This window comes from Sulfurivermis sp., assembly GCF_059410345.1.
This window is the reverse complement of sequence record NZ_JBLJDO010000002.1, coordinates 1-115,343: the sequence shown is the minus strand read 5'-3', so window position 1 is coordinate 115,343 and position 115,343 is coordinate 1. Positions and strand designations below refer to the sequence as shown.

General features: G+C 64.5%; 101 protein-coding genes (1 of these 101 running past the window's edge). 58 read left to right on the top strand and 43 right to left on the bottom strand.

All coding sequences use genetic code 11. From position 1 onward, the window contains the following. From ACMV8A_RS02235 to ACMV8A_RS02225, 3 genes are all read left to right on the top strand, one after another. On the top strand, positions 1-460 hold the 3' portion of the coding sequence (locus ACMV8A_RS02235) for a HesA/MoeB/ThiF family protein (protein WP_495324103.1). It extends 293 nt beyond the left edge of the window; 460 of the gene's 753 nt are visible here — the last part of the coding sequence; the start codon falls outside the window, past its left edge; it ends in the stop codon at positions 458-460. A gap of 69 nt (positions 461-529) precedes the next feature. Continuing rightward, entirely contained in the window at positions 530-940 is a 411-nt protein-coding gene (locus tag ACMV8A_RS02230; protein WP_495324102.1) for a M67 family metallopeptidase, read from the top strand. Then, the gene (locus tag ACMV8A_RS02225) at positions 937-1,170 is read left to right on the top strand and encodes a hypothetical protein (protein ID WP_495324101.1); all 234 of its coding nucleotides are present in this window, start codon (positions 937-939) and stop codon (positions 1,168-1,170) included. The genes ACMV8A_RS02230 and ACMV8A_RS02225 overlap by 4 nt, the downstream gene beginning before the upstream one ends. A gap of 58 nt (positions 1,171-1,228) precedes the next feature. Here the strand turns inward: ACMV8A_RS02225 and mgtE are convergent, their stop codons facing one another. Further along, positions 1,229-2,602 (bottom strand): magnesium transporter, encoded by a 1,374-nt coding sequence (mgtE, locus tag ACMV8A_RS02220; RefSeq protein WP_495324100.1) that lies wholly within the window; start codon positions 2,600-2,602, stop codon positions 1,229-1,231. A 33-nt stretch (positions 2,603-2,635) separates the two neighbouring features. Continuing rightward, positions 2,636-3,394, bottom strand: coding sequence for a PA4824 family protein (locus tag ACMV8A_RS02215; protein WP_495324099.1), 759 nt, complete (start codon positions 3,392-3,394; stop codon positions 2,636-2,638). Between the two features lie 843 nt (positions 3,395-4,237). Here ACMV8A_RS02215 and ACMV8A_RS02210 point away from each other — a divergent pair. Next, entirely contained in the window at positions 4,238-4,468 is a 231-nt protein-coding gene (locus ACMV8A_RS02210; RefSeq protein WP_495324098.1) for a hypothetical protein, read from the top strand. A gap of 67 nt (positions 4,469-4,535) precedes the next feature. Here ACMV8A_RS02210 and hslO read toward each other — a convergent pair whose 3' ends face one another. The 5 genes from hslO to gatC form a co-directional block, all read right to left on the bottom strand. Further along, entirely contained in the window at positions 4,536-5,399 is an 864-nt protein-coding gene (gene hslO, locus ACMV8A_RS02205; protein ID WP_495324097.1) for an Hsp33 family molecular chaperone HslO, read from the bottom strand. Between the two features lie 107 nt (positions 5,400-5,506). Next, a complete protein-coding gene (locus ACMV8A_RS02200) occupies positions 5,507-7,165 on the bottom strand; it encodes an ATP-binding protein (protein ID WP_495324096.1) in 1,659 nt (552 codons plus the stop codon). A gap of 157 nt (positions 7,166-7,322) precedes the next feature. Beyond that, positions 7,323-8,759, bottom strand: coding sequence for an Asp-tRNA(Asn)/Glu-tRNA(Gln) amidotransferase subunit GatB (gene gatB / locus ACMV8A_RS02195; protein WP_495324095.1), 1,437 nt, complete (start codon positions 8,757-8,759; stop codon positions 7,323-7,325). Position 8,760: 1 nt separating this feature from the next. Next, complete coding sequence (gene gatA / locus ACMV8A_RS02190) at positions 8,761-10,212, bottom strand: Asp-tRNA(Asn)/Glu-tRNA(Gln) amidotransferase subunit GatA (RefSeq protein WP_495324094.1); 1,452 nt, start codon at positions 10,210-10,212, stop codon at positions 8,761-8,763. Between the two features lie 224 nt (positions 10,213-10,436). After that, positions 10,437-10,724, bottom strand: a complete 288-nt coding sequence (gene gatC / locus ACMV8A_RS02185) for an Asp-tRNA(Asn)/Glu-tRNA(Gln) amidotransferase subunit GatC (protein WP_495324093.1) — start codon at positions 10,722-10,724, stop codon at positions 10,437-10,439. Between the two features lie 176 nt (positions 10,725-10,900). Here gatC and ACMV8A_RS02180 point away from each other — a divergent pair, with 176 nt between their 5' ends. The 11 genes from ACMV8A_RS02180 to lipB all read left to right on the top strand — a co-directional run bounded on the left by ACMV8A_RS02180 (position 10,901) and on the right by lipB (position 21,255). Beyond that, a complete protein-coding gene (locus ACMV8A_RS02180) occupies positions 10,901-11,953 on the top strand; it encodes a rod shape-determining protein (RefSeq protein WP_495324092.1) in 1,053 nt (350 codons plus the stop codon). Between the two features lie 58 nt (positions 11,954-12,011). Beyond that, on the top strand, positions 12,012-12,851 hold the full coding sequence (gene mreC / locus ACMV8A_RS02175) for a rod shape-determining protein MreC (protein WP_495324308.1): 840 nt from the start codon (positions 12,012-12,014) through the stop codon (positions 12,849-12,851). Further along, positions 12,848-13,336 (top strand): rod shape-determining protein MreD, encoded by a 489-nt coding sequence (gene mreD / locus ACMV8A_RS02170; RefSeq protein ID WP_495324091.1) that lies wholly within the window; start codon positions 12,848-12,850, stop codon positions 13,334-13,336. The genes mreC and mreD overlap by 4 nt, the downstream gene beginning before the upstream one ends. Before the next feature lie 2 nt (positions 13,337-13,338). Continuing rightward, positions 13,339-15,210, top strand: a complete 1,872-nt coding sequence (gene mrdA, locus ACMV8A_RS02165; RefSeq protein WP_495324090.1) for a penicillin-binding protein 2 — start codon at positions 13,339-13,341, stop codon at positions 15,208-15,210. A gap of 2 nt (positions 15,211-15,212) precedes the next feature. Beyond that, positions 15,213-16,325 carry a rod shape-determining protein RodA gene (gene rodA, locus ACMV8A_RS02160; protein ID WP_495324307.1) on the top strand — a complete coding sequence of 371 codons (1,113 nt, stop codon included), beginning with the start codon at positions 15,213-15,215 and terminating at the stop codon, positions 16,323-16,325. Positions 16,326-16,329: 4 nt separating this feature from the next. Further along, a complete protein-coding gene (mltB, locus tag ACMV8A_RS02155; protein ID WP_495324089.1) occupies positions 16,330-17,349 on the top strand; it encodes a lytic murein transglycosylase B in 1,020 nt (339 codons plus the stop codon). After that, positions 17,333-18,172, top strand: a complete 840-nt coding sequence (locus ACMV8A_RS02150) for a septal ring lytic transglycosylase RlpA family protein (RefSeq protein ID WP_495324088.1) — start codon at positions 17,333-17,335, stop codon at positions 18,170-18,172. Before mltB ends, ACMV8A_RS02150 begins: the two co-directional genes overlap by 17 nt. Before the next feature lie 120 nt (positions 18,173-18,292). Beyond that, a complete protein-coding gene (locus ACMV8A_RS02145; RefSeq protein ID WP_495324087.1) occupies positions 18,293-19,432 on the top strand; it encodes a D-alanyl-D-alanine carboxypeptidase family protein in 1,140 nt (379 codons plus the stop codon). Further along, positions 19,432-20,298, top strand: a complete 867-nt coding sequence (locus ACMV8A_RS02140) for a D-amino acid aminotransferase (RefSeq protein ID WP_495324086.1) — start codon at positions 19,432-19,434, stop codon at positions 20,296-20,298. Before ACMV8A_RS02145 ends, ACMV8A_RS02140 begins: the two co-directional genes overlap by 1 nt. A 57-nt stretch (positions 20,299-20,355) precedes the next feature. Further along, a complete protein-coding gene (locus tag ACMV8A_RS02135; RefSeq protein ID WP_495324085.1) occupies positions 20,356-20,622 on the top strand; it encodes a YbeD family protein in 267 nt (88 codons plus the stop codon). Positions 20,623-20,640: 18 nt separating this feature from the next. After that, a complete protein-coding gene (lipB, locus tag ACMV8A_RS02130) occupies positions 20,641-21,255 on the top strand; it encodes a lipoyl(octanoyl) transferase LipB (protein ID WP_495324084.1) in 615 nt (204 codons plus the stop codon). Between the two features lie 75 nt (positions 21,256-21,330). Here the strand turns inward: lipB and ACMV8A_RS02125 are convergent, their stop codons facing one another. Beyond that, positions 21,331-21,717, bottom strand: coding sequence for an FHA domain-containing protein (locus ACMV8A_RS02125; RefSeq protein WP_495324083.1), 387 nt, complete (start codon positions 21,715-21,717; stop codon positions 21,331-21,333). Between the two features lie 91 nt (positions 21,718-21,808). On the opposite strand from ACMV8A_RS02125, the gene lipA reads away from it, so the two are divergent. Continuing rightward, complete coding sequence (lipA, locus tag ACMV8A_RS02120) at positions 21,809-22,768, top strand: lipoyl synthase (protein WP_495324082.1); 960 nt, start codon at positions 21,809-21,811, stop codon at positions 22,766-22,768. A gap of 143 nt (positions 22,769-22,911) precedes the next feature. Here the strand turns inward: lipA and ACMV8A_RS02115 are convergent, their stop codons facing one another. Together ACMV8A_RS02115 and ACMV8A_RS02110 are read right to left on the bottom strand one after the other, a co-directional pair. Next, positions 22,912-24,249 (bottom strand): L,D-transpeptidase Cds6 family protein, encoded by a 1,338-nt coding sequence (locus ACMV8A_RS02115; RefSeq protein ID WP_495324081.1) that lies wholly within the window; start codon positions 24,247-24,249, stop codon positions 22,912-22,914. A gap of 6 nt (positions 24,250-24,255) precedes the next feature. Next, complete coding sequence (locus tag ACMV8A_RS02110; protein ID WP_495324080.1) at positions 24,256-25,344, bottom strand: L,D-transpeptidase Cds6 family protein; 1,089 nt, start codon at positions 25,342-25,344, stop codon at positions 24,256-24,258. 121 nt (positions 25,345-25,465) lie between these two features. Between ACMV8A_RS02110 and ACMV8A_RS02105 the strand changes: the two genes are divergently transcribed. The 3 genes from ACMV8A_RS02105 to ACMV8A_RS02095 all read left to right on the top strand — a co-directional run bounded on the left by ACMV8A_RS02105 (position 25,466) and on the right by ACMV8A_RS02095 (position 29,974). Beyond that, entirely contained in the window at positions 25,466-27,064 is a 1,599-nt protein-coding gene (locus tag ACMV8A_RS02105) for an HD domain-containing phosphohydrolase (RefSeq protein WP_495324079.1), read from the top strand. 99 nt (positions 27,065-27,163) lie between these two features. Next, positions 27,164-29,512 carry a CBS domain-containing protein gene (locus tag ACMV8A_RS02100; protein WP_495324078.1) on the top strand — a complete coding sequence of 783 codons (2,349 nt, stop codon included), beginning with the start codon at positions 27,164-27,166 and terminating at the stop codon, positions 29,510-29,512. A 45-nt stretch (positions 29,513-29,557) separates the two neighbouring features. Beyond that, positions 29,558-29,974 carry a cupin domain-containing protein gene (locus tag ACMV8A_RS02095; protein WP_495324077.1) on the top strand — a complete coding sequence of 139 codons (417 nt, stop codon included), beginning with the start codon at positions 29,558-29,560 and terminating at the stop codon, positions 29,972-29,974. Positions 29,975-29,995: 21 nt separating this feature from the next. Here the strand turns inward: ACMV8A_RS02095 and ACMV8A_RS02090 are convergent, their stop codons facing one another. From ACMV8A_RS02090 to ACMV8A_RS02070, 5 genes are all read right to left on the bottom strand, one after another. Continuing rightward, positions 29,996-30,271: an Lrp/AsnC family transcriptional regulator gene (locus ACMV8A_RS02090; RefSeq protein WP_495324076.1), complete on the bottom strand. Its 276-nt coding sequence runs from the start codon at positions 30,269-30,271 to the stop codon at positions 29,996-29,998. Between the two features lie 176 nt (positions 30,272-30,447). Beyond that, a complete protein-coding gene (locus ACMV8A_RS02085; protein ID WP_495324075.1) occupies positions 30,448-31,215 on the bottom strand; it encodes a hypothetical protein in 768 nt (255 codons plus the stop codon). 317 nt (positions 31,216-31,532) lie between these two features. Then, positions 31,533-32,753, bottom strand: a complete 1,221-nt coding sequence (gene glgC / locus ACMV8A_RS02080; protein WP_495324074.1) for a glucose-1-phosphate adenylyltransferase — start codon at positions 32,751-32,753, stop codon at positions 31,533-31,535. A gap of 157 nt (positions 32,754-32,910) precedes the next feature. Further along, entirely contained in the window at positions 32,911-37,233 is a 4,323-nt protein-coding gene (locus ACMV8A_RS02075) for a PAS domain S-box protein (protein WP_495324073.1), read from the bottom strand. 74 nt (positions 37,234-37,307) lie between these two features. Next, positions 37,308-39,377, bottom strand: a complete 2,070-nt coding sequence (locus tag ACMV8A_RS02070; RefSeq protein WP_495324072.1) for a diguanylate cyclase domain-containing protein — start codon at positions 39,375-39,377, stop codon at positions 37,308-37,310. 188 nt (positions 39,378-39,565) lie between these two features. On the opposite strand from ACMV8A_RS02070, the gene ACMV8A_RS02065 reads away from it, so the two are divergent. From ACMV8A_RS02065 to ACMV8A_RS02025, 9 genes are all read left to right on the top strand, one after another. Beyond that, positions 39,566-40,165: an ANTAR domain-containing response regulator gene (locus tag ACMV8A_RS02065; RefSeq protein ID WP_495324071.1), complete on the top strand. Its 600-nt coding sequence runs from the start codon at positions 39,566-39,568 to the stop codon at positions 40,163-40,165. Between the two features lie 399 nt (positions 40,166-40,564). Further along, positions 40,565-41,953 carry a CmpA/NrtA family ABC transporter substrate-binding protein gene (locus ACMV8A_RS02060; RefSeq protein WP_495324070.1) on the top strand — a complete coding sequence of 463 codons (1,389 nt, stop codon included), beginning with the start codon at positions 40,565-40,567 and terminating at the stop codon, positions 41,951-41,953. A gap of 47 nt (positions 41,954-42,000) precedes the next feature. Further along, a complete protein-coding gene (locus ACMV8A_RS02055; RefSeq protein ID WP_495324069.1) occupies positions 42,001-43,023 on the top strand; it encodes an ABC transporter permease in 1,023 nt (340 codons plus the stop codon). Between the two features lie 160 nt (positions 43,024-43,183). Next, positions 43,184-44,017 (top strand): ABC transporter ATP-binding protein, encoded by an 834-nt coding sequence (locus ACMV8A_RS02050; RefSeq protein WP_495324068.1) that lies wholly within the window; start codon positions 43,184-43,186, stop codon positions 44,015-44,017. A gap of 10 nt (positions 44,018-44,027) precedes the next feature. After that, positions 44,028-45,341, top strand: a complete 1,314-nt coding sequence (locus ACMV8A_RS02045; protein ID WP_495324067.1) for a CmpA/NrtA family ABC transporter substrate-binding protein — start codon at positions 44,028-44,030, stop codon at positions 45,339-45,341. Between the two features lie 49 nt (positions 45,342-45,390). Beyond that, a complete protein-coding gene (gene nirB / locus ACMV8A_RS02040) occupies positions 45,391-47,856 on the top strand; it encodes a nitrite reductase large subunit NirB (RefSeq protein WP_495324066.1) in 2,466 nt (821 codons plus the stop codon). Between the two features lie 93 nt (positions 47,857-47,949). Continuing rightward, complete coding sequence (gene nirD, locus ACMV8A_RS02035) at positions 47,950-48,258, top strand: nitrite reductase small subunit NirD (RefSeq protein ID WP_495324065.1); 309 nt, start codon at positions 47,950-47,952, stop codon at positions 48,256-48,258. 152 nt (positions 48,259-48,410) lie between these two features. Continuing rightward, complete coding sequence (locus ACMV8A_RS02030) at positions 48,411-51,047, top strand: molybdopterin-dependent oxidoreductase (RefSeq protein WP_495324064.1); 2,637 nt, start codon at positions 48,411-48,413, stop codon at positions 51,045-51,047. A gap of 49 nt (positions 51,048-51,096) precedes the next feature. Continuing rightward, entirely contained in the window at positions 51,097-52,137 is a 1,041-nt protein-coding gene (locus ACMV8A_RS02025; protein ID WP_495324063.1) for a glycosyltransferase, read from the top strand. A 37-nt stretch (positions 52,138-52,174) separates the two neighbouring features. On the opposite strand, the gene ACMV8A_RS02020 is transcribed toward ACMV8A_RS02025, so the two are convergent. From ACMV8A_RS02020 to ACMV8A_RS02000, 5 genes are all read right to left on the bottom strand, one after another. After that, the gene (locus tag ACMV8A_RS02020; RefSeq protein WP_495324062.1) at positions 52,175-56,224 is read right to left on the bottom strand and encodes a PAS domain S-box protein; all 4,050 of its coding nucleotides are present in this window, start codon (positions 56,222-56,224) and stop codon (positions 52,175-52,177) included. A 234-nt stretch (positions 56,225-56,458) separates the two neighbouring features. After that, a complete protein-coding gene (locus ACMV8A_RS02015; protein WP_495324061.1) occupies positions 56,459-57,532 on the bottom strand; it encodes a glycosyltransferase family protein in 1,074 nt (357 codons plus the stop codon). A 23-nt stretch (positions 57,533-57,555) separates the two neighbouring features. Then, complete coding sequence (locus ACMV8A_RS02010) at positions 57,556-58,164, bottom strand: trimeric intracellular cation channel family protein (protein ID WP_495324060.1); 609 nt, start codon at positions 58,162-58,164, stop codon at positions 57,556-57,558. A gap of 256 nt (positions 58,165-58,420) precedes the next feature. Further along, positions 58,421-58,864, bottom strand: coding sequence for a hypothetical protein (locus tag ACMV8A_RS02005; RefSeq protein WP_495324059.1), 444 nt, complete (start codon positions 58,862-58,864; stop codon positions 58,421-58,423). 256 nt (positions 58,865-59,120) lie between these two features. Beyond that, positions 59,121-60,446 (bottom strand): sigma-54 interaction domain-containing protein, encoded by a 1,326-nt coding sequence (locus tag ACMV8A_RS02000; protein WP_495324058.1) that lies wholly within the window; start codon positions 60,444-60,446, stop codon positions 59,121-59,123. Between the two features lie 254 nt (positions 60,447-60,700). On the opposite strand from ACMV8A_RS02000, the gene ACMV8A_RS01995 reads away from it, so the two are divergent. Further along, entirely contained in the window at positions 60,701-62,998 is a 2,298-nt protein-coding gene (locus ACMV8A_RS01995) for a TonB-dependent receptor (protein WP_495324057.1), read from the top strand. Positions 62,999-63,066: 68 nt separating this feature from the next. On the opposite strand, the gene ACMV8A_RS01990 is transcribed toward ACMV8A_RS01995, so the two are convergent. The 5 genes from ACMV8A_RS01990 to murU all read right to left on the bottom strand — a co-directional run bounded on the left by ACMV8A_RS01990 (position 63,067) and on the right by murU (position 66,383). Next, positions 63,067-63,447, bottom strand: a complete 381-nt coding sequence (locus tag ACMV8A_RS01990; protein ID WP_495324056.1) for a NifB/NifX family molybdenum-iron cluster-binding protein — start codon at positions 63,445-63,447, stop codon at positions 63,067-63,069. 10 nt (positions 63,448-63,457) lie between these two features. Then, complete coding sequence (locus ACMV8A_RS01985) at positions 63,458-63,850, bottom strand: DUF6858 family protein (protein WP_495324055.1); 393 nt, start codon at positions 63,848-63,850, stop codon at positions 63,458-63,460. Positions 63,851-63,871: 21 nt separating this feature from the next. After that, positions 63,872-64,828 (bottom strand): SLAC1 anion channel family protein, encoded by a 957-nt coding sequence (locus tag ACMV8A_RS01980; protein ID WP_495324054.1) that lies wholly within the window; start codon positions 64,826-64,828, stop codon positions 63,872-63,874. 137 nt (positions 64,829-64,965) lie between these two features. Further along, positions 64,966-65,670, bottom strand: a complete 705-nt coding sequence (locus tag ACMV8A_RS01975; RefSeq protein ID WP_495324053.1) for a Crp/Fnr family transcriptional regulator — start codon at positions 65,668-65,670, stop codon at positions 64,966-64,968. After that, positions 65,667-66,383, bottom strand: coding sequence for an N-acetylmuramate alpha-1-phosphate uridylyltransferase MurU (gene murU / locus ACMV8A_RS01970; RefSeq protein ID WP_495324052.1), 717 nt, complete (start codon positions 66,381-66,383; stop codon positions 65,667-65,669). The genes ACMV8A_RS01975 and murU overlap by 4 nt, the downstream gene beginning before the upstream one ends. A 113-nt stretch (positions 66,384-66,496) precedes the next feature. Between murU and ACMV8A_RS01965 the strand changes: the two genes are divergently transcribed. From ACMV8A_RS01965 to ACMV8A_RS01955, 3 genes are all read left to right on the top strand, one after another. Continuing rightward, positions 66,497-67,906: an HDOD domain-containing protein gene (locus ACMV8A_RS01965; RefSeq protein ID WP_495324051.1), complete on the top strand. Its 1,410-nt coding sequence runs from the start codon at positions 66,497-66,499 to the stop codon at positions 67,904-67,906. Between the two features lie 226 nt (positions 67,907-68,132). Then, a complete protein-coding gene (locus ACMV8A_RS01960; protein ID WP_495324050.1) occupies positions 68,133-69,536 on the top strand; it encodes an HDOD domain-containing protein in 1,404 nt (467 codons plus the stop codon). A 108-nt stretch (positions 69,537-69,644) separates the two neighbouring features. After that, positions 69,645-70,082 carry a tetratricopeptide repeat protein gene (locus tag ACMV8A_RS01955; protein WP_495324049.1) on the top strand — a complete coding sequence of 146 codons (438 nt, stop codon included), beginning with the start codon at positions 69,645-69,647 and terminating at the stop codon, positions 70,080-70,082. Between the two features lie 59 nt (positions 70,083-70,141). Here ACMV8A_RS01955 and ACMV8A_RS01950 read toward each other — a convergent pair whose 3' ends face one another. Continuing rightward, on the bottom strand, positions 70,142-70,747 hold the full coding sequence (locus ACMV8A_RS01950; protein ID WP_495324048.1) for a hypothetical protein: 606 nt from the start codon (positions 70,745-70,747) through the stop codon (positions 70,142-70,144). A gap of 36 nt (positions 70,748-70,783) precedes the next feature. Continuing rightward, positions 70,784-71,791: an aminoglycoside phosphotransferase family protein gene (locus ACMV8A_RS01945; protein ID WP_495324047.1), complete on the bottom strand. Its 1,008-nt coding sequence runs from the start codon at positions 71,789-71,791 to the stop codon at positions 70,784-70,786. Between the two features lie 75 nt (positions 71,792-71,866). Here ACMV8A_RS01945 and ACMV8A_RS01940 point away from each other — a divergent pair, with 75 nt between their 5' ends. The 13 genes from ACMV8A_RS01940 (at position 71,867) to ACMV8A_RS01880 (ending at position 85,022) form a co-directional block, all read left to right on the top strand. Next, on the top strand, positions 71,867-74,047 hold the full coding sequence (locus ACMV8A_RS01940) for an LPS-assembly protein LptD (RefSeq protein WP_495324046.1): 2,181 nt from the start codon (positions 71,867-71,869) through the stop codon (positions 74,045-74,047). Between the two features lie 46 nt (positions 74,048-74,093). Then, positions 74,094-75,377, top strand: a complete 1,284-nt coding sequence (locus ACMV8A_RS01935) for a peptidylprolyl isomerase (protein WP_495324045.1) — start codon at positions 74,094-74,096, stop codon at positions 75,375-75,377. 117 nt (positions 75,378-75,494) lie between these two features. Further along, on the top strand, positions 75,495-76,475 hold the full coding sequence (gene pdxA / locus ACMV8A_RS01930) for a 4-hydroxythreonine-4-phosphate dehydrogenase PdxA (protein WP_495324044.1): 981 nt from the start codon (positions 75,495-75,497) through the stop codon (positions 76,473-76,475). A 114-nt stretch (positions 76,476-76,589) separates the two neighbouring features. Continuing rightward, on the top strand, positions 76,590-77,360 hold the full coding sequence (gene rsmA / locus ACMV8A_RS01925; protein WP_495324043.1) for a 16S rRNA (adenine(1518)-N(6)/adenine(1519)-N(6))-dimethyltransferase RsmA: 771 nt from the start codon (positions 76,590-76,592) through the stop codon (positions 77,358-77,360). Then, on the top strand, positions 77,361-77,762 hold the full coding sequence (locus ACMV8A_RS01920; protein ID WP_495324042.1) for a chromate transporter: 402 nt from the start codon (positions 77,361-77,363) through the stop codon (positions 77,760-77,762). Between the two features lie 70 nt (positions 77,763-77,832). Continuing rightward, a complete protein-coding gene (locus ACMV8A_RS01915) occupies positions 77,833-79,221 on the top strand; it encodes a chemotaxis protein CheW (RefSeq protein WP_495324041.1) in 1,389 nt (462 codons plus the stop codon). 80 nt (positions 79,222-79,301) lie between these two features. Beyond that, positions 79,302-79,577: a late competence development ComFB family protein gene (locus ACMV8A_RS01910; RefSeq protein ID WP_495324040.1), complete on the top strand. Its 276-nt coding sequence runs from the start codon at positions 79,302-79,304 to the stop codon at positions 79,575-79,577. A gap of 8 nt (positions 79,578-79,585) precedes the next feature. Beyond that, entirely contained in the window at positions 79,586-80,320 is a 735-nt protein-coding gene (pgl, locus tag ACMV8A_RS01905) for a 6-phosphogluconolactonase (RefSeq protein ID WP_495324039.1), read from the top strand. A 6-nt stretch (positions 80,321-80,326) separates the two neighbouring features. Then, complete coding sequence (locus ACMV8A_RS01900) at positions 80,327-81,319, top strand: glucokinase (protein ID WP_495324038.1); 993 nt, start codon at positions 80,327-80,329, stop codon at positions 81,317-81,319. 36 nt (positions 81,320-81,355) lie between these two features. Then, entirely contained in the window at positions 81,356-81,733 is a 378-nt protein-coding gene (gene apaG / locus ACMV8A_RS01895) for a Co2+/Mg2+ efflux facilitator ApaG/CorD (protein ID WP_495324037.1), read from the top strand. A gap of 95 nt (positions 81,734-81,828) precedes the next feature. After that, positions 81,829-82,440 (top strand): class I SAM-dependent methyltransferase, encoded by a 612-nt coding sequence (locus tag ACMV8A_RS01890; protein WP_495324036.1) that lies wholly within the window; start codon positions 81,829-81,831, stop codon positions 82,438-82,440. 86 nt (positions 82,441-82,526) lie between these two features. Next, entirely contained in the window at positions 82,527-83,360 is an 834-nt protein-coding gene (locus tag ACMV8A_RS01885) for a symmetrical bis(5'-nucleosyl)-tetraphosphatase (RefSeq protein ID WP_495324035.1), read from the top strand. Positions 83,361-83,504: 144 nt separating this feature from the next. Further along, positions 83,505-85,022, top strand: a complete 1,518-nt coding sequence (locus ACMV8A_RS01880) for a methyl-accepting chemotaxis protein (RefSeq protein WP_495324034.1) — start codon at positions 83,505-83,507, stop codon at positions 85,020-85,022. Positions 85,023-85,124: 102 nt separating this feature from the next. Here the strand turns inward: ACMV8A_RS01880 and ACMV8A_RS01875 are convergent, their stop codons facing one another. The 5 genes from ACMV8A_RS01875 to ACMV8A_RS01855 all read right to left on the bottom strand — a co-directional run bounded on the left by ACMV8A_RS01875 (position 85,125) and on the right by ACMV8A_RS01855 (position 91,989). Further along, positions 85,125-88,535: an EAL domain-containing protein gene (locus ACMV8A_RS01875; protein ID WP_495324033.1), complete on the bottom strand. Its 3,411-nt coding sequence runs from the start codon at positions 88,533-88,535 to the stop codon at positions 85,125-85,127. After that, positions 88,532-89,026 carry a type 3 dihydrofolate reductase gene (gene folA, locus ACMV8A_RS01870; RefSeq protein WP_495324032.1) on the bottom strand — a complete coding sequence of 165 codons (495 nt, stop codon included), beginning with the start codon at positions 89,024-89,026 and terminating at the stop codon, positions 88,532-88,534. Before folA ends, ACMV8A_RS01875 begins: the two co-directional genes overlap by 4 nt. A gap of 115 nt (positions 89,027-89,141) precedes the next feature. After that, the gene (locus ACMV8A_RS01865; protein WP_495324031.1) at positions 89,142-89,936 is read right to left on the bottom strand and encodes a thymidylate synthase; all 795 of its coding nucleotides are present in this window, start codon (positions 89,934-89,936) and stop codon (positions 89,142-89,144) included. Continuing rightward, positions 89,933-90,718: a prolipoprotein diacylglyceryl transferase gene (gene lgt, locus ACMV8A_RS01860; protein ID WP_495324030.1), complete on the bottom strand. Its 786-nt coding sequence runs from the start codon at positions 90,716-90,718 to the stop codon at positions 89,933-89,935. The genes ACMV8A_RS01865 and lgt overlap by 4 nt, the downstream gene beginning before the upstream one ends. Positions 90,719-90,795: 77 nt before the next feature. Then, positions 90,796-91,989, bottom strand: coding sequence for a class I SAM-dependent rRNA methyltransferase (locus ACMV8A_RS01855; RefSeq protein WP_495324029.1), 1,194 nt, complete (start codon positions 91,987-91,989; stop codon positions 90,796-90,798). Between the two features lie 103 nt (positions 91,990-92,092). Here ACMV8A_RS01855 and ACMV8A_RS01850 point away from each other — a divergent pair, with 103 nt between their 5' ends. From ACMV8A_RS01850 to ACMV8A_RS01840, 3 genes are all read left to right on the top strand, one after another. After that, on the top strand, positions 92,093-94,102 hold the full coding sequence (locus ACMV8A_RS01850) for a thioredoxin domain-containing protein (protein WP_495324028.1): 2,010 nt from the start codon (positions 92,093-92,095) through the stop codon (positions 94,100-94,102). A gap of 160 nt (positions 94,103-94,262) precedes the next feature. Next, on the top strand, positions 94,263-96,845 hold the full coding sequence (locus ACMV8A_RS01845; protein WP_495324027.1) for a putative bifunctional diguanylate cyclase/phosphodiesterase: 2,583 nt from the start codon (positions 94,263-94,265) through the stop codon (positions 96,843-96,845). 165 nt (positions 96,846-97,010) lie between these two features. Further along, the gene (locus ACMV8A_RS01840) at positions 97,011-97,664 is read left to right on the top strand and encodes a TIGR04211 family SH3 domain-containing protein (protein ID WP_495324026.1); all 654 of its coding nucleotides are present in this window, start codon (positions 97,011-97,013) and stop codon (positions 97,662-97,664) included. A 51-nt stretch (positions 97,665-97,715) separates the two neighbouring features. Here ACMV8A_RS01840 and rimO read toward each other — a convergent pair whose 3' ends face one another. Beyond that, positions 97,716-99,038 carry a 30S ribosomal protein S12 methylthiotransferase RimO gene (rimO, locus tag ACMV8A_RS01835; protein ID WP_495324025.1) on the bottom strand — a complete coding sequence of 441 codons (1,323 nt, stop codon included), beginning with the start codon at positions 99,036-99,038 and terminating at the stop codon, positions 97,716-97,718. A gap of 220 nt (positions 99,039-99,258) precedes the next feature. Here rimO and ACMV8A_RS01830 point away from each other — a divergent pair, with 220 nt between their 5' ends. Then, positions 99,259-99,600 (top strand): histidine triad nucleotide-binding protein, encoded by a 342-nt coding sequence (locus ACMV8A_RS01830; RefSeq protein WP_495324024.1) that lies wholly within the window; start codon positions 99,259-99,261, stop codon positions 99,598-99,600. 6 nt (positions 99,601-99,606) lie between these two features. Further along, positions 99,607-100,269, top strand: coding sequence for a glutathione S-transferase family protein (locus ACMV8A_RS01825; RefSeq protein ID WP_495324023.1), 663 nt, complete (start codon positions 99,607-99,609; stop codon positions 100,267-100,269). A 1-nt stretch (position 100,270) separates the two neighbouring features. Here ACMV8A_RS01825 and ACMV8A_RS01820 read toward each other — a convergent pair whose 3' ends face one another. From ACMV8A_RS01820 to ACMV8A_RS01810, 3 genes are all read right to left on the bottom strand, one after another. Further along, the gene (locus ACMV8A_RS01820; protein WP_495324022.1) at positions 100,271-100,837 is read right to left on the bottom strand and encodes a TIGR04211 family SH3 domain-containing protein; all 567 of its coding nucleotides are present in this window, start codon (positions 100,835-100,837) and stop codon (positions 100,271-100,273) included. Between the two features lie 76 nt (positions 100,838-100,913). Continuing rightward, positions 100,914-101,828, bottom strand: coding sequence for an AEC family transporter (locus ACMV8A_RS01815; RefSeq protein ID WP_495324021.1), 915 nt, complete (start codon positions 101,826-101,828; stop codon positions 100,914-100,916). A 13-nt stretch (positions 101,829-101,841) separates the two neighbouring features. Beyond that, the gene (locus tag ACMV8A_RS01810; protein ID WP_495324020.1) at positions 101,842-102,249 is read right to left on the bottom strand and encodes a secondary thiamine-phosphate synthase enzyme YjbQ; all 408 of its coding nucleotides are present in this window, start codon (positions 102,247-102,249) and stop codon (positions 101,842-101,844) included. 219 nt (positions 102,250-102,468) lie between these two features. Here ACMV8A_RS01810 and ACMV8A_RS01805 point away from each other — a divergent pair, with 219 nt between their 5' ends. Together ACMV8A_RS01805 and ACMV8A_RS01800 are read left to right on the top strand one after the other, a co-directional pair. Further along, positions 102,469-102,876 (top strand): HU family DNA-binding protein, encoded by a 408-nt coding sequence (locus ACMV8A_RS01805; RefSeq protein WP_495324019.1) that lies wholly within the window; start codon positions 102,469-102,471, stop codon positions 102,874-102,876. Positions 102,877-103,173: 297 nt separating this feature from the next. Continuing rightward, a complete protein-coding gene (locus ACMV8A_RS01800) occupies positions 103,174-103,770 on the top strand; it encodes a CBS domain-containing protein (protein ID WP_495324018.1) in 597 nt (198 codons plus the stop codon). 63 nt (positions 103,771-103,833) lie between these two features. On the opposite strand, the gene ACMV8A_RS01795 is transcribed toward ACMV8A_RS01800, so the two are convergent. Continuing rightward, positions 103,834-104,382 carry a porin family protein gene (locus ACMV8A_RS01795; RefSeq protein WP_495324017.1) on the bottom strand — a complete coding sequence of 183 codons (549 nt, stop codon included), beginning with the start codon at positions 104,380-104,382 and terminating at the stop codon, positions 103,834-103,836. A gap of 51 nt (positions 104,383-104,433) precedes the next feature. Next, on the bottom strand, positions 104,434-104,994 hold the full coding sequence (locus tag ACMV8A_RS01790; RefSeq protein ID WP_495324016.1) for a YfaZ family outer membrane protein: 561 nt from the start codon (positions 104,992-104,994) through the stop codon (positions 104,434-104,436). A gap of 197 nt (positions 104,995-105,191) precedes the next feature. Between ACMV8A_RS01790 and ACMV8A_RS01785 the strand changes: the two genes are divergently transcribed. From ACMV8A_RS01785 to ACMV8A_RS01765, 5 genes are all read left to right on the top strand, one after another. After that, entirely contained in the window at positions 105,192-106,352 is a 1,161-nt protein-coding gene (locus ACMV8A_RS01785) for an efflux RND transporter periplasmic adaptor subunit (RefSeq protein ID WP_495324015.1), read from the top strand. Further along, positions 106,349-107,026: an ABC transporter ATP-binding protein gene (locus ACMV8A_RS01780; RefSeq protein WP_495324014.1), complete on the top strand. Its 678-nt coding sequence runs from the start codon at positions 106,349-106,351 to the stop codon at positions 107,024-107,026. Before ACMV8A_RS01785 ends, ACMV8A_RS01780 begins: the two co-directional genes overlap by 4 nt. Continuing rightward, complete coding sequence (locus ACMV8A_RS01775) at positions 107,023-108,228, top strand: ABC transporter permease (protein WP_495324013.1); 1,206 nt, start codon at positions 107,023-107,025, stop codon at positions 108,226-108,228. The genes ACMV8A_RS01780 and ACMV8A_RS01775 overlap by 4 nt, the downstream gene beginning before the upstream one ends. Positions 108,229-108,247: 19 nt before the next feature. Then, complete coding sequence (locus ACMV8A_RS01770) at positions 108,248-109,447, top strand: ABC transporter permease (RefSeq protein WP_495324012.1); 1,200 nt, start codon at positions 108,248-108,250, stop codon at positions 109,445-109,447. 75 nt (positions 109,448-109,522) lie between these two features. Next, complete coding sequence (locus ACMV8A_RS01765) at positions 109,523-110,104, top strand: Tll0287-like domain-containing protein (RefSeq protein WP_495324011.1); 582 nt, start codon at positions 109,523-109,525, stop codon at positions 110,102-110,104. A 48-nt stretch (positions 110,105-110,152) separates the two neighbouring features. Here ACMV8A_RS01765 and ACMV8A_RS01760 read toward each other — a convergent pair whose 3' ends face one another. From ACMV8A_RS01760 to ACMV8A_RS01745, 4 genes are read right to left on the bottom strand one after another with little or no spacing between them, the layout of a single operon-like run. Continuing rightward, the gene (locus ACMV8A_RS01760) at positions 110,153-110,335 is read right to left on the bottom strand and encodes a hypothetical protein (protein ID WP_495324010.1); all 183 of its coding nucleotides are present in this window, start codon (positions 110,333-110,335) and stop codon (positions 110,153-110,155) included. 6 nt (positions 110,336-110,341) lie between these two features. Continuing rightward, complete coding sequence (tfpB, locus tag ACMV8A_RS01755; protein ID WP_495324009.1) at positions 110,342-112,123, bottom strand: type IV pilus assembly ATPase TfpB; 1,782 nt, start codon at positions 112,121-112,123, stop codon at positions 110,342-110,344. Between the two features lie 5 nt (positions 112,124-112,128). Continuing rightward, the gene (locus tag ACMV8A_RS01750) at positions 112,129-112,818 is read right to left on the bottom strand and encodes a class I SAM-dependent methyltransferase (protein ID WP_495324008.1); all 690 of its coding nucleotides are present in this window, start codon (positions 112,816-112,818) and stop codon (positions 112,129-112,131) included. Between the two features lie 9 nt (positions 112,819-112,827). Continuing rightward, a complete protein-coding gene (locus tag ACMV8A_RS01745) occupies positions 112,828-113,112 on the bottom strand; it encodes an AF1514 family protein (RefSeq protein ID WP_495324007.1) in 285 nt (94 codons plus the stop codon). A gap of 104 nt (positions 113,113-113,216) precedes the next feature. Here ACMV8A_RS01745 and ACMV8A_RS01740 point away from each other — a divergent pair, with 104 nt between their 5' ends. Further along, positions 113,217-113,636, top strand: coding sequence for an AF1514 family protein (locus ACMV8A_RS01740; RefSeq protein ID WP_495324006.1), 420 nt, complete (start codon positions 113,217-113,219; stop codon positions 113,634-113,636). A gap of 77 nt (positions 113,637-113,713) precedes the next feature. Here ACMV8A_RS01740 and ACMV8A_RS01735 read toward each other — a convergent pair. Beyond that, positions 113,714-115,343, bottom strand: a 1,630-nt coding sequence (locus ACMV8A_RS01735) for a RecQ family ATP-dependent DNA helicase (RefSeq protein WP_495324005.1), incomplete at its 5' end; no start/stop codon positions are given.

The window sequence follows — 115,343 nt, the reverse complement described above, 5'->3', positions numbered from 1 at the left end:
CAACGTCATCGCCATCAACGGCCAGTTGACCGATGACGCCCTGAACGAACAGGTACGCCTGGCCGACGTGGTGGTGGATGCCAGCGACAATTTCGAGACCCGCTTCGAACTGAACGCCGCCTGCGTGCGCCAGCGCACGCCGCTGGTGTCTGGCGCCGCCATCCGCATGGAAGGCCAGGTTACGGTGTTCCACAATGAACAGCCGGATGCGCCCTGCTACCGCTGCCTGTACCGCGACGAGGAAGGCGGCGGCGACACCTGCGCCCTCACCGGCGTACTCGCCCCGGTGGTTGGCATCATCGGCACCGTGCAGGCCACGGAGACCCTCAAGGTACTGCTTGGCGTCGGTGATACCCTGGGCGGACGCCTGCTACTGCTCGATGCCCTCGGTATGGAGTGGCGCACGCTTAAATTGCGCAAGGACCCGCAATGCCCGGTGTGCGGCACGCCCAAAGAATGAACTCGAACACCGAACAGCTTGATGTCCGTATTCGCGTAGCAGGTATTCTCTGCGGTTCATGAGGTTACTATGACCGTACACATCGACCGCACCATCATCAACCGCATCCTCAGCCACGCCCTGCACGCGCCGGAGCAGGAGGTGTGCGGGCTGATCGGCGCGCAGGCAGGCACACCGCGCCAGGTCTATCCGATCAAGAACGTGGCGGCCGCAACCGATCACCTGTTCGCCATGGACCCGCAGCAGCAGATCGACGCCATGCGCCGCATGCGCGACAACGGTGAAACGCTGTTCGCCATATATCACTCCCACCCGCACGCCCCTGCTGCGCCGTCCGCCATCGATCTGGAACAGGCGGCCTACCCGGAAGCGCTGTACCTGATCATCTCGCTCAATACCAAGGGCGTGCTCGAGATGCAGGGCTACCGCCTGCGCGACCGGCGGGTGGAAGCGGTGGCACTGGAAATGATCGATCCATGAAACGCGCCCTGGCGCGCATTGCCATCCTGTTCTCCCTGTTCCTCAGCCTGGCGCTGGCGGTAAAGGCGCTGGTCAAGTGGTGGCAGGGCGCCACCGCCATGACGCCGTGGGACTGGTTCTGGCTGGCGCTGTTCGTCCCCCTGCTCTACATCTATCTGCGCTATTTCTCCATCCTCGCCTGCAAAAGCGGTTGTGCCCTGCCGCACGAGCCGCCCACCACAAAACGGTGAGACATCGGCTTGCATGGGGAGTGGTGCCACCGCAAGGCGGTGGCACCACTCCCAGCCCTTATTGCAACAAATGGCCGAGGAACATGTAGGCAAAGCCGAAGTAGACGAAGACACCGAGCAGATCCATCACCGAAGTGATTAGAGGCGCGCTGAGTGCCGCCGGATCGGTGCCAAGCCGCCGCGCGACGAACGGCAGGACGGTGCCAAGCAGGCCGCCGAGGATGGTAACCGTCAACATGGTCAGACCGACGACCAGCAATACCTCGCCGCCTACGCCTTTGGCGAAAAAGGCCAGCACTGCCTCCAACAACGCGATGGCACCGCCCAGGGCGGCCGCCACGGGCAATTCACGCTTAAGCACGAACCACACATCGGCCCACTTCAGTTTGATGTCGCCCAGTGCCATGGCACGAATCACCAGGGTGGCCGACTGGCTGCCGGTGTTGCCGCCCATGTCGATGATGGGCGCCACGAAGGCCGCCAGGATGATGACCTGACTCAATAACGCCTCCTGAGCGGCGACAAAGGTGCTGGTCAGGATGCCGAACACCGTCAGAAAGGTCAGCCAGAACACCCGGGTGGTGAACAATTGGCGGAAACTCGACGAACGCAAATCGAGATCCGGCCCGCCCAGAGCGGCGGTACCACCGAAACGCGCCAGTTGCGTCGTATCCTGCTCTTTTTCGATGTCCATCGCGTCGTCCACGGTGACGATGCCGATCATGCGGTCGCCGCCATTGATCACCGGCACCGCCAGCAAATCGTAACGGCGGATCAGCTCCGCCGCCTCGCCCGCCGGCCACTCGGCGCGGGCGAACACCGGATCGCGGCGCATCAGCTCCGCTACCTGCGCCCCCGGCCGCGCCAGCACCAACTCGCGCAGGGACAGTGTCCCCAGCAGATGGCGCTGTTCATCAAGCACGTACACCACGTAAATAGTCTCCTTGTCGGGCGCCCCCGTGCGCAGCGCATACAAGGCATCGGCCACGGACAAGTCCGCGCCGACCGTGGCGTAGTCCGAGGTGGTGACAGAGCCTACCGAGCCCTCGGGATACGAGGCCAGCCGCAGGATGTCCTCACGCTCGACCTTGGCCAGGGCCGGCAATAGTTGCTGCCTGGCCTCGTCATTCAGGCGGTTGAACAGGTCAGCGCGGTCATCCGACGGCAATTGCTCGAACAGCGCCACCACCGCACGGCGCGGCAGTACGCGCAGCAGCGCATCCTGCTGCGCGGCAGACAGGTGGGCGAACAACGCGGTGCGTGCCCCCGTTTCCAGCGTCATCAGCAGCGGCGCCACCTGCGCGGCCGGGTGCGCCTCCAGTGCATCGGCAAGATCCGCGTACGGCAGGGTACGCACGATGTGGGAAAAGACCTCTGCATTCGGAGTCAGCAGCAGGTCGTCCAAGGTCGCCAGGATGTCTTCGCGATTCATGACGGGCCTCCCAGGTCAGGATATGGGCGCGCCTTAGCGCAGGAACGAAGGCACCGCGAAAACGAGTCCCACGGTGTACACACGGCCGGAGAAACGTCCATCGGGCGCGCCGACGCTGGCATCGAGCTGCACGCGGCCGGCCACCCGCTCATGGCGGATACCCAGTTGCCAGCCCATGCCCCGATCGACCATATCGAAGACCTCCGCCGCGAGGCGCGTCGCCGGCGCGACCTGCCGGTCCAGCCCCAGTCCCCAGACCACATGCACACGCCAACGATCATCGTCGCGCATACGCCGCGCCCCCAGATTGGCATGGGCGAGCCACGCTTCACCGTGCAGGGGCAAGGTCAGAATGCCGCTCACACCGACATCGTCGAACAGGCCGTCGTGGCGGCTGTCATACGCGCCACGCAATGCCACGGCATAGCCTGCCCGGGTATCGCCATAGGCACGCCACAGGTGCTTGATCTGCCACACCGCCAACATCGCAGCTCCCTCGGCGTCATGCTCACGGGCGGCCCCCAGCGCGAACTCAGTGGCCCCGAACGGGTTGCAGGCGGGATTCAGCCAGAAGGTATCGCGGTCGGCGCCCTGTTGGCGTGCGCCTTCCCACCAAGCCTCCAGCTGGCAGCCATCAACGATGGCAGCATCATCGGTGGTCATGGGCCGCCCGGCATGCGCGACCAGCGGCCACGCGGCGGCAACGGACAGTACGATGGTGACCACACGTGCCACCATAAACAGTGACGCACAGGCGGGCGGCGCACAGGCAAAAATCTGGAATTTGAACATGGGCATACTCCCCGCCGACATGACACGGCGGAGAACACCCGGGGGATCAGCGGCGGGCGGTCTTCCGGCGTGGTGCCGGCATCTCGGTTATGGAACGAACGGGCATGGGCAGATATAAACAGCTAGGGTCAGGGTCCATGACAGCCTCCATGGGTCTATGGCGTAGAAACCACGACACCGGTTACGAGCACACCCGCGTCGGCACCTTCGGCGCAGCGCGCCGGTGCAGCGAGGCAATACACATCGAGGAGAGGCATCGGGTGGCAGGAATGGCCACCGGTGAGATTCCGCTCTCTCGCCTTTTGGCAAGACAGCGGCGGGAAAGCTGCGCGTTATCTTGCCGGGAACATGCCGGCTGACTGCACCGGCCTGCTACTGTCGCTCGAACAAGTACCCACGTGGGTCTCCGCAATTGAAATAGGCAGGCGGATTCTAGGCCGCGCGATAGTCGATGTAAAGCATAAAACCGGCAATCCCCACCCAGCAGTCATGTCACACCAACAAACCGTGCAAGGCGATCGCGTGGGCAATACCTGTTGAGCGACCTCCAGATGGGAGATGCCGCGCCATGACGTTCCTGCGGCGCCAGGTGAAACAACAGCAGCGTCGCTCATCACCGGATGCAAGCAGGCGCCGTACGTGCGCGCCAACGCCCCTGTCAGCGTGAAATCGATCCTTTTGTTCCAGATAGCTGCATGAGATGCAGATAGACCACCAGCCATGGCCAAAACAAACTCGTAACCGGCGCATGGCGTCCTCGCTTTACGGAAAATCCGGGCGTATGCTTTGCACAGGCGTCTACGCGCCGGTTCCAATAACCATGAAAAATGAAAGGGGAGTGTCATGAGTGAAAAACTCATCAAGGAGGCACGCAAAGTCCTGGACGGCAAGAGCGGACCGCTGGATGACGAGGAGTTGGAATTTCTGGCCCGCGACATCACCAAACTGGGTTTCAAGCTCGGTTTCGCCCGAGCCTACGCGGCCGGACCGCTGCTGGCGGAAAAGCTGGTGGACGAACTGGAACGCAAGGAACAACTGCTCTCTGAGCTGCGTGCGTTATTGAGCCATAGCTGAACCCACCGGCGGAAGGCAGGGGTAACGGCAGAAATATCTGCGTCACCTCACGCCTTCCGCCAGCCACTCAATGTCGTGTGGTACCGACGTCCGGTGTCGATGGAGCGAAAAGTTGTGCAGCGTCCATGGCATCAAAGTGGTAGCGCTGATTGCAAAACTCGCAAACCACCTCAATACCTCCCTCGCTATGCAGAATATCCATCACCTCGTCCTGACCTAGGTTGTGCAGCATGCCTGCCACACGTTCGCGGGAACAGGAACAATGGAAACTGACCGTCTCGGCATCAAACAGGCGCACATCCTCTTCGTTAAACAGGCGATGAATAATCTCCTGTGCCGGCAACGTCAGCAGTTCCTCCGCTGACAGCGTCGCCCCCAGCGCCTGGACCCGCCCCCAGGCATCGTCATCATGATCGGTACCGGGGAGTTTTTGCAGCAGCATGCCCGCTGCGGTCTTTCCGTCAGCCACCAACCACATGCGGGTCGGCAACTGCTCGGAGCGCTCCAGATAGGCATCGATGGCATCGGCGAGGCTGCGCCCCTCCAGGGCCACGATCCCCTGATAACGCTCAGCCCCGGCGCCCGGGTCGATGGTTATCGTCAACCGTCCAGCGCCAAACTGCTCGGCCAGTTCCCCGGCCACCACCTCACCCGACCACTGCGCCATGCCACGCACCGTGCGCCGTGCCGTCGCCTCCACCACCATCAATGCTATCGGTCCCTCTCCCTGCACCTGCATGGTCACCGCGCCCTTGAACTTGAGCGTGGCGGAGAGCAGCAGACAAGAGGCCATCATCTCGCCCAGACGTTCGCGCACTACCGGCGGATAGTCATGGCGTGTAAGCACCTCCTGCCAGGCGGCATCCAGCCGCACCAGTTCGCCGCGAACCGGAGTGTTGTCGAACAAAAAACGTTGCAAGGTATCGTTCATGGCACAAGACGATCTGGCGATGGAAGGTCATTATACCCAAGCGCACGTCACACACGGTGTTCGTGGTGCCGAAAAAAATGACTGGCCCCAGGATGGGTTTACGACGTCTACTGCGGTGGCGGCACCGGCGCCTCGCCGCCGCCGTTGATGGGCAACCAGATGCGGAAGGTCGCGCCCCGCCCCGGGGTGCTGTGTACCTCGATGCGGCCACCGTGCTTCTGCACTATGCCAAAGGTAATCGACAAACCCAAACCGGTCCCCTTGCCTATGGGCTTGGTGGTAAAAAATGGCTCAAACAGGTGATCGAGGTGTTCCGGGGCGATGCCCTTGCCCGTATCGCTGACCTCCAGCCATGCCTCGTCCCCCTCGCTGCCGCAACGAATGGTAATGGTCCCATGGTCAGGAATGGCCTGTACCGCATTGGTCAGCAGATTCATGATCACCTGGTTGATTTGTGATGGTATACAAAACACCGGCGGTACCGCCCCCAATTCCTTCACCACTTCGGTGCGGTACTTCAGCTCGTTCCACACCACGTTGAGCGTACTCTCGATGCTGGCGTGCAGATCCGTCCACTGCCAGCCGCCACTGTCCGGGTGGGAGAAATCCTTCAGATCTTTGACTATCTTGCGGACCCGGTTCATCCCCTCGCTGGACTCGCGCAACAGGTCGAACACGTCGTGCTTGAGATAATCCACGTCCAGCCGCTTCTTCATCTCATCTATGCGCCGCAGTTGCTCCGCATGATCAGTCCCTTGCGGCAACCGCTCGCACTGCTCATAGGCATCCAGCAAGGTCAGCATGTCTTCCAGATAACGCTGCATGCTGGACAGGTTGGACAACACATAACCGGTGGGATTATTGATTTCATGCGCCACACCCGCCGCCAGTTGACCGATGGCGGCCATTTTTTCGGATTGCATCAACTGCTGCTGCGCCTGCTGCAATTGCCGGTTGAGCACTCCTTGCTGTTCATGCTCGGTACGCAACCGTGCCTCCGTCTCACGCCGTATGGCCACCTCACGCACCAGGGCTGAGTTGCTGTCCAGCAGATGGCGTGTCTTGCGGGCCAGGCCGGTCGTGGCAATGACCACGCCCAGCAGGCCAAGCAACCACAGCGCGGCGTGGGTGACAATCAGCCCGACAAAATCCTCATCGTCCTCCAACAGCTTGAACACCGGAACGGCCACACTCAGTCCGCCGCGAACCTCGCCCTCGCGATAGCCCTGTTTGGCATGGCATTTCAGGCAGGCGGCATCGACGTACAGCGGCCGCATGAGGCGAAAGTAGCGCTGGCCATTCAAGACGGTGATTTCGCTGTACTCCGGCACGCCGCGTTCGAACGCCTGCAACGCCATGGTTTCCCAGGCATCGGCCTGGTTCTCGGGACGCAGCGGATTGAGGCTGGTGATGTGGCCGAGAATGGTGTTGCGCTCGCGGGCCAGCTCCAGCACCTGGCGCGTCATATAGGCGGGGTTGATCAGCGTGAGCTGCCGCCCTGACGGGGTAATGATGTCGCGCTCGGGGATATCGTCGAGATAGGGATTGGGTGGCGTGTCCTGGGTGACAGGGACGTAGACGCCGCCATGCCTGGCACTCCACAGACGATACTGGATGTCCTTCTCGAAGGCCGTTTCGGCCCATATCTTGGCCAGGCCCAGGACGTGCTGATGATGTTCGTGCAAGGTCCACCTGGCAGAGCCCCATACCAGCAGGCTCCAGATCAGCGCCACCAGCAGGCCATAACGCCAGATCCGTCGCACCACTTCGATTGCGTGCCGCTGTTCCGATCCCGTGTCGCCCACTGACAATCCCCTTGCCGAGTGCTTCCAAGTATATGCCGCGCCACTCTTTCGACAACAAGACCACGCAAAAAAACGGGAGCCCAAGGCTCCCGTCTTCGGTTCAGCGAACGCGAAAGCCTTAGCCGGACAGCTTCTTCTTCAACAGGTCGTTGAGCTGCTGCGGGTTGGCCTTGCCCTGGGTGGCCTTCATCGCCTGGCCGACGAAGAAGCCGAACAGCTTGTCCTTGCCGCCACGGTAGGCAGCGACGTTGTCCGGATTGGCGGCCAGGATATCGTCGATGATCTTCTCGATGGCGCCGCTGTCGGTGATCTGCTTGAGCCCCTTCTGGTCGATCACCGCGTCGGCGTCACCCTCGCCATTCCACATCGCCTCGAACACCTCCTTGGCGATCTTGCCGGAGATGGTGTTGTCGAGGATGCGCCGGATCATGCCGGCGAGCTGAGCGCTCGACACCGGCGAGTCGGTGATATCCTTGCCGTCGCGGTTGAGGTTGGCCGACAGGTCGCCCATCACCCAGTTGGCGCACAGCTTGGCCTCGCCGCCAACAGTCCGCACCACCGCCTCGTAGTAATCGGCCAACTGACGGCTGGCGGTGAGAAAACCGGCATCATAGCTGGACAGGCCGTACTGGCTGACAAAACGCTGACGCTTGGCCTCGGGCAGTTCGGGCAGGGTGGCGCGCACAGCCTCGATGAAAGACGGCTCGATCACCAGCGGCAGCAGATCCGGATCGGGGAAGTAGCGGTAGTCGTTGGCCTCTTCCTTGGCGCGCATGGAGCGGGTCTCGTTGCGGTCCGGATCATACAGGCGCGTCTCCTGCACCACCTTGCCGCCGGACTCGATCAGCGCGATCTGGCGCTCGACCTCATACTCGATGGCCTTTTCCACGAAGCGGAAGGAATTGATGTTCTTCAGCTCGGCGCGGGTGCCGAATTCCTTTTGTCCCTTGGGACGCACCGACACGTTGGCGTCACAGCGGAACGAGCCTTCCTGCATGTTGCCGTCGCAGATCTCGATGTAGCGCACCAGTTCGTGGATACGCTTCATGTAGGCCACCGCCTCCTGGGCCGAACGCATGTCCGGCTCGGAGACGATCTCCAGCAGCGGCGTGCCGGCGCGATTGAGGTCGATGCCGGTCATGCCGTGGAAATCCTCGTGCAGCGATTTGCCGGCATCCTCTTCCAGATGGGCGCGGGTGACGCCAATGCGCTTGGTGCTGCCGTCCGCCAGTTCGATGTCGATGTGGCCGTTGGCCACCACCGGCAGTTCGTACTGGGAAATTTGATAGCCCTTGGGCAGATCGGGGTAGAAGTAGTTCTTGCGCGCAAACACCGAGCGCTCCGCCACCGTGGCACCGATGGCCAGACCGAACTTGGTGGCCATCCGCACCGCCTCCTTGTTCAGCACCGGCAGCACGCCAGGCAGGCCCAAATCCACCGCACAGGCCTGGGTGTTGGGCGCGGCACCAAAGGCCGTGGAGGCGCCGGAAAAAATCTTGCTCTTGGTGGCCAGCTGGGCGTGAATTTCCAGCCCGATGACAGTTTCCCATTCCATCTTAAAAACCCTCCGGCGCGCGCGTATGCCAGTCCGTCACCAACTGATACTGGTGGGCGACATTGAGCAAACGGGCCTCATCAAAATAGTTGCCGATGAGTTGCAGACCGACCGGGCGGCGGCCGACGAAGCCTGCGGGGATCGACATGCCCGGCAGACCCGCCAGGTTGGCAGCGATGGTGTAGACATCGGCCAGGTACATGGCCACCGGGTCGTCGGTCTTCTCGCCGGCATTGAATGCCACCGTGGGCGAGGTCGGCCCCATGATCACGTCGACCTGCGCGAAGGCGCGTTTGAAGTCATCGGAGATGAGCTGGCGCATCTGCTGCGCCTTCAGATAGTAGGCGTCGTAGTAGCCGGCCGACAGGGCATAGGTGCCGATCATGATGCGACGCTTCACCTCGGGGCCAAAGCCCTCGCCGCGCGAACGCTTGTACAGGTCTTCCAGATCCTTGGGGTTCCCGCAGCGGTAGCCGAAGCGCACGCCATCCATGCGCGACAGGTTGGAGGAGCACTCCGCCGGCGCCACCACGTAATAGGTGGGCACCGCCAGGCCGGTATTGGGCAGGGAGATATCCACCACCTCGGCGCCCAGCTTTTTGTACTCATCGATGGCCGCCTGCACCGCCTGCCCCACCGCCGGGTCGAGACCGGCGCCGAAGTACTCCTTGGGCAGGCCGATCCTCAGCCCCTTCAGGCTGTTGCCGAGAGCGGCACGGTAGTCGGGCACCTCGCGCTCCACCGAGGTGGAGTCGCGCGGGTCGAAACCGGCCATGGCGCCAAGCAGCAGGGCGCAGTCCTCGGCGCTGCGCGCCATCGGCCCGGCCTGATCCAGAGAGGAGGCGAAGGCGATCATGCCGTAGCGGGAGACGCGGCCGTAGGTGGGTTTGATGCCGCTGATGCCGCACAGGGCGGCCGGCTGGCGGATGGAGCCGCCGGTATCGGTGCCGGTGGCGGCCGGGGTGAGACGGGCGGCCACCGCGGCGGCAGAACCGCCGGAGCTGCCGCCGGGCACGGCGGCCGTATCCCAGGGGTTCTTCACCGGACCGTAAAAGCTGGTTTCGTTGGACGAACCCATGGCGAACTCGTCCATATTGGTCTTGCCCAGCATCACCATGCCGGCGGCATTGCAACGAGCCACCACGGTGGCGTCATAGGGGGCGACGAAGTTGTCCAGCATCTTCGAGGCACAGGAAGTGCGCACGCCGTTGGTGCAGAAAATATCCTTCTGCGCCAAGGGGATGCCGGTGAGCGCCACCGCCTCGCCGCGGCTGCGGCGGGCATCGGCGGCCTGCGCCTGGGCCAGCGCCTGCTCGGTGGTGACGGTGATGAAGCTGTTGAACTGGCCGTCGAGGCGCTCGATGCGGCCGAGGAAATGGCGGGTCAGCTCTACGCTGGAGAACGCCCCGGCAGCAAGACCGGCAGACAGTTCGGCGAGGGTTTTATCGTGCATGTGTCATTTCCTGTGGGTCGGAGCGATTCCGCCCTGCAATTCATTCAAAACCTCGGTCTGTCCGCAAATGAACGCGAATAGACGCGAATATTCAGGGTGTTACATAAAGGCAGCCAACGGCTCTGACGACCAGAACGGTAGGGCTGCCTAGCGGAATAGTTCCTTCCTCTTTGGATTTGCGTCCGTTCGCATTCATTTGCAGATCCAGATGTCTTGCTTCAGGCTCACTCGATGACCTTGGGCACCAGATATAACCCGGCCTCGACGGCAGGGGCGATGGCCTGGAAGTGGTCGCGCTGGTCGGTCTCGGTTACCGCATCTTCGCGCAGGCGCTGGGTGGCCTCCAGCGGATGGGCCATGGGGTGTACCCCGGTGGTATCCACCGCGCTCATCTGCTCCACCAGGGCCAGGATGTTGGACAGATTGCGGGCGTATTCCGGAATATCCGCCTCGCTGATGGCCAGGCGGGCCAGATGGGCGATGCTCTCGACGTCTTTGCGTTCCAGGGCCACGGTTTGCTCCCGATTTTTACCGGCGAAAATAAAAGGCGAAACTTATCACAGATAGCCTTGCGGCCGCAGCCCCGCCCATTGCGAAACACCTAGGCCGTTGCTAGAGTACCGGGGTTTTTTCAAGGAAACCCGCCCATTGCCACCCCGGGCTCGCATAATAAATCTGGATCGACTCTATGTTTGGACGTCTGAAGGGCCTCTTCTCCTACGATATCTCCATCGACCTGGGTACCGCCAATACCCTCATCTACGTGCGGGACGAGGGCATCATCCTCAACGAACCGTCGGTGGTGGCCATCCGGCAGGAGTCTGGACCGAACAGTCCCAAGCGCATCGCCGCCGTGGGCATCGAGGCCAAGCGCATGCTGGGCCGCACCCCCGGCAACATCACGGCCATCCGCCCCATGAAGGACGGCGTCATCGCCGACTTCACTGTCACCGAGAAGATGCTGCAGCACTTCATCCGCAAGGTGCATGAAAACAAGTTCAAGTTCTTCAAGCCCAGTCCGCGCGTGCTGATCTGCGTGCCCTGCGGCGCCACCCAGGTGGAACGCCGTGCCATCAAGGAATCGGCTGCCGGCGCCGGCGCGCGCGAGGTCTACCTGATTGAAGAGCCGATGGCCGCGGCCATCGGTGCCGGCCTGCCCATCTCCGAGGCCAGCGGCTCCATGGTGCTGGACATCGGTGGTGGCACCACCGAGGTGGCGGTGCTGTCCCTCAACGGCATCGTCTACTCCTCCTCGGTACGCATCGGCGGCGACCGCTTCGACGAGGCCATCGTCAGCTACGTGCGGCGCAACTACGGCACCCTGATCGGCGAATCCACCGCCGAGCGCATCAAGCAGGAGATCGGCACCGCCTATCCCAGCACCGAACTGCGCGAGATCGAGGTGCGCGGCCGCAACCTGGCGGAGGGTATTCCGCGCAGCTTCACCCTGAACAGCAACGAAATCCTCGAGGCCATCCAGGAGCCGCTGTCCGGCATCATCGACGCGGTGAAGACTGCCCTGGAGCAGACCCCGCCGGAACTGGGTTCCGACATCGCCGAGCGCGGCATGGTGCTCACCGGCGGCGGCGCGCTGCTGCGTGATCTGGATCGCCTGCTGATGGAAGAGACCGGCCTGCCGGTGATCATCGCCGATGACCCGCTGTCCTGCGTCGCCCGCGGCGGCGGCCGCGCGCTGGAGTTGCTGGACGAACACGGTCACGAAATCTTTTCACTCGAATAACCACTAGATGCCAAACGCGCCGGCCTGCCGGCGCGTGCCGTATTGAGGGAGGTGCGGTATCAAACGGCTGTTCATCCAGGGGCCGCCCATCACCATCCGTCTGCTGCTGCTGATGCTCACATCCGTGGCGCTGATGACGATGGATCACCGCCAGAATCACCTGGACACCATCCGCGACGGCCTCTCCCTGGTGGTCTATCCGCTGCAATACCTGGTCAACCTGCCCAGCGCCGCCGGCCACTGGGCCAGTGAGAACCTGGCTGCGCGCGCCACCCTGCTGGAAGAGAACGAACAGTTGCGCGCCCGCCAGTTGCTGCAGGAAATGCGTCTGCAAAAGCTCTACGCCCTGGAAGCGGAAAACACCCGACTGCGCGAACTGCTCAACTCGGCCAGCAAGGTGGGCGAACAGGTGCTGATCGGCGAACTGCTGGCGGTGGACCAGGATCCGTTCCGCCGTCGTGTGCTGATCAACAAGGGCGCCAGCGCCGGTGTGTTCGAAGGCCAGCCTCTGCTCGACGCCCATGGCGTGATGGGGCAGGTGGTGCAGGTGACGCCGTTCACCAGCACCGCCCTGCTCATTACCGACCCCAGCCACGCCATTCCGGTACAAATCAACCGTAACGGCCTGCGCGCCATCGCCCTCGGCACCGGCGAGGCCGACCGGTTGGAAATCCCGCACATTCCCAATAACGCCGATATCCAGGTCGGCGACCTGCTGATCACATCCGGCCTCGGCCGCCGCTTCCCGCCTGGCTATCCGGTGGCCACCATCATCGAGTTCGAGAAGGACCCCAGCCAACCGTATGCCCGCGTGGTGGCCGAACCGGCAGCACAACTGGAGCGCAGCCGCGAAGTTCTGCTGGTGTCACAGAAGCTTGCCGAGGAGACGCTGCCATGACCCTGGTGCGGCACCACGGCGGCTGGGTCATCGCCTTCACCTTTGTGGTGGCGCTGATGCTCACCATGCTGCCGCTGCCCGACTGGGCGGCGCTGTTCCGCCCGGAGTGGGTAGCGATGGTGTTGATCTATTGGTGTCTGGCCCTGCCCGATCGGGTCGGTGTCGGTATCGGCTGGACCGCAGGCCTGATGCTCGACGTCGCCAAAGGCGCGCTGCTCGGTCAGCATGCGCTGGCGCTGGCCCTGGTGGCCTACCTCACCATCCATCTGCACCAGCGCATCCGCGTTTTCCCGCTGTGGCAGCAAGCCCTGTTCGTGTTGTTGATGGTGGCGCTCAACCAGATGCTGGTACTGTGGGTGAAGGGCGTCATCGGCCAGCCGCCCAACAGTTGGCTGTACTGGCTGCCGTCGCTCACCAGCATGCTGCTCTGGCCCTGGGCCTTTCTGATCCTGCGTGATCTGCGCCGCACGTTTCTGGTGCGCTAATCATGTTTCGCGGTGCACCGCTAAGAAATCCGCAGTGGGAAAACCATCTGTTCCAGCGCCGCGTGATCGTCGCGGCGGTGTTCAGTGCCGCCCTGCTTACCTTCGTCATCATCCGCCTGTTCTATCTGCAGGTGGTCTACCACGACCACTACACCACGCTGTCGCGCAATAATCGCGTGGACATCCAGCCCATCGCCCCCACCCGCGGCCTGATCTACGACCGCAACGGGGTGATCGTGGCAGAAAACCAGCCCACATTCAGCCTGGAGATCGTCCCCGAACGGGTCACCGACATGGAGGCAACCCTGGCCGCCATCCGCGAGTTGATCAGCGTCAGCGACAACGACATGGAACGCTTTCGCCAGATCCTGCGCCGCAAGCGCCGTTTCGAGGAAAGCCCGCTGCGCCTGCGCCTGAGTGATGAGGAGGTAGCGCGCATCGCCGTCAACCGTTACCGTCTCCCAGGCGTGGAGATCAAATCACGTCTCGCCCGCGACTACCCGCTCGGCCCCCTGCTTGCCCATTCCGTCGGCTACGTCGGCCGCATCGACGAACGCGAACTGCAGCAACTGGACACCTCCAATTACGCCGCCACTGCCCACATCGGCAAGACCGGCGTAGAGCGCACCTATGAAAACGAGTTGCATGGCCGCGTCGGCTATCAGCAGGTGGAAACCAATGCCCGCGGCCGTGTGCTGCGCGTACTGGAGCGCACCCCGCCCACCCCCGGCCGCAACCTGCACCTCAACATCGACGTGCGCCTGCAACGCACGGCACAGGAGGCCTTCGGTATCGAACACGGCGCCCTGGTGGCCATCGACCCCAGCAACGGCGCCGTGCTCGCCCTGGTCAGCCTGCCCAGCTTCGACCCCAACCTGTTCGTCAACGGCATCGACAGCGTGAGCTACGACGCACTGGCCAACTCCAAGGACCAACCGCTGTTCAACCGTGCCCTCAACGGCCAGTATCCGCCCGGCTCCACCATCAAGACCATCTATGGCCTGCTCGGCCTGGAGAGCGGCGAAATCCGTCACGACACGCAGATTTGGGACCCCGGCTTCTACATGCTCAAGGGCGATGACCGTCGCTACCGCGACTGGCGCAAGGAGGGACACGGCTGGGTCGATTTCAACAAATCCATCGTCGAATCGTGCGACACGTATTATTACGATCTGGCGCTCACGCTGGGCATCGATCGCATGTCGGACTACATGCGCAACTTCGGCTTTGGCCGCCCCACCGGCATCGACCTCACCGGCGAGTCCAGCGGCTTGATGCCCTCGCGCGAATGGAAGCGCCGCGCGCACCGCCAGCCCTGGTTTCCCGGTGAAACCCTGATCACTGGCATCGGCCAGGGCTTCACCCTGGCCACACCGCTGCAGCTGGCCTCCTCCACGGCCACCCTGGCCGGCTTCGGCCGACACCTGACACCCACGGTGGTGGCAGCCCTGGATGAGCCGGGCAGCGGCCTGCGCGCACCGCTCGATGCCAAGGAACTCCCGACGGTGCGCGTGGTCGACATTTCCAATTGGCAACGCGTACACCGCGCCATGATCAATGTGGTGCACAGCCCCACCGGCACGGCGCGCGGCATCAATCGCCATCTGCCCTACACCATCGCCGGCAAAACCGGCACGGCACAGGTATTCGGCATCAAGCAGGACGAGGAATACGTGGCTGAGGAAGTGGCCAAGCACCTGCGCGACCATGCGCTGTTCGTGGGCTTCGCTCCGGCGGAGAAGCCACGTATCGCCATCGCCGTCATCGTGCAGAATGGCGGCGGCGGCGGCTCCGTGGCAGCACCTATCGCACGCAAGGTGATGGATACCTATCTACTCGACGCCGACGGCAAACTGCGGGAGGAGTTCAAGTGATACTGCTCGATACACCGCAGCAGTCGCGCCGCGCCCTGTTGCCGCAACTGCACGTGGATTGGCCCCTGTTCACCGCGCTGCTGCTGCTCGCCGCCGGCGGACTCGTGGTACTGTATTCCGCCTCGGGCGAAAACCTCGATATGGTTGTGAAGCAGCTGACCCGTCTCGGTGCTGCCTTCCTGCTGCTGTTCTTCTTCGCGCAAGTACCACCGGACACCCTGCGCCGCTGGACCCCGCTGGTATTCAGCATGGGCCTGATGCTGCTTGTGGCGGTGCTGGTCATGGGCGAGGTGGGCAAGGGCGCGCAGCGCTGGCTTGATCTGGGCCTGTTCCGCTTCCAGCCCTCCGAGATGATGAAGATTGCCGTACCGCTGATGGTGGCCTGGTATCTGGCGGAAACACCCCTGCCACCCCCACTGCGGCGCATCCTGGTCGGCGTGGTGATCTTCGTGGTACCGGCCCTGCTCATCGCCAAGCAACCGGATCTGGGCACCGCCCTGCTGATCATCAGCGCCGGCGCCTTTGTGCTGCTGTTCGCCGGCCTGCCCTGGCGCCTGGTGAGTTTCACTGCCCTGCTCGCCATACCGGCCGCGCTGCTGCTGTGGCACTTCGGCATGCACGACTACCAACGCCGCCGCGTGCTGACCTTCCTCAACCCTGAAAGCGATCCCCTCGGCGCCGGCTATCACATCATCCAGTCCACCATCGCCATCGGCTCCGGCGGCCTGTACGGCAAGGGCTGGCTCAACGGCACCCAGTCACACCTGGAGTTTCTCCCCGAGCGCCACACCGACTTCATCTTCGCGGTGCTGGGCGAGGAATTCGGCCTGCTCGGCATTCTGCTGCTGCTGGCGATTTACCTGTTCATCATTCTGCGTTGCCTGTACATCGCCAGCCGCGCCCAGGATACCTTTACCCGCCTGCTCGCCGGCGGCCTGACCATGACCTTTCTGGTCTACGTCTTCGTCAACGTCGGCATGGTCACCGGCCTGTTGCCGGTGGTCGGCGTGCCGCTGCCACTGGTAAGCTATGGCGGCAGCTCGATGGTGACCCTGATGGCATCGTTCGGTATGCTGATGTCGATCCACACCCACCGCAAACTGCTGAAAACCTGACGCCATGAATCTGCGCCAAACCTTTGCCGCCCTGCTGCTGTGTACCGCATCGTTCTCCTGCCATGCCACCACCGATCTGAACGAGCGGAGCGAGGTACGCGAGTTCATCGATGAAATGGTGCAACAGCACAACTTTTCCCGCAGCGAACTGGAAAAGCTGTTTCGCGAAGTGGAGTTGCGCCCCGACATCATCGCCGCCATCACGCGACCGGCGGAAAGCAAGCCCTGGCACGCCTACCGCCCGATCTTCCTCACCAACGAACGCATCCGTGATGGCGTCGCCTTCTGGCGCGAACACGAGGCGATCCTCAACGCCGCGCAGCAGCGCTACGGCGTGGCACCGCAATACATCGTGGCGATCCTTGGCGTGGAAACCCGTTACGGCCGCTTCCGCGGTCGTCATCGCGTGATGGATGCGCTCGCCACCCTGGCCTTCGATTACCCGCCGCGCGGGCCCTTCTTCCGCAAGGAACTGCAACAGTATCTGCTGATGACACGCGAGGAGACCATCGAGCCGCTCAGCCTCACCGGCTCCTACGCCGGCGCCATGGGGACGCCGCAATTCATCCCCTCCAGCTTCCGCGCCTATGCGGTGGACTTCGACGGCGATGGCCGCCGCGATCTGTTCGGCAGCGTGCACGACATCATCGGCAGCGTCGCCAACTACTTCAAGGTGCACGGCTGGGTCAACGGCGGCACCATTACCGTACCGGCCACCGTGGCCGATGAACGCCACAAGCCGTTGCTCGACGCCGGCCTCAAACCGCACATCACTGCCGGCGAGCTGGCCGCCCATGGCGTCACGCCACGCTGGAACATCACCGCCAGCGCCCCGGTGGCGCTGCTGGCGCTGGAAGGCGACAAGGGGCTGGAACACTGGGTCACCTTCAACAACTTCTATGTCATCACCCGCTACAACCGCAGTCCGCTCTACGCCATGGCGGTGCACCAGTTGAGCGAAGAAATCCGCAAGGCCAAGGAAGGCCGTGCACCGCTGGCGCTGAACGATGCTCCGCTGCAGTAAGCACCTGTTGCCCACCGCAGCCGCCTTGCTGCTGGCCGGCTGCGGCAGCCTCGGCGGGCGCGACGGCGGGCCATCCTACTCCGCCGATCTGTCCCACGTGCCCGACCCGGTGCCACGCGCCGAACCGCGCAGCCGCTATGGCAATCCGGAGTCCTATGTGGTCAACGGCCGGCGTTACACCGTGATGAACAGCGCCGACGGTTACGTGGCGCGCGGCATCGCCTCCTGGTACGGCACCAAGTTCCACGGCCGCCGCACCTCCAGCGGCGAGACCTACGACATGCATGCCCTCACCGCTGCCCACACCTCGCTGCCGCTGCCCACCTATGTGCGCGTCACCAACCTGAACAACGGCCGCAGCACCATCGTGCGCGTCAATGATCGCGGCCCGTTCCATGACAACCGCGTCATCGATCTGTCCTATGCCGCCGCCAGCAAGCTGGGCATCGTGGAGACCGGCACCGGCCTGGTGGAAGTGCGCGCCCTCACTCCCGGCCAGCCGGCGCCGCCGCCGGTTGCCGTGGCACAAACCACCCCTGCGGAAGCGACCGGCGCCAACCTGGGGGCAACCACGCCGGCGCGCCCGGTGGGCCTCTATCTGCAGGTGGGCGCCTTCGTCAGCCGCAACAACGCCGAGCAGCTGCGCAGCCGCCTGAGCAGCGAACCGCTGCCCCCGGTACGGGTGCAGGAAGGCGCCGATGCGAGCAATACCCCCATTTACCGTGTGCGCATCGGACCGATCCCCAGCGTGGACGAGGCCGACCGCCTGGCCGCCCAGCTGGGCGGACTCGGTTTAGGTACGCCGCACGTCGTCATCGACTGACACCATTGCCCTGAACTTACTCCACGCGGGTCTGACTAACTTGAAGCTGCCGTGAATACGGCTTTTTCAGGTAAAATGCTCGCGCCTGTCCCCCCTATCATCATGAACTCTTGCACGCCCATGAAACATCTGCTGCCGGTCTTCCTCACTGCATTGCTCACCCTGGTTCACGACGCCCACGCCACGCCGCGCCTGATCCCCGATGCCCCGGCGGTAGATGCGCGCGGCTATATCCTGGTGGACTACCACAGCGGCCACATCCTGGCCGAGCGCAATGCCGACGAGCGACTGGAGCCGGCCAGTCTGACCAAACTGATGACCGCCTACGTGGTATTCAACGAACTGCGCTCCGGCCAGTTCCAGCTCAGCGACACTGTGCGTATCAGCAAGAAGGCCTGGCGTATGCCCGGCTCGCGCATGTTCATCGAGGTGGGCACCAACGTATCGGTGGAAGAACTGCTCAAGGGCACCATCATTCAATCCGGTAACGATTCCAGTGTGGCCCTGGCCGAACATGTCGCCGGCAGCGAGGAGACCTTCGCCGCCCTGATGAACGAACACGCTCGCAATCTCGGCATGCACAGCACCAACTTCGTCAACGCCACCGGCCTGCCTGACCCCAACCACTACACCACCGCGCGCGACCTGGCGCGGCTCGCCTCGGTGCTGATCCACGAGTTCCCCGAGTATTACGCCTGGTACTCGGTGAAGGAATACACCTACGGGGGCATCACCCAGGGCAACCGCAATCTGCTGCTGTACCGCGACAACACCGTCGACGGCTTCAAGACCGGCCACACTGAAGCTGCCGGCTACTGCCTGGTGGCCTCGGCCAAGCGTGGCGACATGCGCCTCATCTCCGTAATCATGGGCACCAAGAGCGAGGCCGCGCGTGCCAACGAAAGTCAGAAACTGCTCAATTATGGCTTCCGCTTCTTCGAGACTCACAAGCTGTATGACGCCGCCCAGCCCCTCAAGGCCATGCGCGTCTGGAAGGGTGCCAGCGAGACCGTGCAGCTGGGCCTGAATGATCCGCTCTACATCACCGTGCCGCGGGGCCAGTACAACAAACTCAATGCCTCGCTCAGCGTCGAAAACGCCATCGTCGCACCGACCCGCAAAGGCCAGAATCTTGGCGCGGTGAATGTGCGCCTGGGCGATCAGGTGCTGGCAGAACGTCCGCTGATCGCGCTGGAGGATGTGGCCGAAGGCAGCCTGTGGCAAAAGCTGTTCGACAACGTGCGCATGCTGCTGCAGTGATGGCCGAGGATATCGTCTATCTCAATGGCAGTTTCCTGCCGGTGCATGAGGCCCATGTATCGGTGATGGATCGCGGTTTCCTGTTCGGCGACGGTGTCTACGAAGTGATCCCGGTGTATGGCGGCCGCGCCTTTCGCCTGGAACACCACCTGCAACGCCTCGACCTCAGCCTGCAGGGCATCCGCCTCGACAACCCACTCGATCACACACACTGGGCCGACATCCTCAGCGCCCTCATCCGCCACAACGGTGGGGGCGACCAGTCCATCTATCTGCAGGTCACCCGCGGCGTCGCGCCCAAACGCGACCATGCCTTCCCTGCTGGCGTACAACCCACCGTATTCGCCATGAGCACGCCACTCAGCGAGCCCGGCGCCGCCGTGCAGAACGGTGTCGCCGCCGTCACCGTGGACGACATCCGCTGGAAACATTGCAACATCAAGGCGATCACCCTGCTGCCCAATGTGCTGATGCGTCAACAGGCGCTCGATGCCGGCGCTGCCGAGGCGCTCCTGCTGCGTGACGGCTACGCCACCGAGGGCGCCGCCAGCAATCTGTTCATCGTGCATGACGGCGTGGTCATCACGCCACCCAAGAGCAACCTGCTGCTGCCCGGCATCACCCGCGATCTGGCGGTGGAACTGTGCCATGCCAATGACATCCCCTGCCGCGAGGCCGATATCAGCGAGGCGGAACTGCGCAGCGCAGATGAGGTATGGGTCACCAGCTCGACACGCGAGGTGGTGCCGGTAACCCGGCTCGACGACCAGGTCGTCGGCGACGGCAAACCCGGACCGTTTTGGCAGCGCATCAGTGCGCTGTACACCGCCTACAAACAGGATTTCCGCGCCGGCAAGGTTCAGTAATCGCCACGGCACCGCAAGGGCGAAAACACGTCATTGCCGTGCATATGTTTTGAAACCATGAGCACGACAGACACCCATCTCGAATTTCCCTGCACCTTTCCCATCAAGGCCATGGGCCTGTCCGGCACCGACTTCGACCTGCTGGTGGTGGAGATCGTCAGCCGTCACGCCGGCCCTGTCGGTGAGGGTGCGGTCGCCACACGCCCGAGCAGCAACGGCAAATATGTTTCCGTCACCGTCACCGTGCGCGCCGAGAGTAAGCAGCAGCTCGATGCCATCTACAGCGAACTGACCGCCCATGAGCGGGTGCTGATGGCGCTGTAGGCGCAGACACGCCAGGCTATGAAATCAACTCCCCTGATTCGCCGTCTCGGCCTGCAAACCTACGCCCCTGTGTGGCGCGACATGCAGCGCTACACCGAGGCGCGCACGGCCGATACCCCTGACGAGCTGTGGCTGGTGGAACACCCGCCGGTATTCACCGTCGGACTCAACGGCAAGGCGGAACACTTGCTCCAGCCCGGCAGCATCGACGTGATCCAGGTGGATCGCGGCGGCCAGGTGACCTACCACGGGCCTGGCCAGGTGGTATTGTATCTACTGCTCGATCTGCGTCGCCGTGGTCTGGGCGTACGCGCGCTGGTGAATCTGATGGAACAGGCGGTGATTGAACTGCTGGCGGGCTATGGCATTGCCGCGCTGGCACGGCAGGATGCGCCGGGGGTGTATGTGGACGGCGCCAAGGTCGCCTCGCTCGGCCTGCGCGTGCGCCGCGGTTGCAGCTATCACGGTCTGGCACTCAACGTAGCCATGGACCTGGAGCCATTCAACCGCATCAATCCCTGCGGTTATCCGGGGCTGGCCGTTACACAACTGCACGCCCTCGGTGTAACGGACAGTCTGGAAACAGTGGGAGAAAAGCTGTTGGCACAGGTAGCGGACAAGCTGTCCACGTGAACCCGCTCCGTGGGCAACTGGCCGCTTGGTTCAGGCCCATTCGTCGAGAGGACTCGGTTCCTGCAGCAGACCGGGTTATTTCTTGTCGGTGGTGATGTACACGCCGGGGATGATGGTTTTCTTGATCACCTTGGTCTCCGCCGGGTCACCTTTCTCATACAGTGAAAAGCGCAGAAAGGTCTGCCCCAGGCGGATCACGTCGCCGTCGTTGAGGGCCTGTTCGCTCACCTGCTTGTGGTTGACGAAGGTGCCATTGGTGCTGCCCAGGTCGCGGATGATGTAGCGCACTTCCGCCGGCTTGCCGAGCACCGCCACCCGCTCCAGCAGGGCGTGCTCGCGGCTGGCCAGGTCGTCATTGACCACGATGTCGTTGTCGTCGCCACGGCCTAGGCTGTAGCTCTCCCCCGCCAAAAATACCTTTACCCCCTCGACGTTGTTGCGAATCTGGATCAATGCCGCCATATCACTCCCCTGGGTCCGGAAAATCTGTGCAGTGGGGAATATACTGCAATCGCCCCGGATAGCAAAAACACCGCTCAACCACAGGCCTGCCATGCACGACGATGAACTGCCCATAGCGCCGCCCAATCCGCTCAAAGGTGAGAGCAAGGTTTCCCGTATCCCGGTCAAGGTGGCGCAAGCGGCCGCACCGCTGAAAAAGCCGCACTGGATCCGGGCGCGCTCGCCCAACAGCCCCGAGGTGATGCGCATCAAGGCGATCCTGCGCGAGCAGAAGCTGCATACCGTGTGCGAAGAGGCGGCCTGTCCCAACCTCGGCGAGTGTTTCGGCCACGGCACCGCCACCTTCATGATCATGGGCGGCATCTGCACGCGGCGCTGTCCGTTCTGCGACGTCGCCCACGGCCGGCCCGAGCCGCTGGAGGCGGAGGAGCCGCAGCACCTGGCCGCCACCATCGCCACCATGGGCCTGCGCTTCGTGGTCATCACCTCGGTGGATCGCGACGACCTGCGCGACGGCGGCGCCGCCCACTTCGCCGCCTGCATCCGCGCCGTGCGCACAGCGGCGCCCGCTACCGGCATCGAAATCCTGGTACCCGACTTCCGTGGCCGCGAGGAGATCGCCCTCGCCGCCTTCAACGACGCCCTGCCCGATGTGTTCAACCACAATCTGGAAACGGTGCCACGCCTGTACCGGGAGGCCCGCCCCGGCGCCGACTATCACGGCTCGCTGCACCTGCTGCAGCGCTTTCACCAGCGCCACCCGCAGGTGCCCGCCAAGTCGGGCTTGATGCTCGGTCTCGGTGAAAGCAATGACGAGATCATCGGGGTGCTGAAGGATTTGCGCACCCACGGCTGCACCCATCTCACCCTGGGGCAGTATCTGCAGCCGTCGCCGCACCACCTGCCGGTGCAGCGCTATGTGCCGCCGGAGGAATTCAAGCAACTGGGGGATATCGCCCGCAACCTGGGCTTTCGCAACGTCGCCAGCGGGCCGATGGTGCGCTCGTCCTATCAGGCGGAACGGCAGGCGCGGGGCGAGGATGTGTCGTGAGGGTTTGGGGCTAACCTACATCCCCAGATTGAACCACGGAGTACACGGAGAAAAATGAATAGTTCTTGATATCTCCGTGTTCTCTGTGTCCTCCGTGGTTCGATTTGGTGAACTCGGGATTTTTGAGGCTGGCGCGACAGGCGTCAGCCACCACCCTCGTACAGCACGCGCCAGCGCCCGTCCTCGCGGGTCAGGTATAGGCGCTTGCCCATGTCGCTGTTGAAGTTATTGGAGCGGTAGTGCTGGCGGAAGCTGGCCACCACCATGTCGCGGCCATTGCTGGCCGACTGCGGATAGGCGAACAGCGACAGGTTGGATAGCTCCACCTGCTGGAAGCTCTTGCCGCTGGCCACGGCACGCTTGCGCGTCTGCCATTTCTTCAGATCGAAACCGGGACTCCAGAAATCCGCGGCATAGTGCGACAGATAGCGCTCCACGTCGCCACTGGTCCAGTCCTCCACCCACATCCGCAAGGCATCGAGCAGTTCCTGCCGTTCGCGGCGCCAGGCCGCCTCGTCCACCCACTCCACCCGCGCGGTGATCACCAGCGGCGTCACGCCGGGGCGGATGAAGGCGGCGGCCTGATCCAGGTCGATGTTGGGCAGCACCACGCAACCCTCGCTGTCCAGCGGCGGGCGGCTGTAGAAGGCGGTTTCGGTGCCGTGCAACCAGATGCCGTCGCCGGTCTTGCCGAGGCGGCGGTCCAGTTCGTTGGGATAGTTGAGCGGGAAGGCGCCGCTGCCATACTTGTCCGGCAAGGCGCTGGAGGGGATGTGGCTGGTGATGAAGTACACACCCTCGGGTGTGCGCAGGTCGCCGCGCAGCACCTTGTTGCCGTTGGCCCGTCCGGTGCTGACGTAGTAGTCGCGCACCAGACGCGGCGGCTCGCCATCGCCCCGGCGCTCGTAGATGTACAGGCGGTGATTTTCCTTGTCCACCACGATGGCGGTCTGCACCTCTTCGCCCAGGGTGAGCAGGGCGCGCGGCAGGCGATCCTGCGGCAGGGCGTCGAGGTAGGCACGCAGGCGCACCTCGGCCTCGGCGCGCAACTGAGCCAGCGCCTCTTCCTCGGCCTGCAGACCGGCGAGCAGCGGCGTAGCACCGATGTCGGTGACGGTCTGGGTCTGCGCCAGCAGCAGGTCACCCTGTACCAGATGGGCGAGATGGAACTTGGGGGCGCGGCGGGTCAGTCCGGCGAGCTCAGCGCGCGCCTCGTCGAGGCGGCCGGAGCGGAACAGGATCAGGCCCTTGAGCAGGCTGGCCTCGTAATCCTCGGGATAGTACGCCAGACGTTCCTCCAGCCGGGCCAGGGCGCGCGGGTACAGCGCCATGTCACCGGTGGCATCGGCGGGGTCGAGACCGCGCAGGGCCAGGGCCGAGCCCTCGACGCCGTCCTGAAAACGGTGTGCGCCGTACAGGCCGACGGACAGGGTCAGCAGTACGGCGGTGAGCAACAGTTTTCCGGAGCGGGAGCGCGGCATGGTGTATTAACGCTGAACCTTGATGCTGGTTTCGGTGATGATCATCCAGTTGCCGTCCCGCAGCGCCAGGGCCAGGCGCTTGAGAGTGGTGTCCTTGTAACCGGGAGCGGCATAACGCTGGCGCAGAGTGACCACCACCTCATCGGCTGCCGGCGCCTCCATCTTCATGTCCTCCAGCTGTACCTTGATCCAGGCCGGACGACTGATGCGGTTGCGGCGCTCCGCCTCCCAGGCCTGGCGTTCTCCCCCCTCCGGGGCGAAGTCCGCATCATAGTACGCCAGATAGGCGTCCACATTCTGCTCCGACCAGGCCCGTGCCCAGCCGTTGAGTGCGTTGGCCACCGCCAGACGCACTGCCTCCGGCACGGTTTCCACCGGCGGTTCCTCCACCACCGGCGCGGGCTCGGCGGCGGGGAGCGGTTCTGGCGCCGGTTCGACCATCGCGGCCGCCGCCACCGGTGCAGGCTCCACCGCGGCCGTGGGGGCAGGTGTCACGGGCGGAGCCGGCTTGACGGGGGGCGGCTTTACCGGTGCCGGGGCGGCCACCGGCGCAGGAGCCGCCACCGGCGCAACAGCTACCTGCTGCACCGCCGCCGCCGGGACATCGGCAAGCGAGGTCAAAACCGTCAGCCGCGGCGCCTGCGCGCCGGACTCCAGGCGCAGGGCCTTGGCATAGGAGCTGCGGGCCATTTCCACATAGATGGTGCTGAGATTTTCGTACACCGTGGCGTAGCGCGCGTCGGTGCGCAGCCCACGTTCCAGCAATTCCTTGGCCTCGGCCAGCTGGCCCTGCCGGGCGCGCAGCGCCGCCAGATTATTGTAAGCCTCGGGTAACTGGGGATATTCGGCAATCAGGCGCTCGAACAGCAGGGCGGCCTCCTCCAGCCGGCCGCTGCCGGCCAGGGCAGCGGCACGCAGAAACAGCGGCGATGCTGCCGTGCCGGCGGCGCCCTCCAGACGATCGAGGGTCGCCAGCGCAGCACGATAATCACCTGCCGCCACCTGATCCGCCGCCGCACTCAGGGCGTCGGCGGCATGCGCCGCGCCACCCGCCAGCAAGACCAGGCCCAGCGTCCACTTGAGGCTAACCCGCATCGTCTATCCTTTTGTTTGGATTCATGAACCGGCAGCGATTATATCAGCCTGGCGCGCCGTGTCATGAATACGGCAGAAACGGGGCTACAATGACGGCGGCACGCCGCGACAGGACGAAATCATGGACCATCTGCTGGAACGCATCGAGAAACTCATCGACATCGGCATCGCCCTGTCGGCCGAGAGCAACATCGCCCGCCTGCTGGAGATGATCCTGCTCGGTGCGAAAGAGATCACCAGCGCCGACGGCGGCACCCTCTACTCGGTACAGGAAGGCCAGGCGGTAAAGATGGAGATCCTGCGCACCGACTCGCTCAATTTTGCCATGGGCGGCACCACCGGCACCGCCATTCCCTTCCCGCCCATCCCGCTGTACGACGCCGCCGGCCAGCCCAACCACCACAACGTGGTCACCCACGCCGTACTCAACGACTGCACCATCAACATCCCCGACGCCTACGGCGCGGAGGGGTTCGATTTCGCCGGCACGCGCGAATTCGATCACCGGACCGGCTACCGCTCCACCTCCTTCCTCACCGTGCCGCTAAAAAACCACGAGGGCGACATCATCGGCGTGTTGCAGTTGCTCAATGCCCAGGACGACACCGGCCAGGTGATCCCGTTCAGCGCCGAGGCGCAGCGGCTCACCGAGGCGCTGGCCTCGCAGGCGGCGGTGGCGCTCACCAACCGGCGCCTGATCGAAGACCTCAAACACCTGTTCGAATCCTTCATCAAGCTCATCGCCGACGCGATCGACGAAAAGTCGCCCTACACCGGCGGCCACTGCCGCCGCGTACCGGTGATCACCATGCTGCTGGCGGACGCCGTGGCCAAGGTCAGCGACGGCCCGCTGCGCGACTTCAGCATGAGCGAGGGTGATCGCTACGAACTGGAGATGGCGGCGTGGTTGCACGATTGCGGCAAGGTCACCACGCCGGAATACGTGGTGGACAAATCCACCAAGCTGGAAACCATCTATGACCGCGTGCATGAGGTGGATGTACGCTTCGAGATACTGAAGCGCGACGCCGAGATCGCCATGCTGCGTAAACGTGCGGAGCACCCCGCCCAGGCCGACCTGCTGCTCAAGGAATACCAGGACACCGTGCGCCAGTTGGAGGACGACCGCGACTTCATCCACCGCTCCAACCAGGGCGGCGAATTCATGCGCCCGGAAGATCAGGCGCGTATCGAGGCCATCGCCCAGCGCACCTGGGTCGACACCACCGGCGTCGTGCGCCCGCTGCTCACCGAAAACGAGGTGCTCAATCTCAACATCGCCAAGGGCACGCTCACCGACGACGAACGCCAGGTAATCAACAACCACATCGTCGCCACCATCAACATGCTGGAGGCGCTACCCTTCCCCAAGCACCTCAAGCGCGTGCCGGAATTCGCCGGCGGTCACCACGAACGCATCGACGGCCGCGGTTACCCACGCGGACTCACCCGCGACCAGATGTCGGTGCAGGCGCGCATCATGGCCATCGCCGACGTGTTCGAAGCCCTCACCGCCCGCGACCGCCCCTACAAGCCGGGCAAGAAGCTGTCCGACACCCTGCGCATCATGGCCTTCATGAAACAGGACGGCCACCTCGACCCGGATCTGTTCGATGTCTTCATCAAGGAGCGGGTATTCCAGCAGTACGCCGATCAGTATCTCGATCCGGAACAGGTGGATACGGTGGATATCTCCCGTTTGCCGGGCTACGGCTCATAAGGAAAGCACCGCCTTAACCCACACGATTTATGCTGCTATAGTGTGGCGCCATAAATGTCCGTGATACGCGGACGTACAACAATAAACGGGCGGGCAAAGATGAACGATTTTTCCAATCGGCCGGTCACCGCGCTGATGAATCGCGAGGTGGCGCAGGTCGAGCCACACACGCCGCTACGCACAGCGCTGGAACTGATGCGGCAGCGCAACATCAGCTCGATGGTGGTTGCCGCCGACGGCATCGCCATCGGCATCCTCACCGAACACGACGTACTCGGCGCCCTCGCCACCCTGCAGCAACAGCTCGACGCCCCCTGCCACCGCTTCATGCACGGCCCGGTGATCACCATCCATGGCGATACCGGCTATCTCGACGCCTACCACCGCATGCTGGAGCACGACATCCGCCACCTGGTCGTGCTCGACGCGCAGGGTCGCATCGCCGGCATGGTCAGCGAAAGCGACATCGTGCGCGAACTGGGACCGGAATATTTCATCCAATTCCGCGATGTCGGCAGTGTGATGTCGGCGCACCTGTGCCTGCTGCCGCCCGACACCAGCGTGGCCGCCGCCGCCGCGCGCATGGCGCAGGACGGCCACGCCTGCGTCATCGTCACCGACGCGGAGCGCCGTCCCGCGGGCATCCTCACCGAGCGCGACGTGGTGCGTATTGGCCTGGAGCATACCGATCCGCACCAGCTCATGCTGGCCGAGGTGATGACACGGCCGGTGCTCACCCTCAGCGCCGACACCCCCCTGCACGCCGCCATGGAGCGCATGAACAAGAACCACCTGCGCCGTCTGGTGGTAGTAGACGATAACGGCTGCGTCAGCGGCCTGCTCGGCCAGCGCGATGTCACCCGCGGCCTGGAAAGCCGCTACGCCGCCTTCCTGCGCCGGGTCATCGACCGCCAGAACGAAGCCATGCAGCAACAGCGCTTCCGCACCATCTTCAACTCGGTCAACGATGCCATCTTCGTCCACGACGCCGACAGCGGCGCCATCATCGACGCCAATCAGCGCGTCACCGAGATGTACGGCTACACCCTGGAGCAGCTGTGCCAGATCAACATCGAGCATCTCTCCTCCGCCACGCCGCCCTACACCCAGCAGGAGGCCGCACGCTATCTGCAACGCGCCGCCGCCGGCGAACCGCAGACCTTCGAATGGCAGGCACGCCACCGCAACGGCCACCTGTTCTGGGTCGAGGTCAACATGCGCGCCGCCACGGTGGACAACCGAAAGCGCATCCTGGTCTCGGTACGCGACATCGGCGCCCGCAAGAAGAATGAAGAGAAGATGCGCCGCCTCAACTGGGCGTTGTCGGCACTGAGCCGCGGCAACGCCGCCCTGGTGCATGCCGAAACCATTCAGGAACTGTACGACACCGCCTGCGACGCCATCACCGATCAGGACGCCTACGCCCTGACCTGGATCGGCATGCCGCTGCACGATACGCAAAAGAGCGTGGAAATCGTCGCCCACGCCGGCAGTGCACGCGGCTATCTCGACGGACTCACGGTGTCGTGGGGCGATTCTGCGCAAGGTCAGGGACCGGTGGGCCGCGCCATCCGCGGCAATACCACCATCGTCTACAACGACATGTTGCAGGAGGCCAGCTTCAAACCCTGGATGGAGCGTGCCCGCAAACACGGCCTGGCGTCGATCATCACCGTGCCACTGCGCAGCCGCGGCATAGTGATCGGCGTGCTCGCCGTCTATGCCACCGTCACCGATGCCTTTGGCCCGGAAGAGGTGAAACTGTTCGAGGAACTGGCCGACGACATCGGCTTCGGTATCGACAGCCGCCACACCCGTGCCGCTTACGAGCAATCGCTGCTGGAGCGCGAGCACCACGCCTCACAATTGCAGGCCACCCTGGAGCAGGCCATCGGCGCCCTCGCCGCCACATTGGAAAAACGCGATCCCTACACCGCCGGGCACGAACGCCGCGTCGCCGATCTTGCCGTCGCCATCGGCCGCCACCTCGGCCTGGATGACAACCGCCTGCACGGCCTGCGCCTCGCTGGCTACATCCACGACATCGGTAAGGTGCAGATCCCGTCCGAGCTGTTGAGCAAACCGTCCAAACTGAGCGCGGTGGAATTCGAACTGATCAAGCAACACGCCGAGGCCGGCTACGACATCATCAAGGACATTGCCTTCCCCTGGCCCATCGCCGACATGGTATGGCAGCACCACGAATGCCTCGATGGCAGCGGCTACCCACGCGGCCTCACTGGCGAGGAGATGTTGCTGGAGTCGAAGATCCTCGCCGTCGCCGACATTGTCGAGGCCATGTCCTCACACCGCCCCTACCGCCCGGCCCTGGGCGCCGAACCGGCGCTGGCGCAGATTGAAAAGCTGCGCGGCAACAAGCTGGACCCCGCTGCGGTAGATGCATGCCTGTATCTGTTCCGTGAGGCGGGCTACCAGTTTCCGGAATGAGGCGCGGCACACGCGCCCATAACGCGTTCTACGGAGTAACACATCATGCAACGACTGCTGACTACTGTATGTTGCATCGTGCTGCTGGTCGGCGCGGCCCAGGCGCAGGAGGCCGCCGTCAAGGCCGAGGTCCTGGCCCAGGCCAGCCGCAGCTGGGATTACAGCCGCCTGCCCGCCTACCCGGATGGCACACCTGAGATCAGCGTGCTGCGCATCGAGATCGCCCCCGGCGCACAACTGCCGCTGCACCGCCATCCGGTGATCAATGCCGGATATCTGATCAGCGGTGCCCTGAGCGTGGTGAAGGAAAATGGCGAAACGCGGCACCTCAAGGCCGGCGAAGCCGTCATCGAGGTGGTAAACACCTGGCACTACGGGAAGAACGAAGGTGACGTGCCGGCCGTGATCGTGGTGTTCTATGCCGGCGCGGCGGGAATGCCGCTCAGCGAACAAAAGGAATGAGGCGCGGAAAACCGGCGCCGACTATATTCCCACGTCGAACATCGACTCCAGGTCGTGGCGTGAATACGCCTTGAAGGCCAGCAGGGTTTCCGTGCTGGTAATGGCGCGAATATCCAGTATCCGATGGGTCACCAACTGCGCCAGATCCTCCGCCGTCGGCACCCGGACGATGGCGATGATGTCATAGCGACCGCTCACCGAATATGCCTCGGTAATCCCTTCAATCCCCGCCAGCTGTTCGGCCACTTCGTTGATCTTCTCGCGTTCGGCGTTGATGAGGATGATGGAGGTGACCATGGGAGGCTCCTTCGGGTTTGGTGGATTGATGGTTCGAGGATACCTGAGGGAGATGGTGGCGGCCAATGATCGGCGGCAACGGCGGTTGTGTATAGATGGGCACGTCACCCCTTGAACTGAGCCGAGCCTGATTGCCCCCCGTCAATCAGGCACGCTCACTTTGGCAGCAGCGCTGATCAGCGCTTGCCCTTGGCCGTCTTCTTGTCCTCCTCGGCACCGACCTTCTCGATGCTTTCCAGCACGGCGACTTCGAGCATCGGCACGGCGGCCAGGCTCTTGGCGTCTTCCACCAGCGGCTTGAGCTGGCTATGCAGCTCGCTGCACAGGGTGTGCAGTTCGCGGTACTTCTCGGCCAGCTTGGCGGCATTGTCCTGCGCGGCCTGCATGTCCTTCACCTGCTGCTCCAGGGTCTGCTTTTCCTTGCGCAGGGTGGCGTTGGCGGCGACGGCTTCCTTGCGCGCATCGGCCTCGTCCATCTTTTCCTTCTTCAGCGCCTTCAGCTTCTTCACCACATTTTCCGGCGTATCGGCCAGGGCGGTGTTGATCGCCTTCATGGCGCGATCCTTTTCGGCGACGGCGTCTTTCAGCTTCTTCACCTCGCTGGCGTGCTGGGCACGCTCAGCGACCATCTGCTGCTCGAATTTCTCCAGCGTGGTCAGGGTCTCGGCGCGCGCGGCCTCGGCGAGGTTGCGTGCCTTTTCGCTGTCGGCGAGTTTCTTTTCCATGGTGGCGATGGCCACCTTGGCTTGTTCCTGTGCCTTGCTGACGCTGATGTCGGCCTCGATGTAACGCTTGATGGCGTTATCGAGCGCGCTCTTGAGTTCTTCCTGGGAACAATTCGGGTCCAGCTTGAGGGCATCGGTCGCGGCGCGCATCAGTACTTGCTTGCTGATGGCGAGGTCTTTCCAAACTTTTAATTGCAGCTCGAGATCTGCTTCAGCCACATGGTTCTCCTTGGGGACTTGACTATCGGGGGGCTAAATTTGAGGGGGCACATATTAGTCGAATTCTCGAAAAATTGCTGATATTTCCGTGGGCTACGGCGGCGGCATGGCGGGGGGGAGGGCCGACCGGGGGGGAGGGCCAGCGCGGAATGGGGGCTGGGCCGGATTCGATGATGAAAAACTTGGCAGTTAAAAATCAATAAGATACGAAAATCCAGGCAGGGCAGCACAACAGGGGGCCGCCGCCACCCCTGTCCCCAGCCAGCGCCCCTCCCGGCCTCGCCCCCAAACTCGTGGGGGCGGCCGGGAGGGGGCGCTCAGGCGAAACGGTAGCCCTTGGGCACCACCACGATGCCCTGTTCGCTGACGGTGAAGCGCTCGCGGTCACGCTTGCTGTCGTAACCGATCTGCTCGCGCGGCGGCACCTCCACGTCCTTGTCGATGATGCAGCGGCGCAGGCGCGCGCCGGCGCCGACGCGCACCCCGTGGAACAGGATGGCGTCCTCGACAAAGGCACCGTCGTCGATGAACACCTGCGGGAACAGGATGGAATGCTGCACGCTGCCGCCGGCGATGACGGCGCCACCGGCGACGATGGAGTTGATGAAGATGCCCTCGGTGCCGGAGACGCCCGGCACGGTGCGCGCCGGCGGGGTCTGCGCCTGATAGGAGCGGATCGGCCAGTCGGCCTGGTACAGATCCAACGGCGGCACCGGCTTGAGCAGGTCCATATTGGCCTGGTAGTAGGCGTCGATGGTGCCGACGTCGCGCCAGTAGCGGTCGGGGGTGACGCGGCCGGTCTCGCCGCCGAAGCGGTAGGCCATCACCTTCCGCGTGGTGATCAGGCGCGGCAGGATGTCCTTGCCGAAGTCATGGCTGGAGTTGGTGTCGGCGTGGTCGGCCTCCAGTTCGTCCAGCAGCAGACCGGTAGAAAACACATAAATGCCCATGGACACCAGCGCTGCGTCGGGCTGGCCTGGGATGGCCTTGGGCAGCGCGGGTTTTTCCTCGAAACCGGTGATGCGATCCGCGGCATCCACCGCCATTACGCCAAAGGCGCGCGCTTCGGCCAGCGGCACCTCCATCGCCGCCACGGTGACGGCGGCGCCGCTGGCCTTGTGCGCCTTGAGCATCGCCTCGTAGTCCATGCGGTAGATGTGGTCGGCGGAGAGGATCAGTACCGCCTCGGCCTCGCTGCGCTCCACCAGATACAGGTTCTGGTAGATGGCGTCGGCGGTGCCCTGATACCAGCGCTCGCCGGTGCGCATCTGCGGCGGCACCGGGGTGATGTACTCGCCCAGTTCCGGATTGAAGATGGACCAGCCGTCGCGCAGGTGCTTCTGCAGCGAATGGGACTTGTACTGGGTCAGCACCAGCACGCGACGCAGACCGGAGTGCAGGCAGTTGGCCAGCACGAAGTCGATGATGCGGTACTTGCCGCCGAAGGGAACCGCCGGCTTGGCACGGTCGGCGGTAAGCGGCTTGAGGCGGGTGCCGGTGCCGCCGGCAAGGACTACGGCAAGGGTCTGGTCCAGCATGATGCGTTGCACCTCGGTGGGATTGAGTGTTGCTGCTTACCGAGCAAGAAGCGCACCAGGACGAGGCACGGGGCGTTCGGGGGAGGTTACGGCCCGTGACGTGAGCCGGTTTGGTGCAGGCGATGGTGCAGGCGCACCGGAATGAAACAATCCGCGCCTACTTCCCGTGCAGTACGTAGCCGTCCTGGCGGAACAACTTGAGGCAGGCGTCCACGACCACCGGATCGTAGCGGGTGTTGCGGTGGCTTTCGATTTCGGTCAGGGCCTCATCCAGCGACAGGGCGGCACGATAGGGGCGGTGCGAGGCCATGGCCTCGACCACGTCGGCCACGGCAAGGATGCGCGCCTCGAGCAGGATCTCATCGCCCTTGAGTCCCTTGGGATAGCCGCTGCCATCCAGGCGTTCGTGATGCTGCACAACCATCTCGGCCACCGGCCAGGGGAATTCGATGCCCTTGACGATGTCGTGTCCCATCACCGGATGGGACTGGATGATGTCGAACTCGGCGCCGCTCAGGCGGCCGGGGCGATTGAGGAATTCCGCCGGTACGTAAATCTTGCCGATGTCGTGGATCAGCGCGCCCAGGCGCAGGCCCTCGCGCTGCTCCTCCGGCAGGCCCATCTCTGCGGCAATGGCGGTGGCCAATTCTGCCACGCGCTGCTGATGGCCGGCGGTGTAGGGGTCGCGCTTTTCGATGGTGACGGCGATGGCCTGGATGGTCTGCACCAGGGAGCGTTGCAGGCTCTCGCCAATGCGCTTGCGCTCCGCCTCCATCTGCTTGCGCCCGGTGATATCGCGGGCGATGCCCTCCAGCGCCACCAGGCGGCCGGTCTCGTCGTACAACTGGGTATTGCGCTGCTCGGTCCAGATCACAGAACCGTCCTTCTTGATCCAGCGCAGGGTGAGGATGCCATCGCCCTCCACCTGTCCCTGCGCCATGCGCTCCAGCAGCGGGCGATCGTCGGGATGTACCAGCTTCATGCCCAGGTCCGGATCGGCGTAGTGCTCTTCCGGCGTATAGCCAGTCATCTCCAGCGCCGATGGGCTGACGTAGTCGAAGCGCCGCTCCGGATAGAGCTGATAGCGATAGATGAGGTCCTGCGCACTCTCGGCCAGGGCGCGGTAACGTTCCTCGCTCTGCGCCAGTTCGCGCTCCGCCGCCTCGCGCCGCACACGGCTGCGCTGGCTGACAATACCGAAGGCCAGGTCATTGGACAGCTCGGTGAGCAGGGCCACCTCCTGCGCGTCGAAGGCATCGGGTTCGGCCGCGTCGATGGTGAGCACGCCGACGGTGTCCGTGCCATGGCGCAGCGGCAGGGCGATGAGTGAGGCATAGCCACGCTTCTGCGCCTCCTCGCGCCAGGGCGTGTAGGCCGGCTCGTTGAGCAGATCGCGGGCAATAAAAATCTCGCCGCTGCGCAGCGCGGTACCGGTGGGGCCACTGCCCCATTGATCCTCGCCCCAACCAAAACGCATGGTCTCCAGATAGCCGGCGTCATAGCCGGCCCAGGCCACTGGCAGGATGCGCTTCTCCGCATCCTGCTGCGGATAACCCACCCAGGCCAGGCGGTGGCCACCCACATCGATCAGCACGCGGCAGATGTCCTGCACCAGTTGCTCTTCACTCTCGGCGCGCACCAGGGTTTCGTTGCCGCGGCTCAAGGTGCGCAGGGCGCGATTGAGGCGTTGCAATTCGCGTTCGGCCTGACGCATCTCGGTGACATCCTGCACCGTGCCGATCATGCGCTGCGGCGTACCGTCGTCGGCAAAGGCCACCTGGCCTTTCTCATGCACCACCTTCTGCGTCGCATCCGACAGCACGATACGGTGATCGATTTCGTAGCTGGACTCATGACGCAGGGCGCTGTCCACGGCCCTTTCCACCGCCTGCCGATCGGCGGGGTGGATGTATTGCAGAAAGGCCTCATAGGTGGCGCCGAAGGCCTGCGGCTCGACGCCGAAGATGCGGTAGATCTCGTCCGACCAGTACAGTGTGCCGGCGCGGATGTCCCACTCCCAGTTGCCCAGGTGGGCGATCTCCTGCGCCTCCTTCAGCCGCATCTCGCTGCGCCGCACACGCGTCTCCGCCTGCAGGCGCTGCAGGGTATTGGAAATAATCTCGCCGGCGGCGCGCAGCATGCGCACATCTTCCTTGGCCCAGCTGCGCGCCTGGGTCACCACATCGAAACCGATGTAGCCCACGCCATGCTCGCCGTAGGTCATGGGCACCATCAGCAGGGAACGGATGCTTTCGGCAAGGAACTCGTCGCGCTCCGCCGCCGCCTCGGGCGGCAGGGCCAGCACGTCGGCAATCATGAGCGGCTCGTTGCGCTTGAGCCGCTCCGACCACCAGGGCAGCGCCGGCAACGACAGCTCGGCCAGACGCGCCGCCTGCGAGGTCACCCCCTCGGCACACCACTCGTGCACATCCAGCAGGCGCCCGCCGCCCACATCGACACCAAAGATATAGGCGCGATCGGCCATCACGAATTGACCGATCTGCCGCAATGCATGGCGGATCTCTTTTTCCATGGAGTCCATGCTGACGGTGACGAAATGGCTGGCGATGCCACCCACCAGCGATTCGAAGGCGAGGCGGTACTTGAGTGCCGCCTCCGCCTCCTTCACCGAACTCAGGTCCATCAGCGTGAGCACATAGCCGGTGTGGGCGTGGTGTTCATCACGGATCGCGCTGGCGGTGAGGAACACCGGGATCTGCCGGCCGTTGCGCGCCAGCAGCACCGATTCCCCCATCCAACCCTCGGGCCGGATGGCGTGGTTGAAGATCATGTCCACCTGGCTGTGCTGTTCGGCGGGAAACAGCTCGAACAGCGTACGGCCTTCCAGCTCGGTATGGGCGCCGCCGAGCAGGCCGCACAGGGCAGGGTTGCAGTAGGTGATGATGCGCACACCATCCAGCACCAGGATGCCTTCGCCGGCCTGGGCCACCGCATGGCTCAGGGTACGGCGCTGCGCCTCGGCGCGGCGCTCGGCGGTCACGTCCTCCAGGATGTGGATGGCGTGGCGGATGCTGCCGTCCATGTGACGGATACCGAAGGACTGCGATACGAATACCTCGCCAGTCGGCAACACCACCTCGTCACCGTGGGCCTGCAGGCGATCGGGGAAGGTCTGACAGGAAGGCAAGGGTCCATCGCCATGCGGGAACACCTCCCAATAGGGCTTGCCGATGATCTGCGCGGCATCCATGCCGGCACGGGCCACATAGGCCGGGTTGCCGTGCACGATGCGCAAATCCTTGTCGTGGATGAAGATGGGGTGCGGGATGGCGTCAAAGGCATCGTGCCAGTCGCGCTGCGTCAACTCGATGCGGCGCCGGCTGTCATCCAGATCGTCCAGTGCCCGGCGCAACTCGGCAGTACGCTCCTCGACCCGCAGTTCCAGTTCATCGCGGGCACGACACAGCTCCAGATCGGCCTGGCGCAGGCGACGATTGATGCGGGTGAAGTACATCAATCCGCTGGAGAGCAACACGAAGGCCAGCACGCCCAGCAGCAGCCAGTACCAGTACTGGCGCACCACATCCTGCGCACGTATGCGACCGAAGTCGCGGTAGGGGCCAAGACGCAGCTCACGCAACAGGTCGTGCACCGGCTGGTAGTCGGCGGGCACGGTCCAGCCGGCGGTATTGCTGCGCACGGCAGCCACGCTGTCTGCCGACATCTGCATCAGGGCCAGCGCCACGCTGTGCCCCAATGCCTCCGGCGTGTGCTTGAGCCGCGCCATCGGCCACTCCGGATACAGGCGGGTGCTGGTCATGAAGATGAATTCGGGATGGCTAGTGGGCTGGACGGCGCGGTAGTCCTCCAGCCGGATCTTGCCCTCGCTGGCCATGCGCTCCAGGGTATCGCTGCGCACCGTACCGGCGTCCACGGTACCGTCGCGCACCGCATACACCACGGCATCGTGGGTGCCGCCGAAAAGCAGCGGCTTGAAATCGCGGTAGGGATTGACGCCGGCCTGCTGTAGTTCGCGCCAGGCGGCGTGAAAACCGCCCAGCGACTGCTCGTCCACCGCCATGAAGGATTTGCCCTTGAGGTCGGCAAATTCGTGCAGTTCCGTGCGTTCGGCGCGGGTGAAGATCAGGCCGCCGAAATGCGTGTAGGAGTGGCCCTCGTCGCGGTTGCGCAGGGTGGCGATGCGGCTGACGCCGTACAGCAACTCCATTTCCACGTAATAGGACGAGTTGGCCAGCACGAAATCCACCGCGCCGTCGCGCACCGCCGGCAGCAGATCATCGAAACCCAGGGGAACAACCACAAAGCGGTGCCCGGAGATGTGCCGCGTCAGATGCTCCGCGGTGGGCCCCCACATGCGCAGGGTGGCCTCCGGTCCACGCCAGGCGAGTACACCGATCTTCACCTCCACCGGCGCGGCCAGAACCCCACCCGGCCACGACAGCAGGATGAGCAGCACCAGACAACAGCGCCGGAAGAATTGTGCAGCACGATCAGGCATGGTCAGATACAGCGCGGCAACCCTCATTGTTCTTAATTGTAGGTGCCCGGGCGCACACTGCCCCAAAGCATACGTCAGGCAGGGTCTTTATAGAAGCGGAAGGCATTGCGCCCGGACGCCTTGGCCCGGTACATGGCCTCATCGGCACGGCGCAGCAACTCATCCGGCGTGGCGCCATCAGGCGGATAGCGCACGATGCCCACCGATGCCGACAAGCCGGCCTCCTGCTCCTGCAACTGGAACGGTTCGCTCAGTACCTGCAACACCTTCTGCGCCACCACCTGCGCCCCTTCGCTGCCGTGCACCCGTGCCAGCACCATGGCGAATTCGTCGCCGCCGAGGCGGGCCACGGTGTCGCTGTCACGCACGCAGCCGAGCAGGCGCCGCGCGACCTGGCGCAGCAATTCGTCGCCGACCGCATGGCCCAGGGTATCGTTGACCTGCTTGAAGCCGTCCAGGTCGATGTACAGCAGGCCGACCTCGCCCGCGCTCAGGTCGGCCTGGTTCAGTGCCTGCTCCAGGCGGGTGGCGAACAGATCGCGGTTGGGCAGGCCGGTAAGGCCGTCATAGTGGGCCTGGCGCCAGATGGCCTCCTCATGGGCCTTGCGTTCGGTGATGTCCTCCTTCACCGCCACGAAGTGGGTGATCTGTCCTGCCTCGTTCTTGATGGGAGATATCCGCGCGCTCTCCCAGAACAGGTGTCCGTCCTTGGCCTTGTTGAGCACCTCGCCGTGCCACACCTCGCCGCCCTTGATGGTGGCCCACATGCGCTGGTAGGTCTTGAGCGGGGTCAGCCCCGACTGCCACAGCCGCGGGTTCTGCCCCAACACCTCGTCCGGGCGGTAGCCGGTCATCTCGACGAAACGCGGATTGACGTACTCGATATTACCCTCGCTGTCGGTGATGATGGCCGAGGCCGGACTGTGCTCCACCGCGCTGGACAGCTTGCGCAACAGCGCCTCGGCCTCCTTGCGCGCAGTGATGTCGCTGAAGGTGACCACGGCGCCGAGCAGGCGGCCATCGTTGTAGAGCGGGTGGGAGCGGTACTCCACCGGGAAGTGGCTGCCGTCGGCACGCCAGAATACATCGCTGTCGTCATGCACCACGCTGCCGTCGCGCAGGGTGGTGTGCAGCGCGCACTCGCTCAACGGGTGGCTGCGGCCATCGGCGTAGCTGTGATGAATCAGCTCATGCACCGGCCGGCCCAGCAACTGCTCCGGCCGTGCCAGGCCCAGCAGGCGCAGGGCCTCGGGATTGACCAGGGTGCAGCTCCCCAGCAGGTTCATGCCGATGATGCCCTCGCCGGAGGACTCGATGAACAGACGCAGCTGGGCCTCGGCCTGCTGTCTTTCCTCCACCTCGGCGCGCAACTCGGCGGTGCGCCGCTCCACCAGCACTTCGGTCTGCGCCTTGGCCGTCTCCAGCGCCAGCATCTGGCGGCGGAAACGGCTCAGGGCAAACAGGGTCAGGCCCGACAGCAGCAGCCACACCGCCAGATGGGTCAGGGCGATATTGCGCAACTGCACCGCCTCCGGCGCCAGCAAGGGCGCGGCGGCGAACGACACGCTGACGCCGCCGCGGATATCGCCCAGCTTGTACCCCTGGTGCAGATGACACTTGAGGCAGGGCTGCTGCACCCGCAGCGGCGCAATGAAGCGGAATACCGCCTCATCGCCGCGCCCGACCAGTTCGCTCACCTCGCCCACGCCGTGCTCGAAGCGCTCCAGTTGGGCGCGCTCCCAGCCGTCGGGGGCATTGTAAGGGTTGAGCGGCTTAAGGCTGGTGAGATGCAGGCGCAGCTGACTCAGTTCCGCCACCACGTCGGTGAGCTGGCGCGTCATATAGGCCGGGTTGATCATGGTGAGCGGCCTGCCGGAAGGCGTGCTGATCTCGCGCTCCGGTACCTCAAGATAGGGGTTGGGCTGGGTGTAGTCGTCGATGGGGGCATACACGCCGCCATGGCGCGCGTTCCACAGACGCACCGACTCCACCATCTTGAACACGAACTGGGCGCGATCGTTGGCCAGCTGGAAGGCCTTGCGCTCCATCTCGCCCTGGTTCCACAGGAAGGAGGCCAGCACCACCAGCGTCCAGATCAGGATCGGCAGCGGCCAGTAACGGTATTGCAGGACGACTTTGCTCATCGGAAACCTATATAGGAATAGTGCCTTCCGATGGCGGCGGGCACGGTGTGTGGGACGCACCCTGATTTAATGAAATCGCGGCCCATGTGACCGTGTTTGCATTATGGCGGGCAGGCCGACGGATAGGCAAATCGGGAATGGCATGGCGCTTGCTGCATTGCCACAGAAACACACTGGGAAAATGCCTCATGCCGCAACCGCCGTCCAAGCCCACCCTGCGCGTCCTGCTGTGCGACGACGACCGCGGCCGGGCGGCGCTCCTGGAGCAGGCCCTGGCCGACGCCGGCTACAGCGTCATCGCCCGCCTGGGCGGGGCGGCCAACCTGAGCGCCGAGGTGGCCCGCCATCAGCCCGACGTGATCATCATCGACCTCGACTCCCCCGACCGCGACACCCTGGAGCAGATGCGCACCATCAGCCGCGAACAGCCCCGTCCCATCGTGATGTTCGCCGAGGACGACGACAGCGGCACCATCAACCAAGCCATCAAGGCCGGCGTCAGTGCCTACGTGGTGGACGGGCTGAGCGGCAAGCGCGTGCGCCCGGTGATGGAGGTGGCCATCGCCCGCTTCCGCGAATACCAGGCCCTGCGTGAGGAACTGAGCCGGGCGAAAAGCTCACTGGAGGAGCGCAAGGTGATCGAGCAGGCCAAGGGCCTGCTGATGCAACACCGCGCCATGAGCGAGAACGAGGCCTACCAGGCCCTGCGCAAACTGGCCATGGACCAGGGCAAGAAACTGCCCGAGGTGGCGAAGAACGTCATCGCCATCATGGAACTGCTGGGCTGAACGACGAAGCAGCGATGCCTATTGTCCCATCCCAGCGTTCCCACGCTCTGCGTGGGAACGATCTGGCCCCTGCCCTGCATTAAAACCGGGCGCCGCGCTCCACCTTGGTGCAGACCCCGCCGCGGCGCCGGGCCTGATCCCCACACCATGAACCGCTAACTCCTTATACCTGCGACAGTTAAACCCGATTTCGCGCCACTGGCACAGCGGTTGCAAAATACCTGACAAGCACCGGCAACGAGGCCGGTCTCACCCGAACGCACAGATGACCCAATGGCGGGCCGCGGCGGGTGACGGCACTACAGCTGATTCGGACAAAGGCGTCCATGCGTGTGGATTTCGATCTGCACGGATGGACGCCTTTTTTGTTTTCAACTTTCTGCAACGAGGAGACAGGCAATGACGCAGGACAGACACCCGCTCACCGGCACACGCCGCGGCTTCATCAAACACACCGCCCTGACCCTGGCCGCCGCCCTGCTGCTGGGTGGCACGGCACAAGCGGCCAAGCTGGAGAAGGAGGACCTCAAGTTCGGCTTCATCAAGCTCACCGACATGGTGCCGCTGGCCATCGCCAAGGAGAAGGGTTTCTTCGAGGACGAGGGCCTGTTCGTGGAACTGGAGGCGCAGGCCAACTGGAAGGTGCTGCTCGATCGCGTCATCACCGGCGAACTGGACGGCGCCCACATGCTCACCGGCCAGCCACTCGGCGCCACCATCGGCTACGGCACCGAGGCACACATCGTCACCGCCTTCGTCATGGACCTGAACGGCAACGCCTGCACCGTGGCCAATGACGTGTGGACGCAGATGAAGCCGGCCCTGAAGATGGACGGCGGCAAGCCGGCCCATCCCAACTCGGCCGCCGCGCTCAAGCCGGCGGTGGAGAAATTCAAGCGCGACGGCAAGCCGTTCAAGATGGGCATGGTATTCCCGGTCTCCACCCACAACTACGAGCTGCGCTACTGGCTCGCCGCCGGCGGCCTGCACCCCGGCTACTACGCGCCGCACAAGGGCGATACCTCGGGCAATCTCAACGCCGACGTGCTGATCTCGGTGACGCCGCCGCCGCAGATGCCCGCCACCCTGGAGGCCGGCACCATCAACGGCTACTGCGTGGGCGAGCCGTGGAACCAGCAGGCGGTATTCCGCGGCATCGGCATCCCGGTGGTCACCGACTACGACATCCGCAAGAACATGTCGGAGAAGGTGTTCGGCGTGTCCAACACCTGGGCGGAGAAAAATCCCAACACCCACAAGGCGGTGGTGAAGGCACTGATCCGCGCCGGCAAGTGGCTGGATGACGAGAACAACAAAAACCGCAAGGAGGCCGCGCAGATCATTTCACGTCCGCACTACGTCGGCGCCGACTACGCGGTGATCGCCAACTCCATGACCGGCGTGTTCGAGTTCGAAAAGGGCGACGTGCGCCCGGCACCGGACTTCAACGTGTTCTTCCGCTACCACGCCACTTATCCCTACTACTCCGACGCCGTGTGGTACCTGACACAGATGCGCCGCTGGGGCCAGATCAGCGAGGAGAAGCCGGACAGCTGGTATCACGACATGGCGAAGAAGGTGTTCCGTCCCGACGTCTACGCCGCGGCCGCGAAGGAACTGATCGCCGAAGGCAAGATGAAGGCGACGGACTTCCCCGACCTCGACAAGGAAAGCGGCTACCGCGCCCCGTCCAATGCCTTCATCGACGGCATCAGCTACGACGGCCGCCAGCCCAACGCCTATCTGCAGCAGTTCAAGATTGGCCTGAAGGGCAAGGAAAAACTCTAAGGCACACGCCGGCCGGGCACGCCCCGGCCGGCCAGGAGGACCGAACCATGACCATCGCACTGTTCAATCCGCGCACCACCTTCCGCAGCCCGGCGCTGGATCGCCTGCAGGCCTGCCTGCAAAGCTCACAGTTTCCGCGCCGCGTCGTCGGCCTGGTGCGCCATCTGCTGATCCCACTCGTCGCCATCGCCATCTTCCTCGGCGTGTGGGCTGCGGCCGCCAAGAACATCCAGACCTCGCTGGGCGAACTGCCCGGCCCAGGCGCCGTGTGGCAGCAGGCGGTGTCGCTGTACGGCGAGCACCAGGCCGAGCGGGCGAAGGCCGATGAATTCTATGCCCGCCAGGCGGAACGCAATGCAAAAAGGCTGGCGGAAGACCCCCATGCCGAGGTGCGCGTGCGCCCCTACACCGGCAAGCCCACCTTCATCGACCAGATCGGCACCAGCCTGCTCACGGTGGCCACCGGCTTCATCATCGCCTCGCTCATCGCCATACCCGTCGGCATCGTCTGCGGCATGAGCGCCACGCTGTACACCGCCCTCAATCCGCTGATCCAGATCTTCAAGCCGGTGTCGCCGCTGGCCTGGCTGCCGCTGGTGACCATGGTGGTGAGCGCGCTGTATGTCAGCGACGACCCGCTGTTCGCCAAGTCCTTCCTCACCTCGGCCATCACCGTCACCCTGTGCTGCCTGTGGCCCACCATCATCAACACCACCGTCGGCGTGTCGTCGGTGAGCAAGGACCTGCTCAACGTCAGCCGCGTGCTGCGCCTGGGCTGGTTCACCAAGACGATGAAGATCGTGCTGCCCTCCGCCATCCCGCTGATGTTCACCGGCATGCGCCTCTCCCTCGGCATCGGCTGGATGGTGCTGATCGCCGCCGAGATGCTGGCGCAGAACCCCGGCCTCGGCAAATTCGTCTGGGACGAATTCCAGAACGGCAGTTCCCATTCGCTGGCCCGCATCATGGTGGCGGTGTTTGCCATCGGCCTGGTCGGCTTTGTCCTCGACCGCGGCATGCTGCTGTTGCAGCGCCGCGTGAGCTGGGACCGCAACGCAGTGCTGCGTTGACTACGGCAATAAACCCGTCGCAGAGCCGCAGAGACATGGAGGAAAACCAGATGAATGCCACTACCACCAGCGACGCGCTACAGGAGAACCAATGCTTTTGCCTAATAAAACTCTGCGCCTCTGCGTCTCCGCGACAGATGGTTTCAAAGGAGATAACAGCATGACCTATCTGAACATCGATCACGTCGGCATCACCTTCGACACCGACCACGGCCCACTCAACGTACTGAACGGTGTCTCGCTCAAGGTGGACAAGGGCGAGTTCGTCTCCCTCATCGGCCACTCCGGCTGCGGCAAATCGACGGTGCTCAACATCGTCGCCGGCCTGCTCAAGGCCAGCAGCGGCGGCGTGCTGCTGGAGAACCGCGAGGTGGACGAACCGGGGCCGGATCGCGCGGTGGTGTTCCAGAACCATTCGCTGCTGCCCTGGCTCAGCGTGTACGACAACGTGCGCCTTGCGGTGGACACCGTATTCAAGCACAGCAAGAGCAAGCAGGAGCGCCACGACTGGACCCTGCACAACCTGGAACTGGTGCACATGTCCCACGCCCTGCAACGCCGGCCGGACGAAATCTCCGGCGGCATGAAGCAGCGCGTCGGCATCGCCCGTGCCCTGGCCATGGAGCCCAAGGTGCTGCTGATGGACGAGCCCTTCGGCGCGCTGGACTCCCTCACCCGCACCCACATGCAGGACTCGCTGATGGAGATCCAGGCGCGTCTCAACAACACGGTGATCATGATCACCCATGACGTGGACGAGGCTGTGCTGCTGTCTGATCGCATCATGATGATGACCAACGGACCGAGCGCTACCGTGGGCGAGATCCTGCACATCGATCTGCCGCGGCCGCGCAACCGTCTGCGCCTCGCCGACGACCCGAAATACAACCACTATCGCGCCGCCGTGCTCAAGTTCCTGCACGAGCGCCATGCCCAGCCCGACGTCCCGGCGCAGACCCGCAGCAAGCCGGCACTGAAGCTGGCCGCCGGTTGAGGAGCCCATCATGTTCAACGCACAGGCACTGGAAAAGACCGCCCTCACCCTGGGCTTCATCCCGCTCACCGACTGCGCGCCATTGGTGATCGCCAAGGAACATGGCCTGTTTGCCAAATACGGTCTCGACGTGACCCTGTCCAAGGAGACCTCCTGGGCCAACATCCGCGACAAGGTGGCACTAGGCATCCTCGACGGCGCGCAGATGCTGGCGCCGATGCCGCTGGCCATGAGCCTGGGGCTGGGACCCATCCACAAGCCGATGGTCACCGCGCTCACCCTCGACCTCAACGGCAACGCCATCACCGTGTCCAATGCGCTGTACGAACGCATGCTGCGCGCCGATGCCGCGGCCATGGCCGAGCGTCCACTGAGCGCACGGGCGCTGAAGTGCGTAATCGAAGCCGAGCGCCAGGCCGGGCGCTCTCCGCTCACCTTCGCCATGGTGTTTCCGGAGTCCACCCACAACTACGAACTGCGCTACTGGATGGCCGCCGCCGGCATCGACCCGGATCATGACGTGCGCCTGGTGGTGGTGCCGCCGCCGCAGATGGTGGGACGGCTGGAACAGGGCGACATCGACGGCTACTGCGTGGGCGAACCGTGGAATGCGCAGGCGGTGCAGGCCGGCATCGGCCGCACCCTGATCACCAAATACGAAATCTGGAACAACAGTCCGGAGAAGGTGCTCGGCGTGACGCAGGAATGGGCTGAGCAGTATCCCCACACCCACCAGGCCCTGCTGCTGGCCCTGCTGGAGGCCTGCCGCTGGCTGGACGAGCCGGACCATCGCCTCGCGGCCGCGACACTCATCGCGCGCAGCGTATACGTCAATGCGCCGGAGCATGTGGTGCGCATGTCCATGACCGGAACCTTCCAGTATGCCGCCGATGAAATGCCGCGCGCCCTGCCCGACTTCAACGTCTTCCACCGCTACGCCGCCAACTTTCCCTGGCGCTCGCATGCGGTGTGGTTCATGACGCAGATGCTGCGCTGGGGCCAGCTCGATCGCGCCATCGACCTGCAGGCTGCCGCCGCCGAGGTCTATCGTCCCGACCTCTACCGCCAGGCCGCGCTACAACTGGGCCTGCCCTGCCCCGCCATCGATGCCAAGACCGAAGGCCGGCACGCAGCCGTGTGGAAGCTGTATGAAGGCGATACCAGCCTGCCCATGGGCGCCGATCGCTTCCTCGATGGCCGCCTGTTCGACCCCTCGCAGGTGCTCAACTACCTGCGCGGCTTCGAGATCCAGCACATGAAGGTGGACGCGGCGCAGCTCGCAGTCCTCAACCCGAACACCACGCGTCTGCAACCCTCGGCATGACGCACAACACGTTTGCCGCAGACATGAACTGAAGTAGGAGATCACCCCCATGAAAGAAAAACTGGTAGTCATCGGCAACGGCATGGCCGGCATGCGCACGGTGGAGGAACTGCTCAAGCTGGCGCCCGAGCAATACGAGATCACGGTGTTCGGCGCCGAGCCGCACGGTAATTACAACCGCATCCTGCTGTCACCGGTGCTGTCCGGCGATGCGCAGTTCGACGATATCCTGCTCAATCGTCCCGAGTGGTACACCGAACACGGCATCACCCTGCATGCCGGCCGCAAGGTGACCAAGATCGATCGTGTGCGCCGCCAGGTCGTCGCAGCCGATGGGCTGACGGTGCCCTACGATAGGCTGCTCATCGCCACCGGCTCCAGGCCGTTCATCCTGCCAGTGCCGGGACATGATCTGTCCGGCGTGATCGGCTTCCGCGACATCGCCGACGTGGAGGTGATGCTGGATGCGGCGCAGCGCTATCGCCACGCCGTGGTGATCGGCGGCGGCCTGCTCGGCCTGGAGGCGGCGGTGGGCCTGGTCAAGCGCGGTATGGTGGTGCGCGTGGTGCACCTCGCCGACACCCTGATGGAACGGCAACTGGATTCCGCTGCCGGACAGATGCTGCAAAAGGAACTGGAATCGCGCGGCGTCGAATTCCTCATGGGCGCCAAGACAAAGGAGCTCATTGGCAGGCAGCGTGTGCAGGGCGTCGTGTTCGACGACGGCCGCGAGGTGAGCGCCGACCTGGTGGTGATGGCCGCCGGCATCCGTCCGGACTTCGCACTCGCCAAAGATGCGGGCATCCACTGCGAGCGCGGTATCGTGGTCAACGACACCCTGCAGACCTTTGACCCGCGCATCTACGCCGTGGGCGAATGCGCGCAGCATCGCGGCCAGACCTACGGCCTGGTGGCGCCCCTGTTCGAGCAGGCCAAGGTGTGCGCCAACCATCTCGCCAAGTTCGGCATCGGCCGCTACGTCGGTTCGGTCACCTCCACCAAGCTGAAGGTGAGCGGCGTCGACGTGTTCTCCGCCGGCGACTTCCTCGGCGGCCCGGAGAGCGAGCAGATCGTCTACCGTGACCCGGGCGCCGGCATCTACAAGAAGGTGGTGTTGAAGGACAACCGCATCCAGGGCGCCGTGCTGTACGGCAACACCCTGGACGGCGCCTGGTACTTCCAGCTGATGCGCGAGGGCGTCGACGTGTCCGCCTTCCGCGACTCGCTGATGTTCGGCCAGGCCCACCTGGGCGATGCCGGCCACGGCCAGCACTCGCCGGTGGCAATGATGGCCGACAGCGCCGAGGTGTGCGGCTGCAACGGCGTCACCAAGGGCACCATCGTCAACCTGATCCGCAGCAAGGGCCTGTTCACCCTGGACGAGGTGCGCGCCCACACCAAGGCCTCCGCCTCCTGCGGCGGCTGCACCGGCCTGGTGGAACAGATCCTCGCCTCGGTGGTGGGCTCCGATGCGGCGCCGGCGGATCAGCAGAAGCCCATGTGTCCCTGCACCGAACACTCCCACGATGCGGTACGCGAGGCGATCCGCGCGCAGCATCTCACCCGTATCGACCAGACCCTGCGCGCCTTGGACTGGCGCACGCCCGACGGCTGCCCCACTTGCCGCCCGGCGCTCAACTACTACCTGATCAGCACCTGGCCTGTCGAGGCCAGGGACGACGACCGCTCGCGCTTCGTCAACGAGCGCCTGCACGCCAACATCCAGAAGGACCGCAGCTACACCGTGGTGCCGCGCATCTGGGGCGGTGTCACCACCCCGGCAGAATTGCGCGCCATCGCCGATGCGGCGGAGAAGTACGCGGTACCGATGGTGAAGATCACCGGCGGCCAGCGCATCGACCTGGTGGGTGTGCAGAAGGAGCAGTTGCCGGCCATGTGGGCCGACCTGAATGCGGCCGGCCTGGTATCGGGCCATGCCTACGGCAAGGCGCTACGCACGGTGAAGACCTGCATCGGCAGCCAGTTCTGCCGCTTCGGCACCCAGGACTCGGTGCAGATGGGTATGGAACTGGAGAAATTCTCCTGGGGCTCGTGGACGCCGCACAAGTTCAAGATGGCGGTATCCGGCTGCCCGCGTAACTGCGCCGAGGCCACCATCAAGGACTTCGGCGTGGTGGCCGTGGACTCCGGCTGGGAACTGCACATCGGCGGCAACGGCGGCGTCAAGGTGCGCGTCACCGACCTGCTGTGCCGGGTGAAGACGGCAGAAGAAGTGCTGGAGTACTGTGGCGCCTTCATGCAGCTCTACCGCGAGCAGGCGCGCTACCTGGAGCGCACCGCGCCCTGGATCGAGCGCGTCGGCCTCGACTACGTGAAGAAGCAGATGGTGGAGGACGCGGCCAATCGAGCCGCCCTGTACCGGCGCTTCGTCGCATCGCAGCGCATCGCGCAGAACGATCCGTGGGCCGAACGCGCCAGTGCAGAGCGACGCGCCGAGTTCACGCCACTGAACGCGACCGGCGCAACCACTGCAGGTCGGGTCAGCGCAGCGTAACCCGACCTACAAACCTACAAACACTCGTAGGGTGGATAAGCGCATCCACCCTACGTCTTGGCGAGATTAATCCGCTTTTGAGGAGCAACCAAAATGGCAAACTGGATCACCATCGGCACGTTGAATGACATCCCGCGCCAGGGCGCGCGGGTGGTGCAAACGGACGCGGGCGAGATCGCGGTGTTCCGCGCCGCGAGCGATGCGGTATTCGCCCTCGCCAACCGCTGCCCGCACAAGGGCGGCCCGCTGGCCGAGGGCATCGTGTTCGACCACCATGTCGCCTGCCCGCTGCACAACTGGAAGATCAGCCTGGAAAGCGGCGAGGCGGTGGCGCCCGATAAGGGCTGCGCGCGACGCTACGCGGTGCGCGTGGACGACGGGATAGTGCAGGTTCAGTTATAAAACCGTCGCAGAGGCGCAGAGACGCGGAGAAGCAATTTGTTTGAAGACATCGATTCGATGCGGTGCGGAACCGCCAACAGCTCGCCTGTTGCTTCCGATACGAATATCTCTGCGTCTCCGCGTCTCCGCGGCAAAGTGTTTAGGGTGTTCCCATGATCAAGACCACCTGCCCCTATTGCGGTACCGGCTGCGGCCTCATCGTCGAGGCCGGTGACGACACCGTCCTGTCCATCAAGGGCGACCCGGAACATCCGGCCAATTACGGCCGCCTGTGCTCCAAGGGCGCGGCGCTGGGCGAGACGCTGGACATGGACGGCCGCCTGCTGCACCCGGAGGTCAACGGCAAACAGGTGGATTGGGGACAGGCACTCGATGCTGTCGCCGACGGCCTGCGCCGCACCGTCGATCAATACGGCCCCGACGCGGTGGCCTTTTACGTCTCCGGTCAGTTGCTCACCGAGGACTACTACGCCGCCAACAAGCTGATGAAGGGCTACATCGGCAGCGCCAACATCGACACCAATTCGCGCCTGTGCATGGCCTCCTCTGTCGCAGGGCACAGGCGCGCCTTCGGCAGCGACAGCGTGCCGTGCAGCTACGAGGATCTGGAGCGCGCCAAGCTGATCGTGCTGGTGGGTTCCAACGCCGCCTGGTGCCACCCAGTGCTGTACCAGCGCATCCAACAGGCGCGGCGCGACAACCCGGACCTGTTGCTGGTGGTGATCGATCCGCGCCGCACCGCCAGTTGCGACGGCGCCGACCTGCACCTGCGGCTGACGCCGGGTTCCGATGCCGTGCTGTTCAATGGCCTGCTGGCCTGGCTGCACGCGCAGGGCGAGGAGAACACCCTGTTTACCGCGCATCACACCCAGGGCATGGAGGCCGCGCTGCTCGCGGCGCAGCAGAGCAGTCCTGACGTTGAATCTGTGGCGAGACGATGCGGCATCGATGCCGCATCGGTGCGCGAGTTCTACCGCCTGTTCGCCCGTACCGAGCGCGTGGTCACCGTCTACTCGCAGGGCATCAACCAGTCGTCCAGCGGTACCGACAAGGTGAACGCCATCATCAACTGCCATCTCTACACCGGCCGCATCGGCCGGCCCGGCATGGGGCCGTTCTCCTTCACCGGCCAACCCAACGCCATGGGCGGACGCGAGGTGGGCGGGCTGGCCAACCAGCTCGCCGCGCACATGGGCATCGAGGACGCACGGGCGCGTATGCTGGTACAGGGTTTTTGGCACTCGCCGCACATCGCCGAGCGCACCGGACTCAAGGCCGTCGATCTGTTCCATGCCGTCGCAGAAGGCAAGGTAAAGGTCATCTGGATCATGGGCACCAACCCGGTGGTGAGCCTGCCCGAGGCGGATCGCGTCAAGGCCGCGCTGGAACAGTGCCCGCTGGTGATCGTCTCCGACTGCATGGCCGACACCGATACCACGCGCCTGGCCCACATCAAATTGCCGGCACTGGCCTGGGGCGAGAAGGACGGCACCGTCACCAACTCCGAACGGCGCATCTCACGCCAGCGCGCCTTCCTGCCGGCGCCGGGCACGGCGAAACCCGACTGGTGGATCATCAGCCAGGTGGCACAGCGCCTCGGTTACAGCGAGGCCTTTGCCTGGGAGAGTCCCGCCGCCATCTTCCGCGAGCACGCGGCCCTATCCGGTTACCAGAACAACGGCACGCGTGCCTTCGACATCGGTGCCCTGAGCAACATCGATGATGACACCTATGCCATGCTCCGACCCGTGCAATGGCCCGTGACCGCCGCCGCGCCGCAGGGCACCAAGCGCCTGTTCGGCGATGGGCGCTTCCATACCAGTGACGGCCGCGCCCGCTTCATCGCCGTCACACCGCAGCCACCGCGCGCAGCACCCGATGCACTGCATCCGCTACGCCTCAACACCGGACGTCTGCGCGACCAGTGGCACACCATGACGCGCACCGGAAAGTCGCCGCGCCTGTCCAGCCACGACCCGGAGCCGTATGTGGCGCTGCACCCGCACGACGCGGCAAATCTCGCGGTCGCCGACGGCGCCCTGGTGCAGGTCAGCAGTCCGCTGGGCAGCGCGGTCATGCGCGCAACGGTAAGCGACATGCAACGTCCGGGGGATGCATTCGTCCCCATGCACTGGAACGACGGCTACACCGCCCGGGGTCGCATCAACGCCCTGATCAGCGCCCACACCGATCCGCATTCCGGCCAACCCGAGTCCAAGCACGGCATCGCCGCCATCGCACCGCTGCCCACCGCCTGGCACGGCCTGTTGCTGAGCCGGCGCCGCCTGCAACCGGGCGGCGCCTACTGGAGCTGCAATCGCATCGCCGGCGCCTGGCGCTATCGACTGGCCGGTACCGCGATGCCCGAAGCCTGGCCGGCCCAGGCGCGTGCACTGCTCTGCGCCCCGCAGCAGGATGTGGGCTGGATCGAATATCAAGACCAGGCCGGTGGCCGCTACCGCGCCGCGCGTCTGGTAAACGGACGCCTGGAGAGCTGCCTGTTCATCACACCGACAGCGGAGCTGCCCGACAGCACCTGGCTGGAAACCCTGTTCGCCAGCGAGACGCTGGACAGTCAACAGCGCCACAGTCTGCTCACCGGACGCGCGCCCCAGGGCAGCGACAACGGCGGCGCCATGATCTGCGCCTGCCACGGCGTGCGCGCCGGCGCCATTCGGGACGCCATCGCCGCCGGCGCGGCCACTATCGAGGCCATCGGTGCGGTCTCCAAGGCCGGCACCGGCTGCGGCTCCTGTGTGGCGGAGATCCGGGGACTGTTGCGCCCATAGCCTCCCCGCTGGTGCCGCTCCATGACCGTAGGGAGGCCGGGAGGGGGCGATGCCGGTTATCATGTGCGCCATGTCTGCCACGCCGCCCCTGGTCTCCGTCCTGCTGCCGTTCTACAACGCCGCGTCTACGCTGGATGAAACCCTGCATTCCATCCGGCAACAGACGTTCACCGCCTACGAAGTGGTCGCCGTGGATGACGGCAGCAGCGATGCCTCGGCGGAGATCGTGCGCCGCCATGCCCGGGACGACCAGCGCCTCCGCCTGCTGCAACCGGGCCGCCAGGGTGTGGTGGGGGCCATGAACAGCGCCCTGGCGGCGGCGCGCGCCGCCATCGTCGCGCGCATGGACGCCGATGACCTGATGGCGCCCCGGCGCCTGGAACGCCAATATCAGCTCCTGTGCGAACAACCGCAGCTTGCCGCCGTCGGCAGCCAGGTCAGCTTGTTTCCCGAAGAAGATATCCAGGGCGGCTTTCACGAATACATCCGCTGGCAGAACGCCTGCCTAAGCGCCCACGACATCGCCGACGAAATCTACGTCGAGCTGCCCATCGCCAATCCCTCGTTGATGTTCCGCCGCCATATCGTGCTGGCCCTGGGCGGCTATCGTGACGGCCCCTTTCCCGAAGACTACGACATGCTGCTGCGTCTGCATCAGGCCGGCCACGCCATGGCCAAAGTGGCCGAGGTATTGCTGCATTGGCGCGAAAGCAGCGGCCGCCTCACGCGCACCGATCCGCGCTACAGCCGCGAGGCCTTCGCGCGCCTGCGCAGCGAATTCCTGGCGCGCGACCCGCGCCTGCACAGCGGGCGGCCGCTGGTGATCTGCGGCGCGGGACGGCGCACGCGCCAGCGCGCGCAGCTCTTGCTGGATCATGGATTCAAACCCATCGCCTGGATCGATATCGACCCGCGCAAGATCGGCAATGCCGTGCATGGCGTACCGGTGCATCCACCCGCCTGGCTCGATCGCGCAGACAAGCCTTTCGTACTCAGCTACGTCACCAACCACGGCGCGCGCGACATCATCGCCGCGCAGTTGCAGGGAATGGGATATCAACGGGGGCGGGATTATCTGATGGTGGGGTAATCCCCAAAGGCGCCAGTTTCACCCACGCAGGGGTTTCCTACGACACATCCTCGCCTTGCCAGGTATAGCCCTGTTCGCGGAACAGGCGCAGGCAGATGTCGACCACCTGTGGGTCATAACGCACGCCGCGATGTTGTTCGATTTCATCCAGGGCATTTTGTAACGGCAAGGACGCACGATAGGGCCGGTGCGAGGCCATGGCCTCCACCACGTCGGCCACGGCGAGGATACGCGCCTCCAGGCAAATAGCATTGCCGCGCAGGCCGTTGGGATAGCCGCTGCCGTCGATGCGCTCGTGATGCTGCACGATCATCTCGGCCACCGGCCAGGGGAAATCGATATCCTTCACGATGTCGTAGCCCACCTGGGGATGGGTCTTGATCAGGTCGAATTCCACCGGGGACAGACGGCCGGGACGATTGAGGATTTCCGCCGGGATGTAGATCTTGCCGATATCGTGGATCAGCGCGCCCATCTGCAAGCCGGTGAGCGTGCCTTCATCCAGATTCATCTCCCGACCGATGGCAACGGCCAGAGCGGCCACACGCTGCATATGACCCGCAGTGTAGGGATCGCGCTTTTCCACCGTCAGGGCGATAACGCTCACCGTTTTAATCAGAATCGCCGCCAGCTCGGCCTGGGCGCGGTCGCGCTCGCCAGTGGTACGGCGCATGCTGATGCCATAGGCCAGGTCATCGGACAGCTCCTGCAACAGCTCCACTTCCGCCGGCGCCATCGGCTCGCTCTGTCCGGAGCAGACAAACATCACGCCAAGCACCGCCGTACCACTCACCAGTGGCAGCGCAATGACACTGGCCTCCTCGCCCAGGCCGTGGCACAACGGACAGCTCTCCTCCGCACGGAGGGTATCGCGCCTCAGCTCACCGCGCTCCAGCGCATCGCACACCAGCTGCGTAATGGCATCGTGCCGACCGCAATGAATCTGCGTCTCCATCACCGTCTGTTCGCCGGCCCATGCCATGGTATGCAACTGACCGGAGGAATCCCGATTACCTATCCAGGCGGACTTGTAGCCCGCCTCCCGCACCAGAACGTCGCAGATTTCCTGTTCGAACTCTGCCTCACCGGCGGTATAGACCAGGGCGCGGTTGCTCAGATTCAGGGTGCGCAGCACCCGATTGAGACGGGTCAGTGTCTGCTGGTGCAACCGCAGCGAAATAATCTGACCCAGTTGATCGGCGACCGCCTCGATCAGTTCGCGCTCTTCGCGGAAAAACGGCCCCTCGTCTTCCGCCGGCAATTCCCGAGTATAGAAAACCTCCACGCTACCCACTTCGAGATCGCCCGCTATGATCAGCGCTGCCTGAGACGATGGCCCGGTGACAAAGGCCGGTGACAGGTATTCCTGGCCCTGATAGACGATGCGCGCGGTCGTAAGCTCCGGGTATTGCCACGCCGCCGGGAGCAATTCCACCGCCCGTTGCAGCAGTGCCGGTAGCGGTGTCTCCGTCTCTTCCGCCAGCTGCGCCACCCGGTACAGGCAGCGGCTCTCCTTCAGGCGTTCCTGCAACTGATAGGCCAGCACCTTGACCCGCTCTTCGGCTTCACGCCGCGCGGTAACATCCTCATTGGTGCCGACCACGCGTTGCGGTCTGCCCGCCGTGTCGCGTACCACGTGCGCCCGGCTTTGCACCCAAATCCAGTGCCCGGCCTTGTGCCGCATGCGCAGCTCCACCTGAAGATGGCTGCCCGCACCGGACAACACCGTCTGCAACTCGGTCAGCACCGCCGGCAGGTCATCCGGATGCACCAGCCTTTGCCACTCATCAGAACCGTCACCGATTTCCTCGTCGGCATAGCCCAGCAGGGCCTTCCAACGCGGCGAGTAATACGCCGTGCCGTTTTCCACGTTCCAGTCCCACAGGCCGTCACTGCTGCCTTGCAGGGCGAGAGCCAATTGCTCTTCACTGGACCTGAGCGCGGCCTCCATCTGGCGCCGCTCGGTCGTGTCGTGAAATATGCCGAGCATGCAGGGACGTCCATCCAACGTGACCGGACTCGCGTTAACGTCCGCATACAGCACCGTTCCGTCACGCCGGAGCAGCGGTATATCGCGCGCCAGGGTGAACTCACCGCGCGCCTGACGGGAGAACTTATCATGCACTAAATCGAGCTGATCTTTCGGATGGATGTCATCCACACCGAGCCAATACAGCTCGGCCTCGCTGTAACCCAGCAGTTCAGCCATCGCCTGATTGGCAAGGACAAACCTTCGTCCGGCGAGATCGGCGACCAGAATGCCGTCGCGGGCCGTATCGAACACGCTTTGCAGACGCAACTGCGATTCGCGCAGCGCCTGCTCCAGCTTGTGGCGTTCGGTGATATCCATGCCGGACGACAGCGTTCCGGCAACCCTGCCATCAGCGTCATGCAGCACCGTATTGTGCCAGGCGATGAGCCGCTGTTCGCCGTTACGGCGCACGATCCAGTTCTCCACATACTCCTGCGGCCGGCCGGCCAAGTGATCGGCGAACATCTTTTGCACATGGGGCTGGTGGCTCTGCGGTATGAATCGCTCCAGCCAATTCTGGCCGAGCAATTCTTCCTCGCTATAACCGAGAATGTCGCAACCCTTGCGGTTGATGAGGGTGATGTGTCCAGATGCATCCAGCGCCAGCATCATCACACCGGCCACATCCAGATAACGCTGCGCCCGGCCTTGCTCTTCCGCCAGGCGCTGTTCCGCGATGCGCTGTTCGGTGACATCACGCAGGATATGAATGGAATAGCGGTAGTGGCCGGCATCGTCACGAATGGCGAAGAAGCGCGAAGCGTAGACATGACCGTTGGTCGCCCGCACCTCCTCCTCAACCTGACGCTCTTGCTCCCGCGCCATGACGCAGGCGATCGACGGTCCGTCACTGCGCGGGAACACCTCCCAATACGGTCGCCCGATGATCTGCGCGTACTCTATTCCGGCGCACTCGGCATAGGCCCGATTGGCCCGCATCACCTTGCCGGTATCGTCATGCAGGAAGATCGGATCAGACACCGCATCAAAGGCATCCATCCATTCACGGTGGGCGTGTTCGATGAGTTCCCGGCTGGCAGCCAGCTCACGATAGGACTGCTCCAGCCGGCGGGCGCGCAGCGCATTGATATAGAGGTGGTAACTCACCAGCAGCGTGAACAGCAGGCCCAGCGCCAGCCCGAGCCACGCCAGCAGCAGTTGATAGCGGGTGAAGAATCCGTCTTCCGCCGTGAACACCACCTGCCAGGTCCTTCCCGGCAGATGCAGCGTCCCATCCCAGCGCAAGGGGGCATCATTCTTGGCGGCCAGCAGTGACTGAAACAACGGCTGTCCATCCGCCGCATCGAACAGGGCGAAGGCGATGTGTTCGGTACCGGCAAAGCGCTGCACCGATGCCATCAGTTCGGCGATGCGAAACACGCCGGCCGCATAGCCGCGCAGCAATTGCCGCCGGGCAGTGATATCGGGCGGCACATCCATGTGCTGGTATACCGGGCGGAAGATCAGAAAACCCTGCCGCTCATTCTGCGGCTGCAACAGGGTCAGCATGGCGGTCGCCACCATCTGCCCGCTGTCGCGTGCCTGCGCCATCGCCGCCTTGCGCAGCGGATGGGAGGCGAGGTCCACACCGAGGGCGCCGCGGTTGGCCACCAGCGGCTCGACGAAATGGACGGGAAAGTACTCGTCGCGGGGGGACAGGGTTTGCAGATGGCCGGCCGGACTGAACTGCTGCATTACATAGTCAACCAGTCCCTCGGCGCGTACCTGCGCCTCGTAGGCAGGCCGCTCGGCGGCGGAGATACGCGGCAACCACACCAAGGCCTGGATTTCGCCGTGGCGATCCAGCTGTGCTGCGACGAAACGATAGAACTCCCGCCGCTCCACCTGTTCCGAGGCGTCATACAGCGCGCCCACGCTGTCCACCAGCTCGACGGCAATATCCAGCTGGCGCTGCATGCTCTCCAGCAGACCGGACGCATGGAGCTCGAAATCGTATCGCGCCTCGCGCATCTCGTAGCTGCGCAACAGGCCGAACAGGGCCACTGACAGCAGCAGCCCCGACAGCAAGGCAACCAATGCAGAACGAGGTACCACGTGTTCACCCTTGAACATCAAGATTTGATTTTCTTCCCTGGCGGATTTCGTTTCCTGTCCACAGTGTAGCCCCATAGGGAGAATCTGTAGGCAGGACCTCCATTCATAAGCAGCCTTGATAAGCCAGTTGCTTATGTCGTCCTTGTTCCCGCCTCCCGCGGCAGAAAGTCTTGAGCTTGCCACAGCCACAAGGCGGATACGAGCGCTGCGACGATGACACGAAAGAAATCCGCGCTATGTCAGGCAGGACAGGATGATCTGTACCGCCTGCATCACCCCCTCCGCCGGGCGCTGCGCCTGCCGTGGCTGCTGCACCCACTGCTGCACGCGCGGCAGGAACGAACCATCATCCAACGCGCTGCGTGGCACAGCGGCACACGGCAACTGTCGCTCCAGCCAACGCACCAGCCATGGCTCCTCCGGCCAGTCCACCCGCGGCACATACAACAACGGCACGCCGGCGCAGGCCGCCTCCACAAACGTGCCATAGCCCGGCTTGGTCAGCACCGCGTCACAGGAGGCCAGCACGTCCGCGAACGGCAGGCCGGTATCCTCCAGCACCAGCACATCGGGCCGCTGCGCCACCCAGTCGCGCTGCATCACATAACGCACGCCCGGCATCACCGGCCAGCGTTCCAGCGGCGGGCGAAAGACAATGCCGCCCATGGCCACCAGTACCAGGCGCTCCTCGGCGGCAACCCCACAGCGCGCATTGATCTCCTCGCGCCGCGCATGCCCCAGCATGGCCACCGGGCCGATGTCGCGCCGGTTGTGTAATGCCGGCATCGGCATCGCCGGCTCGGTGCGCAGGAACAGCGTGGCGCTGTCGTAGCCCGAGAGCATCTGCGCGTGAATGGCTCCCGCCTCGGGCAGGTCATGACAGTAATAGTCATAGATATCGGCCCACTGCAGACAACACATGGCAAGGGCAGGAATACGGGCGCGCGCCGCCGCCGCCAGGGTGAGATAGGGAATGTCGGCCAGGATCAGATCCGGTGCCGTTTGCTCCAATTCACGCGCCACGCTGTCCACACGCCGCTCCCAGTCGGCGTGAAAGGCGGCATAGCGCGCCGCACTCGCCGCCACGTCCACGGCCAGCGCGCTGTGCATCACCATGCCGAAATCGTCTTCCACCGGCTGATGAACAAACGGCCCGGCGATGCGCTGCGCCAGCACCGCCTGCGGCAGGCCGCAGCGCACGGTGAGTTGCAGCTCAGGCAGGCGCGCGCGCAGGGCATTCAGTACCGGCGCGGTTTGCGCAAGATGGCCGTAACCGTGGGCGGAGATGGCGGCGAGGAGATGGGGCATAAGTCCTTCTCGGTCGCCGACGGCTACTCGGCTTTGCGACAGATGGGAAGATTCAAGCCATAACGGATCGCCAGCAGGCGCAGCAGGACGACCACCACCAGGCCGGCGACGAACGCCGGTGTCGATGCCACCCCCATGGCGTGCAGGGCCAGATAGACCACGATGCCGGCGATGGCCGCCGTGGCGTAGATTTCCTTTTGCATGATGAGCGGCACCCGCGCCGTGACCACGTCGCGCAGCACACCGCCGGTGACGCCCGTCATGGTGCCCATCAGCACCACGATCAGCGCCGAATGCCCGGCCATTAGCGCCAGCTTGGCACCCAACATGGCAAACAGGCCCAAACCCAGCGCATCCGCGATCAGGAATATCTTCCCCGGCGGCGGGCGCAGGCGCAGGTAGACTACGGTGGCGATGGTCGCCGCGATAATAACGATCAGATACCAGGTGTCGACGATCCAGAAGATCGGATGGCGATCCAGCAACAGGTCGCGCACAGTGCCGCCACCGATGGCGGTGAGCGTGGCCACCATCAGCACGCCAAGCAGGTCCAGCTCACGATCCCGCGCTGCCAACACGCCGCTGGCGGCGAACACCGCCACACCAGCCAAATCCAGGTAATACAGCAACACAATGCCTCCGGAAGTTGTGGATTTATCCTGTTAAATTAATGAATCACCGCGGTGTTCATCCCAACCGCGTTTTACATCGGCGAGGTGGGCTGCAACAGGCTGATTCGATTTCCCTCGGGATCCAGAAACGATACGTAGAGGCCAACATCCGGGAATCATCGGGGACAGACCACGATTTAATCCTGTATCACTTCAGCCATAGCGGAAACCGTGGTCTGTCCCCGATTGTTTTCCCCGATTGTTCTGGAGCCGATTGTTAGCAAGAGTTTTCATCAAAGAGCTTCCAATTCTCCGCAAAGTCCTTGAGTACATTCGGATGAATGCCAGGAAATTTCGGATCAACAAACCATTTGGTAAAGCGCTCCGGCTCTTCAGCGAGCAGCTTTCCAGGAACTATGAAGTCCTGCACCGCCTCACCTGGCTTGTTCAGCAAAACGAACACGTATACATGGGCGGCATTTACCTTTCCATGCGAGATCGGGAAGTAGTTCTTCTTTCTACTTGCCTTCACTTGGACCGTAAACATGCGTGCAGTGGCTGGATTGTGCGCAAAGAGATCTATTGCCTTGGCATTTCCGAACGTGAGCGATACCTGTAGGTTGCGCTTCAACAGCTCGGCGGCGACAAACAGCTCCCCAGCCAGCCCGGTCATCTGGCCGTCTACGCGCTTCGGTTTTTCGGTGGCAGATTCGTCGGACATAGTCTTGCTAACAGTTATTTAGACTGACGCGGTCATAATGGTTTTAGCACCGCTGCGGCCTATCACAATAATTAGCGCACGGCGCGCCTACTGCCTTTTCTCGGCGAATCCACAGGTTGCGGCCATTTCCTCAACCTCGCCTCAGCCGTTGGTACAGATACTGCCTGAGCGACTGCCCCACTGTCTGTAGGCATCAGCCTACAGCGCCCCCTCCCGACCTCCCCCACTGTCGTGGGGGAGGGGTTAAATGGAGAGACTATTTTTCGCGCAGTTCGCGCAGTTTGCGGTACAGCGTGCGTTCGGACAGGCCGAGCTGTTCGGCGAGGGCGCGCTTGTCGCCCTGGAAGCGGGCCAGGGCCCAGAGCAGGTAGCGCTCCTCCACTTCCTCCAGCGGGATCACTTCGCCGAACAGGGCGCCGCGTAGCGGGCGGGCCTCGCCATCCAGGCAGCATTCTTCCGGCAGGTGTTCCGGCTGGATCACCTTGCCGTCGCAAAGCAGGGCGGCGCGTTCGAGGATGTTGCGCAGTTCGCGGATGTTGCCGGGGAAGGCGTAGCTGCGCAGGCAGGCCAGGGCGGCGTCGCCCAGGCGCAGGCGGCGTTCGCCGGAGACGCGCTGCAGCAGGCTTTCGGCCAGCAGCGGCAGGTCCTCGATGCGTTCGCTCAACGAAGGTAGGTGGATGGGGAAGGCATTGATGCGGTAGTAGAGGTCGCGGCGGAAGGTGCCGGCCTCGACCATGGCCTTGAGGTCGCGGTGGGTGGCGCAGACCAGGCGGAAGTCGGCCTTCTGCGGCTCGATGCCGCCGACGCGGCGGAAGGTGGCGCTTTCCAGCAGGCGCAGCAGCTTGACCTGCTGCGCCAGCGGGATCTCGCCGATTTCGTCGAGGAACAGGGTGCCGCCACGCGCCGCCTCCACCAGGCCGTATTTGCGCGTCTGCGCGCCGGTGAAGGCGCCCTTTTCATGACCGAACAGTTCGCTCTCGAACAGGGTTTCGGTGAGGCCGGTGCAGTCCACCGGCACGAAGGGGCCGTTGCGGCGCACGCTGGCCTCATGCACCGCTTGGGCGATGAGCTCCTTGCCGGTACCCGACTCACCGAGCAGTAGCACCGTGCTTTCGCTGGGCGCCACCCGCTGAACCATCTCCAGCACCTTGTTGAACACCGGCGAGCGCCCCACCAGGCCGCCGGCCTTGGGGAGCGGACTGGCCAGGCGGCTGGTGCGCATGCGCTCCAGCAAAAACTGGATGTTGCCGGCGCGATCGTGGATCGGCGTCATCTCCACGTCCACGTGTTCCTCGCCGTTGGGCGTGTGGTGCAGGTGCAGCACGCGCTGCGGCGAATTGCTTTCCACGGCGTTCTTCAGTGGGCAGTTTTCGCCCGCCTGGTCGCAGGGGATGGTGTAGTGATGCGACACCTCGTAGCAAAAGCGGGTACGCAGGGCGTGGCCGTCGCCGTAGGTACGGCGGTAGGCGTGGTTGGTGGCGAGGATGCGGTAGTCGGCGCCGAGCAGGGAGGCTGGCTCGCTGAACACATCGAGCATGGACAGCAATTCGGCCGGGATTTCGTCTGCGTTGCTATTGGGCATGGTTCCAGCGCCAGTCGTGTCAGCCAGCGGCGATTATATGCCAATACTGTCACGCAAGCCGCCTGGTGAAGGTTGCTGCCTCTGGCGGTTGCGTCATCCCACACACCTTTCCGCCAAATACCACAGCACCAGACTCGGACAAACCGCGCCCCGTTCACATAAGCCTTTGACTCAGCTCATAACGCTGACCGTGGTATGAGCCGTGCATACAAGGAGACCAGTCTATCTACAAACAACAATCGAAGAGGGAAAAAATGATTCAACCGGGTTTCCGCTACAGACGCTCTGTCTTGACCACCTTGATCGCCACCGCCATTCACGGCATGGCCATCGCAGACGAGGCGCAACTACCCAATATCTCCGTCACGGCACCCTTCCTGACCGAGCCCACGGCCCCCACCTCCACGGAGGTCAGCACGGAGACCCTGCAATCCCTGCGCGCCGCCACCAGCGACACGGCCAGCCTATTGAAGAACGTCCCCGGCCTCACCATCCAGACCAGTGGCGGCGTATCCGGCCTGCCGGTGATCCGCGGTCTGGCCGATGACCGCCTGCGCATCAAGGTCGACGGCATGGACCTGATCTCCGCCTGCGGCAACCACATGAATCCCCCGCTGTCCTATATCGACCCGAGCAACGTCGCCAAAGCCAGCGTATTTGCCGGCATCACGCCGGTGAGCATCGGCGGCGACAGCATCGGCGGCACCATCCTGGTGGACTCCCCCGCACCGCGCTTTGCCAAGGCCGGGGATGAAAGCCTGTTCACGGGCGAGGCCGGCTTCTTCTACCGCAGCAACGGCGATGCCTATGGCGACAACCTGAGCGCCACCGCCGCCAGCGAAACCCTGAGCATGACCTACACCAGCTCGACGACCCACTCGGGCAATTACACCGCCGGCGACAATTTCAAGACGCAAACCTATGTCAACGACGTCGGTGACAGCGCCATTGCCGACGACGAGGTAGGCTCTTCCATGTACAAGAGCACCAACCGCTCCCTCGGCTTCGCCTGGCGCAACGAAAACCACCTGACCGAACTGAAGCTGGGCCAGCAGGACATTCCCTACCAGGGCTGGGTCAACCAGCGCATGGACATGACCGGCAACGACAGCAAGCAGATCAACCTGCGTCATCTGGCGCAGCTGGACTGGGGTCAGTTGGATGCGCGCGTCTATCAGGAACGCACCCGGCACAAGATGCAGTTCTTCGATGACAAGCTGTACTGGTATGGCTCCAACACTGGAACACCGCCGGACGGCGCTCCATGCGTGATCGCTGGAGGCAGCACCGGCTGTGCCGCCGGCATGCCGATGGACACCGAGGGCAAGAACAGCGGCGCGGTGGTGAAGGCCGATATCCGCCTGTCCGCACGCGACTTGCTGCGCGTGGGTGGCGAGGCGCAACAGTACCGGCTGGATGACTGGTGGGAGCCGTCCGGCAAGGGCATGTGGCCGAACACTTTCTGGAACATCCGTGATGGCGAGCGTGACCGTCTGGCCCTGTTCACCGAATGGGAGGCACAGTGGAGCCAGCAGTGGCTGACCCAGTTCGGTGTGCGCGGCGAGCAGGTAGACATGAATGCAGGCAGGGCACAGGGCTATAGCCCCACATTCAGCCCCCTCGACGAGGCAGCCTTCAATGCCGCCGATCGCAAGAAGACCGACAACAATCTCGATCTCACCTTGCTGGCGCGCTTTACCCCGGACGCCACACGCACCATCGAGTTTGGCCTGGCCCAGAAGACCCGCTCACCCAACCTGTATGAGCGCTACACCTGGTCGACCCACGGCATGGCGATGCGCATGATCAACTGGACCGGTGATGGCAATGGCTACGTCGGCAACCTCGACCTGAAGCCGGAGATAGCCCACACCGTCAGCGCCACCTTCGAGTGGCACGATGCGGCGCAGGAGAAGTGGGGGTTGAAGGTGGCGCCCTATTACACCTATGTGTCCGACTACATCGACGCCGCACGCTGCTACAACGTCAATGGTGCGATCTACGGCAATGCCTGCACGATGGCAAACCTGACCGCCACCGATACCTTTGTGTATCTCCGTTTCGTCAACCAGTCCGCCCGTCTCTATGGCATGGATATCTCCGGCCACTTCCCGCTGGCCGAGAACACCGCCTATGGCAGCTTCACCGCCAGCGGTGTGGTGAGCTACACCCGCGGCGAGAACGACACCACCGGCGACAACCTTGCCAACATCATGCCGCTCAATGCGAAAATGGCGGTGATACAGCGTACCGGCAGCTGGAGCAACACGGCGGAGGTTGAACTGGTGGCGGAGAAGAAGGATGTGTCGGCCACCCGCAACGAGATGAAGACCGGCGCCTATGGCCTGCTGCATCTGCGCAGCAGCTATGCCTGGAAGCAAGCCCGCTTCGACGTGGGCATCGAGAACGTATTCGATACGTTCTACAACCACCCGCTGGGTGGCGCCTACTTCGGCCAGGGCAAGACCATGTCCGGCACCGACGTGGCCTGGGGTACGCCGGTTCCCGGCATGGGCCGCTCCATCTATGCAGGCGTGAACGTCAAGTTCTAGTCATAACCCGCCCTAACGAGAACGCCGGCGCAAGCCGGCGTTCTTATTTGCACGCGATAATCGGGCCTTTATCCGTGGGAATGATGGTGGTGATTATCGTGATGACCTGCCATCTGTTCCGGATCAACCGCCGCCAAGCGACCTTCGGCGTAGGCCCGGACTGCGGCGAGCGGGTCTTGCATCTCGGTCACCGCCACACGGATGCCACGCCCGAGCAGGCGGCGCGCGAAACCGGCGCCGCAACTGCCGGTGATCACCGCATCGACCCCGTCCACCGGATGGGTGCCTTCACCATGAAACGCGTGGAATGACATCTCCTTGGGCAGGTCGAGCCGCTCCACCTCGCGCGGGGAGGCTCCGGTCACGGCCTCGAATACCAAGAAGCGACGCGACTTGCCGGCATGGCCGGTGATGGTACGGAAATTCTGACTGGTCACTGCAATACGCATGCTTGCCACCTCACTTGTTCTTCAGTGCCTTGACCCAGCTTTCAATGGCCTGGTTGGCGCGCGGCATCGGCGCCTCCATGAAGGTGATGATGAATTTGTCGGCCAGCTCGGCGATGCCGATGGAGCGCGGGCGCACCGCCAGCACCGCGGGACTGGGCAACTTGACGCCGAAGCAGAAGAGCAGATTCTTGGCATCGAGGATCTCCGGCGCAATCTCGCCTTCGGGCAGGGACTTGGTATGGGCGTAGTGGTCGAACACGGCAATGAATATGGCGTCCGGCGCTTCGTCGATACGTGCCTTGAGGAATTCGATGATGGCGTCCACGGATGTTCCGGTGGTTTCGTCCTTGCTCAGCTCCACGGTGAATACGGGATACTTCTCCTGAAAAAGCGTTTGCTTCATGGGCATCTACCTGTCGTTAGATTAGTCTTCCTCTACACAAATCTCATGCCGCAGCGCCGCGAGCGTGGTGCGCAGCACCAGGATGCCGATCACCAGGCTGAGCACGGCCAGCAGCACGACACCCAGGCCAAGCAGAGCACTGTGGCCAAGCTGCTGATACATGATCAGGGTGGCAATGGTGATGGCCGCCAGCGGGAAGGAGTACGCCCACCAGGAGAGGAAGAATCTCAGGCGGGCAAAGCGGTGCACCTGGGTGAACAACAGCAGAGTGATGAACAGACCGGAGTAATACAGCAGGCGCGCGAACACATCGATACCGCCGGTCAGTTTCACGTAGGCGATGAAGCCCACGGCCGGTGGCGCGATGAGAATGAACAGCGTCGGCACCAGCTTGCCCGGCAACGGGGCGTGAAAGATGATGCGGTAGAACACGATAGTCAGCAACACCAGCCAGAACAGCAGGCCGACGCTGAAGAAGAACCACGACACCTCGACGTAGCCGTGGCTGACGCCGGCGATGGGCACCAGGATGTTACCCACCACCGGAATGAACCAGGCCGGGTTCATGTGCTGGATCTGAAAATGTTCGTGATTGATCCAGGCGCCGAGCACATACAGGGTAAACAGCAGGTGCAGTGTGCTACCAACCAGCCACAACACCTCGGACACACCGGTATGCACCTCCAGCGTGGCCGTGGCGAGCAACACCAGGCTGATGGAGATGGTGGGAAAGAAACTGAGTCGCACCGGGTGATGCAGTTCTTTCAGCACGGCGTCCCGATGCGACATCAACTTGCTGCCGTAGGCGAACAGCAGCACGACAAACAGCAATGCGGCAAACGCCAACGTCACGCCTGCAACACCGGAAAAACCTGTCATCCGCTGTGCCTTCTCCCAGGCTATGCTGAAGCCGCTCAGCCCCATCACCGTGGCGAAGGCAGAAATGGGCAGATATTTGATGCGGGAATCCTGGCTCATGCAATTCCTCCGCGGAACAAGCCAATACTTGAGTGAGATGGTAAAACTCCGAGATGGGGCGCGCATTGATAGATCGCAATACGCCCTGCACGAACACCGGATGTAACTGCGTTGAAGGTTTCCGACGTTACACGCGACTACGCCGCCGCGATACGCTCCAGCGCTGCACGGTCGCAGTGGAAGCTGCCGGCCTGTTCGCTCAGTGCACCGGCACGTTTGAGTTCGGCCACCATGCGGCTGGCGGATTCGGTGGTGATGCCGAGCATGGCACCCATGTCCTTGCGGCTGAACAGGCTGCACAGGCCATCGCCGGCCTCGTTGGACAGGCGCAGCAGCAGACGCGCCACGCGCTGGCGTGCGCTGCCGGTGCCCAGTTCGGTGAGCCAGGCGTCCGCCTCCGACAGGGCCTGCTGCCAGCGTCGCATCAGCTCGCGGTAGAGCTGCGGGCTTTCCAGTTCCAGCCGGCGGATGACATCGACCGGAATGCGGCACACCACACTGTCCTGTTCGACCACGGCATCGTGCTGGTAGGCGTGTCCCAGCAGCGTCTCCAGACCCGTGACGTCGGTGGCGCGCACCAGACGCACGATGCGCTCGCCGCCATCGGGCAGGTACTGCACCAGCTTCACCAAGCCCTCACGCACGGTGAAGATGGCGCGGCCGGCGTCACCCACGTGATAAAGGGAATCGCCGCGCACCAGGTGCTGCTCGTCGATGGCGTGCTGGATACGCCCGAGCAGGGCCGGGTCGATGCCGGCGAACAGCACCGAGGCGCGCATGGTGCACAAACTGCAGTCCGCCGTCACGCACCAATCTGTCATCACGGGTTGCGTCAGTTTCATGGGGATATCTTGTTCATGGCGGCGCTTACAGGCGGCTGCCGCGATCCCGCCTCATTGCCGGCCAGCCGTCGATCCAGTGCGGTCAGACGCTCCGGCGTGCCCACGTCCACCCAGCCACCACGATAGTGCTCGCCACTGACCTGGCCTGCGGCCATGGCGGCACGCAACAGCGGGGCGAGGGGAAACTTGCCTGGCCGGCAGGCGGCAAACAGCTCCGGCCGATAGACCCCGATGCCGCTGAAGGTAAGCCGCGGCCCATCGGCATCACTCACTCGGCCGTCGGGCAGCAGCACGAAATCCCCCGCCGGATGGTGTGGCGGATTGTCCACCAGCACCAGGTGGGCCAGAGCAGCCGGCGCGGACAGCCGGGCAAAGGAGTAATCGGTCCAGACGTCACCATTCACCACCACAAACGGGGCATCCCCCAGCAACGGCAGGGCGCGGAAGATGCCGCCCCCCGTTTCCAGGGCCTCACCCTCGGCAGAATAACGGATTTCCACACCATAACGGCTGCCATCGCCCAAGGCCGTTTCGATCTGGCCGCCCAGATGGGCATGATTGATAATCAGTTGGCGTATTCCCGCCTGGACAAGACCGAGGATGTGGTATTCGATGAGCGTGTGCGCACCGGCCCGCAACAGGGGCTTCGGCGTGTGATCGGTCAGCGGTCGCATGCGTTCACCGCGACCGGCGGCGAGAATCATCGCTTTCATCGTGACAACAGGTGCGTAGCGCTGGGCTACAAAGAATGATAAGGACGTGGCAGTCTAGCAGGAAGCATAGGCTTGGCGTCCATACCAATAATAAGGAAAAGGGGGAGTGCAGCATGCAGCCGGCCCAACGGATCGAGACCTACCTGAAAGTTCAGAAAGTCCCGTTCCAGCTACTGACCCATCGGATCACCGACACCCTGGAGGAGGCCGCCACCGCGGCCGGTATCGAACTGCGCCAAATGGTGCGGGCGATGATGCTGGAGGATGCCGCGGGCCTGGTGATGGCCATCCTGCCCGCCAACTATCTGCTGGATTTCGCCGAGTTGAACCGCCTGCTGGGGCGTGCCCTGCAGCCCGCTCCCCGCGAACACCTGGATGCCGTCTTCCCTGACTGTCAGCCCCGTTCCATTCCGCCGCTGGCCGAACCCTACGGCCTTACTGCCGTGGTCGATGAGCAGGTGGCGCTGATGGATACGGTGTATTTCGAACCGGGCAGCCACGAACACCTGATCCGCATGGACGGCAGCAGCTTCGACTGGCTCTACCAGGACGCCCGCCACGGCGTGTTTTCCCACCCCGCCCAGGCCCTGACCAGCCCCAGCACCTATACCTTCACCATCCCTGCCGGCGCCGAAGGCGTGGACAACCTGAAGCGGCTGCACCCGGCCGAGACGCTGGAACAGCGCATACAGGCCCTGCAATCGCTGCCGCCGCTGCCGGACACCACCCACCGCCTGCTGCTGCTGCGCAACAACCCCGCCCCCACCCTCGCCGAACTGACCGATATCGTTTCGGCCGATCCGCTCATCGCCGGCCAGGTGGTGCACTATGCGCGCTCGGCCTACTACGGCTACCGCGGCAAGGTCGAAACCCTGACCGATGCCATCAGCACGCTGAGTCTCGACGTGGTTCTGCACATGACCCTGGGGGTGAGCACCGCGCGCGCCTTGCGCGCCCCGGTGGATGGGCCACTGGGCCTGCACAGCATCTGGCGTCACTCCATCCACACCGCCGCCCTCACCCTGGCCCTGAATGCCCTGCTCCCGCCCACCATCCGCGGCAAGGCGGGCACGGCTTATCTATCCGGCCTGCTGCACGATTTCGGCTTCCTGGCCCTCGGTCACCTGTTCAAGGGCGAGTTTTTTCTGCTCAACAAGGTGGTGGCAGCCAATCCCGGCACCCCGGTCACACTCATCGAAAAACGTCTGCTCGGCTTCGAGCACACCCAGCTTGCCGCGTGGGTACTGGAACACTGGGGCCTACCCTGGGAAGCCATCGCCAGTGCGCGGGAGCATCACAACGAGTACTACGGCGGCGAGCATGCGGTCTACGCCAACCTGGTGCTGCTGGCCGAACACCTGCTCAAAAACCGCCAGTTCAGTGACGCCGCTGCGACCGAGCCGCCGGCAACCATCTTCACCACCCTCGGCCTCGACAAGGGCAAGGTATACGACGTGCTGGACCGGGTGCTGGAGCATGGCATTCCGGGCCTGGACGACATGGCCCAGGCCCTGTCCAGTTGAGTCCGTCACCTGCCAAGACTGTCGAACAGTTCACATTCCACCGCCATATTCGGGCCTAGCCTACAGATAAGGTCAGGATAACTACATGAGCCATTGAGGATATTCCGGCCATATTCAGCCAGCGGCAGCGTCGCCCATCCCACCCGGTAACGACGCAACAAATAAGAAGCCGCGGCATCCAACGCATTTAGTCTATGATTTGACTAAGAATTACGGGAGAACCGTCATGGGACCACGCAACCACATTGAGGCCTACCTCAACGCGCAGGGCGTGCCGTTCCGCCTCATTCCCCACACGCCCACCCGAAGCCTGATCGAGGCGGCCCGCGCCGCCAAGATCGACTACCGGCGCATGGTGCGCGCCGTCATGCTGGAGGATGAACAGGGCATGATTATGGCGGTGCTGCCCGCCAGCCACATGCTGGACTTCGCCAGTCTGTGCCAGCAGTTGGGCCGTGCGCTGCAACCTGTATCGCAGGAGCGCCTGAGCGGCACCTTTCCCGACTGCGAACCCGGTTCCATCCCGCCCCTGGCCCAGACCTACGGCCTGCCGGCCATCATCGACGAGCAGGTCGCGGTGATGCCGCAGGTCTGTTTCGAACCGGGCAGTCACGATGCGCTGGTGGCCATGAATGGCCCCGATTTCATGAGGCTGCATACACTGTCGCGGCGCATGGGTTTTTCCCGCCCGGCGGCCACCCTGGCCGGCCGCGATGAATACGACTTCGTTGCCGCCGAGAGTTCGCCGGCCATCAAGGGCCTGCACCCCATGGCCGACCTGCAGGAACGCATCCGCAACCTGTCCTCCTTGCCGCCGCTGCCCGACTCCACCCGGCGTCTGCTACTGTTGCGCAACAATCCCAAGGCCACCATCGCCGATCTGGCGGCGATCATTACCACGGACCCGATCCTCGCCGCCCAGGTGATCCGCTACGCCCGTTCCGCCTACTACGGCTACCGTGGCCGGGTGGAATCACTGCAGGATGCCATCACCCAGGTGCTGGGCTTTGACATGGTGCTGCACATGGCCCTGGGGCTGAGCGCCTCCCGCGCCCTGCGCATGCCCGCGGACGGCCCGCTCGGCATGCGCTCGTTCTGGCGCCATTCGGTCTACACCGCCGGCCTGGCCCAGGCCCTCAACACCCTGCTGCCGCCGGCGACCCGCGGCAAACCCGGCCTGGTCTACCTGGCCGGCCTGCTGCACGACATCGGCTTCGCCGTGCTCGGGCACCTGTTCCAGGCGGAGTTCTACCTGCTCAACAAGGCCGTCGCCACCAACCCGCGCGTACCGGTATCCCTGGTGGAAAAGCGGGTTCTGGGGGTGGAGCACACCCAAATCGGCAGCTGGCTGATGCAGGGCTGGGAGATGCCGGACGAGGTGATCGTCACCAGCCAGGAACATCACAACGAGTACTACAGCGGCCCCCACGCCGCCTATGCCAATCTGGTGCTGCTGGCCGACCACCTGCTCAAGGGGCACCAGCCCAGCGATGCCGCCAGCGACGAACCGCCGGCCGTCATCCTCACCGCCCTCGGCCTGGATGCCGAACGGGTAATGGAAGTCACCAATAAAGTCATGGAAGAATCCCGCCCCGGTCTGGACGAGATGGCCGGCATCATGGCCGCCTGACACCTCCGACGCGGTACACTGCGCGCTGCCACCCCGTACAAATGTTGACAATATCTGTCAACATTTGTACGGTAGCGCCCATCCTGCCCGAACCCACGGAGTTTCCCCATGAATGCACTCAATAACGCCGACATGGAACTCGGCAGCGGCATCGCCGCCTTCGAAGGCAAGCATTTCGCCACGGCCATGCAGCTGCTGTCGCCGCTCGCCGCCGAGGGCAATGCCGAGGCGCAGTACCGCGTCGCCATCATGCTGCAGAACGGCCTCATCGGCAGCCCCAACCTGGCCGAGGCGGCCAAATGGATGATGGCAGCCGCCAACCAGGGCCACGCCATGGCCCAGCACGGCGTCGGCTTCATGTACCTGGAAGGGGAAGGTATGGAAAAGAACCCGGCGGAAGCCGCCGTGTGGTTCCGCAAGGCCGCCGATCACGGCCTCGCCGGCTCGCTCACCACCCTGGCAATGATGTACGAACAGGGCCTTGGCGTGCCGCAAGACCCCATCCAGGCCAAGGAGCTGTACAAGCAGGCGGGGTTCGACATGTAGGCGCGGCGCCCGCCGCACGACACAACGCCCCGTCACCGGGGCGTTGTGTTTTGTATTACCTACGGCCGGACTTTGACGCTGGCCATCATCCGCTCGAACTCCGCACGTATGGTTTCCAACGCATCCAGCTTGGCCGTGGCAGTGGCGATCACCACCACGCTGGGCGACTTCTGGAACTGATACTGAATGCTGCGCGTCCCCTCGGCCATGCCGTCGAACTCCAGCAGCAGTGCCGGGAGTTTGCTGATACGGCGTGCCGCACACTGATACATCTGAACCGGACGACCGAAGGCCTGGCTCAGTTCGTTCGGCAGCTCCTGGCAGGTTGCGCTGACCTCTGCGGCCACCGTCGGCAAACGGGCCGCCTGGGTGAGGAAATTCACGTTGTCCGCAAAACGCCCATCGGAGGTCTTCTGATGCAGATAGATCTCCACATTGCCCGATTTGACCATGCCGATGACCTGCTCCAGCAGGGCCGGGTCGATGGTGCCACTCTGCAGCTTGTCGAAATCGAACAGCTGCGGGTTGTCCTTCAACTCCTTGGGCGTCAGCACCAGCCAGTCATCCGAGGCCTCGACGGTGAATCCGTAGGCGCTCTGATACTCCCGCCCCAGCGCCGGCCCGGCCAGCACCACCAGCAATACCCCCATCACTAATCGCTTCATCACCTCACTCCCCGTGCATTTGTTGTTGTTTCTCCGTTACGCCGCCGGCACCCGTTCGTCCAGCAAGGCCCCCAGGGGCGCCAGCTCACTATAGCGCCCCGCCACCTCGCGCACATAGCCCAGGGTGCGCGGGATGTCCTTGAGGTAACCGGGCTTGCCGTCGCGGTGATTGAGGCGGGCAAAGATGCCGGTTGCCTTGAGGTGGCGCTGCACGCCCATCCAGTCGAACCAGCGCAGGAAGCGCTCCTCGTCACGCTGGCGCAGGATGCCGCTGTCGATGGCCAGTTCCTGAAATCCCAGCGCCCAGGCCTCCACCTGCTGCCGCGGCCAGGCGATGTAACAGTCGCGCAACAGCGACACCAGGTCGTAGGTCACCGGGCCGTACACCGCGTCCTGGAAATCGAGGATGCCGGGATTGTGCGGCGCCACCATCAGATTGCGCGAGTGGTAGTCGCGGTGCACCGCCGCCTGCGGCTGCGCCAGCGCCGACTGCACCAGCCGACGGAAGGTGTCGTCCAGCAGGCGCTGCTCGCTGTCGCTCAGCGTCAGCTGCAGGTGGCGGCCCAGATACCATTCGCGGAACAGCTCCATCTCGCGCAGCAACAGCGCCTCGTCGTAGGGCGGCAGTTCGGCCTGCTGCGGGCCGCAGGCCTGCAGGGTGAGCAGGGCGCCCAAGGCGTCGCCGTAGAGGCGATGGACGCTGTCCGCATTGAGCGCGCCGAGATACTGTTCGCTGCCGAGATCAGTGAGCAGCAGAAAACCCTGCGCCAGATCCTCCGCCAGGATCTGCGGTACGTTGAGGCCGATGTCGTGCAGGGCGCGGGCGATGCGCACGAACGGCCGGCTGTCCTCCTTGTCCGGTGGCGCATCCATCACGATACGGCTTTCGCCGTCGAAGCGGATGCGGAAATAGCGGCGGAAGCTGGCGTCGGACGAGGCCGGTGCGATGTCGTAGCGCGGCAGACCGAGGTCGCGGCCCAGCCAGGTATTCAGTTGTTCCAGACGTTGCGGCACGGCGATGCTCTCATGGGGAAAGTGCCGCATTATACTGGCTGCGCAATTGAAGCACGGTGCATTCTGTGCCAACTTAGCGGCCTTTCCCGAACCCAATACCGTTCCGTGACCCTCAACCGCCCATTGTCGCTGCTGCGCCTTGCCCTGCTGTTCACCCTGTTGCCGGCGGCGGTGCAGGCGGCCGACGAGCGCTGGGCGTTGTGCCGCCCCTCCGCCGAGGTGATTGCGCTGCCGGAGCTGGGACCGGTGGAGGACGCGGCGCTGCGCATCTCCGCCGATCGCGTCGACGCCGTGGGCGAAGGCGTGAGCCGTTTCAGCGGTGACGTGGTGCTGCTGCGCGGCGGCCAGCGCATCGAGGCCCGGGAGGCGATCTATGATCAGCGCCGCGACACCCTCACCCTGGACGGCGCCGTCAATCTCTACACCCGCGACATGGCCCTGAGCGGCGAACGGGCGTTGCTGAATCTGGGCGCCGACAGCGGCGATCTGCAGGGGGCGCGCTACCACTTCCGCAACAGCCACGCCTTCGGCAGCGCCGACAGCGTGGTCATCCGCGACCCGCAGTACACCGAGCTGACCGGCGCCACCTACACCACCTGCGACCCCGACCAGGTCGACTGGCTGCTCAAGGCGCGGCGCATCGACCTGGACGAGGCCAGTAACACCGGCGAGGCGCGCAACGTCACCCTGGAATTCAAGGGCGTGCCCTTTCTCTACCTGCCCTACATCAACTTCCCGCTGCAGGGACGCAAGACCGGCCTGCTGCCGCCCACCTTCGGCAGCTCGGACAAGACCGGCACCGATGTCAGTGTTCCCTGGTACTGGAACATCGCCCCCAATTACGACGCGACGCTGACGCCGCGTCAGATGACGGCGCGCGGCAGCCAGTTGCAGGGCGAATTCCGCTACCTGCACCCAACCAACCGCGGCCAGCTCAATCTGGAGGCCCTGCCCGGCGACAAGCGTTACGCCGATGCGGATCGCTATGCCGCCGCCTTCCAGCACGGCGCACGACCGGCGCCGGGCTGGAGCAACAGCATCGTCTACAACTACGTCTCCGACGTGGACTACTTCAACGACCTGGGCAATACCCAGGCCGCCGCCAGCACCACCCATCTGGAGCGGCGCTTCGACCTCGCCTACCGTGGCGACGGCTGGGACTTTCTCGGCCGCGTGCAGGGCTATCAGACCCTGAGCGGCAGCGAACCCTACCAGCGCCTGCCGCAGCTGCGCCTCAACGCCGCCACTCCGGCCCGGCGCAACACCCTGCGCTACAGCCTGGGCAGCGAGTTGGTGCACTTCGCTCATCACGAAGAAAAGCCCACCGGCAGCCGCGTCGATCTGACCCCGGCCGTCAGCCTGCCGCTGGAGGGCGCCGCCTGGTTCCTCACCCCGCGCCTCGCCCTGCGCCACACCCAATACCAGTTGCAGGATCAGACCGGCGAGCAGGAACCGAGCCGCACCACCCCCATCACCAGTCTCGACGGCGGCCTGTTCTTCGAACGCGAACTCACCCTCGGCGAGCGACCCTTGCTGCAAACCCTGGAGCCGCGCCTGTATTACCTGTATGTGCCCTACCGCGAGCAGGACAGCCTGCCGCTGTTCGATACGGCCAACTACGACTTCAGCTTCGCCCAACTGTTCCGCGACAACCGCTTCAGCGGCGCCGACCGCCAGGGCGACGCCAACCAGGTCACCGTGGCCCTCACCAGCCGGCTGCTCGACAGCCACTCCGGCGCCGAACTGGTGCGCGCCGGCATCGGCCATATCCACTACTTCGAGGACCGCCGCGTCGCCTTGAACGGCAGCACGCTGCAGGAGCAGCAGAGTTCCGATGTGGTCGCCGAGCTGGGCGCGCGCCCCCTGCGCGGTCTCGACCTCGCCGCCGCCACGCGCTGGAATCCGCACGATGAGCGCGGCGAACTGCTCACCGGCCGCGCCCGTTACCAGCCGGACAAGGATCGCCTGCTCAGCCTCGACTACCGCTACCGCCGCGACCAGGACCTGCGCCAGACCGATCTGGTGGGCTACTGGCCGCTGACGCGGCGCTGGCGCGTGCTCGGCCGCTGGAACTATGACCTGGAGCTGGAGCGCACCCTGGAGGCCGTTGGCGGCCTGGCCTGGGAAGACTGCTGCTGGGGCCTGCACTTCGTGGTGCGCCAGCGCCTCGACACCGTCACCCTGACCACCAACCACAGCCTCATGCTCACCCTGGAACTGAAGGGCCTGTCCAGCTTCGGCCGCCGTCTGGAAGACGAACTGGCCACCTTCCAGACCCGGCATTGAGGCCCCCGTGGTATCCTTGGCCGCCTGTGATTTCCGGAACTGCCCAATGAAGCGCATCGTATTCCTCGCCGCCCTGCTGGCCGGCCTGCTGTCCGCCTTTCCCCTCCACGCCGCCAAGGTGGTGGAACTGAACCGCATCGTCGCCGTGGTGGACGAAGACGCCATCACCAGCCTGGAACTGGAAAAACGCCTGCAGACCATCCTGGTACAGCTGCGCCAGAACAACACCCCGGCGCCGCCGCTGGACATCCTGCGCCGCCAGGTACTGGAGCGGCTGATCATCGAGCGCATCCAGCTCGCCCTCGCCACCAGCCGCGGCGTGCGCGTCGAAGACGAGGCGCTCAACGAGGTGATCACCCGCATCGCCGGACAGAACCAGCTCACCCTGGCACAGTTCCGCGCCGCGCTGGAACGCGACGGCATCGCCTTCGCCGACTTCCGCGAAGAGGTGCGCAATGAAATCACTATGAACAACCTGCGCGCCCGCGAAGTGGAAGGCCGCGTCGAGGTGACGCCGCAGGAGGTGGACGATTTCCTCGCCCGCCAGAGCGGCGACGGCCTGGACACCGAATACCGCCTCGGCCACATCCTCATCGCCGTGCCGGAAGGGGCCTCGCCCGAGCAGGTGCAGACCGCCCGCGCCCAGGCGCAGCAGGTGCTCGATCAGCTGCGCGCCGGCGCCGACTTCCGCCAGCTGGCGGTGACCCACTCCAGCGGCCAGCAGGCGCTGCAGGGTGGCGACCTGGGCTGGCGCAAGGGCGGCCAGCTGCCCACCCTGTTCGCCGACAGCGCCATGCGTCTGGCGCCAGGCGCGGTGAGCGAGCTGCTGCGCAGCTCCAGCGGCTTCCACATCATCAAGCTGCTGGAGAAACGCGGCGAGGAACGCCAGTTCCTCACCCAGACCCACGCCCGCCACATCCTGGTGCGCAGCACCGCCCTGGTGTCCGACTTCGAGGCGCGCAACAAGCTGGCGCGCCTGCGCGAACGCATCCTGCAGGGCGAAGACTTCGCCGAGCTGGCGCGCGCCAACTCCGAAGACCCCGGCTCCGGCGCCAAGGGCGGCGACCTGGGCTGGGCCAATCCCGGCACCTTCGTCGGCCCCTTCGAGGAGGCCATGAAAGACCTCAAGCCGGGCGAGATCAGCCAACCCTTCCGCAGCCAGTTCGGCTGGCACATCGTGCAGGTGGTGGAACGCCGTCAGCGCGACAGCACCGAAGAGCTCAAGCGCGCCCGCGCCTTCGATGCCATCCGCCAGCGCAAGATCGAGGAAGAGACGCAGGACTGGCTGCGCCGCCTGCGCGACGAGGCCTACGTCGAATACAAGGACTAGGGAAGGTCTGAATTTTATCGTTCCCGCGCTCTGCGTGGGAGCGCCGGTCCGGACGCTCTGCGTCCACCGCGTCCTGACCTGGATTTGCGTTTATTGGCGTTCAATCGCGGACTGATTATGCCGGCCACTCCACGCATTGCCTTCACCCCCGGCGAGCCTGCCGGTATCGGTCCCGATCTGGCCGTGCTGCTGGCGCAACAGCCGCTGGCGGCGGAGATCGTCGCCGTCGCCGATCCGGACCTGCTGTTGCAGCGCGCCCGCCAGCGCGGCGTGCCGCTGCAATTGCGCGAAGTCGATCTCACCACCACACCGCGCGCCCACGAACCCGGCACCCTCAGCGTGCTGCCGGTGCCGCTGGCAGCGCCGGCGCGGGCCGGCACGCTCGATACGGCCAACGCGCCCTACGTGCTGGACACACTGCGCCGCGCCACCGCGCTGTGTCAGCAGAAACTCTGCGCCGCGCTGGTCACCGGCCCGGTGCACAAGGGCGTCATCAACGACGCCGGCATACCATTCACCGGCCACACCGAATTTCTCACCGAACTGACCCACACGCCGCGGGTGGTGATGATGCTGGTCACCCCCGGCCTGCGCGTGGCCCTCGCCACCACCCACCTGCCGCTGCGCGCGGTGGCCGATGCCATCACGCCGGAGCTGTTGCGCGAGGTGATCGGCATCCTGCACCACGATCTGCGCACGAAATTCGGCCTCGCCCGGCCGCGCATCCTGGTGTGCGGCCTCAATCCGCACGCCGGCGAGGGCGGTCATCTCGGCCGCGAGGAGCTCGAGGTGATCGGCCCGGTAGTAGACACCCTGCGCAGCGCCGGCCTGCACCTGCTCGGCCCGCTGCCCGCCGACACCCTGTTCACACCGCGCCACCTCGACCGCGCCGACGCCGTGCTTGCCATGTATCACGATCAGGGTCTGCCGGTGCTCAAGCACAAGGGCTTCGGCCGCGCCGTCAACATCACCCTCGGCCTGCCCATCGTGCGCACCTCCGTCGACCACGGCACCGCGCTGGAACTGGCGGGCAACGGGGCCGTCGATTTGGGCAGCCTGCACTACGCCATCGAAGTGGCCCTGGAAATGATCCGGTGACTAGGCGTAGGGTGGATAAGCGCCGCGCATCCACCTTGCATATCTGGCAGGTGCGAGTCTCGACTCCGACATGCCAGCTCCGAATTTCCAACCCCGCAACCTGAAACTTGACCTATGGAACATAAAGCCCGCAAACGCTTCGGCCAGAACTTTCTGCATGATCGTCATGTGATTGATCGCATCGTGCGCGCCATCCATCCCCAGGCGGGCGAGCGGCTGGTGGAGATCGGTCCCGGCCTCGGCGCGCTGACGCTGCCGCTGCTGCACGCCGCCGGACGGCTGGAGGTGGTGGAGCTGGATCGCGATCTGATCCCCAAGCTCGAACAGCTCTGCGCCGGCCAGGGCGAACTGGTGATCCACAGCGCCGATGCGCTCAAGTTCGATTTCTGCCGCCTCGCCGCCGGCGGCAAGCTGCGCCTTGCCGGCAACCTGCCCTACAACATCTCCACGCCGCTGATCTTCCATCTGCTCGACCAGGCGCAGTGCATCGACGACATGCACTTCATGCTGCAAAAGGAAGTGGTGGAGCGTTTGGCGGCCAAGCCTGCTACCAGCGACTACGGCCGCCTCAGCGTGATGGTGCAGTTCCGCTGCAAGGTGGAGAAGCTGTTCCTGGTACCGCCCGGCGCCTTCACCCCGGCGCCCAAGGTGGACTCCGCCATCGTGCGGCTGGAGCCGTATCGGGAGCCGCCGGTCGAGGTGGATGCACAGGCCCTGGAAAAGGTCGTTGCCCAGGCCTTCAGCCAGCGCCGCAAGACCCTGCGCAACACCCTCAAGGACCTGCTCGATGCGGAGACCATCGAGGCCGCCGGCATCGACCCGCAGCGCCGCGCCGAAACCCTCAGCCTGGAAGAATTCGCCGCCCTGGCACGGCGCCTGGGTTGAGTGCACCGCCCTGCCCCCAAGAACGCCCCGCCCATCCCGGCCTTCTGGGGGGCCTTCCGCTACTGGCTCACGATCGGCTTCATCAGCTTCAGCGGCCCTGCCGGGCAGATCGCCATCATGCATCAGGAACTGGTAGAGAAGCGGTGCTGGATCTCCGAGCGGCGCTTTCTGCACGCGCTCAATTACTGCATGGTGCTGCCCGGCCCGGAGGCGCAGCAGCTCGCCATCTTCTGGGCTGGCTGCTGCACCGCATCTGGGGCGGCCACGGTGCCGGCCCCTACCCACTTCCGCCCCGGTCGCCTCGCCGCCTTTGTCGCCCTGTGGCGATACCAGCAGAACACCCTGCGGGCCATCGCCGCCTGCACCGACGTCGGCCTGCTGCACGGCTTCGCCTTCGGCTGACGCCCGCTTTTGCGCCGTCGGTCAAGGTCGCCCTGGACTTGCCGTTATACTCTGCACATCGGGGCAAAGCATGACAGCAACCACTCACTCATCCACCAACTGGCTCATCTTCCGCATCGGCCGCGTCGCCTGCGCGGTGCCGGCGCTGTCGGTGGCCAGCATCCTGCCGGTGCCGGACCACATTACCGCCCTGCCTGGCGCCGACGCCGGCAACCCCGGTCTGTTCCACCACGGCAGCGGTACGGTTGCCATCATCGACCTACGCCACCGCTTCGGCTGCGACAGCCCCGACCCGCGCCGCGGCCGCCTGCTGCTGGGCCGTATCGGCAGCAGTCACTACGGCTTCTGGGTGGACAGCATCGTCGGCCTGGCCGACGGGGCGCAGGTCAAACCGGCGCCGTTGCCGCCGGAACTGCCCCACAACGTCTTCAGCGCCGCCCTGCGCCATCAGGATGAACTGGTGCTGTGCAGCGACCTGCCGCCGCTGCTCGCCATGCGCGACGCCGGTGGCCTGCGCCATTTGGTATGTGCCGCGCCAACGGAGACTGCCGCGCCGCCTCCTCCGGCCGCCACCGCAACGGCCCGCACGCCGCCGCCACCACCAACCACGCCTGCGCCGCCGTTCACCACCGCGACCCCGCCCAGCGGTGATGTAACACGGCCTGCGCCCGCCCCGCGCCCGGAAAGCACCGCGTCACACCGCGCCGCGCCGGTCCCGCCGGCCAGGCCCACGCCGCCTGCGGCGCCCCGCCGCCCGGCGGCCACGCCACCCCGCCCGACACCGGCACGCCCGCATCCCACGCCGGCTGCCGCCACTTCCGTAGCGGCACCCCGCGTCACCGCGCCGCGCCCGCCGAGGGAGGCCGTGGCCTACACGGCGCCGCCAGCGCCGGTCGAACAAGCAACCACACCCGCCCCTGACCGCCCCTGGCCGCTGCTGCTGGTGCTCGCCCTGCTCGCCATCGGCGGCGGTTATTTCCTGTGGCCGTCGGCAGACAAGACACCACCGCAGATCACCGCCCTGCCGCCGGTGGCCTACGTCGCACCAGAGCCGGTACCCGCGCCTGCACCCGCCCCTGCGCCCGCCGAACCCGTCGCCGTGCCCGCCACACCGCTGTTCAGCAGCGAGGGCATACAGGTGGAGCAGAACGGCAAGGAAATCACCATCGTCATCGAGCGCGCCAAACCCGCGCCCGTGGCGCAGCCCGTCGTGGTGGACGGGGGCGCGGACTCCGCACCGGCGGCCGACCCGGCCCCTGCACCAGAGCCCGCGCCCGCCGCGGAACCGGAGCCGCCGCAGATGTATGTCCACACCGTGGTCAGGGGCGACACTCTGTGGGCCATCGCCGAGCACTACCTGGACGATCCCTGGCGTTACAAGGAGCTGGCGCAACTGAGCCGGATCAAGAACCCGGACCTGATCTATCCGGGCAACAAGGTGCGCATCATCATCCGGTGACCTTTCGCCGGACCAGAGGCGAGCCCCGCAAAGAGAATGCTAAACTCCAGCCACCACCCACCCGGTCACGGAAGCGCGCGATGAACTTCGAGAACATCCATAACTATTACGAAAAACTGGTGCTGGAACATCTGCACGAAAGCCTGATGGAACAGCAGGGCATCACCGATCAGGATCTGTTGGAAGACGTGGCCTGCGTTGCCCTCAACCGTCTGCCCACGCGCTATGTGCGCCATGACGTGGACACCGCCTTCTTCACCAGCGACGAGGAATGGCAGCACATGGAAAAGCAGGTAGCCGCCGCCGTTGCGGCCGCGCTGGATTATGTCCGCGAAAACGGCGGCCAACGCGACTGAGCTCCACCATGCCCAGGACGGCTCCCCAGTTCCATGTCCTGCCGGATCCGGACGCGCTTTATCGGGCGGCCGCGGAGCGCCTGCTGGAACTGGGCAAGCGTGCCCTCGCCGAGCGCGGCGCCTTTCACCTCGCCCTCGCCGGCGGCGCCACCCCGCGCGGACTGTACCTGCTGCTCAGCAGTCCTGAGCTGGCCGGCCACCTCGACTGGACGCAGGTACACCTCTATTTCGGCGACGAGCGCAGCGTGCCGCCCGAACACCAGGACAGCAATTACCGCATGGTGCGCGAAAGCCTGCTCGAGCGCCTGCCCGTGGCGCCGCAGGTACACCGCATCGCCGGCGAACTGGCACCGGAACAGGCGGCTGCCGACTACGCCGCACTGCTCGATCGTCAGTTGCCCGCCGACGGCTTCGATCTGGTGCTACTCGGCCTCGGCCCCGACGGCCACATCGCCTCACTGTTTCCCGGCAGTGACAGCCTCAATCAGCGCAAAAAAAAGGTGAGCGCGGACTACGTGCCGAAGCTGAACAGCTGGCGCATCACCCTCACCCTTCCGGTCCTCAATCATGCGCGCCACCTGTTGCTGCTGGTCAGCGGCGCGCACAAGGCCGACGTGCTGCGCCACGTGCTGCGCAATATCACCCACGCCAATCCGCTGCCGGTGGAAATGCTGCGCCCTCAAGGTCAGCTGGAATGGTTTGTCGATGCCCAGGCCGCGCGCCACATCGAACGCCGGGACTGAATCTGCATGAGCCTGCTGCGCATCCTCGCCGGTGACATCGGCGGCACCAAGACCCTGTTGCAACTGGCCGAGTTCGAGCCCGGTGCCCGGCGCCCGCGGCGCGTGCTGCGCGAGGCGCGCTACGACAGCGCCGCCTATGCCGGAATCACTCCGCTGCTGGATGAGTTCCTGCGCAACGATCAGGGTCCGCTGCACGGCGCCTGCCTTGCCGTCGCCGGCCCGGTGCAGGGCGATGCCGCCCGCCAGACCTGCCGCCTCACCAACCTGTCCTGGCAACTGGACTCGCAACGCCTCGCCGCCGATCTGGGCCTGCCCACCGCACGCCTGATCAACGACTTTCAGGCCGTGGGCTACGGCATCGAGGCGCTCAGTGCCGACGAACTTGTCCCCCTGCACCACGGCACGGCGCAGCCGCAGGCACCGCGCCTGGTGCTCGGCGCCGGCACCGGACTTGGCGTGGCCCTGCTCATGCCCTGCAACGGGCGCTACGAAGTGTTTCCCACCGAGGCCGGCCACATGGACTTCGGCGGCGGCGACGAAATACAGGACGGCCTGCTCACCTTCCTGCGCGCGGAGTATGGCCATGTGTCGTGGGAGCGCATCGTCTCCGGCCCCGGTCTGGTGAACATCTACCGCTACCTGCTGGCCCGTAATGGCGCCAATGACCGTGCTTCGCTGCTGCAGGCAACAGATCCTGCTGCCGCCATCGCCGCTGCCGATGATGCCCATGCGGTAGCCGCGCTGGAACTGTTCGTGCGCCTCTACGGCGCCATCGCCGGCAACCTGGCCCTGGCCTGTCTGGCGCGCGGCGGCGTCTATCTCGCCGGCGGCATCGCCGCCAAGATCCTGCCGCACTTGCAACGGGGCGGCTTTGCCCACAGTTACACCGACAAGGGCCGCATGCGCGCCGTGGTGGAAGACATTCCGGTGCATGTGGTTACCCTCCCGCAGGTGGGGCTGCTCGGCGCGCTGCTGGCGGCGACACGCATCGACATCTGAACCCGGACCATCCGCGCCTACACTCTCAAGGAAACGATGAACGACAAATACCGCATCGCCGTCGAGGTGGAAACCCAGTATCTGGACGATCAGTCGCTGCCGGATGAGGGGCGCTACGTCTTCGCCTATACCATCACCATCCGCAACACCGGCAGCATGCCGGCCAAGCTGCTGTCGCGCCACTGGATCATCACCGACGGCAACGGCGCCGTGCAGGAAGTGCAGGGCGCCGGCGTGGTGGGCGAGCAGCCGCACCTGCAACCGGGCAAGCAGTTCCGTTACACCAGCGGCACCGTGCTCGACACCCCGGTCGGTTCGATGCAGGGCAGCTACCAGATGCGCGCCGACGACGGCCACGAATTCGATGCCGAGATCCCGGTGTTCCGCCTGTCGATGCCCAGGACATTGCATTAGGGAAGCTTTGAATAAGTTCAGAGCTTCCCTAGTTTCGGGCCGGCGGGCGCGGCCACGATGTTCGCAACTCGAAGCGCAGAACGCGAAACTTCCTTATGTCGTTACGCTACACCTATACCCTGTTCGCCCCGCTCTATGATCTGGTGCTCGAGCGGGCCAGCGTGGCACTGCGACGCGACAGCCTGCAACGCCTGGGCATGCAGCAGGGCGACGTGCTGCTCGCCGGCATCGGCACCGGCCTGGACATCCCGCATCTGCCCGACGGTCCGTGCTATATCGGTCTGGACCTCACGCCGGCCATGCTGCGGCGTGCGCAGCGGCGCAGCAGCGGCCGCAACGACATCCATCTACACCTGGGCGATGCCATGCAACTGCCCTACCGCGATGCCGCGTTCGATGCGGTGGTGCTGCACCTGATCCTCGCGGTGGTGCCGCATCCAGAGCGCCTGTTGGCCGAGGCCGAGCGGGTGCTGAAGCCGGGCGGCCGCATTCTCATCGTCGACAAATTCCTGCGCCCCGGCCAACGCGCCCCGTTGCGTCGCCTGCTCAACCTGTTCACCCGCCATATCGCCACCCGCACCGATGTGGTGCTGGAGGACGTGCTGGCCTGCTGCACGCGCCTGCACCTGAAGCTGGATGAACCGGTATTGGCCGGAGGATGGTTCCGGCGCATTGAATTGAAGAAAGTGACCAGCGATGTAAGGTAGATCGACGCAGCGCATCCACCCTACCCCTGGCGCGCACAACCCGATAAGCTTCCTCTTCCACCAAGCCCGAGACGCGAAACTGAATTATGTCCACCTACGCCATCGGCGACATCCAGGGCTGCTACGACCAGTTGATGCAACTGCTGGAGCAGATTCGATTTGATCCTGCCCACGACCAGCTGTGGTTTGCCGGCGACCTGGTGAACCGCGGACCGAAATCGCTGGAGGTATTGCGCTTCGTGCGTGATCTCGGCAGCAGCGCCGTCACCGTACTGGGCAATCACGACCTGCACCTGCTGGCGGTATGGCAGGACAGACACCACCACTTCAAGTCCAACGACACCCTGCTACCCATCATCAAGGCCCCCGACTGCGATGAACTGTGCAACTGGCTGCGCCGCCAGCCGCTGCTGCACCATGACGCCACATTGAATTATGTGATGGTGCATGCCGGCCTGCCGCCGCAATGGGATCTGGCCACGGCGCAACGTCTGGCGGGCGAGGTAGAGAGCGTGCTGCGCGGCAAGGATTTCATCGCCTTCATGGAAAACATGTACGGCAACAAACCCAAACTGTGGGCGGAAGAACTGCGCGGTTGGGACCGGTTGCGCTTCGCGGTGAACTGCTTTACCCGCCTGCGCTTCTGCACCATGCAGGGCGAGCTGGATTTTCACCACAAGGGCAAGCCGGGCAGCGAAGAAGGCGAGGTCATGCCGTGGTTTGCCGTGCCGCAGCGGCGGAGCCGCGACCAACGCATCCTGTTCGGCCACTGGTCCACCCTGGGCTTTCACCGCGATAACAACGTCTGCGCCCTGGACACCGGCTGCCTGTGGGGTGGCGCCCTCACCGCCCTGCGCCTGGAGGATGGGGCGGCGTTTCACCTCGGCTGCCCGGCCACCTGCTCGCCTGGAGCCGACTGAGGCTGTTTCCCCTTGATGCACGTCAAGTGCATGCGGTCACGGTGGAATTAAACTTCATATTCACAAAAACCGTCCCGCCGCTCATCTCCGGTGCGGACGCAATCCAGCGGCAGGATGCTGCACCCGCGCGGAGAACTCGCTGCGATGCTCATTCGGAACCGTTCCCTGTCCTTCAACATCCTGCTGCTGGCCATCGTCATCGGCGCCCCCTATGCCGTGCTGTGGGGCTGGCTGCTCTACTCAGGCCGCATCGGCTTCGACGTCATGGCCTGGGTGGTCGTGCTGCTGGCCCTGGATGCCGTGGTGATGGTGCTGTTCGTGCGCGGCCTGATGATGCCGCTGCGCACGGTAAGCGAGGTGATGCACCATGTCGCGCAGGGCGATTTCACTGTCGAAGTGCGCAACCCGTATCAGGGCCAGATCGGCGATATGCTGGCCGATGTCGCCACATCGGTGCGCGCCAATCGCAGCATGATGGAACGCATCCTGGGCAATACCGTCAACATCGCCTCTGCCAGCTTCGAGACCGTCAGCTCCTCTTCCAAGGTGGTGTTCAATGTCGAGGCGGAAGAGAACCACGTGCACAGCATCTCCGAGGCCAGCCGCCAGATCAGCGCCACCGTGGCCGGCACGGCGGAAAACGCGCGCAGTGTCAGCGCAGCGGTCCATGAACTCAACACGACGGTCAGCGAGGGCAATGCCATCGCGCAACAGACCCTGAACAGCATGGGCCAACTGGCGGAGACGGTGGGTGAGGCGGCCGCCAAGGTGGAGGCACTGGGTGACTCATCGCGGCGCATCGGTGAGATCACCGCGGTCATAGACAACATCGCCAGCCAGACCAATCTGCTGGCCCTCAATGCCGCCATCGAGGCAGCCCGGGCCGGCGAACACGGCCGCGGCTTCGCCGTGGTGGCCGACGAAGTGCGCAGTCTGGCGGAGCGTACCAGCAAGGCCACCAGCGAAATCGCTGCCATGATCCACACCATCCAAAGCGAAATCGCCGCAGTCACCACCACCATGCAGACCGGTGTCGACCGTGCCGACAGCAGCCGGCAGGCGGCGCTGCGCACCGGTGAGGCCTTTGATACGGTGCAAGGCGGCATTGCCACAGTCACTACCCTGATCGGCCAGATCGCTGCTGCCGCAACGGAACAACAGACCGCCACCGAGGAGATCGCCGCCAGCATCCAGATGATTTCCGAGCTGGCCAGCAACAACACGCGCCAGGCGCACAACGCCGTGGACACCATCGAACAAATGAATACGGTGATCGGCGACCAGCTACGCACCCTGGAGCAGTTCCAGATTCCACACAAGGCGGTGCTGGTGGCCAAGTCCGATCACATGCTGTGGAAGAAACGCCTGACTGAACTGCTGCTGGGCCGCACCCAGATGCGCTCCAGCGAAGTCACCGACCACCACTCCTGCCGCTTCGGCAAGTGGTATTACAGCACCGGCAAGCAGATGTATGGCGACATTGCGGCATTCCGTTCCATCGAGGAACCGCACCGCCAGATCCACGCCATTGCACGCCAGGTGGTGGAACTGCATGAGGGCGGCAACAAGACCGAGGCGCAACGCCTCGTGGAACAACTCACCGAGCCCACCGCGCGGGTACTGACCTTGCTGGATGAACTGCACGGTGTGGCGACCGGCTGATCGCTCCTGCCGCCGACAGGTACTGCACCTGCAGGGCTAAAGCGACGATTCGCTCCCGACGAATCGTTGTTCGCCCCATCCCTGGGGCTCACCCCTGCAGGGCTAAAGCGACGATTCGTTCCCGACGAATCGTTCAAAGTCGGGGAGGGGCATGGGGCGTCCAAGCAGATAGCCCTGGTACTCATCACAGCCCTGCGCGCGCAGGAAGGCCAATTGTGACGCCTCCTCCACCCCCTCGGCGATGACCTCCAGGTGCAGGCTGCGCGCCATGGCGATGATGGTGGTGACGATGGCGGCGTCATCGCGGTCGCCGGGCACACCCTGCACGAAGGAGCGGTCGATCTTGAGGCGATCCACCGGCAGACGCTTGAGGTAACTGAGGGACGAGTAACCGGTACCGAAATCATCGATCGCCAGGCTGATGCCCAACGCCTTGAGCCGCTCCAGTGTGCGCACGCCGGCCTCGGCGTGGCTCAGCACAAAACCTTCAGTGATCTCCAGCTCCAGCCACTGCGGCTCCAGCCCGGTTTCCGCCAGCACTTCGCTCACCGTGGCCACGATATCACCATGCACTATCTGCTGCCCCGACAGATTCACCGCAATACGCAACGACCTGCCCGTGTCGTGCCAGCGCCGCGCCTGCCTGCAGGCGGCGCGCAATACCCAACGCCCCAGGGCCTGAATCAGGCCGGTCTCCTCCGCCAGGGGGATAAAGCGATCGGGTGACACCAATCCCATGGTCGGATGCTGCCAACGCACCAGGGCCTCGGCGCCGACACAATGCGTCCCGTCGACACTGGCCTGCGGCTGGTAATGCAATAGCAGTTCATCGCGCTCCAGCGCCAGACGCAGCCCACGCTCCAGCTCGAAGCGCTCGAGACTGAGGCGGGTCAGCTCCGGGGTATAGAACTGGTAATTGTTGCGCCCCACTTCCTTGGCCCGATACATGGCAGTATCGGCATTCTTGATCAATACGTCGGCATCGGCCCCGTCACCGGGAAACACACTGATGCCGATACTGGCGCCGATGTAGATGTCGTGCTGCTCCACCCGCACCGGTTCGCTCAGGGTCTCCAGCACCTTGCGCGCCACCACACCGGCATGTTGCGGATCACGCATGTCCTCCAGGATCAGCAGGAACTCGTCACCGCCCAGACGCGCCACCGTGTCCTGATCGCGCACCACGGCATTGAGGCGATGGGCCACGACTTGCAACAGGCGATCACCCACCGGATGGCCCAGACTGTCGTTGACGTTCTTGAACCGATCCAGATCGAGGAACAGCACCGCCAGCTGTTTGCCGCCACGGCGCATGCGATCCAGCGCCGTCTGCAAGCGATCCTGCAGCAGGACACGGTTGGGCAGGTCCGTCAGCAGGTCATAATGGGCCAGGTGATGGATGCGCTCTTCGGATGCCTTCTTTTCCGAAATATCGGTGAACACGCCGATGTAGCGCATGGGTTCGCCCTGGGCGTTCTTCACCACACTGAGATTCTGCCAGGCGGGGAATATCTCACCATCGCTGCGGCGATACCACACCTCTCCCTGCCAGCTGCCGTCCTCGTCCACCCGCGCCCACAACTGCTCGCAGGCCTGTGCATCGAACTGTTCGGCACTGAGCAGATCGCGCAGCAGATGGCCGGCGACAACATCGGCGCCATACCCGGTGATGGTGCTGAAGGCCTGGTTGACATCGACCACACGGTGATCGGCACCGAGGATCATGATGCCCTCCTGACTGCCTTCGAACACGCTGGCGGCGAGGCGTAGCTGCTCCTCGGTCTGGCGCGCGCGGGTCAGATCCTTGGTGCCCACCAGCATGCCGATGGGCTGTTCATGATCGTCGCGGATGATGCGGATCGACACCTCGATGGGGCGCCCGACCGGATTGCTCGGGTCGTCGGCGTCCATGGTGACGTAGGCATCCTCGCGCAAGCGCCGTGCGCGGCATACCGGGCATTCGTCCTGTTCACCGTGCGGGTGCATCACCAGGCCGATGTCATGTCCGAGCACCTGCTCCGGCGTCAGACCGAACAGGCGATAGAAGGCGCGGTTGGCGCGCAGCACGCGGTCATTCAGATCGAGCAGGTACACCGCATCCTCGAAGAAGTCCATGGCGTAGGACCACTCCTGGGCCGACTGCTGCAAGGCCAATTCGGCACGGCGCCGTTCCGTCACATCACGCCCCAGCACCACCAGGCCCTTGCGGCCGCCATTGGCGCCGAACACCGGCACCTTGATCACGTCATAGATGCGCGTCTCGCCGTGCAGCGTCGGGATGGCCTCCTCGCCGCGCGTAACGGCGCCAGCGCGCCAGGCGGCCTCATCGCTGGCCTCGCAGGCGAGAAACGCCTCGCGATAGAGGGGCGCGGTGAACTCGGCCAGTTGCGCATCGGTCTTGCCCTGATAGTCCACGCCCACCAGGCTGAACAACTCCAGATCGGCCTGATTCGCCTCCAGCCAGCGGCCCTCGGCATCCTTGAAGCAGATGATGTCGGGTGTGGCGTTGATCAGTGTGCGCAGGCGCTGCTCGCTTTCGGCCAGGGCGCGGGAGGTGTTCACCACCTCGCTCCCCAGGGGGCGGATCAGCCAGGCCGTGATCGTCACACCCGAGAGCACCATCAACAGTATGGTCAGCGCCGGCAACAGGAGCTGTTTCTGTACCGGCAGGTACAAATCTTCCACCCGCACGGCCACTGTCAACGCCCAGTCCTTGCTGTCGGGAATGGGCTCGTAAAACAGAACCCGCTCACCCGCCTCGGGCTGCAGGATACCGGTCAGCCCGCCAACGGCGCGTTGCAGGACTTGCAACAGACGGCCCTCGGCCGGCAGCAGGGTGAGTTCCGTGGCCAGGGCGTCGGTAGTCACCAACAGTTGCTGCGGCAGGTTGCCCAGATACTGCCGCGCCGGCATGCCGAAGGCGGCCTGGTCACCCAACAGCTTGAGCAGGCCGTCCAGGCGAAACACCACCACATCGGTGCCGACCCGCTGCATCTGCCGATTGATGATCGGCGCGCCGATGAGCAGATGGGGATGGCCCGCGATAAGCACCGGCCCACGCACCAGCGGCAGAGCGGCACTTTCCGGCGGCACCGGCAGACTCTCCTGGGGCGGCAGCAAACCCAGCGTTACCGCCGGACGACCGGCGGCATCCAGGCGCACCAGACCGGCCACGTCAGCGGATTGCCCCAGGGCGTCCTGCAGCCGCGGCGTGCTGAAGGCCACCAGTTCCTCGCGCGATACCTCGCCGCGGTTGTACTGTTCCAGCCGGTCACGGATCACGCTGCGGCTGGTGAGCTGCATGGCCACGTCGGCCAGCTTGTGAAAATACTGGCCAATGGCCTGCGTCTGGCCATGTACCTGCGATTGCAGCGCCTCCTCGCCGTGCTGGCGGCCCTGCAAATACAGCGGCACGCCGGTGGCCAGCCCCACCACCAGGCCGGTGAGCAGGATGCCCAGCATGGCAAAGGCCAAGATGCGGCGTTGCAGCTGATAGGTCTTGTGTGTGGTCACGCTGCCGGCTCCCGCCGCTCAAGGATCAAGAAGCTGAACGCATAGGGATTGCTGTCATCAGCCGGGTGATCGCCGCGCTCCACTTCGCGCCAGTCATTCCAGTCGAACTCCGGGAACCAGGCGTCCCCCGGTACATCCGCATGCACCAGGGTGAGGATCAGGCGATGCGCCTGCGGCAACATCTGGCGGTAGAACGATTCGCCACCGATGATCATCACCTCCGGCACATCACCGGCCGCACGCATGGCCTCGTCGATGGAATGCACCACCGTGGCACCGGCCGCCTGATAGGTCGCATCGCCGGTGATCACGATGTTGTGCCGCTCCGGCAGGGGACGGCCCAGGGATTCGAAGGTCTTGCGCCCCATCACGATGGGCTTGCCCAAAGTATGGCGGCGGAACCATTTCATATCGCCGGGCAGATGCCAGGGCAGGCGATTTTCGATGCCGATGACGCGGTTCTCCGCCAGGGCGACGATGATGGAAATCATCGGTTTCGGGTTTTGAGTTTCGAGCTTCGGCTCCATCGCTACATCTTGCACTGCACTCACCATCTGCACTATCCCCTTGTGAAGCTCGAAACCATAAACGCGAAACGCCCGGCCACTATACGGCGACAGGCGCCTTGATGTGCGGATGGTGCTCATAACCCACCAGCTCGAAATCCTCGTAGCGGAAATCGAAGATGGACTGCACCGCCGGGTTGATCTTCATCTGCGGCAGCGGGTGGGGCTCGCGCGACAGTTGCAGCTGCGCCTGTTCCAGATGATTCAGATAGAGATGGGCATCGCCCAGGGTGTGCACGAAGTCGCCCGGTTTCAGGCCGGTGACCTGCGCCACCATCATCGTGAGCAGTGCATAGGAAGCAATGTTGAACGGCACGCCGAGGAAGATGTCGGCGCTGCGCTGATAGAGCTGGCAGGACAGCTTGCCGTCGGCCACATAGAACTGGAAGAAGGCGTGGCACGGCGGCAGCGCCATCTTGTCGATCTCGGCCACGTTCCAGGCGGAGACGATGAGGCGGCGCGAATCCGGCGTCTTCCTGATCTGGTCGATCACCTGGCTGATCTGATCGATATGGCCGCCGCCCGGCGTCGGCCAGGAACGCCATTGGTAACCATACACCGGGCCCAGCTCGCCGTTGGGATCGGCCCATTCGTCCCAGATGGACACGCCGTTGTCCTTGAGGTACTGAATGTTGGTGTCGCCGCGCAGGAACCACAGCAGCTCGTGAATAATCGACCGCAGGTGCAGCTTCTTGGTGGTGACCACCGGGAAGCCCTCGGCCAGGTTGAAGCGCATCTGATGGCCGAATACGCTCACCGTGCCGGTGCCGGTGCGATCTTCCTTGCGCGTGCCGTGCTCCAGCACATGGCGCATCAATTCCAGATACTGCTTCATGCCTTCCCCCTTTTTGCCGCCAGAATCATCAATACCACGCCCACCGCCAGCAGCGGCAGCGACAGCAGTTGCCCCATGGTCAGCCAGCCGAAGGCCAGATAGCCGAGGTGGGCATCCGGCTCGCGCACGAACTCCACCAGGAACCGGAACGTCGCATAACAGAGGGCGAATAGACCGGATACCGCCATCACCGGCCGCGGCCGGCTGGAGTACAGCCAGAGGATGACGAACAGCAACACACCCTCCAGCAGAAATTCGTACAACTGCGTGGGATGGCGCGGCAACGGGCCGGCGCCGGGAAATACCATGGCCCAGGGCACATCGCTCACCTTGCCCCACAGCTCGCCGTTGATGAAGTTGCCGATGCGCCCGGCGCCAAGACCGATGGTGACTAGCGGCGCAACGAAATCCACCACGGCGAAATAACGCAGCTTGAGCTTGCGCGCGAACAGCCACAGCGCCGTCAGCACGCCGAGCAGGCCACCGTGGAAGGACATGCCGCCCTGCCACACCTTGAACAGCAACAGCGGGTCGGCGAGGAAGGCGGAGAAGTTGTAGAACAGCACGTAGCCGATACGCCCGCCCAGCACCACGCCGAGGGCGACATAGAACACGAAATCGTCCACCTGCGCCGGCGTCATCAACGCGCCGGGACGCCGCGCCCGCAGCCGTCCCAGCCACCAGCCGCCGACGAAGCCGATCAGATACATCAGGCCATACCAGTGCACCTTGAGCGGGCCAAGGCTGATGGCGACAGGGTCGATATCGGGATAGGTCAGCATCAGAGAAATTTCCGTTGTGGGGTCAAGGTTCCATGTTCACGGTGCAAGGCGCGGGCAGCGACGTCAGCCTTGAACCATCACAGCATCACCGAACGCGCGGTAAAGCACTTGATGTACTCGGTCTCGGGGATCGCCGGGTGCACCGGATGATCCGGTCCCTGGTGCCCCTGCTCCAGGATCTGCATCTGCCGGTCGAGGTGACGGGCGCTCTGGTGCAGCAGATCGAGGAACACCTCGCGCTGCAGATGGAACGAGCAGGAGGCAGCGACGAGGATGCCGTCCTTGCCGAGCAGTTGCAGCGCCGCCTGGTTGATGCGGCGGTAGGCCTGGATGCCCTCCTTGGCGTCCTTCTTGCGTTTGATGAAGGCCGGCGGATCGACAATCACCACATCGAAACGCTCCTTGTCGGCACGCAGTGCCTTCAGCGCCTCGAAGGCATCGCCCTCGATGGCATCCACCTTGTCCGCCACGCCGTTCAGCGCCGCATTGTGCTGCACCTGATCCAGCGCCGGGCCGGAGGCGTCGATGCAGGTCACCTGCGCCGCGCCGGCCGCCGCCGCGGCGATGCCCCAGCCGCCGATGTAACTGAATACGTCCAGTACCCGCGCCCCGCGCGCGTAGCGCTGCATACGGGCGCGATTCTCGCGATGGTCGTAGAACCAGCCGGTCTTCTGGCCGGTGCGCAGCGGCGCCGCGTAGCGCACGCCGTTCTCCTCCACCGCCACCGTCTCCGGCACCTCGCCCAGGGCCGTTTCCACATAGCTGCCGAGTCCCTCCGGAGCCCGGCTGGAGCTGTCGTTGCGCAGCAGGATCGCCTGCGGCTTCACCACCTTCTCCAACGCCGCCACCACATCCTCCTTCAGCACCTCCATGCCAGCGGTAGTGATCTGCACCGACAGCACGTCGCCGAAACGGTCCACCACCAGACCCGGCAGGCTGTCGCTCTCGCCGTAGACCAGACGGTAGTAAGGCTGGGCATACAGACGCTCGCGCAGGGCCAGGGCGATGTTGAGGCGGTGCACCAGCAGGGAGCGGTCCAGCACCTGGTCCGGTTCGCGGCTGACCAGCCGCGCGCAAATGAGCGAGTGAGGGTTCACATAGCCGCAGCCCAGCGGCTTGCCGTCGTTGGCCAGGATTTGTACCGGCTGGCCGGGGGCGAAGGCAGTGAGCGGGGTGCGCTCCACGTTCACCTCGTTGCTGTACACCCACAGATGGCCCTGGCGCAGACGGCGTTCTTCATTTTTCTTCAACAGCAGTGGGGCAAGTTCCATGGACAGCACCAGCAGGGAGACGGGCCGGCATTATCGCAAATTCGGGCTCACGATGCGGCGGTTGCGCTATAGTCGACCAATAGAGTCAGCCATAACCGCGCCCATGAACCGTCTGAGCCACGAATCCAGCCCCTACCTGCTGCAACACGCCCACAATCCCGTGGACTGGTATCCCTGGGGGGCGGAGGCGCTGGCCCGGGCCCGGGCCGAGGACAAGCCGATCCTGCTGTCCATCGGCTACTCCGCCTGCCACTGGTGTCACGTGATGGCCCACGAATGCTTCGAGGACCCGGCCATCGCCCGGGTGATGAACGAGCACTTCATCAACATCAAGGTGGACCGCGAGGAGCGGCCCGACCTGGACCGCATCTACCAGACCGCCCACCAGCTCCTCGCCGGCCGTGGCGGCGGCTGGCCGCTCACCGTATTCCTCGACCCCGACCAGGTTCCCTTCTTCGCCGGCACCTACTTCCCCCCCGCGCCGCGCCACGGCCTGCCCGCCCTGCCCGATCTGCTGCTGCACATCAGCGCGGCCTACCGCGACAAACGCGACCTGCTGCAGGAGCAGAACAGCGCCCTCCTCGCCGCCCTGGCCCAGACCAATCCCGCCGGTGAACTGGCTGGCCGCCTGGGCAACGGCCCCATCCACGAGGCGTTGGCCCAGCTGGCCGCCAGCCACGACAGCCTCCACCATGGCTTCGGCGCCGCACCCAAGTTCCCCCATCCCGGCAACCTGGAGCTGCTGCTGCGCTGCGGCGATGCCGCAGGACAGGCCATCGCCCTCGACACCCTGCGCGCCATGGCCCGCGGCGGCCTCCATGACCAGCTCGGCGGCGGCTTCTTCCGCTACAGCGTGGACGAGCGCTGGGACATCCCCCATTTCGAAAAGATGCTGTACGACAACGGCCCGCTGCTCGGCCTCTACACCGACGCCTGGCAGGTGAGCGGTGACGACGAATTCCGCACCGTGGCGCAGGCCATCGGCGACTGGGCGCTGCGCGAGATGCAGCACCCGGACGGCGGCTTCTACGCCACCCTGGATGCCGACAGCGAGGGCGAGGAAGGCCGCTTCTATGTCTGGGACGCCGCCGCGGTGCACGCCCTGCTGCCGGCGGAGGAATACGCCGTTGTGGCCCCCCACTACGGCCTCGACCGCCCCGCCAACTTCAAGGGCCGCTGGCATCTGCGTGTACACCAGCCGCTGGCCGCGATCGCCCGCACGCTGGGGCTTACCGAACAGGAGGCCGCCGAGCGGCTGGCCAGCGCACGGCAGCGCCTATACACAGCCCGGCACCTGCGTCCGGCGCCGGGCCGTGACGACAAAATCCTGGCCGCCTGGAACGGCCTGATGATCAAGGGACTGGCCAGCGCCGGGCGCCGCCTCGGCCGCAGCGACTTCGTCGCCGCAGCGCAGCGCGCCGCCGACTTCATACGGGAAAAGATGCTTGCCGGCGGCCGCCTCGCTGCCAGCTGGAAAGATGGTCAGGCCCGCCATATGGCCGTACTCGACGATTACGCCTTCCTGCTCGACGGTCTGCTGGAATTGTTGCAGGCGCGCTGGTGCGACGCCGACCTCGCCCTGTCCCGCACCCTGGCCGACGCCCTGCTGCACCACTTCGAGGATGAGGCCCACGGCGGCTTCTTCTACACCGCCGACGATCACGAAACGCTGATCCTGCGCCCCAAGCCCCTGGCCGACGAGGCCATACCGGCCGGCAACGGCAGCGCCGCCCAGGCCCTGGGCCGTCTCGGTCATCTCACCGGATCACTGGAATATCTCAGTGCCGCCGAAAACACCGTGCGCGGCGCCTGGCGTGCCGTGCAGGAGGCGCCCTATGCCCATGCCAGCCTGCTGCTGGCGCTGGAAGACCTGTTGCAGCCGCCGGCCCTGGTGCTGCTGCGTGGCGATCCGGCGCTGGTGCGGCCCTGGCAGGAGCGCCTGATGCAGGAGTACCGGCCGCGGCACTTTGTCGTTGCGGTGCCGCCCGACGCCCATGGTCTGCCTAGCGCTGCGCCACCGTCGACAGCGGCGCCACAGGCCCAGCTCTGCCAAGGTCAACAGTGCCATCCACCGCTGCACACCCTGGAGGCCCTGCTTGCCGCGCTGGTTTGATGCAGGTCAACCGGTAGGCACCCCCCCTGTGTTAGGGTGCGCCCTGGAATGTCGTAATCTCACACAGATTGTGAAAGAATCGCGTCAGCACCAGGGCCTCGGTCTGGGGCGCGAGCAATAACAACAAAAAATACAGACCACCAATTACGCAGGGGTTGTGATGTCGCCTTTCAAGACCATCAAGGCGTTCATTTTGAGCGCAGCTTTGCTCGTGTCGCTGGTGCTGTTTCTCGGCATGTACCTGGCCACCGCACGGGTGTATGACCGTGCCGTGAACGAAAGCGCCGCCGCCCTCGCCGACACCGTGGCCCAGGGCACCTTCAACGCCATGTACCAGATCATGCGCCGCGGCTGGACCCGCGAACAGCTGGAAGAGTTCATTGCCGAAATCCAGGCCTCTGCCAAAGGGGCGCCTTATCAGATCACCATCTACCGCAGTGATGTGGTAAGCGAACGCTTCGGTCCCATAGCCCAACCGCCCATCGACGCCCTGGTGGAAGCAACCCTGCACCTGGCGCGGCCGCAGACCGAAGAGGTGGCCGGCGGCGTCCGCAACAGCCGGCCGCTCATCGCCCGCGCCGAGTGCCTGCGCTGCCACAGCAACGCCCAGGCGGGCGACGTGCTCGGCGTCATCACGGTGCAGCAGGAACTGGCCCCGCTGGTGGCCAAGGCCAAGTCAGACCTGCTGCTGCCGTTGCTGCTCATCGCGCCGCTGCCCTTTCTCGTCGCTCTCGGCGTAGCGCTGTTCCTCAACCACCGCATCAATGATTCGCTCAACGTACTGCAGGGCAACATCGACACCGTCAACAAGGTGTCCGACCTGACCCATCTCGAACTGCATCACATCGACCTCGGCTTCAACGAACTGAACACCCTGTTCGCCAAGGTGGAGGAACTGGCGGGCAAGCTGCGCGCGGTGGCCGTGGACAAGGAGCTGTTGGAATTCGAGATCCGCCTGCTGGAAAAATTCGTCATCACCTCCGAGGTGGTACGCGACTGGCGCGAGTATGTCGGCTATCTGATGGTGGACATCAACAAGGTCATCGACGCCTACACCCTGTTCTCCATCTTCAAGGTGGACGACGAGCTGTTCGACCTGGAGATCTTCTGGATCCGCCCACCCTCCATCACCACCCGGGCCATGCTGGAAGAGTCGGTACGCCGCATCCTCGCCGGCAGCGCCCACTTTAGCGACATCAGCGCCGTGACCATCAATCACAACATTGCCCAGGCGGATGGCCCGGAGATCGTGCTGGACCACGCCGACATCGAGCTGCAGACCAAGTCCCTGCTGGTGGATACGCCGAAGATCGGTGGCATCGTCGGCATCGGCGTACATGCGGCGCTCAAGCGCGATGAGATGCGCATGCTGGTCATCGAGAGCATTCTCTCCACCCTGCTCAATGTGGTCGGCTCGGTAAAGGCCATCTACAAATACACCAAGGACCTGGAGTTCTACGCCACCCGCGACCCGCTCACCAATCTGTACAACCAGCGCCTGTTCTGGGAGATGCTCGGTTATGAAGTGAACCGCGCCGAGCGTCACAACTACCCCTTCGCCGTGCTGGTCATCGACCTGGACAACTTCAAGGCCATCAACGACAGCTACGGCCATACCTTTGGTGATCGCTTCCTGCAATCCTTCGCCAACTGCATCCACGGCGCCCTGCGCAACGGTGACGTACTGGCGCGCTATGGCGGCGACGAATTCGTGGTGATCCTGCCGGAGAGCGGCGCGGAACAGGCTTATGCCGTCAGTGAACGCATCCTGGAGAGCAGCGCCAAACTCAGCCTGGAGTCACCCGATCTGGCCGCGGTGCACGCCACGGTCTCCGTCGGCATCGCGGTCTACCCCGAGCATGCCAAGGACCCCAAGGATCTGTTCCTGTTCGCCGACAACATGATGTACAAGGCCAAGACCGGCGGCAAAAACCGCATCGGCTTCCCCACCGAGGAGGACGTGGTCGAGGTATTCCGCAGCATCGGCGAGAAGAGCCTGATCATCGCCAACGCCATCAGCGAAAAGCGCGTGGTGCCATACTTCCAGCCCATCCTCGAGGTGGCCAGCAATCGCGTCGTTGCGGTGGAAGTACTGTCGCGCATCCACCTCGAAGGCGCCCAGGTGCTGGGCGCGCACGAATTCATCGAGATCGCGGAAAAGACCGGCCTGATCCACAAGCTGGACTACGTGGTGATGGAAAAGGCCTTCGAGCAGGTGCGCGACACCGGTTACGATGGCAAGATCTTCGTCAACTTGTCGCCCCGCGCCCTGGTGCTGAACGAATTCATCCCCGAGGTGAAGCGCCTCACCACCACCTATCAAATCGACCCGGGCCAGGTGGTGTTCGAGATCACCGAGCGTGACACGGTGAAGAACATCACCCTGCTGGAGCACTTCGTCAACGACCTCAAGCTGGAGGGCTTCGGCCTCGCCATCGACGACTTCGGCTCCGGCTTCTCCTCTTTCCATTACCTGAAGCGATTCCCCATCGACTACGTGAAGATCGAGGGTGACTTCATCGTCAACATGATCAACGACCCGCGCGACCGCGCCTTCGTCCACAGCATCGCCGACCTGGCCCAGCAACTGGGCATCCAGGCCCTGGCCGAGTTCGTGGAAAACGAGGAAGTGCTGTCCTCCATCCGCCAGGCCGGCATCCCCTACGCCCAGGGCTATCACATCGGCCATCCCAGCCGCGACCTCCCGGCAGCGCTGGCTGCCGCCCTGCCTCCGCCGCAGTAGCCAGCCGTGGCAGGGATGCGCCTGCCGCCAAAACATGGTACACATGCCTCCGTCCGGCCCGGCGCCAGGCGCCGTGCCGAGACAGTGGAACTGTGACTGTCGACACTGTCCGTGTCGACGGCGTTGCAAACAATACGCAGGTTTTACTAACAAGGACTGCACGCCATGAGACACATCCTGTTCGCGCTGATGTTCGCCGTTGCGACGGCCGCCATGGCCGAAACCAATTACGTCGATGACACCCTGACCATCACCCTGCGCACCGGCCAGGGCAATGCCTACCAAATCCTGCGCACCCTCACCTCCGGTACCGCCCTGGAAATACTGGAACGCGAGGACAAGTACGCCCGCGTCCGCACCGCCGACGGTACCGAGGGCTGGGTGCTGACCCAATACCTCACGCCGCAGCCCATCGCCCGGGATCGCCTGACTCAGGCCGAGCAACGGCTGGCACGCTTCGAGACGGAGAATCAGCAACTCAAGAAAGACCTGGCGGCGCTACGCAACGAAAAGCGCGCCGTGGAAGGCGAACACAAGCAGATGAGCGGCACAGCGGAGAAATTGCAGGCCGAACTGGAGCGGCTGAAAACCGTCGCTGCGCGGCCGATGGAACTGGAAAAGCAGAATCAGGAAATGCGTCAGCGCCTGCAGGAACTGGAACTCAACGCGCGCATGCTGGGCGAGGAAAACACCGCCCTGCGCGATCGCGCCAACCGCGACTGGTTCCTGGCCGGCGCCGGCGTGCTGTTCGGCGGCCTGCTGCTCGGCCTGATCCTGCCCAAGCTGCGCAAGCGCCAGAGCTGGAGCGATTGGCGCTGACGACGCCAACACCTGCCACGTCTTCGCGGCAGGTGTTGGCGGTGCGATGGCTTACCTCGCCACTACCTCGCCGAACAGGTCGTGCTCGCCGGCGGCGGTGATCTCCACCTCGACGAACTGTCCGGCCTGCAGATCGGCGCCATTCTCGATGATCACCATGCCGTCGATCTCCGGCGCATCGGCGCTGGAACGGCCATAGGCCTCGTCTTCCCCCACCTCGTCCACCAGTACCGTCAGGGTACGCCCCACCTTATCCTGCAACTTGTCGGCACTGATCGCCGCCTGCAACTCCATGAAGCGCTCCAGCCGCTCTTCCTTGAGGTCTTCCGGCACCGGGTTGGCCAGGGCATTGGCCGGGGCGCCCTCCACCGGCGAGTAGGCGAAGGCGCCGACACGATCCAGCCGCGCCTCTTCGATGAAGGCGAGCAACTGCTCGAAGTCATCTTCCGTCTCGCCGGGAAAGCCGACGATGAAGGTGGAGCGCAGGGTGAGGTCGGGGCAGGCGGCGCGCCACTGCGCAATGCGCTGCAGGGTGTTCTCGATGTTGCCGGGTCGGCGCATGGCCTTGAGGATGGTCGGGCTGGCGTGCTGCAAGGGCACGTCGAGATAGGGCAGGATCACGCCCTCGGCCATCAGCTGCACCAGCTCGTCCACGTGTGGATAAGGGTACACGTAGTGCAGACGCACCCAGGCGCCCAGCGAGCCGAGGTTGCGCGCCAGCTCGGTGATGCGGCTCTTCACCGGTTTGCCGTGCCAGAACGCCGTGCGGTACTTGAGGTCGACGCCGTAGGCGGCGGTGTCCTGTGCCACGATGAGCAACTCCTTCACGCCGGCGCCCACCAGTTTTTCCGCCTCCTCCAGGATTTCTCCGGCCGGCCGACTCAACAAATCGCCGCGCATCGACGGGATGATGCAGAAGGTGCAGCGCTGATTGCAGCCCTCGGCGATCTTGATATACGCATAGTGGCGCGGCGTCAGCTTGATGCCGCCGGGCGGCACCAGGTCGGTGTAGGGGTCGTGGTGCGGCGGCAGCACGCTGTGAACCGCCGCCATCACCTCGGCCAGGGAGTCCGGCCCGGTCACCGCCAGCACCTGCGGGTGCGCGCTGCGTATGACATCCTCCTTGGCGCCGAGACAGCCGGTGACGATCACCCGGCCGTTCTCCGCCAGGGCCTCGCCGATGGTGTCGAGCGACTCCTCCACCGCCGCATCGATGAAACCACAGGTGTTCACCACCACCAGATCGGCATCGTCGTAGGTAGGCACGATGCGGTAACCCTCGGCGCGCAGGTGGGTGAGAATGCGCTCGGAATCCACCGTCGCCTTGGGGCAACCGAGACTGACAAAACCTACTTTGGGGATGGATTTGCTCATGGGGAAACACGGGGAGGAAAAGGAGCCATAGGATAGCAGGGCGGCGCGCGGTGGGCACATCCGGCTTGATCCCGGTGCCGCATTGGGTTACACCAACAAAAAGGTCTGAACAAGTCCATCCTGGACGTCTCAGCCCGCGCGAATTGAAAAATGTGATTTTCGATTCGCGGAAGCTCTGAACTTATTCCGAGCTTCCTCAAACGAACATTCAGGAGCAACCATGAACTGCATCTTCTGCAAGATCGCCGCCGGCGAGATCCCCGCCACCATCGTCCACCAGGACGAACATGTGGTAGCCTTCCGCGACCTCAACCCGCAGGCGCCGACCCACATCCTGATCATCCCGCGCCGCCACATCGCCACCGTCAACGACCTGGGCGAGGCCGATGCCGCCGTGGTGGGCCGCCAGTTCCTCGCGGCGCGCAAGCTCGCTGCCGAACTGGGTTTTGCCGAGGACGGCTACCGCCTGGTGATGAACACCAACGCTGCCGCCGGGCAGACCGTATTCCACCTCCATCTGCATCTGCTCGCCGGTCGCAACTTCGCCTGGCCACCGGGATAACTGAAAATGAAACCTGAACTCGTCAGCTTCAAACTGTGCCCCTTCGTACAGCGCTCGGTGATCGTGCTGCTGGAAAAGGGCGTGCCCTTCGACATCACCTACATCAACCTGAAGGAACCACCGGAGTGGTTCCAGGCCATTTCTCCGCTGGGCAAGGTGCCGCTGCTCAAGGTAGGGGCTACGGTGCTGTTCGAGTCGGCAGTGATCATGGAGTACCTGGACGAGGTCAACCCGCCCTCGCTGCACCCGGCCGACCCGCTGCGCAAGGCACATAACCGTGCTTGGATCGAATTTGCCTCCGGCCTGCTCGGCGGCCAATACACCCTGGCCATGGCGGCCAAGGATGTCGCCGCGTTCACGGCCCAGCGCGATGAACTGCGCATGCGGCTGACCCAGCTGGAACAGCAGATCAGCGGCCCACTGTTCAATGGAACGGACTTCGCCCTGGTGGATGCCGCCTTCGCACCGTTCTTCATGCGCCTGCAACTGCTGGAACAGTGGCACCCGTTGGGGCTGTTGGCTGGATTGCCGAAGGTAAGTGAATGGTCGCAGCAGCTACTGCAGCGACCGGCGGTGCGGGACTCGGTGGTGGCAGAGTTTGCGGAGCTTTACCGCAATCACATCAAGGGGGCCGGCGGTCACGGTGCCACGGTATTTTGCACGGCGTGAGTCAGAGCTCAAGACCACCAAAGCGCTGTGCGACACGCTCCTTGTCCCAGCGCACACCCAGATAGACGCCAAGGAAGAACAACGCGATCAGGGCGAGGGTGTAGAAAATCCAGGCATAACCGCCCTCTTTTGCCTGCAACTGCGCCGCCAACTCCGCCGCACGGGACTGCAACTGGGCATTTTCTTCCTGCAGTGCGGCAATGCGTGCGGCCTGCTCGGCGGCCTGTTCACCGCTTGCGCCGGCGCTGCTGCGCAACTGCTCCAACTCCTTCTTCAGGCGTTCGCGCTCCTGCTCCAGCCGCTCCAGGCGCAGCCGCGCCGGCACCTCGCTGGTGGCGTAAACATCACTGATCCAGCCCTCCACGCCGCCCGTGGTGCGCACGCGCATATGGCCGGACTGGCGCTCCAGTACGGTCAATTCCGCGCCGGACGTAACTACGGTGATGGGCACATCGGTCGAATTCGGCGCGGCGCGCACGCCCACGCGCAGAACGTCACTAATATAGACGGTCTCCGCCAGCACCGGCGCCAGGGCAAACATCAATAGTAGAAAGAGTGCCTGTCGCATCTCCTCATTCCTTTGTCGTTATTGTCGACCGCTCCGGCCCAATGATACGGGCTTAGGCCGCTGCCTGTCACCCGCATCAGACCAGCCAGGCGAACCACAGCGGCAGGGTCAGCATGCTCAATGCCGTAGTCACGGTCACCGCCATGGCGTACAGACTGGTATCCAGATTGTAGCGATCGCACAGCACGATACCGAGCACCATACTGGGCATCGCCGCCTCCAGCACCACGGCGGCCAGCAACTGCCCTTGCAGACCGATGGCCGCTGCCAGCCCCCAGATCAGCAACGGAGTCAGCAGCAACTGGATTGCCGCCACCGGCAGCACCAGCGGGATCTGGTGGCGCCAGGTTCCAGCCCAGCGCAAGCCGAGGCCGAGGGAAAACAGCATCAACGGCACCACGCCGGAGCCGAGCATGTCCAGCCAGGACCCCATGATGGCCGGCAGCGGCACCTGCGCCAGATTGAGACCGATACCGGCCAGCGCCGCCCACAGCGGCGGCACCTTGAGCAGGGCCCGTAAGGGGTGTTCCTTTTGTCCGCCGCCGCCATACCAGGCCGCCAATGAAATTCCGACGGACAGCAGCAGGGGCGTGCAGGCCAGCAGGTCATACTGGATGGCCACACTGCGCGCCCAAGGGCCGAACGTGGCTTCCAGTACCGGCAGGCCGAGATAGGTGGCATTGGGGAAGGCCGCTGCCAGCAGCAGCGCCCCCACCACCCGGTTGGGCTGGGCACCGCGGCGAAACCACAGCCAGGCGGCCAGCAGACCGAAGCCCACGGCAACGGCCGCGGACAGGGCGATCCGCACCGAATCGAGGCCCAGCGGCGCCTGCCACAACACCAACAGAACCAGGGCCGGCAGCAGCAACACATACACCACGCCAGTCAGGCTGCGCCGCACCTGCTCCGCCTCCAGACCGAGAGGCGTCAGCAGCCGCCACAACACGCCGCACACGATGAGTGCGGCCGCCTGCAAGATCACGTCCACCATCCAACCATTCCTCTCAGGTGCCGATATGTACCACGCAGCGGCGACGTCCCCGCTGCCGCCGGTGTTCCCACAGATAAATACCCTGCCAGGTCCCCAGCGCGAGACGGCCATCCATCACCGGGATGGCCAGGCTCACCGCCGTCAATGCCGCCTTGATGTGGGACGGCATATCATCCGGCCCTTCCTGCGTATGGGTATAGAGCGGGTCATGCTCCGGCACCAGCCGATTGAGCCAGCACTCCAGATCATGACGCGCCCCGGGATCGGCGTTTTCCTGGATCAGCAGGCTGGCAGACGTGTGCTGCAAAAACACCGTGCACAAACCTTCACGCACCCCCGATTGCCGCACCAAATCAGCTACCTGACCGGTGATGTCATGCAGTCCCTGCCCCGGAATATCGACACTGATTTCCCCAATCACACCACGCCACCTCCGCTTAGCGGACCATTGCCAGCGCATCCTAGCAGTTTCCCTCTGCCGCAGGTGGAGCGCAAAAATGGAAAAAGGTCTCGCAACTGGAAAAAAAGGGGGTTTGCGCCAGTTTTTTCCCTTGTATTTTGCAAATTATCGTTTCAAAATCACTCGCCGACGACAACTCACCGGTGAGTTGTTTCTACCATCGAACAAGGGAGATCACAGATGGCTGTTAAGAAAAAGACCGCTGCCAAGAAAGCTGTTAAGGCTGCACCGAAGAAAGCCGCTCCGGCCAAGGCCGCCGCCGCCCCGCTGAAGGCGACCACCGCCAAGCAGACCAAGACCCAGATCATCACCGCCATCGCCGAAGCCACCGGCGTATCCAAGAAGGATGTCGGCGCCGTATTCACCACCATGGCCGCCATGGTTGAGGCCCACATGAAGAAGAATGGCTCCGGCGAATTCACCATTCCCGAAGTCGGCGTGAAGATCCGCCGCCACAAGAAGCCCGCCACCAAGGCGCGCAAGATGATCTCCCCCTTCACCGGCGAAGAGATCACCGTCAAGGCCAAGCCGGCGCGCAACACCGTCAAGCTGACCGCGCTGAAGGGCCTGAAGGAAAGCGTCGTCTAAGACACCATCCTTTGGCAGCAGCGAAAAAGGCCGGCTCTATGCCGGCCTTTTTTTTTGCCCAGGGATGGCCGGGAGCGGTGCTTGGACAGGGATGGACGTATGCCGCGCAGACCAGGGATAACACTGGTTAGTGCCCTCCTCGCCAAGTCTTCTGTCCCCAAGGGACATACACACAGCTAATGGCCGACGAAATTTATTTGGTTCTGGTTCAATTGAAAAAACCGGTTTTTTGCATTATTTCTAACTCCACAGGGTAGAAAACATCACACCGCAGCACGCGACCACTGGAGACCCCACATGAGCCAGAACTACAATGCACTGCCCTACAAGCGACTGGATACAGGCACCAGCTATCAGCGTCCGCCGCAGCGCCTGCCGGAACGCGTTACCGCCGACAGCCCCGCCACCGACGTCATGACCGATTTCACCAAGGTGGCCGCCATGACCATCGGTCCCTGCGCCAGCCTGGAAGACGCCAACCAGCGCATGATCGCCTCCGGCATCCGCCTGCTGTTCGTCACCGGACGTGACAATGAAATCCTCGGCGTCATCACCGCCACCGACGTCCTGGGCGAAAAACCCATGAAGTACCTGCAGGAAGTCGGCGGCAAGCGTGAGGACATCTTCGTGCGTGACATCATGACGCCGCAGGAAAAGCTCGATGTGTTGTGCATGCCCGACGTGGCCCGTGCCAGCGTGGGCGACATCGTCGAGACCCTGAAACGGGTGGGCCGTCAGCACGCCCTGGTGGTGGAGCGCACGGCCGGAGATCGACAGATCGTGCGCGGCATGTTTTCCACCAAGCAGATCAGCAAGCAGCTGGGCATCACCATCGAAACCACCGAGGTCGCCCAGACCTTCGCCGAGCTGGAGGCCGCGCTCAACGCGGCGTGATTACATCACCCCAGAAACGACAAGGGGCGCCTGCGGCGCCCCTTGTCGTTTCTGGGACCACAATCAGAAATGATAGATAAGACCAAAGCCTAGGGCATTGACGTCAAACTTCTCGCCTTCCCAGCTCTTCTCGCTCAGGTAGCGCATATATTCGGCCACCACTGCGGCACGGCGTCCCACCGACAGCTCGATACCCACACCGTAGCTGGTGCTGTCCAATGACTTGTCAACTGAGCCAACACCGGCTTCCTCTGCCTTGGCTTTCACCGAGGCGTAGCCTCCGATGACATACAGATTGACCCGGTCCACCGGCAGGATGGCACGGGCATAGATACCGCTCACCCGCTGCGCCTCCATACGTACATTCGCGGCGTCCCAAGAGGACTTGTCGCCGGCGCCCAGGCGCCCCTCGACCGACAGATAGCGGCCCAGATCGTAACCCACCCGGACGATAGCGCCATGGGTGTTGTAGCTGCTGCCGCCCTTGTGCTCGAAATCGAAACTGGTGGCGGTCAGACCGGTATACCAATTGCCCGGTTCATCCGCCGCATAAGCCCCGGCACTGCACAGAGCCAAAGCCATCACCCAAGCGTTGCGAAGTTTCATATCCATTCCCCTGATCCTGGTTAATATTCTCGGCGGCTACCCCGCCGGTCCTTGCCATCAAAACATCAAGCGCATGCCCACATGCAGGTTGTCATCCACTTCATAGCGGCTCTTGTTCTTGATGTCGACTTCCACCTTGCGATAACCGACATAGACGAAGGCCTTGGTCAACAGTTGGTAATCCACGGACAGATTCCACTCCACATATTCTTCACTGTCGAGGAAGCTGGTGATCTTCGGCGCGTAGTAAAGTGAACCGCCGAAACCGAGACGCTGGACCGGCGAGAAACGCACATGGCCGCCAACGGCGATGTTGGCACTGTTGCCGGGCTTGGTGTCGACATAGACGACACGGCCACCAAGACCGATATCGAAGTTGCCCTGCTTGCTCCAGTTCTGGCCGGAGACCTGCAGGCCCACATGCAGCAGATGGTCGGTCTGAGCCGGATTCTTCGCATACAGGTAGCCCATATCCAGATCCAGGCCCTTGCTGGCACCGATGGCGCGGCTGTAGGTCGCGCGCAAGGCATCGTTATGCAGATTGAAATCCAGTGTATCGGCCGCCGCCTGTGCCGCCGCCATTACGCCAAGGATCACACCCAACACTCGCAGAACCATAAGCACCCTCTCCATTGTTTTGTAGCCGACCTGCGCCGCAGTGGCGCGCTAGCGCATAATACTATCGGTAAATTGTCGGCAAATACACCTGTCACTCGGCGATTTTGCCAGCGGCCGTCGCAATTTCGAGCCCATCGATACAGCGCTGTCACGCCAATTCCCTATAATCACCAAAACCCTCAGCCCCATAAGCCGCCATGAACCGTCGCCTGCGCCGTTATCTTCTGTTCACCGCCCTCGTTGCCGTCATCGCCAGCCTCACCTGGTATGGCGCCCGTCCCAAGCCGGTGTCTGTGGTGGCAACCACGGTACAAGCCGGCCTGGTCGAGGCCACGGTGGCCAACACCCGGGCGGGCACGATCAAGGCCTGCCGCCGCGCCCGCCTCGCACCACCCCAAGGCGGACAGGTGGCCGAACTGCTGGTGCGCAAGGGTGATCGGGTGGAGGCCCATCAGCTGCTGCTACGCCTGTGGAACGACGATCTGGCGGCCCAGGTGGCACTGGCGCGCAGCGAGGCCCAGGCGGCCATCGCCCGCGCCGACGAGGCCTGCCTGGTGGCCGATGTGGCACGGCGCGAGGCGCAGCGCATCGATGCGCTGCACCAGCAGAAACTGGTCTCCGACGACCAGCGCGACCGCACCAATACCGAGGCCCGTGCCCGCGCCGCCGCCTGTACCGCCGCGCGGGCCAGCGCCCGTGTCAGCAATGACCGCATTCATCTGAACGAGGCACTGCTGGAGCGCACCCTGCTGCGCGCCCCCTTCGCCGGCATCGTGGCCGAAACCACCGGCGAGGTGGGCGAGTTCGTCACCCCCTCGCCCCCCGGCATTCCGACGCCACCGGCGGTGGATCTGGTGGACAACAGTTGCCTCTATGTAGTTGCCCCCATCGACGAAATCGACGCCCCGCGCGTGGCCATCGGCATGCCGGCGCGCATCCTGCTCGATGCCTTCGGCAACCGCCCGTTTGCCGGTCACGTGGCGCGGATTGCCCCCTATGTGCTGGATGTGGAGAAACAGGCGCGCACGGTGGAGATGGAACTGGAATTCGACGATCCGCAGGACATTGCCCAGCTGCTGGCCGGCTACAGCGCCGATGCCGAAATCATTCTGCACCGGCGCGACGATGTATTGCGCATCCCCACCGAGGCCTTGCTGGAGGGCGGCCGGGTGTTGCTGTTCGATGCCGGCGTGTTGCGCGAACGGAAGATCGAAACCGGGGTCGCCAATTGGCAGTACACCGAAGTGACCGGCGGACTGGCCGCCGGTGATCTGGTGGTCACGTCCATCGATCGCGAAGGGGTGCGTGACGGCGCCCACGCCGTGCTGGAAGGCGGCGCTCCCAGGGGCGCACGATGATCCGGCTGCAGGGGATCGAACGCATCTTTGATGTGGGCGGGCAGCAGGTACATGCGCTGCGCCACATCAATCTGCACATCGAGCGCGGTGAATATGTTTCCATCATGGGGCCTTCCGGCTCCGGCAAGTCCACCCTGCTCAATATCATCGGCCTGCTCGATCGCCCCAATGCCGGGCGTTATCTGTTCGAACAGCGCGACATCACCTCCCTCGGCGACGAGGAGCAGGCCCGGGTGCGACGCGAACGCATCGGCTTCGTCTTCCAGTTCTTCCACCTGATCCCGCGCCTGACCGCGGCGGAGAACATCGAGTTACCGCTGGTGCTGGCCGGCGTGCCGGCAACGCAGCGGCACGGCCGCGTCACGCAGACGCTGGCCTCCTACGGCCTCAGCACACGTGCCCATCACCGGCCCGAGCAGTTATCCGGCGGCCAACGCCAACGCGTCGCCATCGGCCGCGCCACCATCATCGAACCGGGGCTGCTGCTGGCCGACGAACCCACCGGCAACCTGGATCGCGCGTCCGGCCATGAGGTGGTGGAGATCCTCGAGCAGCTCAATGCCCGCGGCATCACCCTGCTGGTGGTCACCCACGACCCGGAACTGGGCCAACGCGCACGGCGGCGCCTGCGCATGGTGGATGGCGCCATCGTCGAGGACACCGGGCCGGCATGAATCTCCACGACCGCCTCGGCTATGCCCTGACCGCCCTGCGCGGGGCGCGGCTGCGCTCCGGCCTGATGCTGCTGGCCATGGCCATCGGCGTGGCGGCCGTGGTGGTGCTGTCCGCCCTGGGCGAGGGCGCGCGCCGCTATGTGGTAGGCGAGTTTTCCTCCCTCGGCACCCATCTGCTCATCGTGCTGCCTGGCCGCAACGAAACCACCGGCGGCGCGCCGCCGCTGGTATCGGAGACACCGCGTGATCTCACCCTGGATGACGCCGAGGCGCTCAAGCGCAGCAGCCATGTGCGGCTGGTGGCGCCCATCAACGTCGGTGCCGCCAGCGTGTCCTACGGCGGGCGTGAACGCGACGGCGTGATCATGGGCGCCACCCATGAACTGTATGAGGTGCGCCACTTCCAGATGGGGCAGGGACGCTTCCTGCCGCCTGGCGACGTCCGCCACCCGCAGCCGGTGGTGGTGCTCGGCGCCCGTCTCAAACGCGAACTGTTCGGCAGCCAATCGGCCCTGGGCGAACGCATCCGCATCGGCGATCGGCGCTTTCGCGTCATCGGCGTGTTGCGGGAGCAAGGACAGTCGCTGGGCATGAACACCGACGACCTCGCCATCATCCCGGTGATGGCAGCGCAGTCGCTGTTCAACGTCAACTCCCTGTTCCGCATCCTGGTGGAGGCCCAGTCGCGCGAATCCATCGAGCCGGCGCGACGCTATGTGATTGCTACCCTCAAGGCGCGCCACGACGGCGAAGAGGACGTCACCGTGATTACCCAGGAATCGGTGTTGGCCACCTTCGACCGCATCCTCGGTGCGCTGACCATGACGGTGGCCGGCATCGCCGCCATCAGCCTGGTGGTGGCCGGGGTGCTGATCATGAACGTGATGCTGGTGGCGGTGGCGCAGCGCACCACCGAGATCGGCCTGCTCAAGGCGCTGGGGGCGCCGGCCCAGGACATTCTGCGCCTGTTCCTCACCGAGGCCGCCCTGCTTTCCCTGCTCGGTGCCGCCATCGGCCTCGCCGTCGGCCAGGCCAGCACGGCAGTGTTGCGTCATATCTATCCAGCGCTGCCCTTCGGCGCACCCTGGTGGGCCATCACCGCCGCCGTGCTGGTGGCGCTGGGCACCGGCCTCGCCTTCGGCGTGTTGCCGGCCCGCCGCGCCGCCCGCCTCGACCCGGTGCAGGCACTGGCGCGGCGCTGATAGGGGTGGACACCAAGGCATGATCACGCGCGACTTCATCCGCTTGACAGTAGGCTCGGTGATCGCGCAGCGGCTGCGCAGCTTTCTCACCGCACTCGGCATCGCCATCGGCATCGCGGCCGTGGTGCTGCTTACCGCCATCGGCGAGGGCATCCACCGCTATGTGCTCAATGAATTCACTCAGTTCGGCACCAACCTCATCGCCATCAACCCGGGCCGCACCACCACCATGGGCGCCTCAGTGGGCGCCTTCGGCAACACACGGCCGCTGACCCTGGAAGACGCCGAGGCGCTGAAAAGGCTGCCGCGCGTCATCAATGTCGAACCGGTGGTGGCGGGCAACGCCCTGGTCAGTGCCGGAGGGCGACAGCGCCGCACCAATGTCTACGGCGTCGGCTCCGCCTTTCCCGAGGTATTCAACTTCCAGGTGGCCAGCGGCCGTTTCCTGCCGCCGGACGATCCGCGCGCGGCACGCGCCTTTGCGGTGCTCGGCAGCCAATTGCGGCGTGAGTTGTTCGGCGATGCCAACCCCCTGGGCCAGACCCTGCGGGTGGGCGGCGATCGCTACCGCATCATCGGCGTGATGGACAGCAAGGGCCAGGTGCTCGGCTTCGATGTCGACGATACGGTGTATATCCCCGCAGCCAAGGCGCTGGACCTGTTCAACCGCGACGGCCTGATGGAGATCGACGTACTGTACGAACCCGGCGCCAACGTGCAGGAGATCGTCGAAAGTGTGCGGCGCGTGCTCACCGCGCGCCACGGCCGCGAGGACTTCACCATCATCACCCAGGAACAGATGCTGGATGTGCTGGGCTCCGTGCTGGGCGTGCTCACCTTCGCCGTCGGCGCACTGGGCGGCATCTCGCTGCTGGTGGGCGGTGTCGGCATCTTCACCATCATGACCATCGCCGTGCGCGAACGTACCCCGGAGATCGGCCTGCTGCGCGCCCTCGGCGCGGAGCGGGGCCAGGTGTTGACGCTGTTCCTCGGCGAGGCCACCGTACTCGCCATCATCGGCGGCCTGGCCGGCCTGGCCCTGGGCCTCGGCATCGCCTGGCTGCTGGTGCTAGCCGTGCCGGCACTGCCGGTACACATCACCTGGAGCTATGTGTTGATCGCCGAACTGCTCGCCGCCGCCGTCGGCCTGCTCGCCGGCGTCTGGCCGGCACGCCGCGCCGCCATGCTCGACCCGGTGGAGGCCTTGCGCACCGAATAGGCCTGTGTTTTGATGGGGCACCGGTCGCAGAGCCGGAGGAGTCCATCAATAAACCCAAAGAAGTGGAGGGAAACAATGAAACGAATCATCGCAGCAGCCCTGCTTTGCGCGGTCCCGCTGAGCAATGTGCTGGCCGACAATCACGGCAACCAGGAACGCATGGACAAAAGCAAGGCCGTGGTGCAGGAGTTCTTCGGCAAGCTGAAGGGCGAACTGGAGGCGGCCATGAAGGAAGGCGGTCCCATCAACGCCATCCAGGTATGCAACCGCGTCGCCCCGGGTATCGCCCACGAGATGTCGAGCAAGCATGGCATGCACGTAGCCCGCACCAGCCTGAAGACCCGCAACACGGACAATGCGCCGGATGCCTGGGAAACCGCCGTGCTGAAGAAGTTCGAGGAACGCAAGGCCGCGGGCGAAAACCCGGACACCATCGCCTTCGCCGAAGTGGTGGAGAGCAACGGCAAGAAGGAATTCCGCTTCATGAAGGCCATCATCATGCCGCCGGAAGACAAGATGCCCTGCCTGAAGTGCCACGGCACCAACATCGACCCCGCCGTGGCCGCCAAGCTGGACGCCCTGTATCCCAAGGACATGGCGCGCGGCTACAAGGCCGGCGATGTGCGCGGCGCCTTCAGCCTGCGCCAGCCCATGTAAGGCGACCGCACGTAATAGAAGAAAGGGGGCTGCGGCCCCCTTTCTTTTTCACGATACCCGCGGCGGACGCTCGCGCCGCCGCTGCCGCGACGCCTGCGGCCGGTTCTTCTCCTCCTTGCTGAAGGCGAAGCGACCGAACAGCACACAGCCCTTCATACCCGGATCACAGGCTCGACCCGGCACCTTCAGGCACGCGCCATTGCTGTCATGCGGACATCCCCAACCACTCATCGCCGCTCACCCCTCCACCGTTTCCGGCGGCACCACCTTGAGCACCTCCTCAATGGTGGTAAGACCGTTGGCCACCTTCTGCGCGCCGTTCAGCCGCAGCGGCCGCATACCCTCGCTGATGGCCTGGCGGCGCAAGCGGCTGATATCGCAATCGGCGCTGATCAACCTCTTCAACGTCGGCGTCAGGGCCATCATCTCGTACACGCCGACGCGACCGCGATAGCCGGTCTGGCGGCACTCCAGGCAACCCACCGGTCGGTACACGCTGGCCGGCGTGTTTACCTTCCAGGGTGCCACCAGCGATTGCCACATGTCCTCGTCCAGCGGCGCCGCCTCCTTGCAGTGCGGGCACAGCGTGCGCACCAGGCGTTGGCCCAACACGCCGAGTACCGTGGCCTTGATGAGATAGGGCGGCACACCGATCTCCAGCAGACGGGTGATGGCCGCGGGCGCATCGTTGGTGTGCAGGGTGGAGAAGACCAGGTGGCCGGTGAGCGCCGCCTGCACCGCCATCTCGGCGGTTTCACGATCACGTATCTCGCCCACCATGATGATGTCCGGATCCTGGCGCAGCAGGGTGCGCACGCCGCTGGCGAAGTCGAGACCGATGTTGTGCTGCACCTGCATCTGGTTGAAGCTCGGCTCCACCAGCTCGATGGGGTCTTCGATGGTGCAGACATTCACATCCGGCGTGGCCAGCTCCTTCAGCGTGGTGTACAGGGTGGTGGTCTTGCCCGAGCCGGTGGGTCCGGTGACCAGGATGATGCCGTTGGGTTCGGTCACCATCTTCTGCCACAGAACGGTTTCGCTGCTGCTGAAACCGAGTGCGGCATAGTCCTTCACCAGCACCTCCGGATCGAAGATACGCATCACCAGCTTTTCGCCGAAGGCGGTGGGCATGGTGGACAGACGCAGTTCCACCTCGCAGCCCTGGGCGCTGCGCGTCTTCAGGCGGCCGTCCTGTGGGCGGCGCTTTTCCGACACGTCCATGCGGCCGAGGATCTTGATGCGTGAGGTCACCGCCGCCGCCACCGAGGCGGGGATCTGGTAGACCATGTGCATCACACCGTCGATGCGGAAGCGGATATTGGTCTGGTCGCGGCGCGGCTCGATGTGGATGTCGCTGGCACGCTGGGCATAGGCGTATTGCAGCAGCCAGTCGACGATGCTGACGATGTGCTGATCATCCGCCTCCAGCTTGCCGGCACGGCCCAGCTCCATCAGCTGTTCCAGATTCTGCACGCCGGAGCGCTCGCCCTGACGGCTGTCGTCGCTGGCCGCACGTACCGAGTGGGACAGGGTGTAGAACTCCACCAGGAAGCGGCCGATCTCCTCCGGGTCGGCCAGCACGCGCACGATGCGTTTGCCAAGGATGCGCATCAGCTCGCGCTCCCACTCGCGCACCTCGGGCTCGGCCGTGGCGATCACCACCTCATCCGGCCGCACCTCCAGCGCCAGGATGTTGAAGCGGCGCGCATAGGCATAGGACATCACCGCGGTGGTCGCGGGCACGTCCACCTTGAGCGGATCGATGCGGCGGTAATCCATGCCGCTGCGCCCGGCGAGCCATTCGGTCAGTAGCGGCAGGTCCAGTACCCGCTGCGGTGCCCGTGCATCGGGCCACTTGTGCTGGGCGATGGTGATGAGCGGATGCTGCTTGCGCTGCATCGCCGGCTCCACCGCCTTCAGCGTGCGGCCGCGCTCTTCGTCCAGCAGGCCATCGGCCATCAGCATGTCGAGCACGCGGCCCAGATTCAGCGGTTGATCGTGCGGCAAGGTCTTGGCCATGGGTCTCAACGCTTGGTGAAGGTAAGAAAATAATTGACGCGCAGAAAATCGGGCCTGTCGCTCAGGGTGAAACCCGCCGCACCGACCTCATCGATCACCTGCGTCTCGCCGGCGCGCACGTGCCCCATTACCCAGGGCGAGCTGAATCCGGCCTCGCGGCGAAAGTCGATGATGATCAGACGGCCACCGGGACGCAACGCCTGATGGATGGACGCCAGCATGGCCTGCGGGTACTCGAAGTGATGATAGGTATCGCAGACAAAGGCCAGATCGATGGAGTTGGGCGCCAGGCGCGTCGCGCGCTGCTCGCTCACCACGCCGACCACATTGCCGAAGCCTTCTGCCGCGGCGCGTGCCGTGATGCCAGCAACGAACTCCGGCGCAATGTCCACCGCATACACCCGCCCGCCCGCGCCCACCGCGCGCGCGAACAGCAGGGTGAACAGGCCGCTGCCGGCGCCGATGTCGGCCACGGCCATGCCGGGCCGCACCGCGCTGGCGGCGAGGATATCCATGCGCCGCGCATACACCTCGCGCCCCGGCTGTTCAAAGGTGCCGCGCCACTGCTCGAAGTCCGGGCTTTCATAGTGGCGGTTGATGCCGGGCGCCACGTTCTGCTCGGCCTGCAACGGACCGAACGCCAGCGTAGCCAGCAGCCAGCACAACCACAGGAAATGACGGGATACGCGTTGCATGCTCCTGCCTCAGGCGAACTCACCCAGGGGACGATAGCAGAACACATAGGCGCCGTGGGCCACATCTACCAGCAGGGTACCGCCGCGGTTCTCCGCGTAGGCCACATAGCCCGGCGTGGCGCAGTGACGATGGCACTCGTTCACCCCCGCCGGCGACTCCAGGTCGCGGCCACGGTCATACCACGACAACAGCCGCGGCTCTGCCACCCGCTCCGCCGCCAGCGCATCGGCCAGCCGCTTGGCGCGGTTGAAGTCCAGCGCCTCACCCCCGCTTTCGATACCGACCCGCTCCATACCCCCTCACTTTGACATGCGGCCGTCCCCGGCTATGCTTACGGCTAACCAGAGTGTTTTACTCAACTATTTTCCACCCGACCTCTGCACCGGAGGACGCCATCATGAAACACATCGAACTTACCATCCGCGGCCTACCCGTCGACTACCCGATGGCCAATGCCATCGCCCGCGCCATGGCCCTGCAGCTGGAAACCGAGCCCACCCTCGTCGCCTGGCACGACGCGCCGGAAGGGCGCATGTCGCCGGTCATCGAGGGTGCCGACGTGCAGAGCCGCTGGCAGGACTACGGCGAAACCCACGGCGGCGACTTCGCCATCAGCGTCAACGGCGATTATGACTTCATCTTCGCCGACAGCTCGCGCTACGAAACCCTGGAGCACAGCCCCTACATCTCGTTGCGTGACAGCCAGGGCCACGAGTTCCTCTGCCTGGCCGAGCACCTGCGCGACCCCGCCAACCCGCGCAACGAGGCCTGCTTCCCGGTGGACGAGAGCACCTTGGGCGGCATGCACGAAGGCTGAGAACCGGCTTACCGCAAGGGCGCGCAGGGGCGCATGAATACCTTCGCGCCCCTTGCACCTTTGCGGTGGATAATCGGTTATCCCCGCCCCAGCGCCGCCTGCACGCAGCGCAACACGCCGTAGTCGTAGCGACCCTCGAACAATTCATACACCGGCTTGAGGCGCTTGCCGCCGTCCTGCGCCAGCAGGGCATCGGCGATGGCATTCACCTCCGCCTGCGCCAGCCCCACCGCGTCATTCAATTCCACCTGGCCGCGGGCAATGGCGCTGGCGAGGTGACTATGGATGGTATCGACGGTCAAACCCCGCTGGCGAGCAATGGCCTGCGCATCCATGCCGAGGCGGAACAGTTGCAGGGTGACCTCCACCGTATCACTGCGTTCCGTCTCGTCACCCACATGCTGCTGCAGCACATCCAAAAATGCCTCGCCATAGGCCTCCAGCTTGCGCGTGCCAACACCCGATATCTGTGACAGCTGCACCAGGGTTTCCGGCCGTGTCGCCATCATTTCCATCAGGGTGGCGTCGTGGAAGATCATATAGGGCGCCACACCCTGCTCCTCGGCCAGTTCGCGCCGCTTCGCGCGCAGCGCCTCCCACAACGCCGCATCGCTGCCGGCCACCGCCGCACCGCCCTTGCGCCGGCTGCGCGGCGCCTTGGCCGGCTTGCTGTCGCGGCGCAGCATTACCGTCTCCTCACCACGCAGCACCGGCCGGCAGCGCTCGGTAAGGTGCAACGCGCCGTGACCCTCGATGTCCACCGCCAACAGACCGCGGGCGATGAGCTGACGAAATACGCCGCGCCACTCGTTGGCACTGAGATCCTGACCGATGCCGAACACCGACAGTTGATGATGGCCGAAGCGCTGCATGCGCTCATCATCCTTGCCCAGCAGCACCTCGATGAGATAGTTGACGCCGAAACGCTGGCCGGTGCGGTGCACGCAGGACAGGGCCTTTTGTGCTGCCGTGGTGGCATCCCAGGTCTGCGGCGTTTCCAGACAGGTGTCGCAGTTGCCGCAGGGCTGTTCCATCACATCGCCAAAATAGCGCAGCAGCGCCTGGCGGCGGCAGGAGGTGAGTTCGCACAGGCCGAGCATGGCGTCCAGCTTGTGGTGCTCGACCCGCTTGTGGCTGTCGTCGGCCTCGGACTGCGCCAGCATCTGGCGCAGAGTGATCACGTCCTGCAGGCCGTAGGCCATCCAGGCATCGGCGGGCAGGCCGTCGCGGCCGGCGCGGCCGGTCTCCTGGTAATAGGCCTCCACGCTCTTGGGCAGGTTGAGGTGGGCGACGAAACGCACGTCAGGCTTGTCGATGCCCATGCCGAAGGCAATGGTGGCAACGATGATCACGCCCTCCTCACGCAGGAAGCGCTCCTGGTGCATGCGCCGCGTCTCCGCCGGCAGGCCGGCGTGATAGGGCAATGCGGCCAGCCCCTGTTCGGCGAGCCACTGCGCCACCTCCTCCACCCGCTTGCGCGACAGGCAATAGACGATACCCGCCTCGCCGTCGTGCTCGCTGCGGATGAAGCGCAGCAGCTGCTCGCGCGCGTTGCTGCCGCGTTCGACGATGCGGTAGCGGATGTTGGGCCGGTCGAAGCCGTTGAGAAAAACTTGCGCCTGTTCCAGTTGCAGGCGCGCGATGATCTCGCGCCGCGTCGGCTCGTCGGCCGTGGCGGTGAGGGCGATGCGCGGCACCTGCGCAAAG

Excerpts from the sequence above, each read along its gene's own strand:
- ACMV8A_RS02230 (WP_495324102.1), top strand. The coding sequence starts at position 530 with ATGACCGTACACATCGACCGCACCATCATCAACCGCATCCTCAGCCAC.
- ACMV8A_RS02225 (WP_495324101.1), top strand. The coding sequence starts at position 937 with ATGAAACGCGCCCTGGCGCGCATTGCCATCCTGTTCTCCCTGTTCCTC.
- mgtE (WP_495324100.1), bottom strand. The coding sequence starts at position 2,602 with ATGAATCGCGAAGACATCCTGGCGACCTTGGACGACCTGCTGCTGACT.
- ACMV8A_RS02215 (WP_495324099.1), bottom strand. The coding sequence starts at position 3,394 with ATGTTCAAATTCCAGATTTTTGCCTGTGCGCCGCCCGCCTGTGCGTCA.
- ACMV8A_RS02210 (WP_495324098.1), top strand. The coding sequence starts at position 4,238 with ATGAGTGAAAAACTCATCAAGGAGGCACGCAAAGTCCTGGACGGCAAG.
- hslO (WP_495324097.1), bottom strand. The coding sequence starts at position 5,399 with ATGAACGATACCTTGCAACGTTTTTTGTTCGACAACACTCCGGTTCGC.
- gatB (WP_495324095.1), bottom strand. The coding sequence starts at position 8,759 with ATGGAATGGGAAACTGTCATCGGGCTGGAAATTCACGCCCAGCTGGCC.
- gatA (WP_495324094.1), bottom strand. The coding sequence starts at position 10,212 with ATGCACGATAAAACCCTCGCCGAACTGTCTGCCGGTCTTGCTGCCGGG.
- ACMV8A_RS02180 (WP_495324092.1), top strand. The coding sequence starts at position 10,901 with ATGTTTGGACGTCTGAAGGGCCTCTTCTCCTACGATATCTCCATCGAC.
- mreD (WP_495324091.1), top strand. The coding sequence starts at position 12,848 with ATGACCCTGGTGCGGCACCACGGCGGCTGGGTCATCGCCTTCACCTTT.
- mrdA (WP_495324090.1), top strand. The coding sequence starts at position 13,339 with ATGTTTCGCGGTGCACCGCTAAGAAATCCGCAGTGGGAAAACCATCTG.
- mltB (WP_495324089.1), top strand. The coding sequence starts at position 16,330 with ATGAATCTGCGCCAAACCTTTGCCGCCCTGCTGCTGTGTACCGCATCG.
- ACMV8A_RS02150 (WP_495324088.1), top strand. The coding sequence starts at position 17,333 with ATGCTCCGCTGCAGTAAGCACCTGTTGCCCACCGCAGCCGCCTTGCTG.
- ACMV8A_RS02145 (WP_495324087.1), top strand. The coding sequence starts at position 18,293 with ATGAAACATCTGCTGCCGGTCTTCCTCACTGCATTGCTCACCCTGGTT.
- ACMV8A_RS02140 (WP_495324086.1), top strand. The coding sequence starts at position 19,432 with ATGGCCGAGGATATCGTCTATCTCAATGGCAGTTTCCTGCCGGTGCAT.
- ACMV8A_RS02135 (WP_495324085.1), top strand. The coding sequence starts at position 20,356 with ATGAGCACGACAGACACCCATCTCGAATTTCCCTGCACCTTTCCCATC.
- lipB (WP_495324084.1), top strand. The coding sequence starts at position 20,641 with ATGAAATCAACTCCCCTGATTCGCCGTCTCGGCCTGCAAACCTACGCC.
- ACMV8A_RS02125 (WP_495324083.1), bottom strand. The coding sequence starts at position 21,717 with ATGGCGGCATTGATCCAGATTCGCAACAACGTCGAGGGGGTAAAGGTA.
- lipA (WP_495324082.1), top strand. The coding sequence starts at position 21,809 with ATGCACGACGATGAACTGCCCATAGCGCCGCCCAATCCGCTCAAAGGT.
- ACMV8A_RS02115 (WP_495324081.1), bottom strand. The coding sequence starts at position 24,249 with ATGCCGCGCTCCCGCTCCGGAAAACTGTTGCTCACCGCCGTACTGCTG.
- ACMV8A_RS02110 (WP_495324080.1), bottom strand. The coding sequence starts at position 25,344 with ATGCGGGTTAGCCTCAAGTGGACGCTGGGCCTGGTCTTGCTGGCGGGT.
- ACMV8A_RS02105 (WP_495324079.1), top strand. The coding sequence starts at position 25,466 with ATGGACCATCTGCTGGAACGCATCGAGAAACTCATCGACATCGGCATC.
- ACMV8A_RS02100 (WP_495324078.1), top strand. The coding sequence starts at position 27,164 with ATGAACGATTTTTCCAATCGGCCGGTCACCGCGCTGATGAATCGCGAG.
- ACMV8A_RS02095 (WP_495324077.1), top strand. The coding sequence starts at position 29,558 with ATGCAACGACTGCTGACTACTGTATGTTGCATCGTGCTGCTGGTCGGC.
- ACMV8A_RS02090 (WP_495324076.1), bottom strand. The coding sequence starts at position 30,271 with ATGGTCACCTCCATCATCCTCATCAACGCCGAACGCGAGAAGATCAAC.
- glgC (WP_495324074.1), bottom strand. The coding sequence starts at position 32,753 with ATGCTGGACCAGACCCTTGCCGTAGTCCTTGCCGGCGGCACCGGCACC.
- ACMV8A_RS02075 (WP_495324073.1), bottom strand. The coding sequence starts at position 37,233 with ATGCCTGATCGTGCTGCACAATTCTTCCGGCGCTGTTGTCTGGTGCTG.
- ACMV8A_RS02070 (WP_495324072.1), bottom strand. The coding sequence starts at position 39,377 with ATGAGCAAAGTCGTCCTGCAATACCGTTACTGGCCGCTGCCGATCCTG.
- ACMV8A_RS02065 (WP_495324071.1), top strand. The coding sequence starts at position 39,566 with ATGCCGCAACCGCCGTCCAAGCCCACCCTGCGCGTCCTGCTGTGCGAC.
- ACMV8A_RS02060 (WP_495324070.1), top strand. The coding sequence starts at position 40,565 with ATGACGCAGGACAGACACCCGCTCACCGGCACACGCCGCGGCTTCATC.
- ACMV8A_RS02055 (WP_495324069.1), top strand. The coding sequence starts at position 42,001 with ATGACCATCGCACTGTTCAATCCGCGCACCACCTTCCGCAGCCCGGCG.
- ACMV8A_RS02050 (WP_495324068.1), top strand. The coding sequence starts at position 43,184 with ATGACCTATCTGAACATCGATCACGTCGGCATCACCTTCGACACCGAC.
- ACMV8A_RS02045 (WP_495324067.1), top strand. The coding sequence starts at position 44,028 with ATGTTCAACGCACAGGCACTGGAAAAGACCGCCCTCACCCTGGGCTTC.
- nirB (WP_495324066.1), top strand. The coding sequence starts at position 45,391 with ATGAAAGAAAAACTGGTAGTCATCGGCAACGGCATGGCCGGCATGCGC.
- nirD (WP_495324065.1), top strand. The coding sequence starts at position 47,950 with ATGGCAAACTGGATCACCATCGGCACGTTGAATGACATCCCGCGCCAG.
- ACMV8A_RS02030 (WP_495324064.1), top strand. The coding sequence starts at position 48,411 with ATGATCAAGACCACCTGCCCCTATTGCGGTACCGGCTGCGGCCTCATC.
- ACMV8A_RS02025 (WP_495324063.1), top strand. The coding sequence starts at position 51,097 with ATGCCGGTTATCATGTGCGCCATGTCTGCCACGCCGCCCCTGGTCTCC.
- ACMV8A_RS02015 (WP_495324061.1), bottom strand. The coding sequence starts at position 57,532 with ATGCCCCATCTCCTCGCCGCCATCTCCGCCCACGGTTACGGCCATCTT.
- ACMV8A_RS02005 (WP_495324059.1), bottom strand. The coding sequence starts at position 58,864 with ATGTCCGACGAATCTGCCACCGAAAAACCGAAGCGCGTAGACGGCCAG.
- ACMV8A_RS02000 (WP_495324058.1), bottom strand. The coding sequence starts at position 60,446 with ATGCCCAATAGCAACGCAGACGAAATCCCGGCCGAATTGCTGTCCATG.
- ACMV8A_RS01995 (WP_495324057.1), top strand. The coding sequence starts at position 60,701 with ATGATTCAACCGGGTTTCCGCTACAGACGCTCTGTCTTGACCACCTTG.
- ACMV8A_RS01990 (WP_495324056.1), bottom strand. The coding sequence starts at position 63,447 with ATGCGTATTGCAGTGACCAGTCAGAATTTCCGTACCATCACCGGCCAT.
- ACMV8A_RS01985 (WP_495324055.1), bottom strand. The coding sequence starts at position 63,850 with ATGAAGCAAACGCTTTTTCAGGAGAAGTATCCCGTATTCACCGTGGAG.
- ACMV8A_RS01980 (WP_495324054.1), bottom strand. The coding sequence starts at position 64,828 with ATGAGCCAGGATTCCCGCATCAAATATCTGCCCATTTCTGCCTTCGCC.
- ACMV8A_RS01975 (WP_495324053.1), bottom strand. The coding sequence starts at position 65,670 with ATGAAACTGACGCAACCCGTGATGACAGATTGGTGCGTGACGGCGGAC.
- murU (WP_495324052.1), bottom strand. The coding sequence starts at position 66,383 with ATGAAAGCGATGATTCTCGCCGCCGGTCGCGGTGAACGCATGCGACCG.
- ACMV8A_RS01965 (WP_495324051.1), top strand. The coding sequence starts at position 66,497 with ATGCAGCCGGCCCAACGGATCGAGACCTACCTGAAAGTTCAGAAAGTC.
- ACMV8A_RS01960 (WP_495324050.1), top strand. The coding sequence starts at position 68,133 with ATGGGACCACGCAACCACATTGAGGCCTACCTCAACGCGCAGGGCGTG.
- ACMV8A_RS01955 (WP_495324049.1), top strand. The coding sequence starts at position 69,645 with ATGAATGCACTCAATAACGCCGACATGGAACTCGGCAGCGGCATCGCC.
- ACMV8A_RS01950 (WP_495324048.1), bottom strand. The coding sequence starts at position 70,747 with ATGAAGCGATTAGTGATGGGGGTATTGCTGGTGGTGCTGGCCGGGCCG.
- ACMV8A_RS01945 (WP_495324047.1), bottom strand. The coding sequence starts at position 71,791 with ATGCGGCACTTTCCCCATGAGAGCATCGCCGTGCCGCAACGTCTGGAA.
- ACMV8A_RS01935 (WP_495324045.1), top strand. The coding sequence starts at position 74,094 with ATGAAGCGCATCGTATTCCTCGCCGCCCTGCTGGCCGGCCTGCTGTCC.
- pdxA (WP_495324044.1), top strand. The coding sequence starts at position 75,495 with ATGCCGGCCACTCCACGCATTGCCTTCACCCCCGGCGAGCCTGCCGGT.
- rsmA (WP_495324043.1), top strand. The coding sequence starts at position 76,590 with ATGGAACATAAAGCCCGCAAACGCTTCGGCCAGAACTTTCTGCATGAT.
- ACMV8A_RS01915 (WP_495324041.1), top strand. The coding sequence starts at position 77,833 with ATGACAGCAACCACTCACTCATCCACCAACTGGCTCATCTTCCGCATC.
- ACMV8A_RS01910 (WP_495324040.1), top strand. The coding sequence starts at position 79,302 with ATGAACTTCGAGAACATCCATAACTATTACGAAAAACTGGTGCTGGAA.
- pgl (WP_495324039.1), top strand. The coding sequence starts at position 79,586 with ATGCCCAGGACGGCTCCCCAGTTCCATGTCCTGCCGGATCCGGACGCG.
- ACMV8A_RS01900 (WP_495324038.1), top strand. The coding sequence starts at position 80,327 with ATGAGCCTGCTGCGCATCCTCGCCGGTGACATCGGCGGCACCAAGACC.
- apaG (WP_495324037.1), top strand. The coding sequence starts at position 81,356 with ATGAACGACAAATACCGCATCGCCGTCGAGGTGGAAACCCAGTATCTG.
- ACMV8A_RS01890 (WP_495324036.1), top strand. The coding sequence starts at position 81,829 with ATGTCGTTACGCTACACCTATACCCTGTTCGCCCCGCTCTATGATCTG.
- ACMV8A_RS01885 (WP_495324035.1), top strand. The coding sequence starts at position 82,527 with ATGTCCACCTACGCCATCGGCGACATCCAGGGCTGCTACGACCAGTTG.
- ACMV8A_RS01880 (WP_495324034.1), top strand. The coding sequence starts at position 83,505 with ATGCTCATTCGGAACCGTTCCCTGTCCTTCAACATCCTGCTGCTGGCC.
- folA (WP_495324032.1), bottom strand. The coding sequence starts at position 89,026 with ATGATTTCCATCATCGTCGCCCTGGCGGAGAACCGCGTCATCGGCATC.
- ACMV8A_RS01865 (WP_495324031.1), bottom strand. The coding sequence starts at position 89,936 with ATGAAGCAGTATCTGGAATTGATGCGCCATGTGCTGGAGCACGGCACG.
- lgt (WP_495324030.1), bottom strand. The coding sequence starts at position 90,718 with ATGCTGACCTATCCCGATATCGACCCTGTCGCCATCAGCCTTGGCCCG.
- ACMV8A_RS01855 (WP_495324029.1), bottom strand. The coding sequence starts at position 91,989 with ATGGAACTTGCCCCACTGCTGTTGAAGAAAAATGAAGAACGCCGTCTG.
- ACMV8A_RS01850 (WP_495324028.1), top strand. The coding sequence starts at position 92,093 with ATGAACCGTCTGAGCCACGAATCCAGCCCCTACCTGCTGCAACACGCC.
- ACMV8A_RS01845 (WP_495324027.1), top strand. The coding sequence starts at position 94,263 with ATGTCGCCTTTCAAGACCATCAAGGCGTTCATTTTGAGCGCAGCTTTG.
- ACMV8A_RS01840 (WP_495324026.1), top strand. The coding sequence starts at position 97,011 with ATGAGACACATCCTGTTCGCGCTGATGTTCGCCGTTGCGACGGCCGCC.
- rimO (WP_495324025.1), bottom strand. The coding sequence starts at position 99,038 with ATGAGCAAATCCATCCCCAAAGTAGGTTTTGTCAGTCTCGGTTGCCCC.
- ACMV8A_RS01830 (WP_495324024.1), top strand. The coding sequence starts at position 99,259 with ATGAACTGCATCTTCTGCAAGATCGCCGCCGGCGAGATCCCCGCCACC.
- ACMV8A_RS01825 (WP_495324023.1), top strand. The coding sequence starts at position 99,607 with ATGAAACCTGAACTCGTCAGCTTCAAACTGTGCCCCTTCGTACAGCGC.
- ACMV8A_RS01820 (WP_495324022.1), bottom strand. The coding sequence starts at position 100,837 with ATGCGACAGGCACTCTTTCTACTATTGATGTTTGCCCTGGCGCCGGTG.
- ACMV8A_RS01815 (WP_495324021.1), bottom strand. The coding sequence starts at position 101,828 with ATGGTGGACGTGATCTTGCAGGCGGCCGCACTCATCGTGTGCGGCGTG.
- ACMV8A_RS01805 (WP_495324019.1), top strand. The coding sequence starts at position 102,469 with ATGGCTGTTAAGAAAAAGACCGCTGCCAAGAAAGCTGTTAAGGCTGCA.
- ACMV8A_RS01800 (WP_495324018.1), top strand. The coding sequence starts at position 103,174 with ATGAGCCAGAACTACAATGCACTGCCCTACAAGCGACTGGATACAGGC.
- ACMV8A_RS01795 (WP_495324017.1), bottom strand. The coding sequence starts at position 104,382 with ATGGATATGAAACTTCGCAACGCTTGGGTGATGGCTTTGGCTCTGTGC.
- ACMV8A_RS01790 (WP_495324016.1), bottom strand. The coding sequence starts at position 104,994 with ATGGTTCTGCGAGTGTTGGGTGTGATCCTTGGCGTAATGGCGGCGGCA.
- ACMV8A_RS01785 (WP_495324015.1), top strand. The coding sequence starts at position 105,192 with ATGAACCGTCGCCTGCGCCGTTATCTTCTGTTCACCGCCCTCGTTGCC.
- ACMV8A_RS01780 (WP_495324014.1), top strand. The coding sequence starts at position 106,349 with ATGATCCGGCTGCAGGGGATCGAACGCATCTTTGATGTGGGCGGGCAG.
- ACMV8A_RS01775 (WP_495324013.1), top strand. The coding sequence starts at position 107,023 with ATGAATCTCCACGACCGCCTCGGCTATGCCCTGACCGCCCTGCGCGGG.
- ACMV8A_RS01770 (WP_495324012.1), top strand. The coding sequence starts at position 108,248 with ATGATCACGCGCGACTTCATCCGCTTGACAGTAGGCTCGGTGATCGCG.
- ACMV8A_RS01765 (WP_495324011.1), top strand. The coding sequence starts at position 109,523 with ATGAAACGAATCATCGCAGCAGCCCTGCTTTGCGCGGTCCCGCTGAGC.
- ACMV8A_RS01760 (WP_495324010.1), bottom strand. The coding sequence starts at position 110,335 with ATGAGTGGTTGGGGATGTCCGCATGACAGCAATGGCGCGTGCCTGAAG.
- tfpB (WP_495324009.1), bottom strand. The coding sequence starts at position 112,123 with ATGGCCAAGACCTTGCCGCACGATCAACCGCTGAATCTGGGCCGCGTG.
- ACMV8A_RS01750 (WP_495324008.1), bottom strand. The coding sequence starts at position 112,818 with ATGCAACGCGTATCCCGTCATTTCCTGTGGTTGTGCTGGCTGCTGGCT.
- ACMV8A_RS01745 (WP_495324007.1), bottom strand. The coding sequence starts at position 113,112 with ATGGAGCGGGTCGGTATCGAAAGCGGGGGTGAGGCGCTGGACTTCAAC.
- ACMV8A_RS01740 (WP_495324006.1), top strand. The coding sequence starts at position 113,217 with ATGAAACACATCGAACTTACCATCCGCGGCCTACCCGTCGACTACCCG.